The organism is Nocardiopsis sp. CNZ308, assembly GCF_004217075.1.
In genome coordinates, this window is the sequence record NZ_SHKJ01000001.1 from 3792253 (window position 1) to 3907595 (window position 115343).

Annotated in this window: 81 protein-coding genes and 2 tRNA genes (1 of these 83 running past the window's edge); 57 read left to right on the forward strand and 26 right to left on the reverse strand. The window is 72.1% G+C overall.

The genetic code is table 11. The features are described from left to right. Positions 1-657: 657 nt before the first annotated feature. The 3 genes from EV372_RS16570 to EV372_RS16580 all read left to right on the forward strand — a co-directional run bounded on the left by EV372_RS16570 (position 658) and on the right by EV372_RS16580 (position 3872). Entirely contained in the window at positions 658-1266 is a 609-nt protein-coding gene (locus EV372_RS16570; protein ID WP_197044440.1) for a DUF1707 SHOCT-like domain-containing protein, read from the forward strand. A gap of 315 nt (positions 1267-1581) precedes the next feature. Then, the gene (locus EV372_RS16575) at positions 1582-2187 is read left to right on the forward strand and encodes an ElyC/SanA/YdcF family protein (protein ID WP_130396705.1); all 606 of its coding nucleotides are present in this window, start codon (positions 1582-1584) and stop codon (positions 2185-2187) included. Between the two features lie 251 nt (positions 2188-2438). Then, positions 2439-3872, forward strand: a complete 1434-nt coding sequence (locus EV372_RS16580; protein WP_130396706.1) for a hypothetical protein — start codon at positions 2439-2441, stop codon at positions 3870-3872. A 112-nt stretch (positions 3873-3984) separates the two neighbouring features. On the opposite strand, the gene EV372_RS16585 is transcribed toward EV372_RS16580, so the two are convergent. Beyond that, complete coding sequence (locus EV372_RS16585; RefSeq protein ID WP_130396707.1) at positions 3985-4824, reverse strand: ElyC/SanA/YdcF family protein; 840 nt, start codon at positions 4822-4824, stop codon at positions 3985-3987. Between the two features lie 282 nt (positions 4825-5106). Here EV372_RS16585 and EV372_RS16590 point away from each other — a divergent pair, with 282 nt between their 5' ends. Continuing rightward, entirely contained in the window at positions 5107-6675 is a 1569-nt protein-coding gene (locus EV372_RS16590; RefSeq protein ID WP_130396708.1) for a DUF885 family protein, read from the forward strand. Positions 6676-7059: 384 nt separating this feature from the next. Here EV372_RS16590 and EV372_RS16595 read toward each other — a convergent pair whose 3' ends face one another. Continuing rightward, positions 7060-8097, reverse strand: a complete 1038-nt coding sequence (locus tag EV372_RS16595; protein ID WP_130396709.1) for an N-acetylmuramic acid 6-phosphate etherase — start codon at positions 8095-8097, stop codon at positions 7060-7062. Between the two features lie 81 nt (positions 8098-8178). Then, positions 8179-9162: a MurR/RpiR family transcriptional regulator gene (locus tag EV372_RS16600; RefSeq protein ID WP_130396710.1), complete on the reverse strand. Its 984-nt coding sequence runs from the start codon at positions 9160-9162 to the stop codon at positions 8179-8181. A gap of 198 nt (positions 9163-9360) precedes the next feature. Between EV372_RS16600 and EV372_RS16605 the strand changes: the two genes are divergently transcribed. The 10 genes from EV372_RS16605 to EV372_RS16650 all read left to right on the forward strand — a co-directional run bounded on the left by EV372_RS16605 (position 9361) and on the right by EV372_RS16650 (position 17723). Further along, a complete protein-coding gene (locus tag EV372_RS16605) occupies positions 9361-11280 on the forward strand; it encodes an AfsR/SARP family transcriptional regulator (RefSeq protein WP_130396711.1) in 1920 nt (639 codons plus the stop codon). 159 nt (positions 11281-11439) lie between these two features. Next, positions 11440-11625, forward strand: a complete 186-nt coding sequence (locus EV372_RS16610) for a hypothetical protein (protein ID WP_013151531.1) — start codon at positions 11440-11442, stop codon at positions 11623-11625. A gap of 137 nt (positions 11626-11762) precedes the next feature. Then, a tRNA-Lys gene (locus EV372_RS16615) sits at positions 11763-11836 on the forward strand. Between the two features lie 240 nt (positions 11837-12076). Beyond that, a complete protein-coding gene (locus tag EV372_RS16620) occupies positions 12077-12472 on the forward strand; it encodes a hypothetical protein (protein ID WP_130396712.1) in 396 nt (131 codons plus the stop codon). Between the two features lie 4 nt (positions 12473-12476). After that, positions 12477-13346, forward strand: a complete 870-nt coding sequence (locus EV372_RS16625; RefSeq protein ID WP_130396713.1) for an ABC transporter ATP-binding protein — start codon at positions 12477-12479, stop codon at positions 13344-13346. Beyond that, positions 13343-14836 (forward strand): hypothetical protein, encoded by a 1494-nt coding sequence (locus EV372_RS16630; protein ID WP_130396714.1) that lies wholly within the window; start codon positions 13343-13345, stop codon positions 14834-14836. Before EV372_RS16625 ends, EV372_RS16630 begins: the two co-directional genes overlap by 4 nt. Positions 14837-15047: 211 nt before the next feature. Then, positions 15048-15121 (forward strand) — tRNA-Lys (locus EV372_RS16635). Between the two features lie 452 nt (positions 15122-15573). Next, positions 15574-16059 (forward strand): septum formation family protein, encoded by a 486-nt coding sequence (locus tag EV372_RS16640; protein WP_130396715.1) that lies wholly within the window; start codon positions 15574-15576, stop codon positions 16057-16059. Positions 16060-16296: 237 nt separating this feature from the next. Further along, complete coding sequence (locus tag EV372_RS16645) at positions 16297-16917, forward strand: septum formation family protein (RefSeq protein ID WP_130396716.1); 621 nt, start codon at positions 16297-16299, stop codon at positions 16915-16917. 209 nt (positions 16918-17126) lie between these two features. Further along, on the forward strand, positions 17127-17723 hold the full coding sequence (locus EV372_RS16650; protein ID WP_130396717.1) for a septum formation family protein: 597 nt from the start codon (positions 17127-17129) through the stop codon (positions 17721-17723). A gap of 194 nt (positions 17724-17917) precedes the next feature. On the opposite strand, the gene EV372_RS16655 is transcribed toward EV372_RS16650, so the two are convergent. Beyond that, complete coding sequence (locus EV372_RS16655) at positions 17918-19537, reverse strand: alpha/beta fold hydrolase (protein ID WP_130396718.1); 1620 nt, start codon at positions 19535-19537, stop codon at positions 17918-17920. A gap of 322 nt (positions 19538-19859) precedes the next feature. Between EV372_RS16655 and EV372_RS16660 the strand changes: the two genes are divergently transcribed. From EV372_RS16660 to EV372_RS16735, 16 genes are all read left to right on the forward strand, one after another. After that, on the forward strand, positions 19860-20951 hold the full coding sequence (locus tag EV372_RS16660; RefSeq protein WP_130396719.1) for an ABC transporter permease: 1092 nt from the start codon (positions 19860-19862) through the stop codon (positions 20949-20951). A gap of 13 nt (positions 20952-20964) precedes the next feature. Continuing rightward, positions 20965-21840: an ABC transporter permease gene (locus EV372_RS16665; protein ID WP_130396720.1), complete on the forward strand. Its 876-nt coding sequence runs from the start codon at positions 20965-20967 to the stop codon at positions 21838-21840. 3 nt (positions 21841-21843) lie between these two features. Further along, positions 21844-22905, forward strand: coding sequence for an ABC transporter ATP-binding protein (locus EV372_RS16670; RefSeq protein WP_130396721.1), 1062 nt, complete (start codon positions 21844-21846; stop codon positions 22903-22905). Beyond that, on the forward strand, positions 22898-23947 hold the full coding sequence (locus EV372_RS16675; protein WP_372497287.1) for an ABC transporter ATP-binding protein: 1050 nt from the start codon (positions 22898-22900) through the stop codon (positions 23945-23947). Before EV372_RS16670 ends, EV372_RS16675 begins: the two co-directional genes overlap by 8 nt. A gap of 4 nt (positions 23948-23951) precedes the next feature. Beyond that, positions 23952-24140: a hypothetical protein gene (locus tag EV372_RS16680; RefSeq protein WP_130396722.1), complete on the forward strand. Its 189-nt coding sequence runs from the start codon at positions 23952-23954 to the stop codon at positions 24138-24140. After that, entirely contained in the window at positions 24137-25942 is a 1806-nt protein-coding gene (locus EV372_RS16685) for an ABC transporter substrate-binding protein (RefSeq protein ID WP_130396723.1), read from the forward strand. The genes EV372_RS16680 and EV372_RS16685 overlap by 4 nt, the downstream gene beginning before the upstream one ends. Positions 25943-27158: 1216 nt before the next feature. Then, positions 27159-29645 carry an ATP-binding protein gene (locus tag EV372_RS16690; protein WP_130396724.1) on the forward strand — a complete coding sequence of 829 codons (2487 nt, stop codon included), beginning with the start codon at positions 27159-27161 and terminating at the stop codon, positions 29643-29645. Between the two features lie 97 nt (positions 29646-29742). Continuing rightward, the gene (locus tag EV372_RS16695) at positions 29743-30168 is read left to right on the forward strand and encodes a roadblock/LC7 domain-containing protein (RefSeq protein ID WP_013151544.1); all 426 of its coding nucleotides are present in this window, start codon (positions 29743-29745) and stop codon (positions 30166-30168) included. Between the two features lie 37 nt (positions 30169-30205). Then, the gene (locus EV372_RS16700) at positions 30206-30565 is read left to right on the forward strand and encodes a DUF742 domain-containing protein (RefSeq protein WP_013151545.1); all 360 of its coding nucleotides are present in this window, start codon (positions 30206-30208) and stop codon (positions 30563-30565) included. Positions 30566-30587: 22 nt separating this feature from the next. Next, complete coding sequence (locus EV372_RS16705; RefSeq protein ID WP_019606709.1) at positions 30588-31145, forward strand: GTP-binding protein; 558 nt, start codon at positions 30588-30590, stop codon at positions 31143-31145. A 60-nt stretch (positions 31146-31205) separates the two neighbouring features. Next, the gene (locus EV372_RS16710) at positions 31206-32471 is read left to right on the forward strand and encodes a styrene monooxygenase/indole monooxygenase family protein (RefSeq protein ID WP_130396725.1); all 1266 of its coding nucleotides are present in this window, start codon (positions 31206-31208) and stop codon (positions 32469-32471) included. Positions 32472-33052: 581 nt separating this feature from the next. Further along, positions 33053-41050 carry a type I polyketide synthase gene (locus tag EV372_RS16715; protein WP_130398961.1) on the forward strand — a complete coding sequence of 2666 codons (7998 nt, stop codon included), beginning with the start codon at positions 33053-33055 and terminating at the stop codon, positions 41048-41050. Beyond that, positions 41037-45794, forward strand: a complete 4758-nt coding sequence (locus EV372_RS16720) for a type I polyketide synthase (RefSeq protein ID WP_130396726.1) — start codon at positions 41037-41039, stop codon at positions 45792-45794. Before EV372_RS16715 ends, EV372_RS16720 begins: the two co-directional genes overlap by 14 nt. 135 nt (positions 45795-45929) lie before the next feature. Beyond that, positions 45930-53234 (forward strand): type I polyketide synthase, encoded by a 7305-nt coding sequence (locus EV372_RS16725; RefSeq protein WP_130396727.1) that lies wholly within the window; start codon positions 45930-45932, stop codon positions 53232-53234. Between the two features lie 243 nt (positions 53235-53477). Beyond that, positions 53478-57428, forward strand: coding sequence for an ATP-dependent RNA helicase HrpA (hrpA, locus tag EV372_RS16730; protein WP_130396728.1), 3951 nt, complete (start codon positions 53478-53480; stop codon positions 57426-57428). 311 nt (positions 57429-57739) lie between these two features. After that, the gene (locus EV372_RS16735) at positions 57740-58714 is read left to right on the forward strand and encodes a helix-turn-helix domain-containing protein (protein WP_130396729.1); all 975 of its coding nucleotides are present in this window, start codon (positions 57740-57742) and stop codon (positions 58712-58714) included. A 22-nt stretch (positions 58715-58736) separates the two neighbouring features. On the opposite strand, the gene EV372_RS16740 is transcribed toward EV372_RS16735, so the two are convergent. The 8 genes from EV372_RS16740 to EV372_RS16775 all read right to left on the reverse strand — a co-directional run bounded on the left by EV372_RS16740 (position 58737) and on the right by EV372_RS16775 (position 67775). Next, positions 58737-59468, reverse strand: a complete 732-nt coding sequence (locus EV372_RS16740; protein WP_130396730.1) for a putative glycolipid-binding domain-containing protein — start codon at positions 59466-59468, stop codon at positions 58737-58739. Positions 59469-59570: 102 nt separating this feature from the next. After that, on the reverse strand, positions 59571-60017 hold the full coding sequence (locus tag EV372_RS16745; protein WP_130396731.1) for a thioesterase family protein: 447 nt from the start codon (positions 60015-60017) through the stop codon (positions 59571-59573). Then, positions 60014-61366: an aminotransferase class III-fold pyridoxal phosphate-dependent enzyme gene (locus tag EV372_RS16750; protein WP_197044269.1), complete on the reverse strand. Its 1353-nt coding sequence runs from the start codon at positions 61364-61366 to the stop codon at positions 60014-60016. The genes EV372_RS16745 and EV372_RS16750 overlap by 4 nt, the downstream gene beginning before the upstream one ends. A gap of 10 nt (positions 61367-61376) precedes the next feature. After that, positions 61377-62360, reverse strand: a complete 984-nt coding sequence (locus EV372_RS16755) for a ketoacyl-ACP synthase III (protein WP_130396732.1) — start codon at positions 62358-62360, stop codon at positions 61377-61379. A gap of 54 nt (positions 62361-62414) precedes the next feature. Next, positions 62415-63884, reverse strand: coding sequence for a pyridoxal phosphate-dependent decarboxylase family protein (locus EV372_RS16760; RefSeq protein ID WP_130396733.1), 1470 nt, complete (start codon positions 63882-63884; stop codon positions 62415-62417). 55 nt (positions 63885-63939) lie between these two features. Then, positions 63940-65163, reverse strand: a complete 1224-nt coding sequence (locus EV372_RS16765; RefSeq protein WP_130396734.1) for an MFS transporter — start codon at positions 65161-65163, stop codon at positions 63940-63942. Between the two features lie 79 nt (positions 65164-65242). After that, entirely contained in the window at positions 65243-66574 is a 1332-nt protein-coding gene (locus EV372_RS16770) for a preATP grasp domain-containing protein (protein ID WP_130396735.1), read from the reverse strand. Between the two features lie 52 nt (positions 66575-66626). Next, the gene (locus EV372_RS16775; protein WP_253796897.1) at positions 66627-67775 is read right to left on the reverse strand and encodes an acyl-CoA dehydrogenase family protein; all 1149 of its coding nucleotides are present in this window, start codon (positions 67773-67775) and stop codon (positions 66627-66629) included. Between the two features lie 266 nt (positions 67776-68041). Between EV372_RS16775 and EV372_RS16780 the strand changes: the two genes are divergently transcribed. Continuing rightward, the gene (locus tag EV372_RS16780; RefSeq protein ID WP_253796899.1) at positions 68042-69139 is read left to right on the forward strand and encodes a lactonase family protein; all 1098 of its coding nucleotides are present in this window, start codon (positions 68042-68044) and stop codon (positions 69137-69139) included. 97 nt (positions 69140-69236) lie between these two features. Here EV372_RS16780 and EV372_RS16785 read toward each other — a convergent pair whose 3' ends face one another. Next, positions 69237-69557 carry a hypothetical protein gene (locus tag EV372_RS16785; protein ID WP_253796908.1) on the reverse strand — a complete coding sequence of 107 codons (321 nt, stop codon included), beginning with the start codon at positions 69555-69557 and terminating at the stop codon, positions 69237-69239. A gap of 319 nt (positions 69558-69876) precedes the next feature. Here EV372_RS16785 and EV372_RS16795 point away from each other — a divergent pair, with 319 nt between their 5' ends. From EV372_RS16795 to EV372_RS16835, 9 genes are all read left to right on the forward strand, one after another. After that, a complete protein-coding gene (locus EV372_RS16795) occupies positions 69877-71265 on the forward strand; it encodes a choice-of-anchor A family protein (RefSeq protein ID WP_130396738.1) in 1389 nt (462 codons plus the stop codon). A 224-nt stretch (positions 71266-71489) separates the two neighbouring features. Further along, positions 71490-72122 (forward strand): biotin transporter BioY, encoded by a 633-nt coding sequence (locus EV372_RS16800; protein ID WP_130396739.1) that lies wholly within the window; start codon positions 71490-71492, stop codon positions 72120-72122. Next, positions 72122-72802, forward strand: a complete 681-nt coding sequence (locus EV372_RS16805) for an energy-coupling factor ABC transporter ATP-binding protein (RefSeq protein ID WP_130396740.1) — start codon at positions 72122-72124, stop codon at positions 72800-72802. Before EV372_RS16800 ends, EV372_RS16805 begins: the two co-directional genes overlap by 1 nt. Continuing rightward, positions 72799-73413 carry an energy-coupling factor transporter transmembrane component T family protein gene (locus tag EV372_RS16810; RefSeq protein WP_130396741.1) on the forward strand — a complete coding sequence of 205 codons (615 nt, stop codon included), beginning with the start codon at positions 72799-72801 and terminating at the stop codon, positions 73411-73413. The genes EV372_RS16805 and EV372_RS16810 overlap by 4 nt, the downstream gene beginning before the upstream one ends. Before the next feature lie 133 nt (positions 73414-73546). Next, positions 73547-74527 (forward strand): serine hydrolase, encoded by a 981-nt coding sequence (locus tag EV372_RS16815; protein ID WP_130396742.1) that lies wholly within the window; start codon positions 73547-73549, stop codon positions 74525-74527. A 234-nt stretch (positions 74528-74761) separates the two neighbouring features. Continuing rightward, on the forward strand, positions 74762-76339 hold the full coding sequence (locus tag EV372_RS16820; protein ID WP_165435997.1) for a recombinase family protein: 1578 nt from the start codon (positions 74762-74764) through the stop codon (positions 76337-76339). A gap of 945 nt (positions 76340-77284) precedes the next feature. After that, positions 77285-77503: a hypothetical protein gene (locus EV372_RS16825; protein WP_013151564.1), complete on the forward strand. Its 219-nt coding sequence runs from the start codon at positions 77285-77287 to the stop codon at positions 77501-77503. A gap of 86 nt (positions 77504-77589) precedes the next feature. Continuing rightward, positions 77590-78435 (forward strand): major capsid protein, encoded by an 846-nt coding sequence (locus EV372_RS16830; RefSeq protein ID WP_165435998.1) that lies wholly within the window; start codon positions 77590-77592, stop codon positions 78433-78435. 442 nt (positions 78436-78877) lie between these two features. Next, the gene (locus EV372_RS16835) at positions 78878-79402 is read left to right on the forward strand and encodes a hypothetical protein (protein WP_126625041.1); all 525 of its coding nucleotides are present in this window, start codon (positions 78878-78880) and stop codon (positions 79400-79402) included. Positions 79403-79534: 132 nt separating this feature from the next. On the opposite strand, the gene EV372_RS16840 is transcribed toward EV372_RS16835, so the two are convergent. Then, positions 79535-80740, reverse strand: a complete 1206-nt coding sequence (locus EV372_RS16840; protein WP_013151566.1) for an NsdA family TPR-like regulatory protein — start codon at positions 80738-80740, stop codon at positions 79535-79537. 159 nt (positions 80741-80899) lie between these two features. On the opposite strand from EV372_RS16840, the gene EV372_RS16845 reads away from it, so the two are divergent. From EV372_RS16845 to EV372_RS29100, 3 genes are all read left to right on the forward strand, one after another. Further along, the gene (locus EV372_RS16845; protein WP_126625042.1) at positions 80900-81154 is read left to right on the forward strand and encodes a hypothetical protein; all 255 of its coding nucleotides are present in this window, start codon (positions 80900-80902) and stop codon (positions 81152-81154) included. 220 nt (positions 81155-81374) lie between these two features. Continuing rightward, entirely contained in the window at positions 81375-81719 is a 345-nt protein-coding gene (locus tag EV372_RS16850; RefSeq protein ID WP_013151569.1) for a hypothetical protein, read from the forward strand. Between the two features lie 56 nt (positions 81720-81775). Beyond that, positions 81776-81925, forward strand: coding sequence for a hypothetical protein (locus tag EV372_RS29100; protein ID WP_156095246.1), 150 nt, complete (start codon positions 81776-81778; stop codon positions 81923-81925). Positions 81926-82154: 229 nt separating this feature from the next. On the opposite strand, the gene EV372_RS16855 is transcribed toward EV372_RS29100, so the two are convergent. Further along, complete coding sequence (locus tag EV372_RS16855; protein WP_013151570.1) at positions 82155-82421, reverse strand: GntR family transcriptional regulator; 267 nt, start codon at positions 82419-82421, stop codon at positions 82155-82157. Positions 82422-82845: 424 nt separating this feature from the next. Here EV372_RS16855 and EV372_RS29105 point away from each other — a divergent pair, with 424 nt between their 5' ends. Further along, positions 82846-82998: a hypothetical protein gene (locus EV372_RS29105; RefSeq protein ID WP_165435999.1), complete on the forward strand. Its 153-nt coding sequence runs from the start codon at positions 82846-82848 to the stop codon at positions 82996-82998. A gap of 738 nt (positions 82999-83736) precedes the next feature. On the opposite strand, the gene fabG is transcribed toward EV372_RS29105, so the two are convergent. Beyond that, the gene (gene fabG / locus EV372_RS16870) at positions 83737-84492 is read right to left on the reverse strand and encodes a 3-oxoacyl-ACP reductase FabG (protein WP_197044270.1); all 756 of its coding nucleotides are present in this window, start codon (positions 84490-84492) and stop codon (positions 83737-83739) included. Between the two features lie 323 nt (positions 84493-84815). Here fabG and EV372_RS16875 point away from each other — a divergent pair, with 323 nt between their 5' ends. Together EV372_RS16875 and EV372_RS16880 are read left to right on the forward strand one after the other, a co-directional pair. Beyond that, the gene (locus tag EV372_RS16875; RefSeq protein WP_130396744.1) at positions 84816-85313 is read left to right on the forward strand and encodes an ATP-binding protein; all 498 of its coding nucleotides are present in this window, start codon (positions 84816-84818) and stop codon (positions 85311-85313) included. Positions 85314-85561: 248 nt separating this feature from the next. Next, positions 85562-86410: a helix-turn-helix domain-containing protein gene (locus EV372_RS16880; RefSeq protein WP_036552062.1), complete on the forward strand. Its 849-nt coding sequence runs from the start codon at positions 85562-85564 to the stop codon at positions 86408-86410. 221 nt (positions 86411-86631) lie between these two features. Here EV372_RS16880 and EV372_RS16885 read toward each other — a convergent pair whose 3' ends face one another. From EV372_RS16885 to EV372_RS16905, 5 genes are all read right to left on the reverse strand, one after another. Further along, entirely contained in the window at positions 86632-86865 is a 234-nt protein-coding gene (locus tag EV372_RS16885; RefSeq protein ID WP_013151575.1) for a DUF397 domain-containing protein, read from the reverse strand. 439 nt (positions 86866-87304) lie between these two features. Then, the gene (locus EV372_RS16890) at positions 87305-88390 is read right to left on the reverse strand and encodes a metal ABC transporter substrate-binding protein (protein ID WP_486483988.1); all 1086 of its coding nucleotides are present in this window, start codon (positions 88388-88390) and stop codon (positions 87305-87307) included. Positions 88391-88593: 203 nt separating this feature from the next. Beyond that, a complete protein-coding gene (locus tag EV372_RS16895) occupies positions 88594-89265 on the reverse strand; it encodes a potassium channel family protein (RefSeq protein ID WP_130396745.1) in 672 nt (223 codons plus the stop codon). Positions 89266-89293: 28 nt separating this feature from the next. Then, entirely contained in the window at positions 89294-90745 is a 1452-nt protein-coding gene (locus EV372_RS16900; protein ID WP_130396746.1) for a TrkH family potassium uptake protein, read from the reverse strand. Positions 90746-90971: 226 nt separating this feature from the next. Then, positions 90972-91892: a cation diffusion facilitator family transporter gene (locus EV372_RS16905; RefSeq protein ID WP_130396747.1), complete on the reverse strand. Its 921-nt coding sequence runs from the start codon at positions 91890-91892 to the stop codon at positions 90972-90974. 117 nt (positions 91893-92009) lie between these two features. Here EV372_RS16905 and cmtR point away from each other — a divergent pair, with 117 nt between their 5' ends. The 4 genes from cmtR to EV372_RS29110 all read left to right on the forward strand — a co-directional run bounded on the left by cmtR (position 92010) and on the right by EV372_RS29110 (position 97991). Beyond that, on the forward strand, positions 92010-92339 hold the full coding sequence (gene cmtR / locus EV372_RS16910) for a Cd(II)/Pb(II)-sensing metalloregulatory transcriptional regulator CmtR (RefSeq protein ID WP_130396748.1): 330 nt from the start codon (positions 92010-92012) through the stop codon (positions 92337-92339). A 674-nt stretch (positions 92340-93013) separates the two neighbouring features. Continuing rightward, complete coding sequence (locus EV372_RS16915) at positions 93014-96217, forward strand: efflux RND transporter permease subunit (RefSeq protein WP_130396749.1); 3204 nt, start codon at positions 93014-93016, stop codon at positions 96215-96217. A 493-nt stretch (positions 96218-96710) separates the two neighbouring features. Beyond that, complete coding sequence (locus EV372_RS16920; RefSeq protein WP_130396750.1) at positions 96711-97568, forward strand: SigB/SigF/SigG family RNA polymerase sigma factor; 858 nt, start codon at positions 96711-96713, stop codon at positions 97566-97568. Positions 97569-97820: 252 nt separating this feature from the next. Continuing rightward, positions 97821-97991: a hypothetical protein gene (locus tag EV372_RS29110; protein WP_165436000.1), complete on the forward strand. Its 171-nt coding sequence runs from the start codon at positions 97821-97823 to the stop codon at positions 97989-97991. A 132-nt stretch (positions 97992-98123) separates the two neighbouring features. Here the strand turns inward: EV372_RS29110 and EV372_RS16925 are convergent, their stop codons facing one another. After that, complete coding sequence (locus tag EV372_RS16925) at positions 98124-98600, reverse strand: ATP-binding protein (RefSeq protein ID WP_130396751.1); 477 nt, start codon at positions 98598-98600, stop codon at positions 98124-98126. A 682-nt stretch (positions 98601-99282) separates the two neighbouring features. Here EV372_RS16925 and EV372_RS16930 point away from each other — a divergent pair. The 6 genes from EV372_RS16930 (at position 99283) to EV372_RS16955 (ending at position 109053) form a co-directional block, all read left to right on the forward strand. Further along, complete coding sequence (locus EV372_RS16930) at positions 99283-100932, forward strand: glycosyltransferase (protein WP_130396752.1); 1650 nt, start codon at positions 99283-99285, stop codon at positions 100930-100932. 598 nt (positions 100933-101530) lie between these two features. Continuing rightward, complete coding sequence (locus tag EV372_RS16935) at positions 101531-102511, forward strand: ABC transporter permease (protein ID WP_130396753.1); 981 nt, start codon at positions 101531-101533, stop codon at positions 102509-102511. 94 nt (positions 102512-102605) lie between these two features. Further along, a complete protein-coding gene (locus EV372_RS16940; RefSeq protein ID WP_130396754.1) occupies positions 102606-103517 on the forward strand; it encodes an ABC transporter permease in 912 nt (303 codons plus the stop codon). Between the two features lie 14 nt (positions 103518-103531). Then, a complete protein-coding gene (locus EV372_RS16945; protein ID WP_130396755.1) occupies positions 103532-105709 on the forward strand; it encodes an ABC transporter ATP-binding protein in 2178 nt (725 codons plus the stop codon). 85 nt (positions 105710-105794) lie between these two features. Continuing rightward, positions 105795-107495, forward strand: a complete 1701-nt coding sequence (locus EV372_RS16950) for an ABC transporter family substrate-binding protein (RefSeq protein ID WP_130396756.1) — start codon at positions 105795-105797, stop codon at positions 107493-107495. A 502-nt stretch (positions 107496-107997) separates the two neighbouring features. Further along, on the forward strand, positions 107998-109053 hold the full coding sequence (locus EV372_RS16955) for a pectate lyase family protein (RefSeq protein ID WP_130396757.1): 1056 nt from the start codon (positions 107998-108000) through the stop codon (positions 109051-109053). Here the strand turns inward: EV372_RS16955 and EV372_RS16960 are convergent. From EV372_RS16960 to EV372_RS16970, 3 genes are all read right to left on the reverse strand, one after another. After that, complete coding sequence (locus tag EV372_RS16960; RefSeq protein ID WP_130396758.1) at positions 109046-109945, reverse strand: hypothetical protein; 900 nt, start codon at positions 109943-109945, stop codon at positions 109046-109048. The genes EV372_RS16955 and EV372_RS16960 overlap by 8 nt on opposite strands. Positions 109946-111020: 1075 nt before the next feature. Then, positions 111021-111896: a hypothetical protein gene (locus tag EV372_RS16965; protein ID WP_130396759.1), complete on the reverse strand. Its 876-nt coding sequence runs from the start codon at positions 111894-111896 to the stop codon at positions 111021-111023. Positions 111897-111981: 85 nt separating this feature from the next. Further along, the gene (locus EV372_RS16970) at positions 111982-113082 is read right to left on the reverse strand and encodes a VldE C-terminal domain-containing protein (protein ID WP_130396760.1); all 1101 of its coding nucleotides are present in this window, start codon (positions 113080-113082) and stop codon (positions 111982-111984) included. Between the two features lie 422 nt (positions 113083-113504). On the opposite strand from EV372_RS16970, the gene EV372_RS16975 reads away from it, so the two are divergent. Continuing rightward, on the forward strand, positions 113505-114476 hold the full coding sequence (locus EV372_RS16975; RefSeq protein ID WP_130396761.1) for a hypothetical protein: 972 nt from the start codon (positions 113505-113507) through the stop codon (positions 114474-114476). Positions 114477-114489: 13 nt separating this feature from the next. On the opposite strand, the gene EV372_RS16980 is transcribed toward EV372_RS16975, so the two are convergent. Then, positions 114490-115343: the final stretch of a glycosyltransferase family 4 protein gene (locus EV372_RS16980; RefSeq protein ID WP_130396762.1), read on the reverse strand. Its footprint extends 1573 nt past the window's final position; 854 of the gene's 2427 nt are visible here — the last part of the coding sequence; the start codon falls outside the window, past its right edge; the stop codon is at positions 114490-114492.

Genomic DNA, 115343 nt, shown 5'->3' on the forward strand with positions numbered 1-115343 from the left:
GGTGTGTTCGAGAGGTGCGCGAAGGTTTTCCGGGGCGGCCGGGCGCGGCTCGCGTGACCTGCGGTTCTCCGATCGGATGCTGTGCCCGGAATCGGCGTTATGTATCTGACCGAAACCCGCTCGACGGCGGGGTCGAACACCGGAAGAGTGCCTGTTCCGCGTGGGCTTGGCGGGGAGCATGGGGGAGTCCCGAACGCGCTCGGAGGGCGTGACCGAAAACCGGAAGGGAAGGGTGGGGAGCGCAGGGCCCGTACGGCGGGCCGCGCGGCGGGGGCGCGGTTCACGGGGTGGCCGGTTGCGGACACGCGCTGTGCAGGCGCGCGCCGACGCGAGATCGTGTACCGGGGGGAGGCAGGAACCAGGTGTGGTTCAGGACTCTGCCGGGGTCCGTCCTACCCCGGCAGAGTCCTCAACCACCCTAGAGAAGCGGTACCCAGTCCCCGACCTCCCCAAAGCGCGCCGGGCCGCGAACCTGCGGTGATCGGGGACGCGGGTGCCGGTCACGGCCCCGCGACCGCTCCCGCCCGCGTGGGGGCCGGTCCGCGGCGGCGCCGGTTCCGCACCGCGCTCCTTTCCGCCCATGCTCTACCGTGGTGGTGACAAAAGGAGCGGGAAAGGACCGGGCGAGCGACAGTGGCCTCCAATGACATGAGTCGGATGCGTGTCTCCGACGCGGAGAGGGACCAGGTGGCGGAGGTCCTGCGGGAGGCGGCGGCGCAGGGGCGCATCACCCTCGACGAACTCGACGAACGGCTCAACGCCGTCTACGCGGCCAAGACCTACGCCGACCTCGAACCGGTCACCGCCGACCTGCCGACGGGCGCCGAGACGCTGCCGGGCGCCGTCGCGCGACCGGCGGAGGGCGTCCTCCCGGAGCGCCGCGACGGCGGCGACGCCCTCGTCATCCGCTCCCAGGGCAGCTCCGTCGTCCGCAAGGGCGTGTGGCAGGCGCCGCACCGCGTCGAGGTGTACAACAAGTACGGCTCCACCCGGCTCGACTTCCGCGAGGCCTCCCTGGCCAGCGCCGTCGTCGAGGTCCACGTCGACGCCTCCTGGGGTTCGGGCGACGTGATCCTGCCCGAGGGCGCCACCGCCGACGTGGAGGCGGACGCCTCCTGGTTCGGCACGCTGCGCAACGGCGTCGACTCCCTCCGCCGGGCGTCCGCCCCGCACTTCGTCATCACCGGTTCCTGCCAGGGCGGCTCCCTGACGGTCCGGTACAAGCGGCCCTTCTCCTGGGGCGGTCTGGCGGGTCTGGGGAGCTGAGCCCGCGATCCCGCGCGGCCGCGGCAGGCCTTCGCGAGCGGGGACCCGGCTCCGTGCGCGGCCGGTTCCGGGCGCCCCGGGGCGGCAGGCCCGGCACGGAGGTTCCGACGCGTCCCGGTTCTCGGCCTCCCGCACGGGTCCGTGCGTCTTCGTCCGGATATCCGGGCTCCGCCGGTGCGCCATGATGGGTGCGGCGCGCCGCCCCGCGCACGCGCGGGGCGGACGGCGGCCACCGTCTCGGGAGCACCCGAGCGGACCGCGGCCCCGCACGGGCGGGTGACGGACGCGCGCCGGACGACGGAGAGGGGCGGCAGGGTGGGCTTGTGGATCGCGGCGGTCGGAGCGGGCGCGTGCGCCCTGGCACTGGGCCCCTACGCCTGGACCTTCCTGGGCAGCGCCGGGCGCCGCGGGGAGGTCGACACCGTCCCGCACCGGCCCGTGGCCGTGGTCCTGGGGGCCGCCGCCTGGAACGACGGGCCCTCGCCGCTGCTCGCCCGCCGCCTGGACCTGGCCGTGCGCCTGTACGAGAACGGCCGGGTCGAACGGATCATCGTCTCCGGCGACAACCGCGAGGTGTCGCGCCGCGAGACCGACACCATGACCGCGTACCTGGTCGCGCGGGGCGTGCCAGCCGACCGGATCGACGCCGACCGCCACGGCTACCGCACCTGGGACACCTGCGTGCGGGTGCGCGACCTGTTCGGGGTGCGCGAGGCGACCATGGTCACCCAGTCCTTCCACCTGCCCCGCACGGTCGCCCTCGCCCGCGCCGCGGGGATCGACGCGGTCGGGGTGGGCGACTCCAGCATGGGCGCCCGCCGCCGCTCCACCGTGATCGGCTACGCCCGTGAGGTCGCCGCCGCCGTCAAGGCCCTGCGCGACGCCGTGCTGCGCCCGGCGCCCGCCCGGAGCGAGCTCTAGCGGCCCCCGCCCGGACGGAGTCCTGGCGGGTCCTGTCCGGACCCGCCCCGTCGCACCGCCCCGGTCGTCCACAGGCGTGAACCGCCTCTGGTGCCGCCGCGCGGCGCGGGCCTAGCGTGGTGACAGGGGGGTCCCCGGGCCCCTCCGCTTCGCGCTGCCCGCCCCCGGCCTCGGGGTTCGGCGCCGTCGCACCGCCCCGGTCGTCCACAGGTGGATTCGCGCGTACCGGCTCAGGCGGGATAATCGGCACCATGAACGCGACCACCGACCCACACGACGGCGCGGAGAACGTGGACTGGGCGACCCTGGCCCCCGAGGGCGGCGCTCGCATCCCCGAGCTCCTCGGCCAGCTCGCCGGGAGCGACAGCGCGCTCTCCGAACTCCACGACATCATCCACTTCCCCGCGCCCGGACACCTCGCCGCACCCAAGGCGGTCGACTTCCTGGTCGACCTCGCCTGCGCCGAGTCCACCCCGGCCACCGACCGCTGGCGTCCCCTCAGCCTGCTCCTGGAGCTGGTGGCCGGGCACGCCGAGGACCGCTTCCCCGAGACCCGCGACCTGGACCAGTGGCGCGACGAGGTGGCCTGGGCGGCCTCCAACGACGCCGAGAAGGTCCGCCAGCAGTACCGCGACTGGGCCGAGGAGGCCCCGGACGAGCAGCACTACCACCGCATGCGCAACCGGCTCGCCGTGATGGAGCAGCCCGGCGGCGCCGCGATCCTCCAGGCCGAGCTGGACACCTACGAGGCCGTCCGCGCCCGCGTCCCCGACCTGGTCGCACTGCTCCACGGCGGCGCCAACCGAGGCGGCATGGACCGCGCGGGGGAGTGGGTGAGCTACCTGCTGGCCTTCCTGCCCGACGACGCCGAGCGCATCACCACCGAGATCACCGGAGCCTCCCAGGTCCTGCTCGCCAAGGACCTGCGCCCCGCCCCGCAGGCGCCCACGAGCCTGCGCGACGTGATGAACGCGCTGGACAGCGGCGGCGACCCGCTCCCCGCGGAACTGTTCGCCCTCGGCCTGCTGGCCAGCCCGACCGACATCGACGTCTCGGTCGGCCTCACCCACCAGATGGCGGGCGGGAACCTGTACAACTCCTTCGCCGCCTCGGTGGCGATGCTGCTCATCCACGGCGAGAAGACCCCGCGCGAGGCGCTGCGCCGCGTCGGCCGCGGCGGCGGCACCTCCATGGGCTACCAGGGCCTGTTCAACGAGTCCTGGCCGCACTGCGGCGGGCACTCCCCGCAGGTCCTGGGCTTCCTGGCGCTGGGCCGCGCGGGCGACCGCGCCCGCCGCCTGCGCCTGGACATCCTGCCCGGCCTGATCGAGGGCGAGGAGGACTCGCGGGCCCTCGTGACGGGTGTCGGCCTGGAACTGGTGCTCGGCCCCCGCAGCAAGGGCCACACCGCCGAGGAGCACGCCGAGGCCGACTACGACGAGGAGACCCTCAAGGTCCTCTGGACGATCGCCGAACTGCCCGCCTCCGCCTGGGAGGACGAGGAGTTCACGCGGACCCTGAGCGCCTGGGCGCTGCCGGACAACGCCGAGGACTTCTGCGCGCTCGTGGGTGTGGAGACCCAGGCCGAACCGGAGCCGGAGCAGGCCGAGGCCCCGAGGCCGCAGCAGCCCGCCGCCCCCCAGCCCGGCGGACTGCTGGGGCGCCTCTTCGGCGGAGGACGGTAGGGCGCGCCCGGTCCACCGGCGCGGTGCAACTCCCGGAGCCGGTGGGCCGACCGGTCGCGATCGCCTGCCGCGGCCCCGGGCCGTCGCGTACGGCTCCGGGGCCGCGGCGGCCTCAGCCGTCCGTCGGGCCCGGTTCGCGCTCCAGCGCCAGGGCCTCGTCCACGCCGGTCTCGTAGTCGCCCAGGAACGTCGGGTCGGGCCGCAGCACCACCGAGCCCAGCGCCGCCACCGCCGCCGGGACCTCACGGAACCACCCGTACACGGTGGCGAAGGTGCGCTCCTCCAGGCTGGAGTCGGCCACGCCCACCGCGTCGATGCCCGCCGAACGGCACAGCCGCACGGCGCGGGGCAGGTGGAAGTCCTGGGTGACCACGGTGGCCTCCCGCACCCCGAACACCTCGTGGGCCCGCACGCACGAGTCCCAGGTGGAGAACCCGGCGTAGTCGCCGACGATGTGCTCTCCCGGGACCCCGGCGTCCACCAGGTAGGCGCGCATCGTGTCGGTCTCGTTGTAGTGCTCGACGCTGTTGTCGCCGGTCACCAGGACGACGTCGACCTGCCCGGCGAAGTAGAGGTCGGCCGCGGCGTCCAGCCGCCGGGCCAGCAGCAGGCTGGGCCGCCCGTCGGGGCGCACACCGGCGCCCAGCACCAGCGCCACCGGGCGTTCCGGCACGGAGGCGGCGGTGTGGCGGTGGTCGGAGGTGGAGGAGAGCACCCACAGGAACGGCGCGCACCCCGCCACCATCGCGAACACGGCCAGCACGGCGAGGCGGCCCAGCCACGTCCGGCGTCCGCGGCGGCCAGCGGAGGCCCCGGTGCCCTCGGTGCCGGAAAGGTCGTCGTCGGTGCCGTCCCCGGAACCGCCGGACCCGGGGGAGGGCCGGTCACGGAGGACACCGGTGTCGTCGTCGGACGGGGGACTCTGGGGTGTGGCGGGATCTGGGATCGTCACGCTTGGGAAGACGCCCGGCCCCGCTCCGGAGTTCCGGCGCGGCGCGAGTTCCGGTGCGGCACAGCGGCGCCGGCCGGTCCGGTCGCGGACCGTCCGGTCGTGGCCGGGCTCCGCCCGGTTCGGGGTCGGCACCGGCCCGGTTCCGACCCGGCTGCGGCTCAGGCCCGCGAAGCGGTTGGCGTTCCGGTCCCGGTTCCCGGCCGGATCCATGCCCGGTTCGGGCCCGTTCCAGGGCCGCTGACCGTCTGTCCGCACGGCCCTCTCCGGGGCTAGAGTCGCCGCATGTCCTTCCAGCCACAGCACGAAGACCTGCCCGCGCGGCTCCGGCGCCTGGCCGACCTCAGGCCGAGGAACATGCGCGAGGGCGCCGGCATGCACGAGTACGACGGCAAGGCCGCCGACCTGTCGCCCGAAGGGGTCCGGGAGGCCCTGGCCGGACTCGGCGGCGAACCCCTCGACGACCCGCACGACGAGGCCCACCTGGCCGCCTTCGAGAACGCCCTGCGCTACGAGCTGGGCGAACTCCAGCTGCACCGCGCCAACCCCCTCTACCACGTCAACGAACTCGACCTGTCGGGCTACGACCGCGCGTACGCGCCCCGGGCCGAGCGCGACGCCGCCCGCGTCGCCCACCTGGCCGAGTGGCCGCGCGTGGTCGACAACGCGATCGCGGCCCTGGACCGCCTGCCCGCCCCCCTCGCCGAGTCCCTCCTCGGCGCCGTCCGGGGGGTGGCCGACGGTCTCCCCGAAGACGTGCCCGCCGACGTGCGCGACGCCGCCCTGGCCGCGCACGCGCGCCTGCTCGCCCACGTCGAGAAGGCGGTGCGGGAGGGCCCCCGCAGCGCCGGACTCGGCGCCGAGCCGCTCGCCCGCCTCATGGGCAGCGGCGAGGCGGTCGAGGTCGACCTCGCGGACCTGGCCGCCCGCGCCGACGCCGAACGCGACCGCCTGCGCGCGCGCCTGGCCGAGGCCGTCGGACGCCTCGCGCCCGGTCGCGACACCATGGAGTTCGTCCGCGAGCTCACCCGCCAGCACCCCGACACCGACGGCGTCCTGGACGCCGCCCGCCGCTGGACGGAGCTGGCCGTGGCGTTCACCGCCGAACGCGGCCTGGCGCCCCACAACGACGGCGAGTGCCGCGTGGACGCCTCCCCGCCCTCCCAGCGCTGGGCCACCGCGATGATGGCGTGGTCGGGCCCGTGGGAGGCCGACACGCCCTCCTTCTACTTCATCACCCCGCCCGACGCCTCCTGGACCGCGGAGGAGGCCGACGAGTGGCTGGAGATGTTCAGCCACACCACCCTGCCCGCCGTGAGCGTGCACGAGGTGGCTCCCGGCCACTTCTCCCACGGCCGTGCGCTGCGCCGGGCGCCCGGGCCGGTGCGCCGCGCCCTGCACTCGATGACCTTCGCCGAGGGCTGGGCGCACTACGTGGAGGAGGTGTGCGTGGACGAGGGCTTCGGCGCCTACGCCGCCGAACGCCTGGGCGACCCCGCCTGGACCGCCGACCACTACGAGACCGGGGTGTGGGTGGAGGCGCTCATCCGCGTCACCCGCCTGTCCGTGGCGATCGGCATGCACAGCGGCGCCATGACCGTGGAGGAGGCGGCCGCCCGCTTCGCCGAGGACACGCCGCTCCAGGGGCCCGCGGCCCTGGCCGAGGCGCGCCGCGCCACCTTCGACCCCACCTACGGCCGCTACACCTGGGGCAAGCTGGAGATCCTGCGGCTGAGGGAGCGGGCGCGCGAGCGCTGGGGCGAGGGGTTCACCCTCGAGCGCTTCCACCGGGCCCTGCTGGACCTGGGCTCCCCGCCGATCGGTCTGATCGGCACCGCCGTCGAACGCGGCTGAGCCGGGCGGGGGTCGTCGGGGCCGTCCACAGCCTCGAACAGGGGCTGGCGGGGCGGACGGCGGCGCGGGACACTCGGATACGGGGGGACCGGTCCCCTCCCACGGCGGCGCACGGCGCCCCCGCAATCGAGCCTGCGCCGCCCGCCCCGCCCCGGGCCAGAGGGACCTTCGGCCTGTGGAGGACCCGCGCGGGCCCGACCCCTGGTGCGCGGGTCTGACCCGCGCGGGTGCGGCCCTCGGTACGCGGGCAGCGCAAAGCGGGGGAGGCCGGGGACCCCCCGTATCCAACGTAGGACGGGCGGGACGGGCTCCGCCAGAGGGACCTTCGGCCTGTGGAGGACCCGCGCGGGAGCGGCCCTCGCGGGACCCCGGCCGCCCCGCCGCCTACTCCGGGGCGACCTGGCCCGGCAGGCCCAGCCCGGCCAGCGCGGGGCGGACCCGGCCCCGCGCCTCGCCCAACGCCCGGGCCGCCGTGTCCGCGTCCACGTCGGCCAGCAGCGACACCAGCGCGACGCGGGTGTCGCCCCCGGCCGCGCTCAGCGCCCGCGCGCACACCCGCTCGTCCAACCCGGTGGCCTGCGTCAGGATGGTCACCACGCGGCCGCGCAGCTTGCCGTTGGTGGCGTCCACACCCACCATCAGGTTCGAGTAGGTCCGCCCCATCCGCACCATCACCGCGGTGGAGAACGCGTTCAGCGCCAGCTTCTGCGCCGTGCCCGCCTTCATCCGGGTCGACCCGGCGATCACCTCCGCGCCGGTGGCCATGCCCACGTGCACGTCCGCCTCCCGCGCCAGCGGCGCCTGCGGGTTCGCGCTGATCAGCACCGTCGCGGCCGAGCGCTCCCGGGCCGCCTCCAGCGCCCCGCCCACGTACGGGGTGCGCCCGCTGGCGGCCAGGCCCACGGCCAGCGACCCCGGGGCGATCCCGGCGGCGTCGGCCCGGCCCGACTCCCAGTCGTCCTCGATCCCCTCCACGGCCCGCGCCAGGGCCTCCCCGCCGCCCGCGTGGTGGGCCACCACCCACGAGGCGGGCACGCCGTAGGTCGGCGGCAGCTCGGCGGCGTCCTGGGCCGCGATCCGCCCCGAGGTGCCCGCGCCGAAGTAGTGGATGGCCGCCCCGCTCTCCAGGGCGGCCACCCCCAGCTCCACGGCCCGCGCCAGTTCCGGCAGGACCGCGCCCACCGCGCCGGGGACCGTGACGTCCTCGGCGTTGATCTGCCGCAGCACGTCCAGCGCCGGGAGCAGGTCGATGTCGTGGGTACCGGAGTTGCGGGCCTCCGTGGGCGCGCGCACGATCACGGCCGCACCGCCCCCGTCCCCTCCGGAGGGCAGCGGGGCGCCGGCCTCCTGAGGGGCGTCCCCGCCTTCCGGCCGGGTTCCGCGCCCGTCGTCGTGCACAGCGCTCTCCTGTTCGGTCCGCACCGGTGCCGTTCCTTTCCCTCGTTCGACCGCCCCGCCTCCGCCGTCGGCCGGAGCCGGGCGGCGCAGGCGGGACGCGTACGGTCAGCCCTCGTTGTCGTCCGTGCTCCCGCCGGGGGCCTCGCCCCTGCGGCGCCTGCGGTCGTCGTTGATCCGCAGCCCCCGCACCGCCTCGAAGGTCGTCTCCAGCGCGGTGCGGCTGTCGGTGTAGCGGCTCTGCGCCAGACCCACGAACAGGCAGTCCACCACGGTCAGCTGCGCGAGCCTGCTCGCGGTGGCCCCCGACCGGAACGTGGTCTCGCGGGCCGCGGTGGTCAGCACGTGGTCGGCGAACCCGATCGGCGAGCGGGGGAAGTTGGTGACGGCGACGGTCCGGGCGCCGCGCCGCCCCGCCTCCGTGAGCGCCTGCACCGTGTCTATGGTCGCCCCGCTGTGGGAGATGCCGATCGCCACGTCCCGCTCGTCCAGCAGCGCCGCGCTGGTGAGCATCACGTGCGCGTCCGACCACGCGAACGAGGTGAGCCCGATCCGGTGCAGCTTCTGCTGGAGGTCGGCGCCGACGAACGCGCTCGCGCCCACCCCGTACACGTCGATGCGCCGCGCGCCCGCCATCGTGTCGATGACCGTGCGCAGCACCTCCACGTCCAGGGCGGCGCCGGTCTCCTCCACCGCGCGCGCGTCGGTGTAGGCGATCTTCTGCACCACCGTGACGAGGGTGTCGTCGGGGTTGATGTCGCTGGACAGCTCCGGAGCCGCCCCGCGCGCGCCGCGCGCCTGACCGGCCTCGGTGGCCAGGGCCAGACGCAGCTCCCGGTAGCCGCTGAAGTCGATGGTGCGGCAGAACCGGATCACGGTGGCCTCGGACGTGGCGCAGTCCTTGGCGAGCTGGGTGATGGAGGAGGCGGCGGCCCGCTCGGGGTCGTCGACGACGTGCTGCGCGACCCGTCGCTCCGCGGGCGCGAGGGAGGGCAGGAGTGACCGGATGCGCAGGACCGTCGTGGGGACGGGCGGCGCGGAGACGTGTCCGGGCTCCGCCCGGCCGCTCGCAGGCTTCGGAATTTCCGCCATGGAGGAAAGTTTCTTTCGGTCGTGGTGAAGAGTCAACGAGGTGAGGGGAAAAAGCGGGAGAATCCAGGATTCCAAGGGACGGCCGCAGCGGCAAGTGCGGGGTGCGTGATTGCGATATCCCAGCTCAGGCGGCACCCTGGATCCAGGGGCGTCGGGGTTCACCCGCTCGCACGCGCGCCCCGCGAGGGGGAGGGTGCTGTGTCGCTGAGCGACCCGGCGAGGCGGTGGCACGACACGGCCGGACAGGCCCGGCAGGGCGCGTCCGGACACACCGCCAGCGGGCTGCGCGTCGGACTGCTCGGGCAGTTCGGCGTCGAGATGGACGGGGCCCCGCTGCGCCTGCGCGGGGACAAGCGCCGTGCCCTGCTGGCCACCCTCCTGCTCAACACCGGGCGCACCGTCCCCACCGCACACCTCATCGAACGCGTCTGGGGGAGCCCGGCCTCCCCGTCCGCGCGCAGCGCCCTCCAGGTCCACGTGACCCGCGTGCGCGCGGTCCTGGACCAGCACTGCGGCACCCCGCTCATCACGGGCGGCGACGGCGGCTACCGGGTGGACCTCACCGAGGACCAGTGCGACCTGCTGCGCTTTCGCTCCCTGGTCCGCCGCGCCGACGGGAGCGCCGACCCCTCCGACCGCGCCGACCTGCTCATCAGCGCCCTGCGCCTGTGGCGCGGCCCCGTCCTGGCCGACATCGTCAGCCCCGTCCTGCACGAGCGCGACATCCCGCCCCTGAACGAGGAGCTCCTGCGGGCCGCCGAGGAGGGGTTCGGCGCCGCCCTGGCCCGGGGCGACCACGAGCGGGTGGCCGACCAGATCGGCTCCATCGCCACCGACCACCCCGAGCGCGAACCCCTCATCCGCGTCCAGATGACCGCCCTCTACCGCTGCGGGCGCCCCAGCGAGGCCCTGCGCGTGTACGCGCGCACCCGCGACGCGCTGGCCGAGCACCTGGGCGCGGACCCGGGCCGCGAACTCCAGGAGACCTTCCACGGCATCCTGCGCGGCGACCTCGACCGCGCCCCGGGAACCAGCGTCCCGCGCCAGCGCGCCTCCGTCGAGGAGGGCGCCGGGGCCCGGCCCCTTTCCACGGACACCGGACCGGACGCCGGGTCAGCCGACGCGCCGGGCACCGAACCGGAGGCGGGACCCCGCGCCGGATCCGGACCGGGCGCCGATCCCGACGTCCCGGCGGAGGCGGAGGAACGCGACGGCCGCGGCGACGACCCGGTCCACGCGCCCGCCCCGGTGTCGGCCGCCCTCGCCCCGGCCGAGCTGCCCGCCGCGCCCTCCGCGCTGCTGGGGCGCGATGAGGCCCTGGCCGAACTGGACCGGCTGGTGGACCCCTCCAGCACCGCCCCCGGCAGCGCGCTGGTGCGCGGCCCCGCGGGCGCCGGAGCCAGCGCCCTCGCCCTGAGCTGGGCCCGCGCGGCCGCGCCGCACTTCCCCGACGGACAGCTCTACGTCGACCTCCGCGGCGGCGACGGCAGCCCGCGAGACCCGGTCGAGGTGCTGCGCCGCCTGGTGCGCTCCCTGTCCACCGGCACCCGAGGCACCGAGGCCATGGACGCCGACGAGGCCGCCGCGCGGGTCCGCACGCTGTTGGCGCACCGGCGCGTCCTGCTGGTCCTGGACAACGCGGCCTCCGTGCGCCAGGTGCGCCCCCTGCTCCCCGGCGGCACCGGGTGCGCGGCGCTCGTCACCAGCCGCTACTGGCTGACCGACCTGCTGGTGCGCGACGGCCTGCGCGCCCTGCCCGTGGGGCCGCTCCCCCCGGACGCGGCGGTGGACCTGCTGCGCCCGCGGGAGGGGCGGAACCGGCACGCCGAGCCGGTGCTGCGCCGCCTCGCCCGGGTCCTGGGACACCTGCCCCTGGCGCTGCGCATGGCGGCGGTCTGGCTCGACGACACCCGCCCGGACCGGTCCGCCGCGGAGCTGGTGCGCCGACTGGAGGGGGCGGACCCGGCACGCGGGAGCACACCCACGGCCCGGATGGCCGCCGTGCTGCGTGCCGGGCCCCGGGAGGGACGGCACGGCCGCGGGGAAGTACCGGCCGAGTCCCGTCCTCCCGACACCAGTGTCGAACGGGGATCTTACGTTCGGCTTTCACCCGGGTGAGAAAGTGGCCGTCCTCCGGGGGACGCTGAGTACGCGCCGCGTCGCCCAGCGCGGTCCCCGCAGGTGCGCGGCGGGGGAGGGCCAAGAGCGTGTAGCGAAAAGGATGAGATATACCCACGGGGGTCCTCATCACTCCCATGAGTCGCTAGGGTCAACCTCATGACAGAGAACAACGATCCCAACATGGACCCGGCGGGAACCACGCAGCACTTCCGCCGCTTCGTCGACGAGAACCCGAGCACCGAGGAGCCCGCGCGCCGCCCGGTCATGCCGATCGTGCTGGCCGTCGTCGGCGCGGTCCTGCTCATCGCCGTGATCGTCGCGCTGTTCCTGGCCTTCGCCTAGGCACTTCGAGGCAGGGGACCGAGGGGAGGACCGCCACTCCCGCCGGTCCGTAACCGGTTCGCGGCCCTCCTGCGGTCCTGCTAGAGTTAACGACGTCGCCAGGGGAGGCCCGCAGGGCCGGTACCATGGCATGACAGGCGCCATTAGCTCAGTTGGTCAGAGCAGCTGACTCTTAATCAGCGGGTCCGGGGTTCGAGTCCCTGATGGCGCACAGACAACGGCCCCGGGTCGAAGGCACCGCCTTCCGCCCGGGGCCTTCGTGTTGCCCGCCCGCGCCGCCGCCGGCGCGCGGCGGGGCCCGGGCCGGATCGGTGGCCGCCCCCACCCCGCGCACGTCCACGGGCCGTCCGGCGGGCGGGTCCGGGGCCAGGCCCGGGGTAGGGCCCGCCCTACTCCCGATACGGCGTCCACGCGTAGTGATCCGCGCCCGTGGAACCGGTTGCCTTGTCGCATGCGAACCTTCATCACGACGAGGACACGTCCGGCGGCGGTACTCACCGCGGTCGCGGCGGTGAGCCTGCTGTCCGGGTGCGGCTGGCCCGACCCCGCCCGGGCCGAACCGGACACGACCACCTTTCCCTTCGACGGCGACGTGCTCGACGTGGTCGCCGACGGGACGCACACCGACCTCGTCCCCGCCGACCGCACCGACGTCGAGGTGACCCGGTGGATCGACACCTGGGGCGACCCCGGAGTCACCTCGACCTGGTCGCTGGAGGACGGCACGCTCCGCCTGGAGAACTCCTGCAGCGGGGTCTGCGTCTACGAGGACCGGTTCCGGGTGGAGGTCCCGACCGGGGTGCGGGTGCTGCGCGACGGCGAGCCGACCGACCTGACCGGCCGGTGAGCCGGTGCTCGACCTCACCGACGTCACCAAGGTCTACCGGGGCGGCCTCCGCGCCGTCGACGGTGTCACCCTCAGCCTCCGGCCGGGCGTGCTCGGCCTCCTCGGCCCCAACGGCGCGGGCAAGTCGACGCTGATGCGGATCGTCGCCACGGCCGCCCGACCCACCAGCGGACGCGTCCTCTTCGAGGGAACCGACGTGACCGCGCGGCCGCGCCCCCTGCGGCGGACCCTCGGCTACCTGCCGCAGGACTTCGGCTTCTACCCCAACCTGACCGCACGCGAGTTCCTGTCCTACCTCGCCGCGGCGAAGGGGGTGGGCGCACGCACGGCCCGCGCCCGCATCGGCGAACTGCTGGAGTTCGTCGCACTCGACGGCGCGGCCGACCGGCGCCTGGGCACCTACTCCGGCGGTATGGTGCGGCGGGTGGGCATCGCCCAGGCCCTGCTCAACGACCCGCGCGTGATCATCATGGACGAGCCGACCGTCGGCCTCGACCCCGAGGAGCGCGCACGCTTCCACTCCCTGCTCAGCGAACTGGCCGCCGACCGGGTGGTCGTCCTGTCCACCCACATCGTCACCGACGTGGAGGCGGTCGCCACGGACGTGGCCGTGGTGGTCGGCGGAAGCCTGGTCCGCCGAGGCCGCCCGGCCGACCTGGCGGGGCGGTTGGCGGGGAGGGTGTGGGAGACCACCGCGGACCCCGCGGGTCTGGCCTCCCTGGAACAGCGCCACACCGTGGTCCGCGCCCTGCGCGACGGAGACGGACGCGTCCGGGCCCGGCTCCTGTCCGAACAGCGGCCCACGTCCGACGCCGTCCCGGTGGCGCCGGAACTGGAGGACGCCTACCGGGCGGCCGTGGGAGCGGTGCGATGATCCCCCGGCTCGCGCTCGGCGACCTCCGGGAACGGATCCGCCGCCCCTCCTACGCCCTGACCCTGTTGGGCGCGGCCACGCTCGCCTACCTGGCCGTGCCCGCGGCCGACGGCCACTGGACCGTGGTCGACGCCGGGGGGCACCGCGGGGTCTACGACATGGCCTACGTGGGAGCCGTGGTGGCCCTGGGCGGGGCGCTGTGGCTGGCCCTCGGCGGTTTCTACGTCGTCCGCGGCGCGGTCGCCCGCGACCGGAGCACCGGTGCGGGGGAGGTACTGGCCGTCACACCGCTGCGGTCGTTGGGCTACCTCGCCGGTAAGTTCCTCAGCAACGTCGCGGTCCTGCTGTCGATGGTCGCGGTACTGGTCGGAGTCGCCCTGGTGATGTGGTGGACGCGCGGTGAGGACACCGCCGTCGACCCGGTGGGGCTGGTGCTGCCCTTCCTGGTGGTCACGGTCCCCGTCGTGGTCGCCGTCGCGGCGGTGGCGCTGGTGTTCGACACCGTTCCCGGGCTGCGCGGCGGGTTCGCCGACCTCCTCTGGATCCCGGTCTGGATAGCCGTGGTGCTGGGCGGCCAGAGCAGCCGGGCACCGTTCGGCGGTATCGGGGTCCAGACTCTGGCCGACCCCTTCGACGCCGGGATGGCGCGGGCCGGGATCGAGGCGGAGGGGGAGTTCAGCCTCGGGTTCACCAGGGTGGACGAGCCCCTCGTCCCGGTCCCCTGGGAGGGGTTGGCCCTCGGCGGGGCCTTCCTGACCGAGCGGCTGCTCATCGTCGCCGGGGCCCTCGCCCTGGTGTCGGTGTCCGCCGCGTGGTTCCGTGTACGGAGCACACAGCCCGTACCGCGTGTCGGGGCCGGGGCTCGGCCCGGTCCTCGCGCCGCACGCGCCGTCCGACCGCCCGCGCCCCGCGGCCTGGTCTGGGCGGAGCTGCGGATCCTGTTGGCCGGGGTGTCGGTGTGGTGGTGGCTCGGGGCGGTGGTGCTCGGCGCGGCGGGACTGTGGCTCCCGGTGGAGGCGGTGCGCGCGGTCGTGCTCCCCGCCTGCTGGATCTGGCCGGTACTGGTGTGGGCCCGCGTCTCGACCGCCCAGGTCGGCACGGGCGTGGAGGCGCTGCTCGCCGCCTACCCCGGTCCGGTCCGCCGCCACGTGGCGGCGTGGGCGGCCGGTGTGCTGCTCGCGGTGCTCTCCGGAGCCGGTCCGCTGGTGCGGCTGGCGGCCGCCGGTGACACCGCCGCCGTCGCCGCCTGGTGCGCCGGGGCCGTCTTCGTCCCGGCCCTGGCCGCGGCGCTGGGGACGCTGGGCCGCACCCCGACGCTGTTCCGGGTGCTGTACCCGATGCTGTGGTACCTGGCCGTCAACGGCATCGCCGCCGCCGACTTCATGGGCATGACCGGGGAGGGACCGCCCGCCGTCCTGGTGGCGGCGGTGGCCGGTGTCCTGCTCGCGGTGGCCCTGCTGGCCGGGCAGGCGCGCAGACTGAGCGTCTGAGGCCGGGCACGTCCCGCCGTGTCCGCGCCGCCCCGGGTCGAAGGCACCGCCTTCCGCCCGGGGCCGCCGTGCCGTCCGGGCCGCCACCGGCGCGGAGGCGGCCGCCGCGGTGGCGTGCCCCACATCGTGCGGTTCGCGGCGCGGGGCACTCCACCGGTCGGGTAGAGTTGTCCCTGTCGCCGCGGCCGGGAGGCCTGGCGGTGAACAACAGGCGTCATTAGCTCAGTTGGTTAGAGCAGCTGACTCTTAATCAGCGGGTCCGGGGTTCGAGTCCCTGATGACGCACCCGAGGCGAGGGCCCCGGCCGGAAACGGCCGGGGCCCTCGCTTTTTCCGTGGGGCGCCCTGTGCGGGGCGCGGGGACGCCCTGCCGCGCCCTCACGCTTTCCGCGCGCCTCCCCGAAGGCGTTCACTCCCCCCGCTCCGCCGGAAGCCCTCCGCTGTCCTTTTCCGGAATCCGCTCCCGGAGCCCGCGTGCCTGCGGTCCGTCCTCCGTGACCGCGCGGACGAGGACGCGGCTCCGGAAAACGTCATAGGTCTGTGATGTGCTGCTTCGCGTTTGCGGCATCCCATAGGGGTGAGGCGAGGGAGAGGCCGTGGAAGCACACCGTGACGGTCCACTGTCATTCCGTCGTTTTCGCAGATGAAATTGACATAAACCCCCAGGTAGTGAATTGTTACCTTCTCGCCGCTTCTCTCAGGTCGGCGAGCCCCATGCATAACTTTCGGAGTATCCCCATGTCGAATTTCTCCCCCCTCCTGCGTACCGCCGGCGTCTCGGCGCTCGCCGCGGGCAGTGTCTTCGCCCTCAGCGGCTGCGGTGCCCTCATGTCCTTCATGGGTGCCGGCAACGTGATGGAGCTCAACGTCGGCGACTGCTTCGTCGAGGAGCAGATGAACACCGCTCTCGCCAGCGGCGAGGTCAGCAACATCCCGCTGGTGGACTGCGCCGAGGAGCACGACTCGGAGTTCTTCTTCGCCTACGACATGACCGAGGCCGAGTACCCCGGCGACGAGGCGACCAAGACACAGGCCGAGGAGCTCTGCACCGGCGAGAACTTCACCGACTTCATCGGTGTCCCCTACGCCGAGTCGGAGATCTACGTCGGCCACATCTACCCCACCCAGGACACCTGGGACCAGTTCAACGACCGCGAGATCATCTGCTACGTGAACACCCCCGGCGAGATGGTCACCGGCACCCTCTCGGGCGCCAACCGCTGAGCGTCCCCCCGGACAGCGCAGGCCCTGCCCCGCCTTCGCCTCCCCGGCCGCACGAGCGGCCCTTCCCCCCTCCCCCTCCCACCTGCGGCGACGAACGCCGCGCGGTGTTCGGAGCCCTCGGTCCGGCGAACCCGGACCCGGGATGACGACGTCCGCGAGCCCCGTGCACCCGGACAGGTGGCGCCGATCCCCTCCCCCGTGTCGGCATCAGTACCCAACGACCCAGTGGAGTTCCCCATGCTGTCCGCAACGCGCCGCCCGCTCTTCGGCCGTGTCGTCCTGGGAACCCTGGCCGTCGGCGCCACCCTGGTGGCCACGACGGCCTGCGGTTCGCTTCCCCTGCTGCCCCCCGCCCTCCAGGGCGGCGGGGAGACCGTCGCCCCCGAGCCCCAGGAGACCCCGGAGCCGACCGAGTCCACGGAGACCGCCGAGCCGGTGGAGACCGAGACCACCGAGCCCGTCGCTCCGGGAGACGGTGGCGTGTTCTCCCTGGAGGTGGGCGACTGCTTCGTCGAGTCCGAGATGAACACCGCGCTGTTCAGCGACGGGATCAGCGAGGTCCCGTTGGTGGACTGCTCCCAGGAGCACGACTCGGAGTTCTTCCACTCCCACCAGATGACCGACGCCGAGTACCCCGGCGAGGACGCGACGATGACCGAGGCCGAGGAGATCTGCACCGGGGAGGAGTTCACCAGCTTCATCGGTGTCGAGTACGCCTACTCGGAGATCTACGCGGGCCACCTCTACCCGACCCAGCAGAGCTGGGACGTGCTCGGCGACCGCGAGATCATCTGCTACGTGACCACCTCCAACACGGGCGAGATGGTCACCGGCACCCTCGAGGGTGCCAACCGCTGAGCGCCGGGACCTCGGGGCCCTGCCCCACCCCGCCCTCCCTCCCGCCGCTCCCCCTGAGGCGGCGCGCGTCACGCGGTGCCCGGGAGGTAACAGAACCTGACGCATCCGGACCTGGGACGAAACCTTCTTCACGTCCCCGGCATCTGGGTATGTGTCGCCGATTCCGTCCCCCATCGGCATCAGTACCGAACGATCCAGTGGAGTTCCCCATGCTGTCCGCAACGCGCCGCCCGCTCTTCGGCCGTGTCGTCCTGGGAACCCTGGCCGTCGGCGCCACCCTGGTGGCCACGACGGCCTGTGGTTCGCTTCCCCTGCTGCCCCCCGCCCTCCAGGGCGGCGGGGAGACCGTCGCCCCCGAGCCCACCGACGCCGCGGCGCCGACCGAGTCCGAGGAGACCACCGAGCCCGTCTCTCCCGGGACCGTCGACGTGTTCTCCCTGGAGGTGGGCGACTGCTTCATCGAGTCCGAGATGGAGACCGCGCTGTTCAGCGACGGGATCAGCGAGGTCCCGCTGGTGGACTGCGCTGAGGAGCACGACTCGGAGTTCTTCTACTCCCACCAGATGACCGACGCCGAGTACCCCGGCGACTCGGCGGTACAGACCGAGGCCGACGAGATCTGCAAGGGCGAGAACTTCACCGACTTCATCGGCGTCGACTACTTCGAGTCGGAGATCTACGCCTACTACCTCACCCCGACCCAGCAGAGCTGGGACCAGGCCAACGACCGCGAGATCATCTGCTACGCGACCACCGCCAACATCGGTGAGACGGTCACCGGCACCCTCGCGGGCGCCAACCGCTGAGCAGCGGGAACCGCGGGGCCCTGTCCCCACCCCGCTTCCCCTCCCGCCGTCCCCATGGACGGGCGACCCCCGGAGCGCGGAGCCCCCGAGAATCCGATTCATCCGATCCTGGGATGAAAAATCCTCCGTGGCCGCGGTGAGAACGGCCCGCGCCACCCCGCGAGGGGCGGCGCGGGCCGCCGTCGTCTCCTGGGTCAGATCCCCAGGCCGCTCGGACCGGTCCGGTCGCGCAGCGCCACGAGGTCCTCGGCCTCCACCTCGACCTCCCCGTCGACCTCCGCCGGGGGCAGGCCCTGGCAGGTGAGGTCCTCGGGCCGGGCCCCGTCCACCAGGTAGGCGTCCACCGCCTCGGCCACGCAGTCCAGGCCGCCGGGGAGGTAGAAGCCGTGCCCGCCGTCCCCGGCGACGGTGATCAGGGGGCTGTCCAGCCGGTCGGCCATGGCCGGGCCGCCCTCGTAGGCCGTGTTGGCGTCGAACTCACCGGCGATGACCAGCGCCTCGGGGTAGCCCTCCCGCTCCAGCTCGACCGGGGGCTCGGGCCGGTCGAGGCCGTTGAAGGTGCACGGATGGGCGAGCGCCCAGTAGGCGCCGCTGCCGTAGGGGTGCTCCTCCCGGTACTCCCGGGCGTCCGCGTGGTAGGTGCTGATCCGCTCGGGCCACTCGGCCTCGCACAGCACCGCCGTCTGCAGGTCGATGGTGGCCGTGCCGTACTCCTCCTCGGCCAGGGTGCTCGCCTGGGCGGCGAGGGGCTGGGGCAGGGGCTCGCCGTGCACGATGTACCCCAGGTACTCCGACACCACGTCCCACTGGTCCTGGAAGCGTGAATTCATGCCCACGTCCATGTGGAACAGGTGGCTGTCGTAGAACACGCCGGGCGCGAGCTCGAGCGGTTCCTCCCGCAGCCGCTCGGCGGTCGCCTCGAAGGTCGCGTAGACCTCCTCCCGGGTCGAACCGAAGCCGAAGACGTCGTCGTACCCCGCTGCCCACGCCGTGTAGCGGTCCATGTTCTCGCTGTAGGCCGGTGCCTGCATCATGAAGACGTCGCGCCAGATGCCGTCGGGGTGCACCGACGAGTCCAGCACGCTGCGGTCCAGCCGCTCGGGGAACAGGCTCCCGTAGACCGCGCCCAGGTAGGTGCCGTAGGAGTAGCCCAGGTAGTTGGTCCGCTCCTCACCCAGGGCGGCCCGGATGACGTCCATGTCGCGGGCGGTGTTGGCGGTGGTCATGTGCGGGCGGACGCCGCCCTCGGCCTGCTCGCAGGCGCGCTGGTAGCGGATCGCGGACCGGGTGGCCTCGGAGATCTCCCCGTCCGTGGGACTCGGGTACACGGGCGGCGGTTCCGAGCCGCAGTCCAGCCTGGGCGAGGACCCGCCGCTGCCGCGGGGGTCCATGCCGATGACGTCGTACACCTCGGCGACCCGCAGGCCGCCGACGAGTCCGGTGCCCGTCTGCGGGTCCAGTGGCAGGGGGACGCTGCGGCCGTGCCCGCCCGGTCCTCCGGGGTTGGTGAGCAGGATGCCGCGCCGCTGTTCGGGGTCGGTGGCGCGGGCCCGGCTGATGGCCACGGTGACGCGCTCGCCTCCGGGGTCGGAGTAGTCGAGCGGGACCACGACGTCGGCGCACTCCAGTCCCTGGAGTACCTCCTCGGTGCAGGGCGCCCAGGCCGGTTCCTGGTCGTGGAACTCGGCGAGCGCGGTGTCGTCGGCGGGGGAGTCCAGGGGGTCGGCCGCGGCCGGGGAGGCCGCCGCGAGGGATGCGGCCAGGGCCGTCACCAGGACGGTCGAGGCCAGTGTGGTTGCGCGTGCTGTGCGCACGGGGGTCGCCTCCGCGTCTTCGGTCCGTTCGGGGGAACGGGATCGTGTACTTCGGAGACGTAACCGTACGAACCGCCCGTGTGATGACAACACCCACAAATGTCATGAGTGTGCTCATGTGGCCGGGTTCGGCCAATCGACGCGGCAAACATATGTGGCGGTTTATCGATTTTTGTTCGTTTTGTGATGTCGATCGTGTCGCTCGCAAGACGCCGTTTGGTCACGAAGGTGGTCTGGACCACACCGCTCGGGTTACCGTGAACCCTCTATTAGGAAACTTTCCTAATAGAAACGGAGTCCCTGCGCCCCCCGAAGGAGCCCCGTGGCCACCGAAATCGCGGCCTCCCCACCACCGCCGCGCGCCGGAAGCGGCGCGTCGGCCCGCACCGACGCGCCCGCGCCCCTGCTACCGCGGATCTGGCGCCACTACGCCGCCGTCAAGGTCCGCAAGGCCGTCGTCGTGGTGTTCGTCGTCGCCAACGTGACCTTCTTCCTCGGCCGCGCCATGCCCGGAGACCCGATCGACGTGATGGCCGGGCGCCTCACGCAGGGCGGCATGTCGATGGAGGAGGCCCGGGTCATCGCCATGAACTCGCTGGCCTACGACCCCGACGCCCCCCTGTACCAGCAGTGGTGGGACTTCCTGGTCGGCCTGGTCACCCTCGACCTGGGCATGACCATCAACCGGCCGGGCCAGAGCGTCATGGAGGCCATCGGCGCCTACCTGCCCTGGACCCTGTTCAGCATCGGCGTGGGCACCGTCATCGCCGTCGTCCTCGGCCTGGCCCTGGGCATGGTGATGGCCTACTGGCGCAACCGCCTCCTGGACCACGTGCTCAGCGTCCTCGCCTCGGTCCTGGGCGCCGTCCCCAACTACCTCATCGCGATGGCCCTGGTCTTCGGCGGAGGCATGTACCTGGGGTGGTTCGACCCCATCGACCTGCGCGGCACGATCAGCCCCGGCGTCCAGGCGGGGTTCAACGCGGAGTTCCTCGGCGACGCCCTGTACCACGCGGCCCTGCCGATCGTCACCTACGTGCTCGCCATCATCGGCACCTGGATGCTCATCATGAAGGCCTCCACCACGGAGGTGCTCGGCGAGGACTACGTGACCGTCGCACGCGCCCGGGGGCTGCGCGACCGGCGCATCGCCGTCTCCTACGTCGGGCGCAACGCGGTCCTGCCGCTGGTCGCCCAGATCGCCATCTCCTTCGGCACCCTCGTCGGCGGCGCGATCTTCGTCGAACAGGTCCTGGTCTACAAGGGCGTCGGCGGCCTGCTCCTGGACGCCGTCAACTACCGCGACTACCCGCTCCTACAGGGGCTGCTCATCATCATCACGTCCTGCGTGGTGGTCGCCAACCTCGTCGCCGACCTCCTCTACAGCCGCCTCGACCCGCGCATCCGAACGTAGGAGCCCACCGGACATGGCCGTCACCACCACCGCAGCCCCCGGGGTCTGGGGAACGATCTGGCAGGGCCTCACCCGCAGCACCAGCGGGTTCGTCGGCCTCTGCCTGGTCCTGAGCGTCCTGCTCTTCTCTTTCGTCGGGCCGCTGCTCATCGACCACCACAACCCCACGGACGTCACCGCGATCTGGGGGCCCGTCACCGCCGAGCACTGGCTCGGTACCAACCACCAGGGCAAGGACACCTTCACCCAGCTCGTGCTGGGCGGACGCGAACCCATCTGGGTCGGCTTCGTCGCCGCCGTGATCACCGTGGCCATCGCGGTCGTCCTCGGCGGCGTCGCCGGGTACGTGCGCGGACGGATCGACCACTTCCTGCTCCAGCTCACCGACATCACGATGACCATCCCGTTCGTCGTCCTGATGCTGGTCATCGCGTCGTTCTTCCGCACCTCCTCGCCGCTGGTGGTCTCCCTCATCATCGGCCTGGTCACCTGGCCCTACCTCATGCGCTCCATCCGCGCCCAGGTGCTCACCCTCAGGGAGCGCGAGTTCGTCGAGGCCGCCCGGCTCCAGGACCTGGGCACCGCGCGCATCCTCTTCGTCGAGGTGCTGCCCAACATGGCGGGCTACATCTTCATCAACTTCATCATCGCCATCACCAACGCGATCTACGCCGTGGTCGGCATGTACCTGCTCGGCCTGCTGCCCAGCACCGCCGACAACTGGGGCCTGATGATCCAGCAGGCCTGGAACAACAACGCCTTCCTGCTGCCCCAGGCCGCGCCCTTCCTCATCGCCCCGATGGTGATGATCATGCTCTTCCAGATCGGACTGGTCACCATGACCCGGTCCCTGGAGCAGGCCCTCAACCCACGACTCCGGGACAGGTGAGCCATGACCGACCACACCGCCGCCCCGCCGTCCGCCGAGGGCCCCCTCCTGTCGGTGAGGGGGGTCGACGTGGGCTACCGCACCGGCCGCAGGAAACAGGTCACCGCGGTACGCGACGTCTCCTTCGACCTCCACCCCGGCCAGTCCATGGCCCTGGTGGGGGAGTCCGGCTGCGGCAAGACCACCCTGGGCCTGGGCCTGCTCCGGCTGCTCCCGCGCACCGGCGTCCTCTCCGCGGGCGAGGTCCTCTTCCGCCGCAAGGACGGCCGCCTCGTCGACGTGCGCACCCTCGCCCGCGAGGACCTGCGCCGTTTCCGCTGGAACGAGGCGGCCATGGTCTTCCAGGGCGCCATGAACGCCTTCAACCCCGTGCTGCGGGTGCGCGACCACTTCCTCGACACCTTCCGCGCCCACGACCGGGGCCGCCGCACGCGCGCCGAGGTCCTCGAACGCTCCGCCGAGCTGCTGCGCACGGTCCGGCTCGACCCCGCCCGGGTGCTGGACAGCTTCCCCCACGAACTCTCCGGCGGCATGCGCCAGCGCACCCTCATCGCGCTCGCCCTGGCCCTGGAGCCGCAGCTGCTCATCCTGGACGAGCCCACCACCGCCCTGGACATCCTCACCCAGCGCTCCATCGTCGAGCGCCTCGCGGAGCTGCGCGAGGAACTGCGCTTCTCGATGGTCTTCATCACCCACGACCTGGGCCTGGCCGCCGAACTCGCCGACCGCGTCGCCACCATGTACGCGGGACGGATGATCGAGACCGGCACCACCCGCGACATCTTCCACCGCGCCCGTCACCCCTACACCTCGGCGCTGATCAACTCGGTGCCCCCGGTCACCGGCGACCTCAGGGTTCCCGAGTCGCTGCCCGGGGGCCCGCCCAGCCTCTCCGCGTTGCCCCCCGGCTGCTCCTTCGCGCCGCGCTGCGAGCACGCCGTCGAGCGGTGCGCGTCCACCCGACCCGTGCTCGACGTGCTCACGCACCGCCCCGAGGGGCTGAGCCACGCCGCGGCCTGCCTGCGTTCGAACGAACTCTCCACCGAGGGGGCCACCCGTGATTGACCGGACCGTTCCAGCGGACCCGCGGCCCGAGCCCGGTGCCGCACCCGCCAGCGGCGGCGGGGACGCCCCGCCGCCGGTGCTCAGCCTGCGCGGCGTGCACCAGGTCTTCTCCACCCCGCGCGGCGACGTGCCCGCCGTGGCGGGGGTCGACCTGGACGTGCGCCCCGGACGGGTGCTGTGCCTGGTCGGGGAGTCCGGCTGCGGCAAGACCACCAGCGCCCGCATGGCCGCGGGCCTGGCCGACCCCGTCCGGGGCTCCGTGCTCTTCCGGGGCGGGGACGTCGCCGGAATGGACCGGAGCGAGCGCAGACGCTTCCGCCGCTCGGTCCAGTTCATCCACCAGGACCCCTACGCCTCGCTCAACCCCGTGCGCACCGTCTACTCGACCGTCTCGGCGGGACTGCGCCGCCACGGGCTGGTCAAGGACAGGCACGAGGCCCGCCGGGCCACCGCCGAACTCCTGCGGCGGGTCGACCTCACCCCGGCCGAGGAGTACCTCGACAAGTACCCGCACCAGATGTCCGGCGGCCAGCGCCAGCGCGTGGCCGTGGCCCGCGCCCTGGCGATGGACCCCGAGGTGATCATCGCCGACGAGTCCACCTCGATGCTCGACGTGTCCATCCGGGTCAGCCTGCTCAACACCCTCGGCCGGCTGCGCGACGACCTCGGTGTGGGCTTCCTGTTCATCACGCACGACCTGGCCGTGGCCAAGTACTTCGCCTGGGAGGGCGAGATCGCCGTCATGTACCTGGGCAGGATCGTCGAGCACGGCCCCACCCCGCGCGTGGTCAATGATCCCCAGCACCCCTACACCAAGGCGCTCATCGACGCCGTCTGCGAACCGGACCCCGACCTGGCGCACAACCGGGAACGGATCAGGCTGCGCGGCTCCGAGATCCCCGACCTGACGGACCTGCCGTCCGGGTGCGACTTCCACCCGCGCTGCCCCCTCTACGAGGAGGGCGACTGCGACACCGTCCGGCCGCCGCTGGTCCCCGCGCACGAGCGGCTGCTCGCCTGCCACGTCGTCAGCCGGGGGTGAGTCCGTGCTCGCGGTCGTCGGCCGTTTCGGACTCCTCGCCGGAGCCTTCCTCACCCTGACCAGCGCACTCATGCTCGTTCTCACACCCCCCGGCACAGCCGAGTTCGTCATCAGCGCCCTCACCGTCGTGATCGGCCTGGTCGTGCTCTCCCTCGGTCTGCTCGCCGTCCTACTCGAAAGGAAGCGCCGATGACCCCTTCCACCCCCCACCCCCTGATGCGGGACCTGAGCCGCAGGCGCCTGCTCCGGACGATCGGCTTCGGCGCGGCGGGCGTCGCCGGCGCCGGCGTGCTGTCCTCCTGCGCGGGCGGAGACAACGCCTCGGACGGAACCGCCCAGTTCACGGGCGTCTTCGACTTCGACCTGGCCGCCCAGACGCGCAACGTCGCCGTGGAGGACGGCGCGCTGCTGATGAACTCCGTGTACGCCGACCTCTTCCTGCCCGCGGGCGCGTTCTACAACTGGGAGACCCACGAGTGGGACTACCTGCTCCTGGAGAACAGCGCCTGGGAGGGAGACGACCTCGTCGTGACCCTGCGCCCGGGCCTGAAGTGGAGCGACGGCACCGACCTGACCGCCGAGGACCTGCACCAGAACTACGCCATCCGGGTCCTGGAGGCGCCCGCGTGGTCGGTGGGCTTCCCGCAGATCACCGAGCTGGAGCAGCTGGACGACCTCAGCGTCCGCGCGCGCTTCGACAACCCCTTCCCCGGCATCGAGCTCCAGGTCGTCAAGCACCGGATCTTCTCCAAGTCGACCTACGGCGACTTCGGGGAGCGCGCGATCGCGATGGTGGCCGACGGCGTCCGACAGGGCGACGACGAGCACACCGAGTTCAACGCCGAGTTCATCGAGTTCAACCCCGAGGAGATCATCACCAGCGGGCCCTACACCTTCGACCGGGCCCAGATGTCCGACGCGCGGATCACCCTGGTGCGCGAGAGCACCGGCTACCAGGGCGAGGAGGTGAACTTCGAGGAGGTGGTCGTCCACAAGGGCGACAACCGCCAGGCCTCCCTGCTCATCCAGCAGGGCGAGGTCGACTACTCGACCCTGGCCACCTCCGCCGCCGACCAGCAGGCGTTCCGCGGCGTCGAGGGGTTCCGGTGGATCGAGCACCCCGGCTACGACGGCTGCGGACTGATGTTCAACTACGCGGCCAAGCCCGAGCTCAAGGACGTGCGGGTGCGCAAGGCGCTCAAGCACCTGCTCGACAGCGACCAGATCGGCCAGGTGGCGCGGGGCGATGCCTACGACCGGGTGCGGTACTACTCCGGGCTGGTCGACCTCCAGACCGAGCAGATCTTCACCCCCGAGGAGCTCGCGGAGTTCGCCGCCTACGACCATGACCCGGACCGGGCCGCCGAACTGCTGGAGGAGGCGGGCTGGACCAAGGAGGGCGGGGTCTGGCACACCGCCGAGGGTCAGGAGGCCAGCTACGAGATCATCGGCGTCGCGGGCTGGGGCGACTTCGAGCTGACCGCCACCCAGGTGGAGGAGGCCTGGAACGCCTTCGGGATCAAGACGACGGCGCGCAACGTGCCCGCGGACAACCCCTGGGGCATCTGGGCCGCAGGTGACTTCGAGGTGGCCGTGCGCCACTGGGGCAACCCGGAGATCCCGCAGTACTGGGGCGCCTTCCAGATGAACTTCCTGGTGGAGAACGCCCGCACCGGCGAGACCCCGGGGCAGGACTTCGACCTGAAGGTGGACAGCCCCAGCCGGGGCGAGGTGGACCTGGAGGCGCTGGTCGAGGTGGCCAAGACCGCGCAGACCGAGGAGGAGCAGACCGAGGCCCTCAAGACGATGGCGATCGTCTTCAACGAGCTGCTGCCGCGCATCCCGATCTGGACCTACAAGTACCTGGCCCCGGCGCTGGAGGGGGTTCGGGTGGAGTCCTTCCCCGAGGACCACCCCGCCGCCCAGAACCAGATCTACCGGGACAACCACATCATCCTGTCGCTGATGCAGGGCGGCCTGGAGGCGGCCGGGTAGGGGACGGCGGGGCCGGGGGACCGGGCCGCACCCGGGGGCGGGGCCGCACGGCCCCGCCCCTTCTGTGCGTACTCTCTCTTTTACGCCGGAATGATGACCCTTGATGCGCATTCGCGGCGGAGGAAGGTAGTCTCCTGTACGTCGGGAGGACGGTGTCCGAACACCGCCCGTTTCCGACGCCAACGCCTTCGCGGGGGCCGCCCCGGCCTCCTGCCCGAAGGCGCGCAAAACGTTTCCGCGCTCCGCGTTCCCCCGGTCGTGCCCCGCCCCTGCGCGGGACGGCCCGCGAGGCGCATCGCTCCTCGTCCGGAGCTGTTTTCGGAGCAATTCCGGGAACGGCGCGCAAACGGGGGGAAGAGGAATCGACAGGAGAGCCATGACCCCCGCTCCCCGTGGACCCGCGCACCCGGACCGTCCGAGCGCCGGAGTCCCGTGCCCCCGTGCCGACGCGGCGCCCCGGATGCGCGGGCGGACGCGGCCCCCGTGCGACGGGGCTTCCCGCCGCTGCGGCCCGAGGGGCGGTCCGGCTCGGCGGCCGGTCGACGAGCCGCGCGTTCGCACTGTTCAGAGCGGGTGCGCGTGGTTCCGGATCACGGGTCCGCCGGTGCGGCGGACCGGTTGCTGACACCTGTCCGTAAACAGACACGGGTCCATAAATCTCACAAAAACATCTGGGGTCACATCACCCCCTGGATGGCGTTCGCGCACGTCAGAGGTGTTGTTCCGGGTGCTTTTGTGATCCTTCCATGATTCGTCTGCCAAGGCTGTCGACCTTTGTTAGTCTGGCGAACCGAACGACGGTTCTCGGTGGAAGTACAGGAATTGTGCGGGGCATGGATACTTGTCTCCGGATGGGGTGTCGCACCCGTCTGGTCCCCGCTCGGGCGGGGGCGCCCCGGCCGAGACCTTCTTCCGGCGCACGGGGCACCCGGCTGCCACGGGGGTCCCGCGCGGGATCCCGGGGCGGCCACCTCCCCGGGCAGGGCGGTGGAGCGGCGCCGCCGCCGAGCCAGCCCCACCGACGCGAGGAGACGAGATTGTGGCAGAGGCGCCGTCGCCGCGAGACAGCTCCGCTCCGCACCCGCGCGGGGGCGGGTCGATGACGTCAGCGGAGGACGGGCAAGGAGCCAGGCGGGAGGGACGGTTCCGACGAGCCATCTCCCGTATGGTCAGAGCCCAGGAACCCCCCTCACCGGAGACCCAGCAAGGAAATCCCGTGCATCATCCCGTGCATCCGCACTCGCAGAATTCCGGCCGCACGTCGGACCGGGACAGCGTCCAGCCCACGGGCGGGTCCGCTCCCGAGTCGGGCGCGACGGAGCGCGGCGACGCCGCGCCCCCCGCGACCGGCCCCTTCTCCGGCTCCGCCGAGAACGGGTACCGACCCGCCTCCAGGACCAGCGTCCCCAACCCCTACACGACCCGGCGGGTGAACGTCGACGACGTGGACACCGGGGCCTCCCCGGTCAACCAGTGGCGTGGCGTGGGCCTGGACGAGCCCGAGCCGCGTACCCCACCCATCACCGCCACCACGGACACCATGACTGACACCTCCTCACCGACAGAGCGCGCGGAGCGGCCCCAGGCCCCCGCCGCGCAGACGCAGGCGGCGCCCGCGGACACCACGCCGCAGTCGGCCTCGCGGCCCGAGCAGGCGGGGCGGCAGCGGACCGAGGTCCCGCACGGCCGGACGCGGTCCCCCGAGGAGCAGGGCCGCCCGCCCCGGCCCGAACAGGCGGACTCCCACCGACAGGACCCCCCGCAGGCCGCCGACGACCACCACCGGCCCGAGCAGCCGCAGGCCGACGCGTCCCAGGCCGACGACCACCGCCAGCCGGAGCAGCCCCAGGCCGCCGCGCCCGCCCAGGGCCACCAGCAGCCTCCCCAGGCATGGCCCGCGCCCCAGCCCTACCAGGTGCCGGGGGAGCGCCCCGCGCCCCCGCAGGTGCAGGGGCAGCACGGGTACTCCCAGCAGCCGGTCCCCGGCCCGGTCGGCCACGACCCCTACGCGGCCCCCGCGCCCTACCAGGCGCCCCCCGGCGCGCAGTACGGCCCCTACCACCCGGCCGGGCAGGAGCCCCACCACCCCTACCCGCCGCACCCGCAGGCCGCCCCGGCGCCCTACCCCGCCGCGCCGCCGCAGCACGGCGGTTACGCGCCCCAGCCGCAGGGCCAGCACCCCTACCCGGCGCAGCCCGCGCACTACCCGGCGCAGTACCCGCCCCAGCCGCTGGTCACCTACCAGAGCGCCTACCCGGCGCCCTTCCAGCCCCCCGGCTACGTCATGCACGGCCAGCCGATGTTCTACCCGGGCCAGTACAACCCCTACGGCCAGCCGGTCCAGCACATCATCGTGCTCACCGCCGGACAGCAGCCGCAGGTGATCAGCGCCGAGTCGGCCAGCACGCTCTTCGCCGAGCACGCCGAGACCCGGACCGACTCCGCCGAGCGCGAGGACCGGGCCCTGACCCGCGCGGGCTCCGGCACGGACGCGGGCAGGGAGCAGCCGGAGCGGGAACAGGAGCGGGAGGCCCCGGCCGAGGCCGCCGCGGAGCCCGCCGAAGCGGCTCCCGAGGCCCCCGCCGAGACGCTGACCGAGCGCAGGGCGGCCCTCATGGACGCGATCGCCCCCACCCCCGCGCCCTCCGAGGGCGGCGACAGCCTCCTCAACGAGGCCCTCGCGGGTCTGGCCATGCGCGACCTGTCGCTCGTGGACGCCCTGCTGGAGATGGTCGAGGAGCTGGAGACCGACGCCCAGGACCCCGACCTGCTCGACAAGCTCTTCCAGATCGACAACTTCGCGACCCGTATGCGGCGCAACGGGGAAAACTTCTTGGTGCTCACCGGACATGACGGCGGCGAGTCCGACGCCCACGACGAGATCGTTCCCCTGCTCGACGTGGCCCGCGCCGCCACCTCCGAGATCAAGGACTACCCCCGCGTCCGGATGGGCAAGATCCCGCAGACCTCCATCACCGGTATGGCGGCCGACGACATCAGCCACCTGCTCGCCGAACTGCTGGACAACGCCACCGCCAACTCGCCCGAGCACTCCCAGGTCGTCATCAGCGCCCAGGAGATGGCCGACGGGCGCCTCATGATCGTCGTCGAGGACGAGGGCGTGGGCATCCCCGAGGGGCAGCTCGCCGAACTCAACGACCGTCTCGCGGGCGAACCCGTCCTGGACGCCGACGTGCCCCGCCACATGGGCCTGTACGTCGCCAGCCGGATCGCCAAGAAGCACGGGTTGGAAGCCAGGCTCGAACCCCGTTCCTTCCGCGGGGTGAGCGCCTACGCGATCATCCCCAAGGAGCTGCTGCGCGTGGCCACGCCGCGAACCCCCGGACAGGCCCGCACCTCGACCGTCCCGACGAGCGCCCCGCCCGCCAAGCCCGTCGCGCCCGCCCCGGCCCCCGCCCGCCCCCCCGCCAACGGCACGGGCAGGCCCTCCGCGGCGAGCGGTTCGGCGGTGACCTCCGCCGGGCTGCCCCGGCGCAGCGCCACCCCGCACGGATCGCCCCTGCGGATGATGCCCCGCCCCGGACAGAAGCCGGACACCCCGCCCCAGGCCCGCGAGGACACTCCGCCCAGGCTCACCGGGGAGGCCCGGGCCGAGCAGATCCGCGACGAGCTCGGCGACTTCTTCGACGGCGAGCGCGAGGCCCGCGAGGGCGGCGACGAGCTCAAGGACGACAAGAAGTGACGGCTCCCGACCCCGTCCAGGGCGCCCCTCCCGGTGTGCCCCCGCAGACACCACAGCAGCGAACACGACCCTCGGCCCAGGCAGGTAAGGCACAGCGATGACTGAATCCGTGAACGACAGTGTTGAGAACTTCTCCTGGCTCATCGACCGCTTCGTCCGTGACGTGCGCGGTGTCGAGCACGCCGTCGTGGTCTCCTCCGACGGTCTGGTCCTGACGCACTCCAGCGACTTCCCCGAGGAGCACGCCGAGCAGCTCGCGGCCATCGCCAGCGGCCTGCACAGCCTCGCCGTCGGCGGCGCCAACCTCTTCCAGAGGGGCGAGTGCGAGCAGCTGCTGGTCCGCTTCAACCACGGCCACCTGTTCATCATGGCGATCAGCGACGGCTCCTGCATGGCGGTGCTCACCGCCCCGGGCACCGAGCTCAAGATCGTCGGCTTCCAGATGACCAAGCTCGTGGAGAACGTCGCCCACGTGCTCACGCCGCAGCTGCGCTCGCAGCTGCGCGAGGTCATCCAGAACTGACGACGGTGCCCGTTCGGGAGGAGAGGTTGCCTCGGCTATGAGCTTCCGCAGGCGAAGGAGTAACCGTGTCCGTCCGTTCACCTTCACGGGTGGGCGGACACGGTCGCGGCATCCGCTGATGGTGCAGACCCTGGTCTCGACGTCCGAGCCCGGGCAGGAACCTCCTGGCACCCTCATGCCGGAGTCGATCAGTATCTACAAGCTGTGCCGGGAGACCCGGTCGCTGGCCGAGGTGTCGGCCGAGTTGAACATCCCCCTGGGCGTCACCCAGGTTCTGGTCAGCGACCTGGCCGAACAGGACCTCGTGTACATCCACCCGACCATCACCGGCAGCAGTCCATCGGAAAACCAGGTTCTGGAGAGGGCTCTTCGTGGTCTCGAACGACTTTTCCAGTGACAAGCGGTCGAATCGCAAGAAGATGTCGAGCAAGATCGTCATCGCCGGGGGCTTCGGCGCCGGCAAGACGACCTTGGTGCGCTCGGTGTCGGAGATTCCCCCTGTCACGACCGAGGCGATCATGACCGAGGCCAGCATCGGTCATGACGACACCTCGATCACACCCGACAAGACGACCACCACCGTCGCGATGGACTTCGGTCGCATCACCATCGACGACGAACTGGTCATGTACATGTTCGGCACACCGGGCCAGGCGCGTTTCTGGTTCATGTGGGACGACCTGGTCCGGGGCGCCGTGGGCGCCGTCGTCGTGGTCGACTGCCGGAGGCTCGCGGACTCCTTCGACGCGGTCGACTACTTCGAGACGACCAAGCGCATCCCCTACATCGTGGCGCTGAACAAGTTCGAGGGCCGCCTCGAGTACACCTCCGAGCAGGTCCGCGAGGCGCTGGAGGTCAGCCCCGAGGTGCCGATCATCGACTTCGACGCCCGGAACCGCCTGTCCGGGGGTGAGGTGCTCAAGACGCTGCTCCGGTACGCGTTGGAGCACAACCGCGCCAGCGAGCCCGTCGCCTGACGGACAGGGAGGCCCCGGTCTTCCCACCGCCCCGCAGATTCCCCAGGAAAGTTAGCGACAATGCGCAAGATCCTTATCGTCGGCGCGGGTCATGCCGGCCTGCACCTGGCCCATGGGCTATTGACCCATGGATACGACGTCACGGTGATCACGGGGCAGTCCTCGATGGAGATCCGGACGGGAAAGCCTTCGATCTCGCAGTTCACGCTCCCCACGGCGCTGAACTATGAGCGTGAACACGACCTCGATCTGTGGAGCGCCCTCGCCCCGCAGATCAGGGAGGAGAAGGTGCACCTGTACCCGGGCGGAGGCAAGCCGCTCGTGTCCTTCAAGGGAAGGACCGGTAAGGACAACGACTACATGGTCTCGGTCGACCGGCGAGTGAAGATGGCCGACTGGCTGGAGTACTTCGAGGACCGGGGCGGCAAGGTCGTCATCCACGGTGTCACGGTCACCGACCTCGACTACTTCTCGCGTATGTTCGACCTGATCATCGTGGCGGTCGGGCACGGAGAACTCGGCCAGCTCTTCGACTACGACGAGAGCAGGTTCAGCGGTGCGAGGCCCCGTTCCATCGCCCAGGCCTATGTCTACGACGTCTGGCCGGACGAGCAGGGCGAGGAGAACATCGGCTGGGCCGCGTCGGCGGCCGACGCGGGCAACATCAACTTCATGCCGATCCTGGCGCAGGACGGCCCCTGCCACACGCTGATGATGGTGGACAAGCGCGGCGGCCCCATGGACGCGTGGCCCGACCGGCCGGGGCCCGAGGAGCAGTTGCGTCGGATGAAGGACCTCCTGCGCAGCTACGCTCCGGAGTACTTCGAACGCGCCAAGGACGCGGTCCTGGTCGACGGCAGGAACAGCACCCTGGTGGAGGACCTGACCCCTCAGGTCAGGAACCCCGTGGGCGTTCTCCCGTCCGGCGGACGCGTCCTCGGCATGGCGGACGTGGTCGTCACCATGGACCCTTACGTGTGCCAGAGCTGGAACAACTCCACACGCTGTGCCAAGGCGTACCTGGAGAGCATCATCGAGCACGGGGACCGTGAGTTCGACGAGGAGTTCCTGGTCGGCGCGTTCGACCGCTTCTGGGAGTTCGGCCTGCACAACCAGTTGTGGTCTGAGATGAACTCCACGATGTGGGACGCGGGCGACCTCCCGCCGCACTTCTACGAACTCATCGACGCGGCCAACGCCCACCCCGAGGTGGGAGACCGGTGGATCGGGGGCTGGGACTACCCGCCGGACTTCAGCACCTGGCTCCTCGACCCGGAGCTCGCACGCCAGTACATCGCCGAGGTGCGGGCGCGGAACGGGAACTGACACCCGTGCCGCCTCGCAGATGCCCGATGTCCCAGGGACATCGGGCATCCGGCTGTTTGGAGGCGTTTTCGCCTCTAATTAAGTCGATGACTGAATGGCTCAACAGAATGACCGAAAACCCTGCGTGCGTTGTCACGCCACCTGGCCGACAGCTACGATCCTTCGAGTTGGTGTCCATAACATCCGTAGAGTGACGAATGAGTTTTATGTAACAAACATGACGGTGTATCGGGCGCCTACCGCACTGGGCCACTTTTCGCAAGGACTCCCGTGTCGGCTGTGAAGGGTGTTTCATGTAGCCCCGTGCGTGCCCCAACCCTTCTGGCCCCGCTCGGGACGAAGGCTCCGACCCCTCAGGGGACGAAGACGTGTCCGTTTCCTCGGAGAATCACTCCGACCTGCGAGAAAGCGATCATATCGCGCACCTTCGCGGTATCGGGTGCCGATGCGCCTTCCGTGAGGGCGCACGTCGCGAAAGTCCTCGTGTGCGCACGACGAGAACGTGAAGCGTGATCGGAGGGAAAGCGTTGAGCAGTGACCATGCGGACGGCGTCCACGAAGGCGCCGGTGCTCCCGTCGCCGTGGTGGGGATGTCCTGCCGACTTCCTGGAGCTTCCACCCCCGAGGCCTTCTGGCGCCTGCTCTGCGAGGGGCGCGAGGCGATCACCGCGCCCCCCGAACGCCTCGGCGGGCACGCCGGAGAGCGCGACGGGCGCTGGGGCGGATACCTGGAACGGGTGGAGGACTTCGACGCCGCCTTCTTCGGGATCTCGCCGCGCGAGGCCGTGGCCATGGACCCCCAGCAACGGCTCATGCTCGAACTCAGCTGGGAGGCCGCGGAGAACGCGAGGATCGCCCCGGCGGCCCTCCGGGACGGCCGCACCGGCGTGTTCACCGGTGCGATCTCCTCCGACTACGCGCTCCTGCGGCAGGTCGGCGGCCGTTCGGCCGTCACCCACCACACACTGACCGGAACCCACCGGGGCATGATCGCCAACCGGGTGTCCTACGTGCTCGGCCTGGGCGGACCGAGCCTGACCGTCGACTCGGGTCAGTCCTCCTCGCTGGTCAGCGTGCACCTGGCGGCGGAGAGCCTGCGCAGGGGTGAGTCCGACACCGCCCTCGCCGGCGGCGTGAACCTGATCCTGGTCCCCGAGAGCACCGACAGCGTCGACGGGTTCGGCGGCCTGTCCCCGGACGGCCGGTGCTACACGCTGGACTCCCGCGCCAACGGTTACGTACGGGGCGAGGGCGGCGCGGTGCTCGTGCTCAAGCTCCTGGACCGGGCGCTGGCGGACGGCGACCGCGTCCACGCGGTGCTGCGCGGAGGGGCGGTGAACAACTCCGGTCGGACCCCCTATCTGGCCCGTCCCGACGCCGAGGGGCAGGTACGCGTCCTGCGTGAGGCCTACCGCCAGGCCGGTGCGGACCCCGCACGGGTGGGATACGTGGAGATGCACGGGACCGGAACCCCCGTCGGCGATCCGGTGGAGGCGGCCGCGCTGGGGGAGGTCTTCTCCCGGGGGCGGCGCGAACCCCTGCGTGTGGGGTCGGTGAAGACCAACATCGGTCACCTGGAGGGGGCCGCGGGCGTGGCCGGCCTGCTCAAGACCGTGCTGAGCCTGTCCCACGGCCAGCTCCCGCCCACCCTGAACTTCGAGTCCCCCCACCCCGACCTGGACCTGGACCGCTGGGGAGTGGTCCCGCAGACCAGCCGAGAGGCGTGGCCGGGCCAGGCCCCGCTCGCGGGCGTGTCCTCCTTCGGGATGGGCGGGACCAACTGCCACCTCGTACTCGGGCCCCCGCCCACCCAGCGCGCGGGCGCCGGAGCGTCGGGCGGCGGCACGGGCATGGACCTGGTCCCGTGGGTGGTGTCGGCGCGGTCGGAGGCCGCCCTGCGCGCCCAGGCCTCCGCGCTGCACGCCTTCGTCTCGTCCAGGCCGGGCATCCGGGCCGAGGACGTGGGCTACTCGCTGGCCACGACCCGCTCGGTGTTCGAGCACCGGGCGGTGATACTCGCCTCCGGCGGCACCGACACGCGTGAGCTGGAGTCGGTGCACTCGGCCACGCCGCCGGACACCGACCCCAGCCGGCCCGGGCCCGTCCTGGTCTTCCCGGGGCAGGGCGGACAGTGGCCGGGGATGGCGCGCGAGCTGCTGGAGGGCAAGGGCACCCTGTCCCGGGTGTTCGCGGCGAGGCTGCGCGAGTGCCAGCGGGCCCTGGATCCGTACGTCGGCTGGTCGCTGCTCCAGGTGCTGCGCAGGGAGCCCCAGGCCCCCGTGGTCGCCGGGCCCGACGCGCGCGTGGACGTGGTCCAGCCCGTGCTGTGGGCGGTGATGGTGTCGCTCGCGCGGGTGTGGGAGGAACTCGGTGTGCGGCCGTCCGCGGTGGTCGGCCACTCCCAGGGCGAGATCGCCGCGGCCTGTGTGGCCGGAGCGCTGTCCCTGGACGACGGCGCCCGGGTGGTGGCCCTGCGCAGCCAGGCCCTGACCGCGCTGGCGGGCACCGGCGCGATGGCCTCCCTCGGACTGGACGCGGACGAGGCCGAGCGGCTGACCGGGCGTCTGGACGACCTGTACGTGGCCGTGCGCAACGGCCCGAACGCCGTGGTGGTGTCGGGCGGTCCCCGCTCGGTGCGCGAGGCCGTGCAGTGGTGCGAGGACCACGGTGTGCGGGCGACGCTGGTCGACGTCGACTACGCCTCCCACTCCGCCCATGTGGAGGGCATCCGCGACCAGGTTCTCCAAAGCCTGTACGGCCTGCGCCCCCGTGCCGCGCGGGTGCCGTTCTTCTCCACGCTCACGGGCGGGGAGCTGGACACCGCCTCGACGCCCCTGGACGGTGGGTACTGGTTCTCCAACCTGCGCGGCACCGTACGGTTCGACCAGGCGGTGCGCGCCCTGGTGGCCTCTGGACGGCGGACCTTCCTGGAGGTCGGGCCGCACCCCGTGCTGTCGTTCGGGATCGAGCAGATCCTCGCCCTGTCCGGAGGCGGGGGGCACGTCGTGCCGACGCTGCGCCGCGACTCCGGGGGCGCCCAGCAGTTCCTGACCAGCGCGGCCAAGGCGTTCGCGGTCGGTGTCGACGTCGACTGGAGCGGCCTGTTCACCGGTAGCGGGGCCAGCGTCATCGACCTGCCGACCTACCAGTTCCAGCGCCGGCGCCTGTGGCCCGACACTCCGGCGGCGCCGTCCCCGGCCGTGCCCGCGGAGGCCGAAGGCCCCGTGTCCGAGCCGGATGGGGACGGCGGCGAGCCCCGGGCCCGCGCGTGGGCCAGGGAGGAGCTGGAGGAGCTGGTCCGGACCCGCAGCACCGAGATCCTCGGGCTCTCCGAGCACGAGGACGGCTGGGAGCGCCGCACCTTCCGCGACCTGGGCTTCGACTCGGTGATGGCGGTCGAGCTGCGCAACGCCCTGGCCGGGGAGACGGGCCTGCGGCTGCCGCCGACCCTGCTCTTCGAGGTGCCGACGGCCGAGGGGATGGTGGACTTCCTGCTCGGCGAGCTCGCCGCGGCCCCGGCTTCCCGGCGGGCACCCGAACGCCGACCCGCGGCGGCGGCCGAGCGTACGCCCGCCGAGGACGACCCGATCGCGATCACCGCGATGGCATGCCGCCTTCCGGGCGGCGCCGACTCGCCCGAGCGGCTGTGGCGGCTCGTCATGGACGGCAAGGACGCGATCGGCGGCTTCCCCGACGACCGGGGCTGGGACCTGGACGGCCTGTACTCCGCCGACCCCGGGACGCCGGGGCGCACCTACACGCGTTCGGGCGGGTTCCTCTACGACGCCGCCATGTTCGACGCCGACTTCTTCGGTATCAGCCCCCGAGAGGCCGACGCGATGGACCCCCAGCAGCGGCTCCTGCTGGAGACCTCCTGGGAGGCGGTCACGCGGGCCGGACTGGAGCCCGGGGAGCTGCGAGGGCAGGAGGTCGGGGTGTTCGTGGGCGCCATGCCCACCGACTACGGGCCCCGGCTCGCTGACCCGGGGCCGGGCACCGACGGCGGCTACCGGCTGACCGGCAGCACCCTGAGCGTGGCCTCGGGCAGGATCGCCTACGTGCTCGGGCTGCGCGGGCCGGCGATGACCATCGACACCGCGTGCTCCTCGTCCCTGGTGGCGCTGCACCAGGCCGTGCGCGCCATCCAGCGGGGTGAGTGCTCCATGGCGCTGGCGGGCGGGGCCACGGTGATGGCCACCCCCGGTATGTTCCTGGAGTTCTCGGCCCAGCGCGGGCTGTCCCCGGACGGGAGGTGCCGGGCCTTCGGCGCCGGAGCGGACGGAACGGCCTGGGCCGAGGGCGCGGGCATGCTCCTGCTGGAACGCGCCTCGCACGCACGACGCGCGGGCCGCCCCGTCCTGGCCCTGGTGAGGGGCAGCGCCGTCAACTCCGACGGTGCGAGCAACGGCCTGACCGCGCCCAGCCGGGAGGCCCAGGAGCGGGTGATCCGACAGGCTCTGGAATCGGCCCGGCTGACGCCACGGGACGTCGACGCGGTGGAGGCCCACGGGACCGGGACCCGGCTGGGAGACCCCATCGAGGCCCGGGCCCTGATCTCGGTGTACGGCGGCGACCGCCGGGGAGAGGACGAGCTCCGCCTGGGCTCGCTCAAGTCCAACATCGGCCACGCCCAGGCCGCCGCCGGCGTGGCCGGGGTGATCAAGACCGTGGAGGCGCTGCGCAACGGTCGGCTGCCCAGGACGCTGCACGTCGACCAGCCCACCGGCGAGGTGGACTGGGAGGAGGCCGGGGTGCGCCTGCTCCGCGAGGAGGAGCCCTGGCCCGACACCGGCCGTCCCCGGCGCGCCGCCGTGTCCTCCTTCGGTATCAGCGGCACCAACGCGCACGTGGTACTGGAGGGAGTCGCGGACGAGGGCGCACCCGTCGTCGTGCCCGACATCCCCTTCCGGCGCCGTCGCCACTGGACGGCGCCCGGGCCGTCCACACCCGTTCCCGCCGCCGGGCCGCTGCTGGGCGACGGGCTCGCCCTCGCGGACGGGCGGACCGTGTTCAGCGGCAGGATCAGCACGGCCGATCACCCCTGGACGGGCGACCACGGCCTGCTGGGCCGGGTCGTCGTCGCCGGAACCGCGGTGGTGGACTTCGTCGCGCAAGCCGCGGCGGGTTGCGGAGCCGGGGCGGTGGGCGACCTCGCCCTGGAGGCGCCGCTGGTGCTGACCGGGGACCGGGCCGTGCTGTTCCAGGTCACCGTGGGGCCCCGCGGCGAGGACGGCCGACGCGAAGTGCTGGTCCACTCCCGGCCCGAGGGCGACGACGCCCCGTGGACGCGGCACGCGTCGGGAACCCTCGTCCACGGGGAGCCCGCCGGACCGCGGGAGGCGTGGGAGTGGCCGCCCGCGGATGCTGACCCGGTGGACACCAGCGCCGATTACGGCCTCCTGGAGAAACGCGGGTACACCTACGGGCCGGTTTTCCGGGGCCTGCGCTCGGTCTGGCGGCGCGGCGGGGAACTCCTGGTCGAGGCCGTCCTTCCCGACGGGGTCTCGGCCGGCGGTCACTTCCACGGCCCCCATCCGGCCCTGCTGGACTCCGTCCTGCACGCGGTGCTCGCGCACGGCGCGGACCAGCGCCGCCTCCTGGTGCCCTTCGCCTGGTCGGGCGTGCGCGTCACACCGTCCGGGGCCGACGGGTCCCCCCGCACGCTCCGGGCGCGGATCACCGAACTGGGGAAGGACCGCTACCGCGTCCTGGCGGTGGACGGGCACGGCACCCCGGTGGCGGCCGTGGACGAGCTGGTGCTGCGTCCCCTCGACGCGGACTCCCTGCCCGAACAGGACCGGGCGGAGTCGTCCGGACTCTACGAGCTCGTGTGGGAGGCGGTACCCGCCGACTCCGCGGCGTCCCTGCCCGTCGGCCTGCCCGACCTCGCCTCCCTCGGCCCGGACGCCCCCGTCCCGCCGACGGTCTACACCGAGCTGCCCCCCACCGCGGTCTACGCGGAGGACGCACCGGTGCCGGACGCCGTCCGAGCCGGACTCGACGCGGCGCTGGAGACCGTCCGCTCCTGGCTCACCGACGAACGGTTCGCGCGCTCCCGGCTGGTCGTGGTGACCTGGCGGGCCGTGCCCACCGACCGCGGCGCCCGGCTCGGAGGGCCGGCGGCGGCCCCGGTGTGGGGTCTGTTGCGCACGGCCCAGCGGGAGCACCCGGACCGTCTCGTGCTCGTGGACTCCGACGGCTCGGAGGACTCCCACCGCGTGCTGCCCGGCGCGGTCGCGCTCGGCGAACCGCAGGTGGCGCTGCGCTCGGGCACGGTCCTGGTGCCCCGGCTGGCCGAGGTCGAGGGTGGGCGAACGGCGCCGGGGGCGCTGTGGCGCCTGGACACCCGCAGGACGGGCTCCCTGGAACGTGTGGAGGCACTGCCCGCGCCGGAGGCGGGGAGGGGACTCGGCCCGGACGAGGTCCGCGTCGCCGTCCGCGCCGCTGGGGTGAACTTCAAGGACGTGGTGGTCGCTCTCGGCCTGGTCGAGGGCGAGACCGGGATCGGCCTCGAAGGAGCCGGAATCGTCCTTGAGACCGGTGCCGAGGTGTCGCACCTGTCCCCGGGCGACCGTGTGGCGGGGATGTTCGACGGCGCGTTCGGTCCGGTCGCGGTCGCGGATGGCCGCAAGCTCGCACGGATCCCCGAGCAGTGGACCTTCGAACAGGCCGCGGCCGTGCCGGTGGCCTTCCTGACGGCCTACTACGGACTGGTGGACCTGGCGGCGGTGCGCCCGGGGGAGAGCGTCCTGGTGCACGCGGCCGCGGGAGGCGTGGGAACGGCGGCCGTCCAGCTCGCCCGGTACATGGGTGCACGCGTGTTCGGTACGGCGAGCCGCCGCAAGTGGTCCGGGCTGGCCGAGTACGGCCTCGACGAGGAGCGGCTGTCCTCCTCCCGCGACCTGGAGTTCGAGCAGCGCCTGCGCGAGGCCAACGGCGGGCGCGGGATGGACGTGGTCCTCAACTCGCTCAGCGGTGAGTTCGTGGACGCCTCCCTGCGGCTCCTGCGTTCGCCGGGCGACGGCGAGGGGCCGGGCGGCAGGCTCGTGGAGATGGGACTGACCGACGTCCGCGACGAGAGGGACGTCACCGAGGGCTTCCCCGGACGCGGTTACGAGGCGTTCAAGCTGACGGACGTGCGGCCGGAGCGGATCGGGCAGATGCTGGGGCGGATCATGGAGCTGTTCGCCGCCGGCACGCTCAAGCCCCTGCCCCTGACCGTCTACGACCTCCGTGAGGCCGGGGACGCCTTCCGGAGCCTTCAGCGCGGGGAGACCGTCGGCAAGCTGGTCCTGTCCGTCCCGGCGCCCTTCCCGCAGGAGTGCACCACCCTGGTCACGGGGGGCACCGGTTCCCTGGGCCACCGGGTGGCCCGCCACCTGGTCACCGACTACGGGGTGCGCCACCTCCTGCTCACCAGCCGGAGCGGACCCGACGCCGGGGGCCAGGACGCGCGCACCGCCGAATTGGAGGCCCTCGGGGCCACCGTGGACGTGGTCGCCTGCGACGCCGCGGACCGCAGCGCCCTGGAACGGGTTCTGCGCGACGTCCCCGGCGACCGCCCCCTCGGGGCGGTGGTGCACACCGCCGGCGTCCTCGACGACGCCACCGTCACCTCGCTCACCCGTGAACAGGTGGACCGGGTGCTGCGGCCCAAGGTCGACGCCGCGTGGAACCTGCACGAACTGACCGCGGGGACCGACCTGGGCGCGTTCGTGCTGTTCTCGTCGGTGGCCGGGATCCTGGGCAACGCCGGTCAGGCCAACTACGCCGCGGCCAACGTCTTCTGCGACGTGCTGGCCCACCACCGCCGCGAACGCGGCCTGCCCGCCACCTCACTGGCGTGGGGACTGTGGGCCGGGGCCAGCGGTATGACCGGACACCTGGACGGCACCGATCTCGGCGTCCTCAGCCGGGGCGGTCTGCTCCCCATGCCCGCCGAGGAGGCCCTGCGGCACCTGGACACCGCGCTGATGTGGAACATGGCCCACTGCGTTCCCGCCCTGTTCGACACCGCCGCCACCGGTTCCGGCGTCCTGCGGGGTCTGGCCCCGCCGCCCGGACCGGACGCCCCGGCCACCACGGACTCCGGCGGGGGCGCGGAAGCCGGGGCGCCCGGCCGCCTCCTCGCGCTGTCCGGGACCGAACGCGAACACGCGCTGCTCACGGGGGTCCGTACGCAGACCGCCCTCGTCCTCGGCCACGACCCCGACGCCGGGCACTTCCGTGTGGACCCCGACCGGCCCTTCAGCGAACTGGGCCTGGACTCGCTCACCGGTCTGGAGCTGCGCAACAGGCTCGGTGACTGGCTCGGGGTCCGGGTCCCGGCCACCGCTGTCTTCGACCATCCGACCCCGCGCGCGCTCGCTCTCCTGCTGGGGGACCTGCTGTCCCCCGGACAGCCCGAGGTCCCCCGGCAGTGGCAGGCCGACACCGGAACCGACACACCCCCCGACGGCACCGGAGCCCGGGGGGAGAGCATCGACGAGATGGGAGTCGAGGAGCTCGTGAACCTCGCCCTGAGGGATGAGCTCCCCGCATCACCACGTGGACAGGAGACGGTGGATGACTACCGATGACCACCGACTGGTCGCGGCGCTCAGGTCCGCGCTGAAGGAGAACGACCGGCTGCGCAGGGAGGTCGACCGGGTCGCCTCCCGCGAGCCCGTCGCCATCGTCGGGATGGGCTGCCGCCTGCCCGGCGGTGTCGGATCCCCGGAGGAACTGTGGGACCTGGTGGCCGGGGGGCGCGAGGCCGTCGGCCCGCTGCCCGGCGACCGCGGATGGGACACGGCGTCACTGCTCGGTGAGGGGGACGGACCCAGGTCGGCGATGACCCAGGGCTCCTTCATCGACGACGCGACCGCCTTCGACCCCGCCTTCTTCGGGATCTCACCCCGCGAGGCGGAGGCGATGGACCCCCAGCAGCGCCTCCTGCTGGAGGTGGCGTGGGAGTCCGTGGAACGCTCGGGGATCTCCCCCTCGGCGCTGGCGGGCACCGACACCGGCGTCTACGTCGGCGTCATCAACCAGGAGTACGGGCCGCGGCTGGCCCAGGCCCCGGCGGACGGCTACGCGATGACCGGGACCACCACGAGCGTCGCCTCCGGCCGGATCTCCTACACCCTCGGACTGACCGGCCCGGCGATGACGGTGGACACCGCCTGCTCCTCCTCCCTCGTGGCCGTCCACCTGGCGGTCCAGGCCCTGGGGCGGGGCGAGTGCTCCCTGGCCCTGGCGGGCGGGGCGACGGTCATGGCCTCGCCCGGGGCCCTGACCGAGTTCACCCGTCTCCAGGGGCTCGCGCCGGACGGGCGCTGCAAGGCGTTCGGCGCCGGTGCCGACGGCGCCGGGTTCTCCGAGGGCGTCGGCGTGGTGGTGCTGGAGCGCCTCTCCGACGCCCGCCGCAACGGCCACCGGGTGCTGGCCCTGGTTCGCGGAAGCGCCGTCAACCAGGACGGGGCGTCCAACGGCCTCACCGCCCCCAACGGACCCTCGCAGGTACGGGTGATCCGCAGGGCCCTGGCGGACGCGGGGCTCGGACCCGGCGACGTGGACCTGGTCGAGGCGCACGGTACGGGGACCACCCTGGGTGACCCGATCGAGGCGCAGGCCCTGCTGGCCGCCTACGGCCGTGAACGGCCTGTCGACCGGCCCCTGTGGCTGGGTTCGCTCAAGTCCAACATCGGGCACTCCCAGGCCGCAGCGGGCGTCGCCGGGCTGATCAAGGCCGTGCAGGCCCTGCACCACGGGGTTCTGCCCAGGACGCTGCACGCCGACGAGCCCACGCCGCACGTGGACTGGGACTCGGGCGCCGTCCGGCTCCTGTCGCGGGAGCGGCCCTGGCCGGAGACCGAACGGCCGCGCCGCGCCGCGGTGTCCTCCTTCGGACTCAGCGGGACCAACGCCCATGTGGTCGTGGAGCAGGCCCCGCCGGAGGAGGCGCAAGCACGCAGCGCCGCCCGGCCCGTCGCCCCCCGTGCCCTGCCCTGGCCGGTCTCGGCGCGCGACACCGCGGCGCTGGAGGAGCAGGCGGCGCGCCTGGGCGCGTACCTGCGCGCCCGGCCGGACGCCGATCCGGCCGACGTCGGCTGGTCGCTGGCCACGACACGGGCCGCCCTGGAGCACCGCGCGGTCGTGGTCGCGCGGGACCGGGCCTCCTACCTCGACGGCCTGGCCGCCCTGGCCGGGGGCCGACACGCCTCCGGGGTGGTGCGCGGGCTGGCCAGGACCGTCAGGGAGCCCGTTCTCGTCTTCCCCGGCCAAGGCGGCCAGTGGGAGGGCATGGCCGCGGAGCTCCTGGACGCCTCGCCCGAGTTCGCCCGGCGCATGGCCGAATGCGAGGAGGCTCTGGCCCCGCACGTGGGCTGGTCGCTCACCTCGGTGCTGCGGGGAAAGGCCCCGGACGTCCCGCGGGACCGCGTGGACGTGGTCCAGCCGGTGCTGTGGGCCGTGATGGTCTCCCTCGCCGAACTCTGGCGCGTCCACGGCGTGCGCCCCGCGGCCGTGGTGGGCCACTCCCAGGGGGAGATCGCCGCGGCCTGTGTGGCGGGCGCGCTCTCCCTCGACGACGCCGCGAAGGTGGTGGCGCTCCGCAGCCGGGCCATCCTGGGACTGGCGGGCACCGGTGCGATGGCCTCGGTCGCCCTGCCGGCGGACCTGGTCCGTGAGCACCTCGCCGTACTGGACGCGGACGTGCGCGTGGCGGTCGTCAACAGCCCCGTCTCCACCGTCGTGGCCGGCGGGGCGGAGGCCGTCCGCTCCCTGGTCGGACGCTACGAGGCCGAGGGCGTCCGCGCCCGGATGGTCCCCGTGGACTACGCCTCGCACACGCCTCACATGGAGCGCCTGCGCGGGTCCGTCACCGCGGCGCTGGCCGACATCACCCCACGGCCGCCCGAGGTCCCCGTCTACTCCGCCCTCACCGGTGGCAGGCTGGGCGAGGTGGAGACGGACGCCGGGTACTGGTACCGCAACCTCGCCGAACCGGTCGAGTTCGCGGACGCGACCAGGGCGCTCCTCGCCGACGGGTACGACACGTTCGTCGAGGTCGGACCGCACCCGGTGCTCGTCCCCGCGCTCCAGGAGACCTGTGAGGCGTCGGAGGCGCCGGGCACCGTGGTCCTGGGCACGCTCCGTCGGGGGGAGGGCGGCCTGGACCGCTTCCTCACCTCGTTGGCCGAAGCCCACGCGCACGGCGTGCACGTGGACTGGGAACCGGTGTTCGGAGGCTCCCCACGGGTCGTGGACCTGCCCACCTACCCCTTCCAACGCCAGCGGTACTGGCGCGCGGCCCCGGACGCGACCTCCTCCGCCGCCGAGGCTGAGGGCGGCCGGACCCCCGGACGCGGATCGTCGCCGGCCTCCCCGGACGACTGGTCCTACAGGGAGGACTGGGTGCCCGCGCGGTCCGCCGGGACCTCCGTCGGCGCCGGGGGCACCTGGCTGCTGTTCGGCGCCGGTCCGACGGACCCCGCCGTCACCGACTGCGTCGCGGCGCTGACGGCGCGTGGGCACGTCGTCCGCGAGGTGGACGTGCCCGAGTCCGCGGACCGCTCCGCGGTGGCGCAGCGGGCCATGGCGGCCGTCAAGGAGGTCGACTCCGTCGTCGGGGTCCTCTCGGCGTACGCCCTGACCGCCGACCCCGCGGCCACGGCACTGTCCTCGCCCACCGCGTTCTCCGGGCACCGGCGCACCGTCCTGCTGACGCAGGCCCTCTCGGACGCCGGGATCACCGCGCCCCTGTGGTGCCTGACCCGGGGGGCGGTCACGGCGGGCGCCGAGGTCGCCGACCCCGCGGCCGCGCTCGTGTGGGGCTTCGGGCGGGTCGCCGCCCAGGAGCAGTCCGAGCGCTGGGGCGGTCTGGTCGACCTGCCCGCCGTCCCGGAGAAGGGGACGGGCGAGGTCCTGGCCGCGTTCCTGGTCGGCGAGCGCGCGCCCGGTGAGGACCAGATCGCCGTCCGCGGCGGCGAGGTGCTGGTCCGCCGGATCGTCCGGGAACCGCTGTCCGGCTCCCCGGCCGTGCGCCGTTGGAAACCCTCGGGAACGGTCCTGGTCACCGGTGGCACCGGGGCGCTGGGGGCCCACGCGGCCCGGTGGCTCGCCCGCAACGGCGCGGACCACCTGCTCCTGGTGAGCCGCCGGGGCGCGGACGCCCCGGGGGCCCGGGACCTGGAGGCCGACCTGCGCGCGAGCGGGGCCCGGGTCACCTTCGCCGCGTGTGACGTCGGCGACCGCGCCGAACTGGCGGGGCTCCTGGAGCGGGTGTCCTCCGAGCACGGACTCCGTGCGGTGGTGCACACCGCCGCGGCCCTCGACGACGGCGCGATCGACGCCCTCACCCCGGACCAGCTGGTCCGCGCCCTGCGTGCCAAGGCCGACGGAGCCGTGCATCTGCACGAGCTCACCAGGGACCTGGAACTGTCGGCCTTCGTGCTGTTCTCGTCGGTTTCGGCCGTGTTCGGGGTCACCGGCCAGGGCAACTACGCGCCCGGCAACGCCTTCTGCGAGGCTCTGGCCCACCACCGCCGCGCGCTGGGGCTCCCGGCCACGTCGGTCGCGTGGGGCGCCTGGGCGGGGGGCGGCATGGCCGAAGAGGCGGACGTCGCCGAGCTCCTGCGAAGGCACGGGCTGCCCACGATGGACCCCGAGGTCGCGGTCGACGCGCTCCAGCACGTCCTCGACCGGGACCTGACCGCGCTCGCGGTCGCCGACGTCGACTGGCCGCGGTTCCGCACCGCCTTCACGGTCAACCGGCCGAGCCCCCTCATCGGGGACCTGGGCCTGGAAAGGGGCGGGTACGCGGCGCCCGAGGAAGACGGGGACGGTTTGCGGGCCCGTCTGGCCGGTCTGGGCCGCGGCGAGCGTGTCCGTGAGGTGACCGGACTGGTCCGCGACCAGGTGGCCGACATCCTCGGCTACCCCTTCGGCGGAGCACTGGACACCGACCGCGGCCTCAAGGACCTGGGGATGGACTCGGTGACCTCCATCGAGCTGCGCAACCGGATGTCCGCGCTCACCGGCCTGCGGCTGGCGTCGGGGATCGCCTTCGACCACCCCACCTGCGAAGCCCTGGGCCGCCACCTGGAGGAGCGCCTCTTCGGAAGCGCCGACCAGCTCGTGATGGCCCAGCTCGACGGGGTCGAGGCGGCCCTGGCGGGGGACGGGGGCCACGAGCTGGACCGCGGCGCCGTCGCCGACCGTCTCCGCGCCCTGCTGAGCCGTCTGTCCCCGGACGACACCGCGGACAGGACCGACCAGGAGTTGGAGGCCGCGAGCCGCGACGAGCTCTTCGCCTACATCGACCAGACACTGCTCGACTGAACGGCACACCCGAGCCCGGCCCAGCGGCCGACGGGTCCGCTCCCGGTCCGGCCGGGAGCGGACCCGGTCCCGGAACACGTCACCCGGCCCCTTCGTCCGAAGAGCGAACGCCGCGAACCTGTGAGGCAAGACCACATGTCGGAAGACACGCGACTCCTCGACTACCTCAAACGGGTCACCGCCGACCTGCGCCGTACGCGTGCCGAACTGAGCGATCTGAGGGCACGCGAGTCCGAACCCGTCGCGATCGTGGGGATGGGGTGCCGGGCACCCGGCGGCGTCGACGCCCCGGAAGCCCTGTGGCGCCTGCTCGACGGCGGCACGGACGTGATCGGCGGCATGCCGAGCGACCGCGGGTGGGACCTGGAGGCCCTGGCCGCGCTCCCCGGGGGCACGCGTTCGGGCGGGTTCCTGGAGGACGTGTCCGGTTTCGACGCCGACTTCTTCGGGATCTCCCCGCGTGAGGCCGCGGCGATGGACCCCCAGCAGCGGCTGATGCTGGAGGTGTCGTGGGAGGCGGTCGAGCGAGCCGGGATCGACCCCGCCTCCCTGGCGGGGACCCCGACGGGGGTGTTCACCGGCATCAGCGTGAGCGACTACGCGGGAGCCTCGGCCTCGGGCGCGCTCCCCGTCCCGGAGGAGGCGAAGGGCTATCTGCTCACCGGGACGGCCACGAGCGTGGTCTCGGGCCGGGTCGCGTACACGTTGGGCCTGTCGGGGCCGGCACTGACCGTGGACACCGCGTGCTCGTCCTCGTTGGTGGCGCTGCACCTGGCTGTGCTGGCGCTGCGCAGGGGCGAGTGCTCCCTGGCGCTGGCGGGCGGGGCGACGGTGATGTCCGGTCCCGCGCTGTTCTCCGAGTTCGCCAGGCAGGGCGGTCTGGCGGCCGACGGCCGGTGCAAGTCGTTCGGTGAGGGCGCGGACGGCGCGGGGTTCGCCGAGGGCGTCGGCGCGCTGGTGCTGGAGCGGCTGTCGGACGCCCGGCGCCACGGGCGCCGGGTACTGGCCGTCATCCGGGGCAGCGCGGTCAACCAGGACGGTGCGTCCAACGGCCTCACGGCCCCCAGCGGGCCCGCACAGGTGCGGGTGGTGCGCGCGGCGCTCGCGGACGCCGGGCTGGCCCCGGACGACGTGGACGCGGTCGAGGGGCACGGGACCGGTACGGAGCTGGGCGATCCCATCGAGGCCGAGGCGCTGGCCGAGGTGTTCGGGGCGGGGCGGTCCTCCCGGCCGGTCCACCTCGGCTCGGTCAAGTCCAACATCGGCCACACCCAGGCGGCCGCGGGCGTGGTCGGGGTCATGAAGATGGTGCTGGCCCTCCAACACGGGGCCCTGCCCGCCTCCCTGCACTCCCGGACGCCCTCGCCGCTGGTGGACTGGTCCTCGGGCCGCCTCAGCGTGCTGTCGGAGCCGGTGCCGTGGCCCCGGGGAGAGCGCGTGCGCAGGGCGGGGGTGTCGGCGTTCGGTATCAGCGGCACCAACGCCCACCTGATCCTGGAAGAGGCACCGGAAGGGGCGCCGGAGGAGGACGCCGGACCCGGACCCGAACGGCCCGAGCCCGGCATCGTCGGCGGGCCACCGGTCTGGACCCTCTCCGCCCGCGACCCCCGGGCGCTCAGGGAGCAGGCGGCCCGCCTGCGTGACCGGCTGCGGGACCTCCCCGGATCGCCGGGCGCCGCGGAGGTCGCCTGGTCCCTGTGCTCCTCGCGGACGCTCTTCGCGCACCGCGCCGCGGTGATCGGCTCCGGGCCCGACCAGCTCATGGAACGGTTGGACGCGCTGGCCGCCGGTGACCGCCCGGAGGGCGTGGTCACCGGTACGGCCCCCGGGGCCGGGCGCGCCTCCGCGCCCGTGTTCGTCTTCCCCGGCCAGGGAGGCCAGTGGGAGGGGATGGCCCGTGGCCTGCTGGAGTCCTCGCGTCCCTTCGCCGAGGCCGTGGCCGAGTGCGAGCGGGCCCTGGCCCCGTTCGTGGACTGGTCCCTGACCGCCGTCCTGCGCGGCGCGCCCGGAGCGCCCGCGGTGACCGGGCAGGACGCCCGCGTGGACGTGGTGCAGCCCGTGCTGTGGGCGGTGATGGTGTCGTTGGCCCGGCTGTGGCGCGCCGCGGGGGTGGAGCCCTCCGCCGTGGTCGGGCACTCCCAGGGCGAGATCGCCGCCGCCTGTGTGGCGGGGGCCCTGACCCTGGAGGACGGCGCCCGCGTCGTCGCGCTCCGCAGCCTGGCACTCAGGGAGATCGCCGGACACGGGGGTATGGCGGCGCTGGCGCTCGCTCCGGCGGAGGCCGCCGAACGGATCACCCCCTGGCGGGGGCGGATCTCCGTCGCCGCGGTCAACGGTCCCGGGTCCACCGTGGTCTCGGGGGACGAGGACGCGGTGACCGAACTCGTCCGCGCCTGCGAGGCGGACGGCGTGCGAGCACGCCGTGTCGACGTCGACTACGCCTCCCACTCCGACCACGTCGAGAGGGTCGCCCACAGGCTGCGCGCCGACCTGGCCCCTGTCCGTCCGACACGGGGGAGGGTTCCGTTCCATTCCACCGTCGCCCCCGGGCCCGGGTGGGCGCCCGGGGAGCTGCCGGACACGGAGCCCGTGGACGGCGCGTCCCTCGACGCCGGCTACTGGTACCGGAACCTGCGCCACCCCGTGCTGTTCGCCCCGGTGGTCGACCGCCTGGCGCGGCAGAGCGCGACGTTCGTGGAGGTGGGCCCGCACCCGGTGCTCACCCTGGCGATCGAGCAGACCCTGGAGGAGCGGGGACAGGGCGACCACTCCGTCCTCGCCACCCTGCGCCGCGGTGAGGACGGGCCCCTGCGGTTCCGGACGGCACTGGCCGAGGCGCACTGCCGAGGCGCGGGCGTCGACTGGGGCCGGGTGCTCGGCGGCGCGAACGGCGCCCCGCCGGTCGAACTGCCCACCTACCCGTTCCAGCGCCGGCGCTACTGGCTGTCCGTGCCGCACACCTCCGGAGATCCCGCAGAACTGGGCCTGGAACGGTCCGGCCACCCCCTCCTCGGCGCGCGCGTCCCCGTGGCCGACACCGGACAGACCCTGTTCACCGGTGTGCTCGACACCGCGGGCCACCCCTGGCTCGCCGAGCACCGGGTCGGCGGACGCGCCCTGGTACCCGGTACGGCGGTGGTGGAGCTGCTGCTGTACGCGGGCCGTGAGTGCGGCTGCCCCGAGATCGCCGACCTCGTCGTCCTCGCCCCGCTGGAGCTGCCCGGGGAGAGCGGCCGGGGGACCCGGGTGCAGATCACGGTGGACGCCCCGGGAGAGGGGGGACGACGCGCCGTCCGGGTGCGCTCCCTCCCCCAGGGCGAGGACTCGTGGACCCTGCACGCCCAAGGGGAGCTCGCCCCCTCCTCCGGAAGGCCCGCCGCGACACCGGTGGCGGCCCCGGGCGCCGATGCCGTACCGGTGCCGACCGAGGACGGCTACGCGTTCCTCTCCGCGCACGGCTACGACTACGGGCCGGCCTTCCGCGGCCTGCGCGCCGCGTGGGCGGACGCCTCCGGAGTGTGGGCCGAGACCGAGCTCGACCCCTTGCCCGGGGACGCCGCAGCCATGGCGGGACCGCACCCCGCGCTGGCCGACGCGGGACTGCACGCGCTCCTCCTGCACGACCTCGCGGAGGGACCGGGCCGAGCCCTCCGGCTGCCGTTCTCCTGGAGCGGCGTCAGGCTCCACCCGGTGCGGACGCCCTCGCGTACGCGGGTCCGGATCACCCGGACGGGCACCGACACCTACTCCGTGGTCTACGCCGACGCCGACGGCGCCCCGATCCTGTCCATCGACGCCCTCACCGTCCGCGAGGCCCCGGCCGCCGCCGACACCGCGCCCAACGCCCTCTTCCAGCAGGAGTGGCACGAACTCACGGCGCCGGGCCGGGCGGAGGAACCTCCGCGTCCGGACACGTGGGCGCTGGTCGGAGCCCTCGGGGAGGGCCGGGCCGGGCACCACCCCGACGCGCGCGCCCTGGTCGCCTCCCTCGACCGGGGAGCGCCCGCACCCGGCCTCGTCCTGCTCCCCGCGGGCGGCGGCGAGGGACCTCCCGACGGGCGCACGAGAGCCGGGCTGCACCGGGTGCTGGAGTCCGTGCGGACGTGGCTGGACGACGAACGCCTCGCCGCCGCCAGGATCGTGGTCGTGACCACGGGGGCCGTCGACCCCCTGGAGGCCGGATCCGGCGCCGCGCACCGCGTGGACCTGGCCGGAGCGGCGGTGTGGGGGCTGGTCGCCTCCGCCGAGACGGAGAACCCCGGCCGATTCCTCCTGTTGGACACCGACCGGTTCGACCTCCAGACCGTCGCCGATGCCGTCCGCACCGGGGAGCCGCGCGTCGCCGTGCGCGACGGCCGCCTGTACGCCCCCCGCCTGGCCGACGCCGGCCCGGGCGGCGAGGGACTGGTCCCGCCCCAGCGGCGCTCCGACTGGCGTCTGGAGTCCCGCGAGCCGGGGCGGGTGGACGGGCTCGCCCTCGTCCCGTACCCCGAACAGCTGCGCCCCCTGGAGACGGGGGAGGTCCGTGTCGCCGTCCGCGCCGCGGGCGTCAACTTCCGCGACGTGCTGATGACCGTGGGCATGCACCCCGAGCCCGTGAGCATCGGTCACGAGGGGGCCGGCACGGTCATCGAGGTCGGCCCGGACGTGCACGACCTCGCGCCGGGGGACCGGGTGATGGGCCTGTTCCCCGGCGCCTTCGCCCCGGTCGCCGTCGCACCGCGCGGGTTCGTGGCGCCCGTGCCGGAGGGGTGGGACGACGCCTTCGCCGCCGCCGTGCCCGCCGTCTACCTGACCGTCCACATCGCGCTGGTGGAGGAGGCCGGACTCGGGCCGGGGGACCGTGTCCTGATCCACTCCGCGGCCGGGGGGGTGGGACAGGCCGCCGTCCACCTGGCCCGGCACCTGGGCGCCAGGGTCCTGGCCACCGCCAGTCCCGAGAAGTGGGACGTACTGCGGGAGGCGGGGATCGCGGACGAGCACATCGCCCACTCCCGGAGACTCGACTTCGAGGAGCGTTTCCGCGCGGCCGGCCCCGTCGACGTCGTCCTCAACTCGCTCACGGGCGAGGCGATCGACGCCTCCCTGCGGCTCATGGCCCCCGGTGGGAGCTTCGTGGAGCTGGGGCACAACGAACTCCGCGACCCCGGGCGGATCGCGTCCGAGCACGGCGGCGTCCGGTACCGGACGGTCGATCTGTCGACCCTGCCCGCCGAGCGCGTCCAGCGCGCCTTCAACGCGATCCTGCCACTGCTGGAGAAGGGCGAGCTGCCCGGCGTCCCGGTCACCCGTTACCCCGTCGAACGTGCGGTCGAGGCCTTCCGGCTCATGCAGCACGGACGCAACGTCGGCAAGATCGTGCTCGACATGGCCACGCGCTTCCGGCCCGGCGGCACCGTCCTGGTCACCGGGGGGACCGGCACGCTGGGCGCCCTGGTCGCCCGCCACCTGGTGGTCCGCCACGGGGTCACCAGCCTCGTCCTGACCGGACGGCGCGGGCGCCAGGCACCCGGAGCGGCCGACCTGGCCGCGGAGCTGGCCTCCCTCGGCGCACGGGTGGAGATCACCGCCTGCGACGTCTCCGACCCCGGCCAGGTGCGCGCCCTGGTGGACGGCGTCCCGGCCGGCCACCCGCTCACCGGTGTCGTCCACGCCGCCGGGGTGGTCGACGACGCCACCGTCACGCGGCTCACCCCCGAGTCGTTGGAGCGGGTCCTGGCCCCCAAGGTCGACGGGGCGTGGAACCTGCACGAGGCCACCGCCGGTCTCGACCTCGACGCCTTCGTGCTGTTCTCCTCGGCTGCGGGCGTGCTCGGCTCGGCCGGGCAGGCGGGGTACGCGGCGGCCAACTCCTTCCTGGACGCCCTGGCCCGACACCGACGCTCCCTCGGCCTGCCCGCGCAGTCCCTCTCCTGGGGCAGGTGGGCCGATCGGAGCGCGATGACCGCCCACCTCGGCGACGCCGACGACGCCCGGATGAGCAGGATGTGGGGAGTGGAGGCGATCAGCGCCGACGAGGGGTGTGCGCTCATGGACGCCGCCGCGGACACCGGTCTGCCCCACGTGCTTCCGGTGCCGATGGCCCTGTCCGCGCTGCGGGCCCGGGCCTCCTCCGCGAACGGCGTCCCCGCGCTCCTGCGCGGTCTGGTGCGCCCGTCGGCTCCCGTGGAGGACGACCGGGCACGCGACACCGCTGCCGTGCTGCGGACGGCCGGGGAGGGGCCCGAGCGCCGTGCGCTCCTGGAGGAGCTGATCGGCTCCCGGGCCGCGCAGATCCTCGGCCACCCCTCCGGCCACCGCGTCGACCCCGAACAGGACTTCCTGGAGTCGGGGTTCGACTCGCTCACGGCCGTCGAGCTGCGCAACCACCTCCAGGAGGCGACGGGGCTGCGGCTTCCCGCCGGGCTGGTCTTCAACCACCGCACCCCGGTGGCCCTGTCCGCCCACCTGGACGGGCGGATGGGCACGGGACACGCGGGCACCCCCGAGGCCCGGCTGGACCCGGAGGCCCCGAAGGCCCCGGAGCGGACCGCCCCGGCCGCCGGGCCCGTCGCGTCCGCGGCGCCCGCGTCCCACGGTGATCTCGTCGAGCTCTTCCGGGAGGCGTGCCGCGACGGGCGCCCCGAGGACGCGGTCACCCTCGCGCGGATCGCGGCGCGCGGACGCCCCGTCCTCGCCCCGGGGGACGCCTGGCCCGTGGCGCCGACCCGGCTCTCCTCGGGAGGGGAGGCCCCCGCTCTGATCTGCTTCCCCTCCCTCGTCATGACCTCCGGTGCGCAGGAGTTCGCCCGCTTCGCCGCCTTCTGGCGGGGACGGAGGAGCGTCCACGCCCTGCCCGCGCCCGGTTTCCTGGCCGGGGAGGCGCTTCCCGCCGACCGGCTCGCGCTCGTCCGCGCGCAGGCCGACGCCGCGCTCCGGGCCGCGACCGGTCAGCCGTTCTTCCTGGTCGGCCGTTCGTCGGGAGGATGGCTGGCGCACGCCGTCGCCGAGGAGCTGCACGAGCGCGGTCTCGCGCCCGCGGGTCTGGTGCTGCTCGACACCCCGGTACCGGACGAGCCCGGAGTGCTCCCGATCGTCACGGAGTCCGTGACCGAGCGGGCCGACGAGTTCGCGTTCCTGGACGCGGACCGTGTCACCGCCATGGGCGCCTACCTCGCGATGTTCGCCGGCTGGAGGCCCGGCTCCCCGGTGTGTCCGGTCACACAGGTCCGGCCGACCAGCCCCGTGCGCGGCTCCAACGGCGCGGCACTGGGCCTGGGCTGGGAGTGGCCGCGCCCGCACGGCCGGGTCGAGGTGCCCGGGGACCACCTGACGATGATGGAGGAGCACGCGGGGACCACGGCCGCGGCCGTCGAGGAGGCCCTCGCCCGGCCCGAGACCGCGCGCGGGGGCCGGTCGATGGTGCGTCGCCTGCGCGACCGCGTCAGGGACCTCGGCTGAGCCCTCCCCTCCCGCCGCGGGACACGGCCTCCGCGGCGGGAGGGGAGGACACGAGGCGGGCCCGCGTCCGGACCGGCCCGGGACCGCCGCGGGGGGAGACACGCGCCCCCCGGAACAGAACGGGCCCGCCGGGCGTTGGCCGGTACGTGCCCGCGGCGCCCCTTCGCCCGCCCGCGACCGCGCGCCCACCGCGCGGACCCGGCGGCGAAAACCGGTTGCCGTCCCTCCTACCCTTGACTACTGATGAGCACCACCACGCCCGCGCCCGCCGCGGACACGCTGCGTTCCCGGCTGCGCGACCTCATGCCCTCGGACCGCCACCGGCTCCGTCGGCGTATCGACGGCCTGGCCAAGATCGGCGACGAGCGCCGCCGCGCCTCCGTCGCCGCCCAGATCTCCGGGGACGTCGACGAGGCGCTCCTGCGCGTGAACCTGCGCCGTGAGTCCGTGCCCGAGCTGAGCTACCCCGAGTCCCTGCCGGTCAGCTCCCGGCGCGAGGACATCGCCGAGGCCATCCGCGACCACCAGGTCGTCATCGTCGCCGGTGAGACCGGCTCGGGCAAGACCACCCAGCTGCCCAAGATCTGCCTGGAGCTGGGGCGCGGCGTCATGGGCACCATCGGCCACACCCAGCCCCGGCGGCTGGCCGCCCGCACCGTCGCCGAGCGCATCGCCGAGGAGATCGGCACCCCGCTGGGCGAGACGGTCGGCTACAAGGTCCGCTTCACCGACTCCTCCAGCGACAGCACCCTGGTCAAGCTGATGACCGACGGCATCCTGCTCGCCGAGATCCAGCACGACCGCATGCTGCGCCAGTACGACACGCTCATCATCGACGAGGCCCACGAGCGCAGCCTCAACGTCGACTTCCTGCTGGGCTACCTCAAACAGCTGCTGCCCAGGCGCCCCGACCTCAAGGTCGTCATCACCTCGGCCACCATCGACCCCGAGCGCTTCTCCCGCCACTTCGACGACGCCCCCATCGTCGAGGTCTCCGGGCGCACCTACCCGGTCGAGGTCCGCTACCGGCCCATCTCCGAGGAGATCCTCGACCCCGAGGAGAAGAACCCGGGCGGCGGCACCGACCGCGACCAGACCCAGGCCATCCTGGACGCCGTGGACGAGCTCGGCCGCGAGGCCCCCGGCGACGTGCTGGTCTTCCTCAGCGGCGAGCGCGAGATCCGCGACACCACCGAGGCTCTGGAGAAGAGGAAGCTCCCGGGCACCGAGGTCCTGCCGCTCTACGCGCGCCTGTCCACGAGCGAGCAGAGACGCGTGTGGTCCTCGCACAGCGGACGGCGCATCGTCCTGGCCACCAACGTCGCCGAGACCTCCCTGACCGTCCCCGGCATCAAGTACGTCATCGACCCCGGCACCGCGCGCATCTCCCGCTACTCCCACCGCACCAAGGTGCAGCGCCTGCCCATCGAGGCGGTCTCCCAGGCCTCCGCCAACCAGCGCAAGGGCCGCTGCGGCCGCGTCTCGGAGGGCATCTGCATCCGGCTGTACTCGGAGGAGGACTTCCTCTCCCGCCCCGAGTACACCGACCCCGAGATCCTGCGCACCAACCTGGCCTCGGTCATCCTCCAGATGGCCGCCCTGGGGCTGGGCGACGTCGCGGCCTTCCCGTTCGTGGACGGCCCCGACCACCGCCAGATCAAGGACGGCGTCAACCTCCTCAACGAGCTGGGCGCCCTGCACCCCGACGAGTCCGGGGGCAAACGCAGGCTCACCCCGATGGGCCGCCGCCTGGCCCAGCTGCCCATCGACCCCCGTCTGGGCCGGATGGTCCTGGAGGCCGAGGAGCGCGACTGCCTGGGCGAGGTCCTGGTCATCACCGCGGCCCTGTCCATCCAGGACCCGCGCGAGCGGCCCACGGACAAGCAGCAGCAGGCCCAGCAGGCGCACGCCAGGTTCACCGACAAGGAGTCGGACTTCCTGGCCTACCTCAACCTGTGGAACCACCTGCGCGAGAAGCAGCGGGAGCTGTCGGGCAACCAGTTCCGCAGGTTGTGCCGCGATGAGTACCTCAACTACCTGCGCGTACGCGAGTGGCAGGACATCCACGGCCAGCTCAGGCAGGTCCTGCGCTCCATGGGCGTGGAGGTGCCGCATCCCCGCGAGGAGGCCGCCGACCCCCGCGGCGTGCACATGTCCCTGCTGGCCGGACTCCTGTCGCACGTGGGCCTCAAGGACCCCGAGAAGCACGAGTACCTGGGCGGACGGGGCGCCCGCTTCGCCGTCTTCCCCGGTTCGGCGCTGTTCAAGAAGCAGCCCCGCTACGTGATGGTCGCCGAACTGGTGGAGACCTCCAAGCTCTGGGGCCGCATGGCGGCCCGGATCGAGCCCGAGTGGGCCGAGGAGCTGGCCGGGGACATCGTCAAGCGCAGCTACAGCGAGCCGCACTGGGAGCGCAAGCGCGGCGCCGTCATGGCCTTCGAGCGCGTCACCCTCTACGGCGTGCCCATCGTCGTGCAGCGCAAGGTCTCCTACGGGAAGATCGACCCCGAGCTGTCCCGGGAGCTGTTCATCCGCCGCGCCCTGGTCGAGGGCGACTGGGAGACCCGCCACCACTTCTTCCACGACAACCGCAAGCTCCTGGACGAGGTGGAGGACCTCGAACACCGCGTCCGGCGCCGCGACATCGTCGTGGACGACGAGACGCTGTTCCAGTTCTACGACGCCCGCCTGCCGGACTCGGTGGTCTCGGCCGCGCACTTCGACTCCTGGTGGAAGAAGGCCCGCCGCACCGAGCCCGGGCTGCTGGACTTCACCCGCGAGGAGCTCATCAACGAGGGCGCGGGGGCGATCAGCGAGGACGACTACCCGGACGTGTGGCGCCAGGGCGAGTTCACCTTCCCGCTCAGCTACCAGTTCGAGCCGGGCAGCGACTCCGACGGCGTCACCGCGCGCGTCCCGGTGAAGTTCCTCAACCAGGTGGAGGACACCGGGTTCGACTGGCAGATCCCGGGTCTGCGCGACGAACTGGTGACCGCGCTCATCCGTTCGCTGCCCAAGCCGCTGCGCCGCAACTTCGTCCCGGTCCCGGACAACGCCGCCCGCGCCCTGGCCGGGCTGGTCCCCTACGAGGGGCCGCTCACCGCGGCGCTGGCCGCCGAGCTGACCCGGATGGCGGGGGAGCGGATCGCCCCCGGCGACTTCCAGCTGGACCGGGTGCCCGACCACCTGCGCATCACCTTCCGGGCCGTGGACGACCGGGGCCGGGCCCTGGCCGAGTCCAAGGACTTGGAGAAGCTGCGCGCCAAGCTCAAACCGCGCCTGCGCGAGGCGATCTCGGCCGAGGCCAAGGGCGTGGAGAAGAAGGGCCTGACCTCCTGGGACTTCGGCCCGCTGGAGCAGACCCTGGAACGCAAGGCGCTGGGGCCCAAGGTCAAGGGCTACCCGGCGCTGGTGGACGAGGGCGACAGCGTCGCGATCCGCATCTTCGACACCCGTCCCGAACAGCGCGCCGCGATGTGGGCGGGCACCCGCCGACTGCTGCTGCTCACCGTGCCGTCCGTGGCGAACGTGGTGAGCAAGGGGCTCAACAACCCCGACAAGCTGGCCCTGGCCGACAACCCGCACGGTTCGATCCGCAGGATGCTCGACGACGCCGAGGCGGCCGCCGTCGACCACCTGCTCGCCCGCGAGGGCGGACCGGTGTGGAACGGCGAGGACTTCGCCAAGCTCGCCGACCGGGTGCGCGCCGACCTCGGCGACACCCTGGCCGAGATCCTGGACAGGTCCGCGCGCGTCCTGGTGCTGTGGCGCAAGGTGTCCAAGAAGGTCAAGGGGACCACGTCCCTGGCCGTGCTGCCCTCGCTCAACGACGTGCAGGGCCAGCTCGGCGACCTGGTGGGCGAGGGGTTCGTGACCCGCACCGGCCTGGCCCGCCTGGACGACCTGCACCGCTACCTGCGCGGGGTGGAGTACCGGCTGAACAAGTTGCCGGAGAACCCGCGCCGCGACCAGGTGAACATGTCCAAGGTGGAGCAGATGCGCCAGGCCGTGGCCAAGCTGCGCGGGAGCCTGCCGCCCGGCCGCGCGGCCGATCCGGACGTGGCCGAGCTGCGCTGGATGCTGGAGGAGTACCGGGTGAGCCTGTTCGCGCAGGAGCTGCGCACGGCCTACCCGGTCTCGGACAAGCGCATTCTGAAGGCGGTCGAGGCCGTCAAGGCCGCCGAACGCACGTAGGGGGCGCTGCTCACGCGCCCCCGCGGGCGCGGGCGCTTCTTCGGAGGGATTTCCGGTACCGCGTACCTTTCGCGAAGGCGCGGAAATTAACCGGAAGGCGTACGGTCCGCACGTTTTCCCTGGTGATACGAAATGTGCGGGCGGTGATTCACGTCCCGCCTCTCCGGATTTCACCGCCGTTGTCCGCCAAAGCCGTGTCCTGCGAGGGGGAGGTTGTTCCGGGCGGCATGGATTTCCCTTTCCGGGGAAGTTACCCGAACGCTCACGCAAGGGACTTCTGTGAATGCTCTCCACCGGAAGGGAGAACGGTTTTGGCTGATCACCTCGACTTCTCGGATTATCTGATCGGTACGGAGGCGAGGAAACTCTACGAGCACCTGGTCGAGGTGGGCTGGCTGGCCACGTCCAACCTGCGGGGCCGGGCGGGCGGGGCCTTCCGCGAACTGCTGCGACACCGCTACGTCCGGATCTCCCGCCACGAGGAGGACGGGACCGAGATCATCGTCCCGGTCTCGCCACAGGTCATCCGGCAGGCCCTGCACCGCTCCGGTGAGGCCAGGATTCGCCAGGCCCGCGAGCTGGCGGCCGGGCTCGACTCCTGGCTTCTGCCGCTGGGCGCCGCCTACGAGCGCTCGGACGGGGAGGCGGACGGGTCCGGAGTGGAGGGGATGCGGCTGGTCATCGGCCGGGGACGCATCCAGGACCTCTCCCACGACCTGGTGGAGTCGGCCACCACCGACTTCCGGATCTTCCTCACCGGGCACTACCTCGACCTCGTCTCCTACAGCGGTCTCCTCGACCAGATCGAGACGCTGAGGGCCAAACGGGTGAGGTTACGGATACTGCACACCAAGGACCTCCTGGAGGACCGGGCGAGCGCCGGAGCCCTCCTCACCGGCCTTCCCGAGGACAGCAGGACGGCCTCGCACCTGCCGCTGTGGCTCCTCGTCAGCGACGAGACCTCGGCCCTCATCCCCGTGGAGTCCACCGGCGTGGCCAACGGCCTCTGCATCGATCTGCCGGGGGTCGTCGAGGCGCTGGCCAGCCTGTTCGAGATCTACTGGAGCATGACCCTGGAGGTCGCCGAACAACCCGGCCGGGGGGAGAACCACGACGAGTTCCTGCGCAAACAGCTGTGCCTGGGACAGACCGACGCGGCCATCGCCGCCCGGATGCGGGTCAGCGAGCGAACGGTGCGCAGGCGCGTGTCCGTGCTCATGGACGACCTGGGCGCCAGGACGCGCTTTCAGGCCGGCTTCTTCCTCGGCCGGCGGCGCGGCGTCTGACGGCGGCCGGAGCGGCCCCTCCTCAACCGAGGTCGCCCCAACGCCTCCACGGGACACCGGCCAGCAGCTCGTCCCTCTTCGCCCGCAGCAGCGCCCCGAACTCCCCGGGCACCTCGCCCACGAGTTCCTCCACCCGCCCGGGGTCGTCCACCCGGGTGGCGATCTCCGGGTAGTGGATGACGAACCCCTCCTCGTCCACGGAGAAGTCGGCCCGGAAGTCGGAGTCGCGGTCCTCCAACCGCACCAGCGCGGGTTCGTCGCCGCGGGGGCGGACCAGGGAGTAGTCCTGGCGGGAGCACTCCACCGTCAGGCCGGGCAGGTCGATCCAGGCCATGGCGTGCGACAGGGATTGCGTGGGGCGCCGATCCCGGTCCATCAGGGCCGCGCGGCGCACGGGCATGATGTTGGTCAGGGGCGACATCCACAAGTCGCAGTCCACCGCGCCCTCCAGGTCGGGGAGGGGCGCGGCGCGCAACGGCCCCCGACCGGTCCGCACCCGTGAACTCCAGCCGTGGGAGTCGGATCGGGTGAGCTCCACCTCCCGGTCCCAGCCGGAGCCGAGTACCGCGATCCGCATGCGTCTGGTGCGGTACAGGGGACCGCACTCCAGCCGGAAGACCGCCGTGTGCGGCTCCTCCCCGGAGTGGAAGGACACACCGTCCGCGGACAGGCCGGAGCCGTCGAACCCGCACCGTGCGAGGGCCACGCCCCCGGTCCCTCCCAGCTCCCACGCCATCATCGGCCGTTCCGCCATGAACCCCCCTCGCCCCCGGAGGCTAGGGGATCGGCGTGTGGAGGGCAACGAGCGCCCGGCCCGTGTCGCCGGACCGGGCGCGTCCTCTCGACGGGGGGCGGCTCAACGGGGAGGGGGGTCGGCGGCCGCGGCGCGGGGCAGGCGTTCGGCGAAGCGCGCGCGGTCGACGACGGCGCGGGTGTGCGTTCCGGACAGGACCCCGTCGCGGGGGTCGCGGGCCGTGACCTCGAAGGCGCACTTTCGCCCCGAGGCCCGCACGAGGACGGCGGTCACGGTCACCTCCTCGCCGAGCACGGTCGGGGCCAGGTGCGCGGAGTCGTGCGCCACGCCCACCGACATCTCGTCGGGCGAGGTCGCCTCCTCCAACAGCCGCATGCACGCCATCTCTCCGAGCCAGAGGAGCACGGGGGTGGCCAGTACGTCGAGGCCGTTGCCCCAGCGGCGGGCGAGGTCGGCCTCCGACACCGTGTGCCGCAGGGTGTGGGAGCGTCCCACGAGCGCGGCGAAGCGGTCCTCCGCCGCCGCGCCCGAGCCGGTACTGGTGGTCATGACGGTTCTCCTCCGGTCGGTGCGGTCATGGTCGGCCCGAACCGCTCGGGGGCGGCCCCCGCGTGGTGGTACCGGGCGGCGCGGGCCGGTTCGGCGGCGGCCACGCGCTCCTCCAGGAGGCACAGGGCCCTCTCCAGCCGGTGCAGCAGCTCGTCGACCTCCGCCGGTGCGATGACCAGGGGCGGTGCCACCAGTACCGACTCGGTCGCGGCGTCGACGCCCGCCGGGTACAGCACCAGCCCGCAGTCCCAGGCCGCCTCGGCCAGGGCTCCGGCGCGCGCCAGCGGCCGGTCCTGGTCGGGCCGCATCCGCAGGGCCAGCAGCAGGCCCTCGCCCCTGACCCCGCTGACGACGTGCGGGTGCGCCGAGGCGAGCGCCCGCATGCGGGCCCGGAGCCCGGCGCCCAGCGCCCGTACGCGCCCGGGGACGTCGTGGGCGCGCAGGTACTCCAGCACGGCCAGTCCCGCCGCCGCGGCCAGCGGGTTCCCCGCCGTGGTGTGCCCGAAGGCGTACTCCTCCGCGGGACGGTCCAGAGCCCGGGTGACGGCGCCGTCCACCACCAGAGCGGACATCGGCACGTACCCGGCGGTGAGGCCCTTGCCCGTGGCGATCATGTCGGGCACGATCCCCGCGGCAGCGGACGCGAACCACGCGCCGGTGCGTCCCAGACCGGTCATCACCTCGTCGGCGACGAGCAGGAAACCGTGCCTGTCGGCGAGCGCGCGGAGCGCGGGCAGCACGTCCGGCTCGGGCACGGCCGCCCCCGTGGCCGCGCCCCCCACCGGTTCGACGACCACGGCGGCCACCCGGTCGGGTCCGACGCGGTCCAGGGCCGCGCTCCAGTCGGCGGCTGTCGCGCGTGCGCCCGGGACCGAGGGGCGCACCCGTGGCCCCCCGGTGCGGTTGTCCAGCAGGGCCTCCAACCCCGCGCGCCGCTGCGGGTGTCCCGACAGCGAGAGCGCGCCCGCGGTCATCCCGTGGTAGCCGGGTTCCTCGCCGAGCACCACGGTGCGTTCGGGAGCGCCCCGGCACGCCTGGTGGGCCAGCACCAGGCGCAGCGCCGTCTCGACGGCCTCGGAGCCGGAGTTGGCGTAGAGGACCGCGCCGGGCGCGCCCGGCGCGACCGCGCACAGCTCCCGGGTGAGCCGGGACAGCGCCGGGCTGGCGAACTGCCGGCGGTAGGCCGAGCACGCCCGGTCGATCTGCGCGTGCATGGCGGCGGTCACCTCGGGATGGCCGTGACCGAGGTTGGCGTTCACGGCGCCCGAGCAGCCGTCCAGGTACTCACGGCCCTCGGTGTCCACCACGTGGACGCCCCGAGCATGGCTGACCAGTGCGTTCGCCTGCATGCGTACCTCCTCAGTACCAGGTGAGCGTGACGGCCCCGGCGGTCATGCCGCCGCCCACCGCCGCCAGCAGGACGCGTTCGCCGCGGCGCAGCGGGCGCGCGTGATGGGAGGCGTGCAGGGTGACCGGGATGGAGGCCACCGCCGTGTTGCCGTACTCCGGAGCGGTCATCGGGGCCTTGTCCGCGTCGATGCCCACGGCGTCGCACAGCTCCTCCAGCATCCGCACGTTGGCCTGGTGGAAGACCACCCTGTCCACGCTCCCGGCGTCCCAGCCGGTGCGCTCCAAGGCGTCGTCCACCAGCTTGGGGACGTTCTCCATGGCCCATCCCCGGACCTCGCGGCCCTGCATCCGGAGCTTGTCCCTGCCCTCGTCCGCGGTCCGCGGCGTGGTCGGCATGGCGGTGCCGCCCGCGTCCACGCCCACCAGGTCCGCCGAGGAGCCGTCGGAGGTCATCGCCGTCGTGTGGATGCCGTAGCCCTCGGGCACCTCACCGACCAGTGCCGCTCCCGCTCCGTCTCCGAACAGGCTCACCGTGCGCTTGTCCGAGCGGTCCATGACGCTGCTGAACTTGTCGGCGCCGACCACAAGGGCCTGTTCGAGTCCGGGGTCGGACTCCAGCATGCCCCGGGCGCAGTCGAGTCCGTACAGGAAGCCGGTGCACACGGCGTTGATGTCGAAGCTGGCGGTGGGGCCCAGGCCGAGTCTGCTCTGCATCCGCGCGGCCGTGGCGGGCTGGGGCTGGTCGGGGGTGCACGTGGCCAGGACGATCAGGCCGATGCGCTCGGGGGAGTCGGTGTGTCCGCGCAGCAGGTCGCGTACGGCCAACTCGGCCAGCTCCGAGGTGGCGGTGTCCTCCCCGGCGTAGCGCCGGGTCCGCACACCGGTGCGTTCGACCACCCAGTCGGGGGAGGCGCCGGTCCACGCGGCGATGTCGTCGTTGTCGATCACGGTGTCGGGAAGGTGGGAGCCGAGTCCCAGGATGCCGAAGGGCATGGGTTCTCCTCGTGGGGTGTCGTTCCGTCCGCGGCGGTCGCCGCGGACGTGCGGTCACGCGGCGGCGGGCCGTTCCACACGGGCCGCCGCCGTCGCGACCATGTCCAGCAGGCGGCGCAGGTCCTTGCGGCGCAGGTGCGGGTTGAGCAGCGTGAGCTTGAGCCAGACCGCGGCCGCGCCGCCGTTCTCCGGGTCCGGAGCCGTGGCCCTCCCCAGGACGGCCTCGCCGGAGGCGAGCATCCGGCGCCGCAGCTCGGCGACCATCTCCGACCCGGCCGGTTCGCCCAGCCGGTCCGCGAGCACGGGGCGGAACAGGACGGTGCTCAGCCCGGGCTCCTCCAGCACCCGGAGGGCGGGGTGGGCGCCGGCCAGAGACACGGCCTCGTCGGCGGCGTCACAGCAGCGTTCCACCAGGTCCCCCATACCGGTGCGCCCCAGGGCCAGCAGCGTCGCGGCCAGCTTGAGCACGTCGGGGCGGCGGGAGGTGCGGATCGACCGTCCGAGCAGGTCGGGCAGTCCGGCGTCCGAGTCGTCGTCGGCGTTGAGGTAGTCCGCGGTGACCGCCAGCAGGTCCACGTCGTCCGGGTCGGCCAGGGTGAGCATCCCGGCCGCGAGCGGTTGGCCGCCGAACTTGTGGAAGTCCAGGGCGACGCTGTCCGCGGAGCCGATCCCGTCCAGGGCGGGGCGGAGCCGGTCGCTGAACAGGGCGCAGCCCCCGTAGGCGGCGTCCACGTGCAGGCGGGCGCCGTGCTCGCGGCAGGCGTCCGCGATCTCCTGGAGCGGGTCCACCCGGCCCCGGTCGGTGGTGCCCGCCGTCGCGACGACCAGGGACGGCTCCTCGGAGGCGGCCAGGGCCCTGCGCAGCCCGTCGGGGGACATCCGGCCGTGCCTCGTGGGCACCACCACGGGCGGGCGCAGGCCCAGCAGCCACGTCGCCCGCTGCGTACTGTGGTGGGCGTTGTCGCCGCACAGCACCCGCAGTGAGGACCCGCCGACCCGCTCACGCGCCACCAGCACACCGACCAGGTTCGACTCGGTGGCTCCGGTGGTCACCAGCGCGTCCGGCCGGCTCGCCCCGGGGTGCACGAGTTCGGCCAGCGCCCGGCAGACCCGGGCCTCGATGGTGCTGGACACCGGGGCCTGGTCCCAGGAGTCCATGGACGGGTTGAGCACGTTGACCGCCAGGTCCGTCGCCGCCGGGAGGGCGAGCGGCGGTGTGTGCAGGTGCGCCACACAGCGCGGGTGGGCGGGGTCGGCGGACCCCGCCGCGAACGCGGGGACCAGCGCGTCGATCGCCTCCCGCGCGCCGATCCCCTGGTGTGGCAGGGGGTCGGGCCAGTGGTCGAGCAGGTCGGCCGCGACCTTGTCGGGGCCGCCCTCGGGGCACGGCCCCCGACCGCGGACCAGGCCGGATCTGAGCGCGTCGAGGGTGTGTCCCGTCAGTTCGGTGACCGCGGTGAGTTCGGGGTCGTTGCCCGCCAGGGGAGGCGGTCCCTGCGCGGTCCGGTCGAAATCGGTCTGCATGGTTCTCCCGGTTGGTCGACTGCGGTTGTGCCGGAGGGGCGGCGCCGGGGCGGTCTCACGCCCTCGTGCCGACCCGTCCGCCGGTGCGGGCGTTGCCCACCACCAGCGCCAGGGCGAGCGCGGGCAGGAGCGCGAGGCCGAGCCAGGACAGCGGCCCGCCGTCGATCTCCGCGCCCACGAAGAAGCCGACGGCGCCGCCCACCGCCCAGAAGACGTCGTGCCCCCCGAAGAAGGCCCCGGCGTCCCTCTGGTCGGCCAGGTCGGCGATGTAGATGTCGGCGGAGACGAACACGAGGGTCTCTCCGACGCTGTAGACCACCACGCACAGCAGCAGCCACCACAGGACCGGTACGGCCGCGATCGCGCCGATGGACACCGCGACCACGGCCATCCCGGCGGCGGAGAGCACCAGGGCCGCGCGCCTCTCGAACTGCCGCCGCAGCGCGATCACCGCGAGCACGCCCGCGATCCCGTTCACCATGAGCACGGCTCCCGCGAGCTCCTCGTAGCCCGAGAGCTCACTGGCGTAGATGGGCAGGGAGGTGGTCAGCTGTGAGTCGATGACCCAGAACAACCCCATGGCGAGGCCGAACCGCAGGAACAGCCCGTTGCGGAAGACCCGCCCCAGGGAGCCGATGACGGTCTCACTGGTGGTCGAGGTGTTCAGGTGGCGGCGCACGAGGTGCACCGGCACGGTGAAGACCAGCATCAGCGCTCCGCCCACCAGGAACAGCAGGCGCGCGTCGACGCCGATCAGCAGCGCGCCGAGCGCGGGGCCGAGCACCGCGCCCAGGTTCTGCGCCTGGTTCAGGAAGGAGAACCCGCGCTTGCGGTCCTCGTCGGGCTGCCCGGCCATCACGGCGGAGGCCGACGGCTCGTAGAGCGCCCCGCTCAGCCCGACCAGCGACGAGCACAGCAGGTACCACCAGAAGCCGTCGTCCACCGCGAAGGCGGCGAACGCCGCGCCCCGCAGGGCCAGGCCCAGGGTCATCAGGGTCACGTGCCGGGTGCGGTCTCCGATCAGGCCGCTCAGCAGCGGCAGGCAGCGCGCCGTCACCAGGTTGGCGGCCAGGACGCTTCCGACCTCCCAGGCCGTGTAGTCCAGGGAGAGCATGTGCAGCGCCAGGTACGGGGCGATCGCGAAGGTTCCGACGTTGAGCACGCCGGCGGCGACCACCACGACGCGGATAGCCGTCGGCAGCGCGCCGAAGCCGCCGCCCTTCTCCTCCGGCTCGGGCCCCCGTGTCGGCCCGCCTGGTTCTGTACTGGAATCACTCATGGTCGAGACCTCGGTGCGCAAAGGGGTCGGCGGTCGTCGGGAAGCCCCGGTGAGGGGGGGCCGTGGGTCTGCGCGCGTGTCATCCGCCCAGGACGGAGAGGACCCGCTCGGCGTGCTCCTCGATCCGCCGCGCGTGCCGCGCGTCGTCGCCGATCACCATGTAGTCGATGACCCCGGAGCGGTCGACGTCCTCGATGGGCAGCACCACTCCGCAGCCGCGGGAGTGGTCGTAGAGCAGGCCCTCGTCGCGCAGGGCCCCCACGGCCTCGGTGAAGCCGCGGACCGGGACCCAGTTGCGGGTCAGCACCGTGTGCTCCGTGCCGTAGGAGTCGCCGACGAGCCTGCGCGCGAGGTAGTCGATGTGCGTGCAGTCGCCCATGCGGCCGTTCACCTCGGTGAAGAGCAGCTTCCCGTCCTCGGTGAGGATGGAGTCGATGTTCATGTAGCCCCGGAACCCCCGCCGCCCGGCCGCGGCGGCCAGGGTCGTGCTGTGCGCGATCATCTCCGCGAGCTGGAACTCGCTCAGCCGCCTGGGCGGGATCTCCAGGCCGATGAAGGTGGGCTCCATCCGCATCTCGCCGAAGTTGAGGACGGTCGGGGCGTCGACGTCTCCGGACACCCGGAGTTCGCTGTAGTGCACCATCACGGAGGGGTGGTACACCTCGACCACGACCCTGGTGTTGCGCTGCACCGCGATCTGCGGCCACAGCGAGGCGGCCAGCGCCTCCGGGTCGAACCCCGGCTCGACGGGGACCACGCGGCTGGCCCCCGTCAGCTCCGTCTCGCCGTGGACCGTGACCGCGACGTTGCCCGCGCCGCCGGAGTTCGTGTCCTGCTTGACCATGACCCTGCCGTTGCGCGCGACGAGGTCGCCGACCGCACGGGCCAGTTCGGCGGCGGTGGTGGCTATCCGCCCCTCCGCGACGGGGGTGCCGCACACCTCGGCCAGTTGCCGGAAGAGCACCTTGCTGTTGTAGGTCTCGGCTCCTCCCGCCTCGAGGAAGCCCGGTTCGACACGGCTCACGTCCAGCTCCAGGGAGCGGGCCAGGGTCAGGGCGGCGCGGTCCAGGAAGTACGCCTCCAGGGTCCACCCGCGGACCGACCCCACCCGTTGGCGGATCTGCTCCTCGACCCAGCCGTCGTTGAGCGAGTCGAAGTTGAGGATGAGCTGTTCGGTCTCGCTGTTCCTGGGCAGGATGACGTTCTTCTCGGAGAGGTTGCGCCCCAGCAGCCCGTTCACGTAGGAGACGAACTCCTCGGAGACGGCGTGCGGGAGGACGACCAGGTCCTCGTCCTCGGCGAGCACCAGCAGGCGGCAGCAGCACAGCGAGCTGAGGGCGTGGATGTCCGGCGGCATGTCCGTGCCGCACATCGCGTCGCTGTCGACGTTGGCGACGATGATCTTGGGCATGGCGAGATAGGTCCTTTCTCTCGGGAGGGCGACGGCGGGGGCCGGTCGCGGGTCAGCCGCGGGCGCGGCGCAGGCCGCACATCTGCGTGAAGGCGTTCTTCCGCTGCATCTCGGCGGTGCCGCCCGCGATCAGGGTGCCCAGCGCGTCGCGGACCGAGCGGGACACCCGCCCCTCCTCGTAGCCCGCGTGGCCGAAGACGCGCAGCGCGTCCTCAGTGCCGGTCCTGAGGGACTCGGCGGCCTGGAACTTCGCGATCGAGCACAGGAGGGCGGCGTCGGGGCGGTCCTCCAACAGGGACTCCAAGGCGCCGTAGGACACCCACCGGGTGCTCTCCAGCGCGAAGCGCGTGTCGGTGAGCCGGCCCTGCACGTACTGGTGGTCGGCGAGGGGGGCGTGGAACGCGCGGCGCTCGTGGACGAAGTCCATCATCTCGTCGACGAGCGGTTCGAGGTAGGCGGCCGCGAGCACGCCGTACAGCAGCCGGTCGAAGGCCATGATCCCGTGGACGAGGGCGAGCCCGCCCCCGGGCCGCCCGAGCACGCCGTCGGCGCCGATGCCCGCGCCGTGGAAGTCCAGCCGACCGGTGGGACTGCTGTGGTTGCCCATCATGGTCTCCGCGGCGCCGCGCTCGGTTCCGGGGGCGTGCAGGTCCACCAGGAAGAGGGTCGCGTCGGCCCCGCGGTCCAGGTCGCCGCTGCGGCCCAGCACCAGTGCGAGGTCGGCCACCGGGGCGTTGGTGATGTGGACCTTGGCGCCGTGGAGGCGGCCGGAACCGGCCTCGGCGGTGACGGACATCTTGCTGATGTCGGAGCCGCCGCTCTCCTCGGTCAGAGCCATGGAACTCACCTGGCCGGAGAGCAGCCGCGGCAACCACGACTCGCGCTGGGAGGGCGTCCCGTCGCGGACCAGGGCGCGGATGAGCCCGGTCTGGGCCACCATGGACAGGCAGAAACCGAGGTCGCGGCCTCCCCGGGCGATTCCCTGGAAGGCGGAGACGAAGTCCCACCAGTTTCCGCCCAGGCCGCCCATCTCCTCGGGAACGGGAATCCGCCAGACGCCGTTCTCGCTCAGCTCACGCCACGACTCGTGGTCGAACTCCCGCCTCCGGTGGCATTCGTCCGCGCGCTCGGCCACCGTTTCGGCCGCCAGGACCTCGTACTTGTCCCGTATTTTGCTGTCAGTGCGGCAGTCGTCCGCCACGGGCCTCACCCCCTGCTTATCCGTTACTTGTTCGTTATGGGGCAATATATGCAGACCCCCGTTTCCTATGGCGGAAGATGGCCAGAACGGACACCCTTTTCGGGGACGGGCTTCTTTTCCACCGGTGTTTCCCCTGGTGGCGGGGGCCGACCCGACGGGTCCGGCCTCGTGGCCGGAGGGTGCGGCCTGTAGCATGCGCCGTGGACTCCAGTGGTGTAGACCACTGGCGGGCGGACATCACAGGCGCGAGGGAAGCGAGGCCCCCGGTGGGCGGATCGACGGACAGCTCGGTGGACGGCAAGCGGCTCCTGCTGGTGGGCACCTACACCCCCGACTCCGACCCGGCCGGGGAGGGGGAGGGGATCTACCGCGTCTGGTTCGACCCCATGACCGGCGAGATGACCGACGGCGGCGCCGCCGCCCGCACCCCGGGCCCGTCCTTCCTGGCCTTCCGCGAGGACCCGCCCACGGTGTACGCGGTCAACGAGCGCGAGAAGGGCACCGTCACCGCCTTCCGGATCGACGGCGCGGCCGGGCTCACCGAACTGGGCCAGGTCCCGACCGGCGGCGGATCGCCCTGCCACGTGCTCGCGCGCGGCTCCGAACTGGCGGTGACCAACTACGCCAACGGCGTGGCCGCGGTGTACGCCCTGGCCGGGGACGGCTCCCCCGGTTGGGCGGTGGCGGAACTCGCGCACTCCGGAAGCGGCCCGGTCACCGACCGCCAGGAGGGGCCGCACGCGCACAGCGCCGCCGCCCCCGACGAGCACCACCTGCTGGTGGCCGACCTGGGCACCGACGAGCTGCGCGTCCTGCGCGGCGGCGAGGAGGTCGGCGCCGTCGCCCTGCCCCCGGGCACCGGTCCCCGGCACACGGCCGTCCTCGGCGAGTACCTCTACGTGGCGGGCGAGCTGGACTCGCGCGTGCACGTCCTGCGCTGGAACCCCGCCGAAGGCACCGCCGAGCACCTGGGCTCCGTCGAGGCCACCGGCGAGGAGGCCGCGGGCGCCAACTTCCCCGCCGAGATCCTCGCCAACGGCGACCACGTGTACGTGTCCAACCGGGGCGCGGACACGATCGCCACCTTCGCCGTCCGCGACGGCGGCGCCCGCCTGGAGCACGTCGCCGACACCCCGGCCGGAGGGCCGTGGCCGCGCAACTTCGCCGTCGTGCGCGGCCACCGCGAGGAGCCCGACCACCTGGTCGTGGCCGCCCAGAACGGCGACTCGCTGGCCTCCCTGCTCCTGGACCCCGGCACGGGCGTCCCGGCCGACACCGGCCACCGGCTGCGCCTGCCCGTCCCCGTGTGCGTGCTCCCGGTCCCGATCACCCGCATCCGCCGAGCCGAGGGGACCCGGGGCTGACACGGCGTCCCCCGCGACGTGAGCGGGGCGCTCCGCCCGCTGCCGCGCGTCGGCCGTGGCGCGGGAGCGCCCCTTCCCGGGCCGCGGCCGTCACCGCCTACCGCCTTCCGCCGACCGTGGTGTCCGCCCGTCCCAGGGAGGCACACGGCCAGGGTTTCAACAGCAGCACCAGCTCCGTGTGCCGTCGCCGCGCCTGAGCCGGAACCGCCTCCACCGGCCTGCCCGGCTGCGTCCTCTCGATCTCCGCCGCCAGCTCCTGGGCGGTGTCACCGCTCAGCATCACCATGCGGCCGGTGTGCGCCGCCCAGTACTGGCCGGTCGCGTTGCCGTACCACACCGTCCACCCCCGCTTGCGGTAGGTGGCGCGGAGACGCCCCACCTCCTGGGGGACGGAGGCCTCCACGGTCTCCAGGGTCATGACCGCGCCCATCCTGCACCGCCTTCCAGAACCCGTAGTGCCTTCCGCAGCTCCTCGGCGCCCGCGCACACGACCAGTCCGGGCACGTTCCATCGCAGTTCGAAGAACATCCCAGGTCCGCGCGGGGATTGGAAGTTCCCCCACCGAGAGGCGGGGGCGTTCACCGGAAGCGGGCCGTGCCCGCTCCCGGAGCGGCTGCCGGGGGTGAGGCCCCGGAGGGGGGCGGCCCCCTACCCGCCGATGGGGAACCGCTGACGTTTTCCTCCCGGTCCCGCCGTGCCTTCCCACTTCCGGACCACGGCATAGTCACAATGTGTGCATGATTGGTAACGCAAAGCGTGTGCGCTGGTCGGCCCCGAAGAGGACCGGCCGGACCTTCCTCGTCACGGCCGCCACCCTGGCCCTGGCGGCCGGCGCCCTGTCGACCGCCCCGGGGTTCCGGGGCTGGTGGACCCCGGCCCCCGCCTCCGCTGCCGTCACGGTCAACCCCGTCGCCCCCGCACTCGGATTCAACGCCATCTCCGAGGGCGACACCTACCTGGCCGGGACCGAGTCCGAGGGCCCGATCGCGGTCGGCGGCGACCTGTCCTTCGGCCGCGACTACCGGGTGCGCATCCACAACGACGGCACCTTCACCGACGCGGGGGAGAGCAACCCCGTGGCGCTGCTGGTCCGGGGTGAGGTGGACTTCGACGACAGCGATCCGCAGGGCGTGCTCAGCATCCCCACGGGCGCCTACGTCAAGATCGGCGACCTCGACGACGCCGACGTCTTCACCACCGACCTCAACAACGCCTCGGCCAACACCCGCGTCGTCCCCCAGGGCGCCGGTTACGAGGGCTATCCGCGGGTCCAGCTCAGCACCATGCAGCCCGCCGACTCGGTGGGACCGGCGCCGGACCTGATCGACTTCGAGGAGGCCTTCTCCGCCTTCCGCTCCTACTCGTCCGGGTTCGCGCTCTGCTCCACCACGGCCACGCTGACCACCCCCAACGGCGACCCGATCGACCCGGACGCCATCCCCGAGGGGGCGGACCTGCACGTCAGCCTCACGCCCGGAGAGCAGAACGTCCTCAACATCACCGCCGAGGAACTGAACTCGCTCTCCCAGCTGACCTTCGACGATCCGCCGAGCCAGGACACCCCGCTGATCATCAACGTCGACACCTCGGGCGTCGGCGGCGACTTCACGTGGGAGGGCCCCACCGGCGCCGGGTTGAGCTCCTCCACGGCCCCCTACACCCTGTGGAACTTCTCCGACGCCCGGACGGTCACCATCCCCGTGGGCACCGACAGCATCGAGGGCACCGTCTACGCCCCGAACGCCGCGGTCAACCACTACTCCTCGGCCAACATCGAGGGGACGGTGGTCGCCCGCGAGTTCACCCAGGACGTGGGCGGCCCGCGCGAGAGCCAGCGCGGCGCGCGCGTCGTCCGGCCCTTCGAACTGCACTACCACCCGTTCGACGCCGAGCTGACCACGTGTGACGCCGGTCCGTCGCCGGACCCCGACCCCGCACCGGACCCGACACCCGACCCGGACCCCGACCCCACGCCCGACCCGACGCCGGGCCCCGATCCCACACCTGGCCCCGATCCCACACCGGGTCCCGACCCCGACCCCGACCCGGAGCCCGGCCCTGACCCGGACCCGACGCCCGGCCCTGACCCCGAACCCGGTCCTGACCCGGTCCCGGGCTACCGGTAGAGGTCACCGGGCGACCGAGGACACCGGTCGCCCGGGCCCCACCCCTCCGGGCAGGCGGCGCGGGTCCGCGGGGCGGGGAGGACCCCGCCCTGTGACCCGCGCCTCAGGCGATCCCCTACAACCCCGGGGCCCGCAGAACTGTGCGCCCCGGCCTTCGTCCTGGTCACCGCCATAACGGACAATGGGCAAAGATCCGCCTCCGCGACCTCCCGAGGGAACCGCCCATGCCCACGACCAGGACCGACATCCGCCACAGGGGCCTGACCGCCCGCGACCTCGCGCTCATCGCCGTGTTCGCCGGGCTCATCGCCGCCCTCAGCGTCACGGTCGCCATCCCGCTGCCGTTCTCTCCGGTGCCCATCACCCTCCAGACCCTGGGCATCATGCTCGCCCCCAGCCTCCTGGGCTGGAAGCGCGGCCCCCTCGCCGTGGCGGCCTTCATCGTGCTCGGCCTGGCCGGGCTCCCGCTCTTCGCGGGCGGCATGGGCGGCGTCGGCGTCCTGGCCCGGCCCTCGGCCGGGTTCATCGTCAGCTGGGTCTTCGCCGCCCTGGTCATCGGTCTGCTCACCGACCTCATGGTCCGCGGCTCCCGGGGGCGCTACCGGTTCTGGGCGGGCCTGGGGATCAACGTCGTCGGCGGCATCCTCGTCATCTACGCCATCGGCGTCCCCTGGATGGCCGTCGTCATGGGCGACGGGGTCCTGGCCGCCGCCTACTCCATGGTGGCCTTCCTGCCGGGCGACCTGGTCAAGGCCGTGGTCACCGCGCTCATCGCCAGCGCCGTCTACCGCGCCTACCCGATCCCGCCCGCGGGCCGCCCCGTCGTGGAGGCCGGTACCGGCCGCGGGGAATCCTGATGCTGCGACTGGAGGGCGTCTCCCACTCCTACGACGACCGCGCCGTGCTGCGCGACGTCACCCTCGACCTGGCCGAACACCGCATCGGCGTGATCGGGGCGAACGGATCGGGCAAGTCCACGCTCGCCCGCACCCTCAACGGCCTCGTCGTCCCCGACGAGGGCCGTGTGACGCTGGGGGAGTGGGACACCCGGCGCCACGCCAAGCAGATCCGGCGCCGGGTCGGCTTCGTCTTCTCCGACGCCGCCAACCAGATCATCATGCCCACCGTGGCCGAGGACGTGGAGATCGGCCTGCGCTCCCTGAAGCTGGGCCGCGAGGAGACCGCCCGCCGGGTGGAGTCGGCCCTGGTCCGCTACGGACTCGACGGCCACCGCGACCACCCCGGCCACCTGCTCTCGGGCGGGCAGAAGCAGCTCCTGGCCCTGGCCTCGGTACTGGTCACCGAGCCCGAGGTCCTGGTCTGCGACGAGCCCACCACGCTGCTCGACCTGCGCAACACCCGCATGGTGCACCGGACCCTGGACGGCCTGGACCAGCAGGTCGTCCTGTTCACCCACGACCTCGACCTCCTCGACGGCTTCGACCGGGTCCTGGTCATGGACGCGGGCCGGGTGGTCTTCGACGGTGTTCCCGGCGACGCCGTGCCCCACTACACCAAGCTCATGGACGAGCGGTGAGCACCGTCGGCCTCTACGTCCCCGGTACCGGGTTCCTGTACCGGATCCCGGCCGGGGCCAAGCTCCTCGCACTGCTGCTGGTCGGTGTCGGCCTCGTCCTCTGGGCCGACCCCCGGGTCGCCGTCGGCGCCCTGGCCGCCGCGTTCGCGCTGTACCCGCTGGCGGGTCTCCCGCCGGGGCGGGCCTGGTCGGCGCTGCGCGCGCTGTCGCCGTTCCTGCTGGCCATCGGCCTGTTCCAGGTCCTGTTCGCGGACTGGCAGACGGCCCTGCGCCTGTGCGCGCAGCTGGCCGCCCTCGTCCTGTTCGCCAACCTCGTCACGCTCACCACCCGCGTGCGCGCGATGCTCGACCTCTTCGAACGCATGGCCCGCCCGCTCAGGCACGTCGGCGCCAACCCCGAGCGCATCGCACTCGTCCTGGCGCTCACCGTCCGCTCCATCCCGATGGCCGCCTCCGCCTGGCAGGCCGCACGCGAGGCCTACCGCGCGCGGGGCCTGTCCGGCCGCCCCCACCTGCTCGTGGTCCCGGTCATCGTCCAACTGCTGCGGATGGCCGACGCGACGGGGGAGGCCCTGGTGGCCCGGGGTATCGACGAGGACACCCGCCGCTGAGGATTCGCCCGTGGGAGCGGACGAAAAGAGAGGGTTGGGTACCGATTCGGTATCGAGATGTTCGTATTCGCGACATTTCACTGAATAATGGTGGTAATCCAGCCCATCCGCGTGTCAGCGAACCGGTGATAGCGTGCCCCGGCATCCCCCCGCCGACACCCGAGCCCGGTCCGTCGCCGTCGTGGCGGCCGTCCTCGCGGTGCTCATGGCCTTCACCCTGCCCGGCGCCACCTCGGCCTCCGGGGCCGTCCCGCCCGGCCCGGACCCCGCGCTGCTGCGGTCGTCGGTCTCCGGGGACGCGTCCCCCCTGGTGCCCTTCGCGCCCGTCGAAGCGCCCGCCACCGGAGGCCAGGGCCTCACACCGGTCCAGCGGGAGGAACTCACCGCGCGCGTCGGGGCGATCGGGGAGGAGCACCCGGCCGACTTCGCGGTCGCTGTGCAGGACCTGCGCACCGGCGCCACCTTCAGCCACGGCGCCCACCGGCAGTTCCCCACCGCGAGCGTGGCCAAGCTGACCATCCTCACCATGCTGCTGCTGCGCGCCGAGGAGGAGGGCCGAGACCTCACGGGGGCCGAGCGCTCACAGGTCTCGGCCATGATCCGCCACAGCGACAACGAGGTCACCGACGGCCTGTACTCGCGGATCGGGTTCACCGACGGCTTCGTCGAGGGCGCCCGGACGCTGGGCTTGACCAACACCGACCCCCATCCCCGCGGCAGGTGGGGCGCCACCCTGACCACCGCCGCCGACCAGGTGCGGCTGCTGCGCTCCCTGTACTGCGACGGGAGCCCGCTGGCGGAGGAGGACCGGGCCTACGCGCGCGGGCTGATGGAGTCCGTCGCCGCCGAGCAGTCCTGGGGGATCTCGGCCAGCGCGGGCCCCGACGACACCGTCGGGCTCAAGAACGGGTGGACCCCGCGCGAGGCCAACGGCGGCCTGTGGAACGTCAACAGCGTCGGCTACGTGGCCGGGCCCGGGCGCGAGTACCTGATCGCGGTCCTGACCGACGGCAGCCCCGACTACACCGCGGGCGTCGCCCTGGTGGAGGAACTGGCGGCCACGGTCACGGCGGCCATGGAGGAGGCCCGCGCCGCTGGGTCCCCGGACGAGTGACCGCCCCGGGCTCCGGCCCACGCGCACGTGTGCCCCGCCCGGAGGGCTCCGGACGGGGCACACGGGGTTTCCCGGGCGGCCGGGCCCTTCGCGAACCCGCCTCACCCCCGGGGGCCGGTGCGGGCGCCCGAACGCGGGACGGGGCGGCGCGCGGGCCCGAAGAGCGCCGCCTAGTCCAGCGGCCCGCCGATGGTGCACTATGTACCAACCAAGCGGGCCGGTAGCCTCCGAACCATGGGAGCGGTTGCATTGGGCCAGCTAAGAGCGGTTGTCGCCGTGCGGTTGAGCGACTTCACCGACACGTCCACGTCCCCCGAACGGCAGACGGACGCGGGGAACGAGGCCGCGCGGGACCTAGGGGCCCGTGTCGTCGGCTATCCGGTGGACCTGGACGTGTCCGCGTCCAAGACGACGCCGTGGGAGCGGCCCCAACTCGCCGAGTGGCTGAACAAGCCGGACGAGTTCGACGTCCTCATCTGGTGGCGCATGGACCGCGCGGTTCGGTCCATGGCGGACATGTCCGCGTTGGGCCACTGGGCACGGGAGCACAACAAGCGGCTCGTGTTCGCGGAGGGCCCGACCGGGGGCCGCCTGGAACTCGACATGGGTTCCGCTACCGGGGAACTCATGGCGATTCTCATGGCGTTCGCCGCACAGATGGAAGCGCAAGCCATCCGGGAGCGCGTTACCGGTTCCCGTGCACAGCTCCGCCGAACGGGCCGTTGGGGCGGAGGACAACCGCCGTACGGGACGCAGCCCATCCCGAACCCGGACGGGCCCGGCGTCGTGTTGGGTGAAGACGCCGACGCCGTCCAGGTCCTCCGCTACGGTCAGAAGCTTCTACACGCGGGTATGCGGCCCCACCCGATCGCGGAGCACCTAAACGGCATGGCCATCCCCAACGCTACGCGGCACTTCGCATTGAAGGCCGGGACGAGCACGGACAAGGCGGGGAACTGGACGGGATTCGCGTTCAAGAAGATCATGCGTAACCCCGCGTTGCTCGGATACGCCGTCCACGGCGGGACTATCGTCCGCGACGAACGAGGGGAACCGGTCATCGTTGGGCCGGAGATCTTCACCCGAGAGGAGTTCGACGCTGTCGGCGTGATCCTGGACGAGATGGAGAATCCCAACGCGGACAAGCGGCCCCGGAAGGACTCCGGAAGTCGGATGCTCAACGTTGGGTTCTGCGGAGGCTGTGGCGGGAAGCTGTACCCCACCAAGCCCACCAAGAAAGCCGCACGGCGGTACATGTGCCGGAAGGCTTCCGCTGGCGTCAAGTGCGCGCGGCCCGTCTCCATCCGCGCGGATTGGCTGGAGGACTACGCCGAACGCGAGTTCTTGAAGCGGTTCGGCCGTATGGACGTCGTCCGCGTCGTCTCGCACGGCGGGTACGACCCGGGGCCGGAGATGGACGAGGTCACGCGAGAGCTCCGCGTCATGATCGCGCGGCTTACGGAGGCCAAGACGCGGACCACACAAGCCGTGTGGCAAGAGCGCGTGGACGCCCTGGAAGCGCGCGCGGCCACGCTGGAAGCCACGCCCGTTACGGAGCCCTACGAAGAGCAGATACCGACGGGGGAGAAGTACGCCGCTATGTGGCACAACGCCGACGACATGGGCAAGCGGCGCATGATGCAAGACGCGGGCGTGCGCATCGTTGTTCAGCGCAAGGCTCCGGCGGAAGGCAAGACGCGTACCGGCCGCGTGACGCGGCTAGATGAGTCGCTGCTGAGTTTCGACGTGGCTACCAACCGCGACCCGGTAGCGGACGCGGAGGCGGAAGCGTTGTACCAAGCCACGTCCTAACGCCCCTCGTCCTCTCCGGGCCCTCGTTCCCCTCCGCATCACGGGGGCGGGGGCCCTTGTCATGTCCGGGCCGTCCCTATCCATGCCGTGGAGTGGCCCCGGAGCGTCCGCCGGAGCGGGTCCGGAAGGAAGCCGAAACCTCCGCTCCGGCGGCCGTGGAGCCGGAAGTGTTCCACGCGGAGGAGGCGGCGGAGTAGTCCGCCCTCCGGGCCCTCCTGACGTCCAGGGTGACGAAGTGACGTTTTAGACGTCGTTTCGGTATTCCTTAAGAGTTTTCTATAGGAAACAAGAAACATCCTTCAAAACGTCACTTCGTCACCGACGCGGCCCGCTCTCCGCGAACCTCGTCCCGCGTCCCGTCCAGCACGGCCCCGGGGGCGTCCACGCGGACCGCTCTGCCCTCGTCCCGAGAACGACCACGAGCCGGGCCCTCCGTGTGACGCCCCGGAGACGCCGAGCGTGGCCCATGCCAGCACGCGTAGGGGCATGGTTAGCCCCTGCACTCTCTGTACAGCTTCACAATGGACGCTAGTGACCTTTTGCCTCCGGCTTCGACTTGGGGGAAGGGTCGCGCGATTCTAAGCCGCCTGCGTCCATTTGAGCGCTTTTGCGTGGAGCCACCCCGGACGCCGCCCGCCTCGTCCTCCGGAGCGGCCCCGTGAACGGTCCGGAGCTTCGGCGGAGGCTACGGGCCGTCTCGTCCGCAATCACCGGGACACACAACTCCGTCGGGCAACTTTCCGCCCGGCAACCTAGGTGATCCATGGAGCGATTCATGTCTTTTGAGCAGTACACGCGCGTCCTGGATGCACTCACTTATGCCGTTCACGCCACCGCCCACCGACGGGACCCGAAGAACACCGCTGTGTTCATCGCTACCCGTGACGCGTTCGCGGCCCTGTACCCGGAGCACCGGGACGCCTATGTTCCCACCGGGGACCGCTAATGTTCGCTTCCTTTGGCCAGCCCGGCCACGTGACGACCGCAATTGACAAAGAGCTCAACACGCTTCCGTCGGAGCTGGAAAAGCTGGCAACGGACGGGGATATCTCCGAACTTAAGCGCGTCGCCACCGCACTTAACAAGCGGTTCATGGAACGGCAGATGAAAGAAGATCCCCGTGTCCTCGTCTCCGCGATCATGAAGGCCAAAAACGGCAAGTAAGCCGACCCTTTTCTAGCTTCCGGCGCACGGCGCACCCGTGGCGCTTTTTCTATTTCTGGAGTACATATATGGCTCACACTATCCAGGTGTCCGACGTTATTAACGCGTCGCTCGGTCTGGTCGAAGCCGAAAGCGTTCTCGGTAATCTCGTTTACCGTGACGCGGAGGCGGGATTCACCGGCGGAGTCGGGGACACCGTCCGCGTGCGCGTGCCTAACGTGATCGACGCTCAGAACGGGGCCGGACAGGCCACGGTGTTCTCTGACATCGCGGAGGGAGCCGTGCCCGTTACTCTTACAGACGAGGCATATTCCGCCGTCAAGCTCTCGGACAAGGAACTTTCCCTAGACATCGTGAATTTTGGTGCTCAGGTTCTCCAGCCTCAGGCGGCGGGCGTTGCGAAGTACTGCGAAAAGGCTATCGCGGGCGTGATGAACGCTCAGGTCAACGACGCGGCGAACACCAACACCATTAACCCGGATGCCCCGCTTTCCGCGATTGCTAGGGCAGCGGCGGAATTCACGCGTCGTGAGCTTCCGATGAATGGTCGTATTCTGGTGATCGGCCCGGAGATGCTGGAGGCTTTTCTTAACCTTCCCGCTCTCCAGGATGTAGCATCCGCCGGGGCGGACGAGGCCCTTAGGGGCGGAGAGCTCACCAGGCTTATGGGTTTCTCTGTCCGCGTCTCTCCTTACACGGATGGGGCTGTGGCTTTCACTCGTGAGGCTTTCACGCTAGCGTGCCGCGCACCGCTCCCTCCGGAGGGAGCCGGGTTCGCGGAGGCGCGCGCTCACAACGGCTACGCGCTCCGCTATCTCCGCGATTTCGACATTTCCGTCCGCGCGGATGTCTCTCTCATGGGGACTTTTGTTGGCGCGGGAAAGATGGACGATCGTCGCTTTATGGCTTTCAAGGTTGCCATGTCCGCCTAGTCGTTCGCGAACAGTTCTGCATCAGTCCAGGGATATTCTCCTAGGTATTTTCTTATTTGGTCCTGGAGCTCTCTTGTCTGATATGAGTTACGCGAACGCACGGCGAGAGAAACGAGCACGTGAACCGGAGCGACACCCGCGCGGATGATCAGCGACGTTTCCCCTGGTCAGGGTGGGGAGGACCCCCAAACCTCGGGGGCTATGCTCCGGCGGGGGATAGCGATCCTGTCGCCGTACGGGTCTGAGGTTTTTACTTAGGCGCGTGACTAGCGCGAACATGCGGGCGTATGCGCGTGCAACGCGGGCGCGCACGAGGAATGGTGTTGATTTGCCCTTTCATGTTCCCTTATCTACTTTCAATAGTTTTGCCCTGAAAGCATCTCTTGTCGTGTCCTATGCGCGTATTTAGATGGCCTGATGAAATCATTGCTATGCTGTCTCCATGGGTAACTACGTGAGGGACGTGAACAGCGGAACCGTCGTTCAGGCGCACAAGATCGATACTTTGGTTGTCGGGGGTGAAGAGTCGCCGAAGATTGATTTGCTTGGGGGGCATCTTTCGCGACATGGGGATTGGAAGGGAGTTCCATTTGGGCAGGCGATTAAGGGTTGGCAGGTGGTTCAAGGAGACTTGAACCCGGCTCTCGTTATCAAGGTGGCAAATCCAACATCGCGTTCAATTTTTGTAGAGCAAGTTAGTATTGATATTGCCCAGGATGGCGACTTTGATCGCTATGTGCCGCACTTTCTTTCTGATTTCGAGCATCCATGGTTCCCGCGTCCAGTCAAACGAGAGATTCCTTCTCGGCGGGGTGATTCTTGGTTGGTGAATCTCAAATTGTTTGGTGATATGGTTCGGTTGCTGATGGGTGATCCAGAGTGGCCAATTTTTCATGTTCGGGCGAGGGCTGTAACGGAAGACGGTAGGCGGCTGGAGGATTCCTGGAGCAGATTTCCTCCGAAATGATCTAAAGTCACGAATATTCTTAGTGTTTCAATGTTTTGGATGTTGTTTAAGTTTCGTGAACTTCGCCTTATTTGGCACGCCGGGGCACCCCGAAAGCCCATTTCTTCATGCTTGGTAATTGTTTAGCGCTGTTCAAGCCGGACCGACGCTGTCCAGCACTTCCCGGACCTCCGGGACGTCTGGGAAGTCGGCAAGTCGCGACAGCACGACACGGACCCGGTCCGATGTCCGCGCGGATGCCACGTCTCCGGATAGTTCGATCACGCGGGCCGCGACGCGTGCGGCCTCTTCTGGTTCGTTCGCGTCCGCGTAGGCCACGGCAAGCCACGATTCATACAAAGCCCGCTCTCTTGTGGACGTGGCCGGGTATTCACGGAGGACACGAGAGAGCAGGGGAACCGCGCGCAGGGGACGGCGGAGTTCCGTGTAGACGCGGGAATCCATGACCTCTAGTTCCGCCTCGTTCACCCAGTAAGCCCACTCCGGAGTGTCCCCGCTGTCCTCCGCTAGTGCCTCGTGGGCGGCCCCCAACGACCGCATAGCGGCTTGCGCGTCCCCGGCTTGTGTATGGGCCCACGCGGCCCGGTCATGGAACAGTGCCCGCGTCTTCCCGGGAGCGTCCGGTCCCGCCTCCGCCACGGCCGCGACCGACAGCGCGGCCCCATCGGCAACACGTCCGTTGTTCACCAAGTGGTAGCCGAGAGACCCGGCAAGCTGCGCGGCCAACGGGCCGTCCCCGGCTTCCCGTGCCGCGTCCAGCCCAAGCCGATAGGCCCCCTCCGCCCGGGAGTCCGCCGCGTCGCTGGCAATCCATCCGGCTATCTGCGCGAGTTCACCAACCGCCCGGAGTAGTTCCCGCCGGACCTCGTCCGTGTGCGTCGATTCCCGGAGGACGCGAACGGCCGCGTCCAGTTCCCGGAAGGCCGGACCGATCAAATCGCCTCCGGCTAGAACGTCGTCGGCAAGCCGCAGACCGTGCGCACGGGTCGCCAGATCATCCGCCGTCGTCTGCCCCACCCTCCGGCCTGCTCGGGCCTGTAGCGGCGCGACAGCCTCCCCCGGAGGCAAGAGAGACGCCAGCGTTTCCGCAACCGGAAAGGGCTCCGGCTCCGTGACCGTAGCCCGTTCCAACGTCTCCCGGGAGACGTCCAGAACCTCCGCGAGGTAGGGAAGCCACGCACGCGGGACACGCTTCCCCCGCTCCCACCGCGACACATCGTGTCGGGTCACCGTTGGACGTCCCGACACGTCACACAGCGCTTCCGCCAACCGCGCTTGCGACCAACCACGCGCGGACCGGAGTTCACGGAGCACCAGACGGAACGGTTTGGGGGCCATGCCGCCATTGTGAACCACTGGCCCACAGCAGGGCTCACACCTGGGCTACTCCGTGGAATCTCTTGTGGCGAAACGCTGGACACAGGCATTCAGAAGTGAGTCCCGCGCGGAAGGCCCCCTATGTCGTGCTCGTTCACCCCACTTGACCAGAGAACCGGCGTGGAAAGCCCACTGTCGGACCTCGTGGACTTCCTCCGTACGACGCACGGCGTCCAGGCGGAGGCCGGACCGCTCCCGGGATACGTCACGGCCTCGTCCGGGGACCGCTCCGTGACCGTGATCCTCGTGGGCCGCCAGTGGTTCCGCCAAATCCCGGCGGAGCGCGGGAACACGCTCGTCCCGCTGCACTGGCACGGCATGGAATGGTCCGTGGCCCGCACGGTGGCGGAGACGTTGGCGGAGGACGAGACATGACCGCCTGGACGTGTCCCGCGTGCGCGCACACGGAGACGAGCGGCCACAAGGCACACACGGCGTGTCCCAAGGGCAATCCACAGGACGACAGCGCGGACGTCCCCGCTGTGTTCCACGAGGCGGAGGCGACGCGGCCCCGGACGCCGGAGCCGTCCAGGCTTCCCCAACGGGACCGCCGGGTCCACCGCTGGCCGCTATCAATCAGACAGGAAAGGACGTCATGACGGCATACGACCCGGCGGAGGACGAGGTCCCCGACCCGACACGGGACCCGGAAGGGTTCGCGGATTACCTCTTTGACGCGGTGTCGGGGAACCTCCGGGAGCGGCCCGACGCGGGGGCTTGGGCCGCTCCGCCGTCCCGCGCGACCAAGGCACAGCTCCGGGCCGCGCTTGCGACAGCGGACGAGGATTACAAGGCACTCCGCCGGAACCTCGTGGAGACGGACGCGGCTTTCGACCAACTCCATGAGTGGCTTATGGCGGGTCGGCCGCTTCCGGACCCGTGGCGCAAGCACTTCCGCCCCGTGGACGACGTCCAGGACGAGGACGAGCCGGACGCGTAGCCGCACGGCTTCCGGCGGGACCTCCGCCGGGATACCCACACACGGAAGGACGACCTGTGGCCACTGAAGAAGAAAAAGCCGCCGCTTTGGCCGCCATAGCCGCCGCCATGGAGAAGAAGGGCCAGGAACGGACAGGACCAGTTCGCGGCGCGGACGGCGGCAAGGAGAAGACACAGCCGCAAAAGGGAGACCCCCGCCGCGACTAGAGACCTCCGCGCACGCGTCGGGATGCCCTCGTGTGCGCGGACGCCGGTCCCGCTGCACTTCCCCGTAGCGGGCCCGGCACCAACAAGCCACGCGGGTCTAGGTTCGTGGCTGTCCTAGACCCTTCCAGGGGCCCGGAGAGAGAACGGGCCCCACGCGCTCCGCCGTCCGCTTCCGGCGGAGCGCACACGGCCCCGGGAACGCTGACACGGGCGCGTTTCCGGGGCCGCTTTACGTATGGACCGGCCACGCTCCCTTGCCGTTGGACACGCGGACCCGTCCGTGTTCTGCGAGCACGGAGACCGCCCGTTGCGCAGTCCCCCGCGAAACGCCGTATGCGGTTTGCAGCTTCGCCACAGATGGAAGCGGAGTGTCCTCCGGGAAGTCTCCACGGTCGATCCTGGCCGCAAGGATGGCCGCAAGTTGCACGTACTTCGGTTCCGGGCCCTCCTTGATACGGCTGTTCGGTCCGTACCCGTCAGGAAGCGGTGTGGTCATGTGCCCAATGGTGTCACGGTGGGTAGCTCTGAACTCTGTAGACAGGTCTGAACGGTTGCGGTAGCGTCACGGGTGCCGAAACGGCAGAGCCCCGGCGGGTGCTGGTAACACCCCCGGGGCCATGGTCAACGCTTACAGGAGCGTCAACATGCACACCCTACTTTCCGTGCTCGCAACCCTCGTTCGGTTGCTCCGCCCGGCCCGGGGACTCCACGCGGGCCCCGGTGACTTCCTCCGCGAACTCCAGGCGGAGGCGCGGGCCCGACGCGCGAACCGCGTCCGCCGTTACGCGGCCGACCCTGTTCCCGCTCGTCCGGCCGGACCGGGTTACGTGTATCCGTCTCCGTGCGGAGCGGCCCCCCTGGAAGCGGGCCGGACGTCCCGCGTTCCGGCCCCGCGTCGTTCTCTGGACAAGGTCCTGTCCGTGGCGCTCCGCCCGGCCCCGACGGACTACGTCCCCGTGGTGGACCCGGAAGGCGTCCAGCCTCCGGCCGCGATGGTGCGCGGGTACTACTGCGCACACGAGGCAAGCCAGGACGCGACGCGCGCGACCCGCATGGCGAAGGTGACCGCGTGAGCACCCCCGTATTCATTCCCTGCTCTGTAGACGCATGCGTCAACCGTGCGCACCACGCGGATATTCACCGTGACGCCGATGGCAACGCCGTAGGGCCGTGTGCCGCACGCCGCCCCGGTTGGGAACACGGTCCGGCTATCGGACGCCGTCGTCTGCCGTGTGTGCTTCCACCGGGACACACGGGTCCGCACGCCAACGCGCTTAACGACCCGTGGAACGAGGACAGCATGCCGGAGCATGCACGCGGGACCGCGCGTGACGTGGGCACGCGCAATCGTGCGTACGAGGGCCCCGGCGTTGATGCCCTCGTCCGCGAACTCTCCACCGTTCTGGCCAACCCTGGACATCCGGCACATGCGCCCGTCCGGCTCCGGCAGTGTGACCGGTTGTTCGGTGAACTGGACGCACACATGCGCCGAGGCGGCCCCGCTCCCGTGTCATGGCGTGTGGCTCCCGGGGCCTTGCCCGCGTGGGTGTGTGTCGCTGCGTGTTACGGCGCTCTGTCGGAAACTCTCAGAGAACGTGTCGGAGTGACGGCCGCGCGGAGGGTCCTCGTGGACGCCGCGCGCTGGTGGGAATCCCTGGACGAGGCCCTCCGGAGCGGCGGGCCGTTGCCAGAGCCGTGGAAGCGGGACGTGTAGCCGTTCACGCGAGCACCAACGCCCGGAGGGCCCCGCCAGCGTCACAAGCGGGGCCCTCCGTTTTGCGTTCACGGGTCGCGTAGGTTAGTACTTAGTGCTACAGCGGCCCGCCGGCGACGTAGAGGACCTGGCCCGACACGAACCCGGCCTCCTCACCGGTGAGGAAGGCGACGGCGTTGGCGATGTCCTCGGGCACGCCCACCCGGCGCACCGGGATCTCGGCCTCCTTGAAGGCCTTCATGTCCTCGTACTTGACGCCGATGCGCTCCGCGGTCGCCCTGGTCATGGCGGTCTCGATGAAGCCGGGCGCGACCGCGTTGCAGGTCACGCCGAACTTGCCCAGCTCGATCGCCAGGGTCTTGGTGAACCCCTGGAGTCCGGCCTTGGCCGCCGAGTAGTTGGCCTGGCCCCGGTTCCCCAGCGCGGAGGAGCTGGACAGGTTGACGATCCGGCCCCAGCCGCCCGCGGTCATGTGGGCCTGGGCGGCCCTGCTCATCAGGAACGAGCCCCGCAGGTGCACGTTCATCACGGTGTCCCAGTCCTCCACGGACATCTTGAACAGCAGGTTGTCGCGCAGGACGCCCGCGTTGTTCACCAGGATCGCGGGCGGGCCCAGGCGCTCGGCCACGGTGTCGACGGCGGCGGTCACCTGGTCGGGGTCGGACACGTCGCAGCCCACGGCCAGGGCGGTGCCGCCCGCGGCCGTGACGCGGTCGACGACCTCCTGGGCGTCGGACTCCCTCAGGTCCAGCACGGCGACGGACCGGCCCTCGCGCGCCAGGCGCTCAGCGACGGCGGCACCGATCCCACGGGCCGCACCGGTCACGACGGCCACACGGGGCGTTGGTGACATGGGATTACCTCCAAGAGTTCGCGTGGTGGGCGCGAGGAGATCCTATCCACATGCCAACCGGTCGGTAGGTGGACGGGGTGTGTCCGGGACGCGGCCGACCGCGGGTGGGGAGGGACGCGACGGCCCGCTTCACGGGTCGGACGAAGTCGTCTCCCCGTTTGCCTGCACATCGTCGGGGCTTGGCCTACGATTGCCTGCAAGGCGAAGATGCACGTGCATTCGAGTCGTGCAGCGGCACGCGCCCGACCTGCACGCGGACACGGTCCGTCCCCGGCCGTGTCACCGACGCCCACACAGCGGTGCGTCAGGGAGGAGTGGAAGGCATGGAGTGCGCTGAGGCGGTGGCCGACCCGGCTGGTGGCTGGTGGCTCAGGGTCCTGACGCACGGTTCCCGCCGCTGGAACACCCCCGTCTGCGGAGACCGGCACGACGCCGTCACGTGGAGCTTCGAGCTGCGCCCCCACTCGGTGGGGGCCGCGCGCGAGATTTCCGAGGCGCTTCTCCACGAATGGGAGATGCACTACTTGTCCAGCGATGTCGCGGTGGTCGTTTCGGAATTGGTCACCAATGCGCTCCGGCACGGTGGCCCTCTGCCCTTGACAGGGCAGAGCGAGGGCGGTATTCAGCTCTCGCTCATGCGCAGCGGCAGTGAATTCATCTGCGCGGTTCGTGACGGTGGAGACCGGCTGCCGGAGAGAAGGGAAACCGATCTCGACCTGGAGGGCGGTCGGGGGCTTGCCCTGGTGAGTGCTTTCGCGCGAGAGTGGGGTGTGATTCCCACGCCGCCCGGTGGAAAGTTCGTTTGGGCGCAATTCGTGTGAGTGCCGGGGTTCCCGCCGGGCGCCGCGCCGGATCACTCCCGGCGGCGGGCCCTCCCCGGAGGTGCAGGGGGATCCGCCAGCGAGGCGAAGGCACCACTGCTCTATCGTTCTATCGTGTACCTGTAGTGTCTTGTCCGCACGGCAAAGGTGTCCCTTCACACGGATACCCTTGTGCGAGGAATGAGGGAGAGGCGGCGAACGTGGATATCGCTCGATTGCGCCAGGGGAGCGGCCCCACTGTGCGCCGCATGCTGATCGGGCACGAGCTGCGCCAGCTTCGCGAAGCGCGTGGTATCAGCCGAGAGGACGCCGGGAACAAGATTCGGGCATCGGCGTCGAAGATCAGCCGTATGGAACTCGGCCGGGTGGGTTTCAAGCTGCGCGATATCGAGGACCTCCTCAAGATGTACGGGGTCTCCGACCGCAAGAGGATCAAGGAAATCCTCGAAGTCGCGCGCGAATCCAACAAGCCCGGTTGGTGGAAGGAGTACGGGGAGTCACTGCACAAGTGGTTCATCCGCTACGTCGGCTTCGAGGAGGCCGCCGACCACATCCGCATCTACGAGTCCCAGTTCGTCCCGGGACTGCTCCAGACCGAGGAGTACGCGCGGGCGGTCATCTCCGGCGGCGTGGAGACCGACGAGGTCACCGAGCAGCGCGTCGACGCCAGACTCAAGAGACAGCGGCGCCTGCGCACCGACACGAGCATGCGCATGTGGGTGATCCTCGACGAGGCGGCGGTCCGCAGGCCCATCGGCGGACCGGAGGCCGGGCGCGAGATCATGCGCGGTCAGCTGGAGTGGCTCATCCAGCTCAGCAAGGAGTACGACAACATCACCCTCCAGATCGTCCCCTTCGCGGTGGGCGCGCACGCGGCCGAGGCGGGGTCGTTCACGCTCCTGCGCTACTCGGAGTTCGAGCTCGCGGACATGGTCTACCTGGAGCAGCTCACCGACGGCGAGATCATCGACCGCAGGCCGGTGGTGGAGGCCTACACCAAGGCCATGACCCGGCTCAGCGTCGCCGCGGCCACGCCGGACGAGACGCTGGAACTGCTGGAGCAGATGCTGGAGGACCTGGACAAGGAAGTCGGCTGAGCAACGGCGTGGGACGGGAGGAGGGGACCCCGGACACGCTCCCAGGGGTATGAGAGGCTCGCCGAGGCGGGCCTTTCCGGGTTTCGGGGCGGGTGCGCACGTGTGGGCGGCCGCGCGGCCGCGGACCGGTCGGGGCGCGGCGACCGGGGAAGGGGTCACCGCCGAGCGGTAACCCCTCCTGTGTGTCTCGGGGCGGAACGCGCCCGATGTGATGAAAGGTCCTAGCTGAGCAGGTTGTCGAAGTCCCCGTCCTTGGCGCCCAGAATGAGGCAGTCGATCTCCTCCTGGGTGTAGACCAGCGCCGGTCCGGACGGGAACCGCGAATTGCGTACGGCGATGGAACCGTCGCCGAGGCGGGCCATCTCGACGCAGGCGCCCTGGGAGTTGCTGCGCCGGGCCTTCTGCCAGGCCGCCTCGGTGAGCTGGGTCGCGGGGATGCCGTTGTGTGCGGTCATGCTGCTCCTTTTTTTCGTTGAGGGGGACGTCCGTGCTTATGCACCGCCACATGCACGTGCATCGGCACCGACATGTTCACAAGCATAGCGTGACCCCTGCCACTTGTCCGAGGGTTTGGTGGTATGTAAGCGCCATGTAACCCATGGCCTTCCCCTGTGTCGTTCCCGTGTGTCCCGAGGGCTGTTTCGGTCGGGAGGTAAAGGTGCGCGAGAGCACGCGGCTTCCTCCGAGGGGGGAGCAGGGGTGCGAGAACACGCGGACACCCCGGACCGCGGGTGCGCGGGGGCGCGAAAGCGCGGAGACCCCGCCCGCCGGGAGGACCGTCCGCCGGGAAAGCGGCGCGGGAGGGGGCGCGGGGGGCGCGGACACGCGTCGGCCCCGTCGGCCGGGGCGGGGGCCCGGGGCCGACGGGGCCGGTGCGGTGGGACGCGGCGGGGGTCAGGAGCAGGACAGCGCGGTGGTCAGCGCCTCCAGGTTGCCCCGCATGATCGACGGGTAGTCGTCGCCGGGGGAGTCCTCGGTGACACCCTCCAGCGGGTCGAGCACCTCCACCTGCGCGCCGGTCTCGGCGGCGATGGTCTCGGCGGTCGCCGCGGGCATCAGCGGCTCGGTGAAGATCGTCTCGATGCCGCGCTCGTTGACGACGTCGGTGATGGCCGCGATCTGCGAGGGGGAGGGCTCGGTCTCGGGGTCCACCCCGCTGACCCCGATCTGCTCCAGGCCGTAGGCCTCGGTCAGGTAGGTGAAGGCGGTGTGCCCCACGACCACCTCGTCGTGCTCGCAGGAGGACAACCCCTCCTCGTACTCCTGGCCGATCGCCTCCAGCTCGGCGGTCACGGCCTCCACACCCTGCGCGTAGCCGTCGGCGCCCTCGGGGTTGACCTCGGCCATCCGGTCGCCGAGCGCCTGGGCGGTCTGGGCCATCAGGTCCACGTCCAGCCAGAAGTGGGGGTCGTACTCGCCGTGGTCGTGCTCCTCCTCGGCGGCGGCCTCCTCCTCGTGCGCCTCGTCCTCGGCGTGGTCGTGGCCCTCCTCGCCGTGGTCGTGCTCGTCCTCGGCGTGGTCGTGGCCCTCCTCGCCGTGGCCGTGCTCCTCCTCGGCGTGCTCGTCACCTTCCGCGTGGTCGTGGCCGCCCTCTCCCGCCGGGTGCAGCTCCACGACGTCGGCGACGTTGAACGCGCTCTCGGAGGCCTCCTGCGCGATCGCCTCGTCCACGGCGGGCTGGAGGCCCTCCACGTAGAAGGCGATGTCGGATTCGCTGACCTCGGCGACCTGTCGGCCCGTCAGCTCCAGGTCGTGGGGCTCGGTGCCGGGCTCGGTGAGCTGGACGACCGCCACCCGGTCGCCGCCGATCTGCTCGGCCAGCCACTCCAGGGGGTAGACGCCGGTGACCACGGTCAGGTCCGCGTCGGCGGGTGAGACACCCGGGTCGTCCGCCCCCTCGCCGCCGCTTCCGCAGGCGGTGATCGTCAAAAGTGTGGCGGCGCCGAGGGCGGCGGCCCGCACGGTTGTCCCAGTTCGCATGGGTCAATTGTCGGGAGAATGAAAACGGTTGTCAATTTGTCTGTTTGGATCGGAACGCTCACGCGCCCCCGGAACCGCCGTCCGCGGGCGCGCGGAGCGGGCGGCCGGACCCGGAACCGGCAGGCGCCGCGCGACTCCCCGTCCGACCGGTTTCCACCGCCCCGCAACGGTTGCGGGCCCCTCCCGCCGCCGTGCGGCCCGGCTCAGGTGGACTCGGAGAAGCGCTCCACGTCGTCGGTGCGTCCTGCGACCACGATCACATCGCCCTTGTTCAACACCGTCTCCTGGGTGGCGTAGGTGAACTCCTCACCCATCCGCTTCACCGACACCACCGTGATCCCGTAGTGCTGGCGGACCCGCGTCTCGCGCAGCGTCTTGCCGATGAGCTCCTTGGGGGCCTTGGTCTTGCCCAGTGAGAAGCCCTCCTCCAGCTCCACGTAGTCGAGCATCCTGCCCGACAGCAGGTGCGCCACCCGCTCGCCCATGTCGTGCTCGGGCAGCACCACGTGGGTGGCGCCGACCTGTTCCAGGATGCGGCCGTGGCGGCGGCTCGTCGCCTTCGCCCAGATGTTGGACACCCCCATGTCCACCAGCAGCGAGGTGGCCAGGATGCTCTCCTCCAGATGGGTGCCGATGGCCACCACCGCGCTGTGGAACTGGCCCGCGCCCACCTGGCGCAGCGCCTCCTCGTCGGTGGCGTCGGCGATCACCGTGTGCGTGAGCGCGTCGGCGAAGGACTGCACCAGCCGCGGGTTGGAGTCCACGCCCAGGACCTCCCACCCCCGGCTGACCAGCTCCAGGCCGAGCGAACTGCCGAACCGGCCCAGGCCGATGACCAGGACCCGCTTGTCGGTGAGTCTCCTGTGCTGCTGCACGGTGTCCCTTCCTTCCCTCGGAGTGCTCTCAGCCGATGATCGGCCGCGCCTCGGCGAGATCGTAGCGCCGTCGGTGGTCGCGGAAGGCCAGCGCCGTCACGAAGGTGATGGGGCCGATCCGGCCCGCCACCATCAGCAGGGCCAGCAGGAACTGGGTCCACGGCGCCAGGTCCGCGGTGATGCCGGTGGACAGGCCGACCACGCCGACGGCCGACACCACCTCGAACATCACCGGGAGCAGCTCGAACGGGGTGGTGCGCACCAGCAGGACCGTGGTGAAGGCCACCACCGTCGCGGACAGGAACACCAGGCTCAGCGACTGCCGGATCACCCCGGGCGACAGCTGGCGCCCGTAGACGTGCACCTTGTCGTTGCCGCGGACCTCGGCCGCCACCACCAGGAAGATCACCGCCAGGGTGGCCACCTTGATGCCCCCGGACGTTCCGGCGCTGCCGTTGCCGACGAACATCAGCATGATCGTCACCAGCAGCGTGGCGTCCTCCATCTCCCCGGTGTCGACGGAGTTGAGGCCGCCGCTGCGGGGCATCACGCCGTGGAAGAAGCCGTCGACGAGTTTGGCCCACCAGTGCATCTGACCGAGGGTCTGGGGGTTGTGCCACTCCATCACCGTGACCAGCAGCGCCCCGGCCGCGAAGAGGATCGCGGTGGTGGTGACGGTGAGCTTGGTGTGCAGACTCCACAGGCGCGGGGTGCGCAGCTCGCGCCGCAGCTCCAGCAGGACGGGGAAGCCGATGCCGCCGAGGATCACCGCGAGGGCGATCGGCACCAGGATGAACGCGTCGCCGGAGAAGCGCATCATGCTGTCCCCGTACAGGGAGAGCCCGGCGTTGTTGAAGGCCGAGATGGAGTGGAAGAAGCCCGAGTAGACGGCCTCCCCGAAGGGCATGTCGTAGCCCAGCCACATCCTCGGCGTGATCAGCAGGAACGTCAGGCCCTGGCAGATGAGGAAGATCAGGGCCACCCGGCTGACCAGGCCGCGCACGTCGCCCACCCACAGGCTCCGGGTCTCGGTCTGCACGGTCAGCTGCATGCGCAGTCCGAAGCGGCGGATCATCGCGGTGCCCAGCAGGGAGGCCAGGGTCATGATGCCCATGCCGCCCACCTGCATGAGCGCCAGGACCACCCCCTGGCCGAAGGTGTTGAGGTCGTTGCCGATGCTGATCACGCTCAGCCCGCACACCGAGAGCGCCGAGGTCGCGGTGAAGAAGGCCTCGACGAACCCCAGGCCGTGGTGGTCGGGCGTGGTCAGCGGGGTCATCAGCAGCGCCGTGCCCAGCAGGTCCACGATCACGTAGGCCATGAGGAACACCCGCGCGGGCTGGCGCCACGTGCTGGCCTCGCGGGTGGAGCTCAGCTCCCGGCGCAGCTTGTACGACAGCCTGGCGGCCCTGAGGGGCAGGAGCGAGCCGCGCAGCCTGCGCAGGGCGCGCAACCCCGTTCTCAGCCGGTTCTCGCTCACCGCTGACCGCGGGTCGGGAAGGGTGCCACGGTGTCTCCTTAGACGTTCCTGGGCGCGAGGGACCGTGCCGGAGGGTTCCGATGGTGGCACGTCGACGGCCCGTCCAGCATCGTAACCGTGCGGGGGGTGTGCCGGTGGCGCCCGCGGCGGTCCCCACCAGCGGGGACGCCGGCTCCGCGCGGGCCCGGCGGCGGTGCCGCGGTGCCCGGGAGCGCCCCGCCCCAGGTCAGGCGTGGCGTGCGCCCTCGTGGTCGGCGTGGCCGGGCGGTTCCAGCTGCAGCGTGGAGTGCTCGACGTCGAAGTGACCGGTCAGGCACGCGTGGAGTTCGTCCAGCATGCGGCCGCTGTCGCGCAGGTGCTCCTCGGCGACCACCACGTGCGCCGACATCACGGGCACCCCGGAGGTGATGGTCCAGGCGTGCAGGTCGTGGACGTCCAGGACGGCGGGGTGCCCGAGCAGGTGGTCGCGGACCTCGCTCAGGTCCATGCCCTGCGGTGTGGCCTCCAGGAGGATGTGCACGGCCTCGCGCAGCAGCGCCCACGCGCGGGGCACGATGATCGCAGCGATGCCCAGTGAGACGAGGGTGTCCACCCGGTCCCAGCCGGTCAGCCAGACGACGGCGCCGCCCGCGATCACCCCGACCGAGGCCAGGGCGTCGCTCAGGACCTCCAGGTAGGCGCCCTTGACGTTGAGGCTCTCGCGGGCGCCCGAGCGCAGGACGAGCAGTGCGCCGATGTTCATGACCAGTCCGAAGGCGGCCACGGCGATCATGCCCGGCCCGGACACGTCGGCGGGCTCCCGGAGCCGTTCGACCGCCTCCACCACGATGAACCCGCACAGGACGAACAGCACCAGCGCGTTGACGGCGGCGGCGAGGATCTCCGCGCGCTGGTAGCCGAAGGTGCGCCTGCTGGTGGCGGGCCGGGCGGCGATCCACACGGCCACCAGGGCCAGGGCCACCCCGAAGGAGTCGGTGACGGTGTGCCCGGCGTCGGCGAGCAGGGCCAGGCTGTCGCTGAGCGCGGCGCCGACCACCTGGACCACGGCGACGGCGAGCATCATCCCCAGGACCACCGCCAGCCGCCTGCTGTTGGCGGCCCCGGCGGTGACGCCGTGCCCGTGCCCGTGGTCGTGTCCCAGGCCCATCAGCCCTCCCGTCGCGACGTCCTCTCCCGGGGCCGCCGTCCGCGGCACCCATGGTTCAGCCTCCACTGTTTATACAGCCTGCGCTGTCTATACAGCAAGCCATGTACAATGGTTTTCATGTTGACCTCCGAGCAGCGCCTGTCCGCCGTCCAGCGGCTCGGACGCGCCCTGTCCGACCCCACCCGCTGCCGCCTCCTGCTGGCGCTCCTCGACGGTCCCCACTACCCCGCCGGACTCGCCGACCAACTGGGGCTCACCCGCCAGAACGTCTCCAACCACCTCGCCTGCCTGCGCGACTGCGGCCTGGTGAGCACCTCCGCTCGCGGGCGCCAGGTCAGCTACGCGCTCGTGGACGACTCCCTGGCCCACGCCCTGGAGGACCTCCTGCGCGTGGTGTGGGGGACCGCCCAGCCGCACGAGGTCCCCGGGGAGCCCCGGTCCGCCTGAGCGCCGCCGTCACGGGGGCGCCCGGCGACGGCCGGTCCGGTGCGCGCGTGCCCGGTGCGCGCGGCTCCCCGCCGTCGCGGGCCGGGTGTCCGGCCCCCCGCCGTGCCCGCCTCGTCACCCCCGGTGTCCCCGCGTTCCGCGTGTCCGGGGCCGTTTTCCGGTTGGCCGGAAGTTGCCACCGTGATGTCCGTTACAGGGCGCGCCCCCTGTGCGGTCGCAGGAAGCCGCATTTCATCCCATCCGGCTCCGACTTACGGATGAGGACACCTACTTTGGTCAGAAACGGACCCTGACAGAAGGCTGACGCTTCCCTGAGACTTCCCTGAATCGTGCGGGGGAAGCCCCAAGTCCCGATATAACGCGACGTATGGTGAGTAGTGCGCCCGGCAGGTGCACGAGGCCCGGGAGAGGCGGCCGACACGGCCGCCCCGCACCCGGCAGCCAGACACCGGCACCCCTGTCACCACACCTTCGATCCCGGTCCCAGCACCGGCGGACGACCGTGTGCTGCCCCGGCGCGTACACGCGCTCGACGACCCACACATCACGGCCCGCCCCGTGTCCGCAGTGAACTAGGAGCGAGAACCTCTCATGTCCAGATCGGCCGCAAGGGCCCGCGCCGCGGGTCTCCCCCGGACGGGGACCGCTGCCACCAGCGTGGAAGGGACCCGGGTATGAACCGCGCCGCGGTCATGTCGCTCGGCAACCGGGCACTGGTCCTGCTCATCACCCTGGCAGTCCTCTTCTTCGGAGTCCTCGCAGCGGCGTCGGCCAAACGCGAGCTCTTCCCCGACATGTCCCTGCCGATGGTGATGGTCTCCGGCACCTACCAGGGGGCCGCTCCCCAGGTGGTGGAGAGCCAGGTCACCGAGCCGCTGGAACAGGCCGTCCAGAGCGTCCCGGGCGTCACCACGGTCACCTCGGCCTCCAGCACCGGCTCCTCCCAGGTCACGGTCGAGTTCGACTACGGCCAGGACCAGGACGACCTCGTCCGCCAGACCCAGATCGCCGTCGACCAGGTCGCGGGCATGCTCCCCGAGGGCGTCGACACCAGCGTCATGTCCTTCAGCACGGACATGATGCCGGTCGTGATGCTCGCGGCGGGCGCCGGGGACGGCGACGACCAGGCCATGGTCGACCCGCTGGAGACCCACCTCATCCCCGAGCTGGAGTCCGTCGAGGGCGTGCGCTCGGCGACGATCACCGGCGCGGTGGAGTCCGACGTGGTCGTCACGCCGGACGAGGACGAACTCGCCGCCAACGGCCTGTCCCCGCAGAGCCTCGTGGACGCCCTGCAGTCCAGCGGCCTGCTCCAGCCGGGCGGGGACGTCGAGTCCGACGGCCGCAGCCTGAGTGTGACCACCGGTGACCAGTTCACCTCGATCGAGCAGGTCGAGGAGGTCTGGCTCCAGCCCGCCGCCGCGGGCGCGGACATGTCCGCCGCGGCGCCCGGCGCGCCCCCGGCCGCCCCTGCCGACCCGGTCCGGCTCTCCGAGGTCGCCGACGTCGAACTCGTCCAGGACGAGGCCGCCAGCCTGGCGCGCGTCAACGGCGACCCGAGCATCGGCGTCATGGTCATGAAGACCCCCGACGGCAACACCGTCGAGGTCTCCGAGGGAGTCCAGGCGGTCCTGGACGAGCAGGCCGACGTCCTGGGCGAGGACATCGACATCAGCGTGGTCTTCGACCAGGCCCCCTACATCAACGAGTCCATCATCGCGATGCTCGAAGAGGGCGGCATGGGCCTGCTGGCCGCCGTGATCGTCATCCTGGTCTTCCTGTTCTCGATCCGCTCCACCCTGGTGATCGCGGTGTCGATCCCGGCCTCGGTGCTGATCGGGTTCCTGGGCATGCAGGCGTTCGACTTCTCGCTGAACATGCTCACCCTCGCCGCCATCACCATCTCCATCGGGCGCGTGGTGGACGACTCCATCGTGGTCCTGGAGAACATCCGCAGGCACCTGGACTACGGCAAGGAGCGGATGGCCGCGGTCAAGCAGGGCGTGCGCGAGGTCGCCACCGCCGTGGTCTCCTCCACGCTCGCGACCATCGCCGTGTTCCTGCCGCTGGCCTTCGTCGGCGGCCAGGTCGGCGAGCTGTTCCTGCCGTTCGCGGTCACCGCCAGCCTGGCCCTGGCCGCCTCCCTGGTCGTCTCCATCACCCTCATCCCGGTGCTGTGCTACTGGTTCATGCGTCCCAAGGAGGTCGGGGACGCCACCCAGGAGGAGATCGAGCGCGAGGAGTACGAGCGGGAGATGCGCAGCCCGCTCCAGCGCGCCTACCTGCCGATCATCCGCTGGATCACCACCAAGCGCAGGATCGCCACGATCACCACGCTCCTCGCCAGCGCCGCGATCTTCGTCGGCACGGTCTTCATGGCCAGCGGTATCGAGACCGACTGGATGGGCCAGTCCGAGGAGAACACCTACCAGGTCGTCCAGGAGCTGCCCCCGGGCACGTCCCTGGAGGTCGCCGACGAGGAGGCGGCCAAGGTCGAGGACATCCTCGCCGGCTACGCCTGGGTGGAGTCCTACCAGACCAACGTCGGCGGCGGCGGTATGGCCGCCATGTTGGGCGGCGGCGGTGCGGCCCAGGTGGACTACAGCATCACCGCGGACCCCGACACCGACCAGGCCCGCAACCGCGAGGTGCTGCGCACGGCCCTGGAGGACCTGGACACCGAGTACGAGCCGCGCCTGAGCGCCATGGCCGCCATGGGCGGTTCGGGCATCGAGGTGCGGGTCAGCGCCGACGACCAGGACACCCTGGCTGAGGCGGCCGGGATGGTCGAGGAGGAGCTGCGCGGCATCGACGGTGCCGACGACGTCGCCAACAGCATCTCCGAGTCCCAGCCCGCGCTGGAGGTCCGCGTCGACGGCGAGGAGGCCGCCGAGCGGGGCATGACCGAGGCCATGATCGGCCAGCAGGTCACCGCCGCCTTCAACGGGCAGAACGTCGGAACCGTCACCCTCGACGACACGCGCCGCGACATGGTGGTCCGCGTCGACGAGGCGCCCCAGACCGTGGCCGAGCTGGAGGACCTGCCCGTCACGGGCCCGAGCGGCCAGGCGGTCCCGCTGTCCGACGTCGCCGAGGTGGCGGAGGTGCAGCAGCCGCCGGAGCTCACCCGGATCGACGGCATCACCAGCGCCACCGTGTCGGCGAGCGCCACCGGTTCCGACCTGGGCGCGGTGAGCGCAGAGATCACGCAGGCCCTGGACACCATGGACCTGCCCGAGGGCGCGACCGCGACCCTGGGCGGCGTCAGCCAGGACCAGAGCGAGGGCTTCGCGCAGCTGATGCTGGCGATGGTCGCCGCGATCGTCATCTGCTACCTGATCATGGTGGCGACCTTCAAGAGCCTGATCCAGCCGCTGATGCTCCTGATCTCGGTGCCGTTCGCGATCACCGGTTCGCTGGGGCTGCTGCTGGTCACCGGCACCCCGCTGGGTGTGGCGGGCATGGTCGGCATGCTGATGCTCATCGGTGTGGTGATCACCAACGCCATCGTCCTGATGGACCTGATCAACCAGAACCAGAACAACGGGATGCCGCTCAGGGAGGCGATCGTGGAGGGTGCCCGGCACCGTCTGCGGCCCATCCTGATGACGGCGCTCGCGACCGTCGCGGCGCTGACCCCGATGGCCCTGGGCATCACCGGCGGCGGGGCGTTCATCTCCGCGCCGCTGGCGATCGTGGTGATCGGCGGTCTGCTGTCCTCCACCGTGCTCACGCTGATCCTGGTCCCCGTCCTCTACCAGCTGGTGGAGTGGGGCAAGCAGCGCGGCGCGGCCCGCGGGCAGGCGCGCCGCGAGCTGCGCAGGGAGCGCAAGGCCGCGGCCGCCGGGACCGAGCGCACCAAGGAGCCGGTCGGCTGATCCCAGGCCGTTCCCGGTTCGGGGGCGCTCCGCGCACGGCGCGGGGCGCCCCTCACCGTCGTCCGCCGTCCGGCTTCGAGCCGACGGGGCGTTGACCGGCTACGGCGATGCGAACCTGAGTTCGGTCATGAAAAATTCGGCAAAAGTGTTTTATGGACTGACTTGGCGGTAGGGGCGTGGTAGCCGCGCCCGGCCCGCCGGGCGGGAAGGGCGCGGTCGCCGTGTCCCGCGGGTCTGCGGGTATGGAAGCGCGGAGTACGGTACCCGCCTCCGTGCACGCAGAGTGACCGCACGGGGATCGAAAGATATTTGTCGCGCGACAACTTTTTTCGCTCCGTCGCTTTTGAAGGCGTTTCTGAGGGAACGTACTCCCCGCACGGCGACCGTCCCCCGCCCGACGAGAGCTCCCGACAGCGCGTCAGGAGCGAGGGCCGCGCCGCAGGTGCTGACAAGCGACACAAGCACAGAAGGACAGAGCACCGGGGGGCCTCTCTTGTCCGAGAACACCGCGCCGAAGTCCCAAACCGCCGCGGACCACACGACCGTCATCCCCAGGCCGCGCAGGCCGATGCCCGGCGAGGACGCCACGGCGGAGGAGTTGCTGTCCGTACTCGTGGGGCTGGGGGAGGGGGACCCGCGGGCCAACGGGCTGCGTGAACGGGTCATGGTCCTCTACCAGCCGTTGATCAACAAGATCGCGCGCCGCTACGGGGGGCGCGGCGAGCCGCTGGAGGACCTGAAGCAGACCGCGATGGTGGGGCTGGCCAAGGCCGTGCGCGGCTACGACCCGGCCCGCGGCAAGCCCTTCATCTCCTACCTGCTGCCCACGGTGACGGGGGAGATCAAGCGGCACTTTCGCGACCACACCTGGGCGGTGCGGGTGCCGCGCCGCCACCAGGAGAACCGGGTGAAGCTGCGCCGGGTCACGAGCGAGTTCCAGCAGCGGCACGCGCGCACGCCCACGATCGCGGAGCTGGCCCACGAGATGGGGCTGCCCGAGGCCGAGGTCAGCGAGCTGGCGCAGGTCTCGGAGTCCTACCGGTCGCTGTCGTTGGACGCGCCCGACTCCTCCGACTCCGAGGGGCAGGAGGGCACGCGCCTGGAGGACCACCTGGGCAGTGAGGACGCGGCGCTGGACCGGGTGGTGGAGCGCGAGTCGCTCAAGCCCGCGCTGGCGAGGCTGCCCGCACGCGAGCGGGAGATCCTGCGGCTGCGGTTCTTCGGGGACCACACCCAGTCCGAGATCGCGGACCGGTTGGGGTACTCCCAGATGCACGTGTCCCGGCTGCTCTCCGGTGTGCTGGAACAGCTGCGCCAGGATGTCGGCGCGGCCGGGCCGGACCGCTCCTGAGGTCTTCCGGAGGGGCCGAGAGGGCCCTCCTCCGGACGGCGGGGACCACCCTTCGCGGGTCCGGGGCGGGAAGCGAGAGCAGCGCCTCGTCCCGCTGCACGTCATGCCGACGGGTCTCTGCTCGGGCGTTATGCGTGGCCCGGGTTGGGTTTCACTCCGCAAACCCCCGCAGTCGGGGCGTTCGGGCCCTTGGCGCTGCGTCACCGGAGCGGCGATTTGTGCTATCCGCGCACTCCAGGCAGGCTGCGTCACATGGACGAAACGAACAAGAGCCTCGACGACCTGGTCCGCGACGAGCTGGGCGAGGAACCGTCGCAGGAGGCCAAGGACTACGCGCGCGAACTCTACGAGCGCTACCGACTGCCCGCGCCCGGCCAGGACGGCGGTGCGGCGGCGCCCCCGAGGGGCGGCGCCGGGGAGTAGGCGCGCTCTCCCGGACGCGGCGGCGTACCGGCGCGGCTCGGAGCGGTCCGTGCTCCGGGGTTCCGCTCCGCTTCGCTCCGTGTCCGGGGGAGTGGGCCCGCCCCCGGGGCGGGCGGCGACCCGCGTACCGGGTCAGTCGGGGAGGACGGCCCCGTCGGCGTCCTCCGCCGAGGTGTCGCGGTCCCACACCAGCTCGAACCAGACCTTGCGGCCCATCCCGTCGCCGCGGGGCTCGGCGCCCCACTTGCTGGAGAGCGCCTCGACCAGATCCAGGCCCCGACCGTGCTCGGTGGTGTCATAGGGGCCCCGGTGCTGGGGCTCGGGCGTCTCGGCCGCGTTGCCCAGGTCCCGCACCTCCACCCGCGCCCACCCGGGCGCCAGGTGGACACAGACCTCGAACTTGCCGGTGGCGCGGCCCGAGGCGCTGTGCGTGATGGCGTTGGTGGCCAGCTCGCTGGTGAGCAGCGTCGCCGTGGTCAGCTCCGGTGAGGCGACCAGCTGCCGGGCGACGAACCTCCTCGCGTAGGCGATCTGGCTCGGCAGGCCGGGGAAGCGCCGCCGCGCCGGTCTGGAGGCGGTCTCTGTGCTGTACGGGGTGCGCTCTTCCATGGAACTCGCCGGACGTTGAAAGGGACGGGACGAAGACACCGGGACCTGGAGTGTGTCCGGCTGGGGGGAGGCGGACCCGGGGGTGGGGTCGTGCGTGTGAAGCGCGACGGGGGGACTGTGGGGTGCTGCGGTGTCACACATGAGGGTTCACTCCCCGAGGACGTGTGTTCGCGGCGGGCATGGCAACGGAGGTGCCGGGCCCTCGAAGGCGTCCGTGCCCGCGGAACGGGTCACGGCGCGGGGTGGTCACACGGGCCCGGACCCCCTGGGACAGGGAGGGGTGCGTCGGTGTGCCACGCGTCACGCGCAAGGGCGGCGACAGGAGGGAGGAGGGAAGCCGCGAGACTTCCTCCGAGGCGGTGGTGGGGCCTGGGAGCGGGCCGGGACGGTGGGTCATGTCGGGTGGCGGATGTGCCCTACGACACTGAAGGGCGTATTCGCGCTTAGCATACGCTCCGTGCCTCCCCGGAAACCCAGCTGACCTGGCTTGGCCAGGATAACCCCGGCTGAGCAGGAAAAAGGGGCTGTTCGGTCGGATCGCGGGAGCGACCGGGGACGGATATGGGCCGTGTTTCGGAACTGGTGGGGCCTGTGAGCATGAATAACGATTGGGTCAAGCTCTCGGAAACTTTGTGCCTCCCACGGTCTTGCGCGCTCGTGTTCGACCGGTCAGGGTGTGGACATGCCCTCCCGCGCGCCCCTGCCTCCCGGTCTCGGCATCGAGATCGACCGCGCGGCGCGCCTGGTCGACGAGGGGCACGTCCTCCTCGGCGGTAGCCCGCCGCGGGCGGTGCGCCTCGGCCCGGAGCGGGTCAGCGCGCTGATCCGCTGGCTGAGCCGGGCGGTGCCGCGGGACGCGGACGAGGGCCTGTTCGCACGCGACCTCGTCAGGGCGGGCCTCGCCCACCCCCGCCCCCTGCCCCTCGCCCCGGGGGACACGGCCGAGGTGGCCGTCGTCGGACGGGCCGACTCCGCCGCGCTGCACGCCACCCTGGACCACCTCGACGAGCACGGCCACGGGACGCGGACCCTGGTCGTGGGCGCCACCGGGCCCGAAGCCCGGGCGGCCCGCCGCCGGGGCGCCCGCGTCGTCCCCGGGCCGACCGGGGGAGCCGGGGCCCGGGCGGCGGCGCTGCGCGCGTGCTCCGCCGAGTTCGTGGCCCTGGTCGAGGCGGGCACCCGCCCCGGCCCCGGGTGGCTGGAGACCGCGCTCGGCCACTTCGCCGACCCGGACGTGGCGGCCGTGGTGCCCCGGGTCCTGACCGACCGCTCCGCCTGCCTGGGCCACACGCGGATGACCGTGGCCTCCGTCGCCGCCCGCCGAACGGGCGCGGACCGGGGCGCCGACCCCGCCCCCGTCCTGCCCTGGGGGCACGCTCTGCCCTGGCAGGAGCGCCCGGGACCGGCCAACGAGCACACCGACCCTCTGCGGCCGGTCCCCGTCCTGGTGCTGCGCCGCGGTGCCGCCGACCTCGACCCCGGCCTCGGCGCCGCCGCCGGGCTCGACCTGTTGTGGCGGCTCGCCGAACAGGGCTGGTCGGTGCGCTACGAGCCCCGTTCCAGGGTGTGGGCACCGCCGACCACCGACCTGGGCGCGTACCTGCGCTCCTGCTTCACCTCCGGGGCGGTCGCCGGTCCCCTGGCCCGCCGCCGCGGCGCGCACGCCGCCGGGCCCGCGCTGTCCTGGCCGGGCGCGGTCGGACTCGCGCTGTTGTTCGCGGGACGGCCCGGCGCCGCCCTGGCGGCCGGTGCGCTGGGCGGCGCGGCGGTGACGGGCTCCCTCGTGGCGGGAGCGGGCACCCCGCTGCCCGAGGCGGTGCGACTGGCCGGGCTGGACCTCGCGCACACCGTGCGCACGGGCACGCGCGCGGTCCGCACGGCCTGGTGGCCGCTGGCCGCGGCGGCGGTGGGCACGGCGGTGCTCGGACGGCGCGGCCGCGGGGCACCGGGCGTGCCCGCTCCGGCCGCCTCGGACCCGCTCGCGGGTCGAGGCCGGTCAGCGCGGCGAGGCGGTGCCGGCGGACGCGCGGGCCGCGTCGCCGCCCTGGCCGCGGGAGCGGCCCTGGTCGTGCCGCACGTGGCGGCCTGGCACCGGGGCAGGGGCGCCGCCCTGGCCGGTCCGGTGACCTGGACGGCCCTGGGGATGGCGGGCGACGCGGCGCGCTCCCTGGGCACCTGGTGGGGGATCGCGCGGTCGGGTTCGCCCGCGCCCCTGGTGCCCCGGCTCGTACCCCCGGCCGCGACCGGCCCGGCCCCGCGGGAGCGCTCCGGCGGGACGCGTCGTGCGCGGGGACCCAAGGACGGCTCAACGGCGGCCGTGAGCCGGGCTTAACCCCTCCGGGGCGGGGAGGGGCGACCCTTCCGGGCGGACCACGGGTGTTCTCCGAGCACTTCCGCGCCTTTCGTGAAACCGTCCTGTGGTGGTACCTGGGCCCGGGGGAGGGGGGTTTCGACCATGCTGCGTTAGATTGCCGTTGAGCGATGCTTCTGGGGTCGTATGTCCGAATGTCAGGCCGCCGGAGGCGTGCCCGCGGGGCTTGCGGGGTGTGTTTCCCCAGCTCGTGCCAGTTGTCGATTACTGTACAGAGTTATTTCATTGCAGAACGTGTGAAACTTGACAAATCGACTGCAATCGGGTGCTCAATTGGGCACTGTTGTCTTTTCTTGATGCAGTGTTTACCGTCGAGTGTCTAGCTCATCGCAGACTCTTGACATTCCGGTCACGGAACGTGAACCGGGCGCAAGTGTGTTTCGGCAGTCACCGGGAGCAACCCCCCGCCGGTGGCCGCGGGATCGCGAAGGCTTAACGACGCCATCCACCGATGGCATCGTCCTCCTGGTGCTTCGGACCCCCGGCCACGGGCGCCCCCAGTAACGACCGCGCACAACAGGACGAGTGCCGGGCTCGGCTGTGAGGTTCGGAGATAGTTTTGGGCAAGTTCCTGGCCAGGCGGCTGCTGAACTACGTCGTGCTGATCTTTCTCGCGACGAGTTTCGCCTACCTGCTCGCCGCGACGAACCTCTATCCGCGCGGCTACTTCGAGCAGATGCAGCCGCCGCCGACGCCGGAGGCGGTCAACGCCCAACTGGACGCGCTCAACCTCAACGACCAGGCGCCGCTCGCCGAGCGGTACGTCACCTGGCTCGGCGGTGTGGTCCAGGGCGACTTCGGCAAGACCATCCAGGGCGGCGACGTCACCCCCCAGATCTGGCTGAAGGCGGGCGTGACCCTGCGCCTGATCACGGTCGCCACCATCCTCGGCAGCGTGATCGGCATCGCGGTCGGCGCCTACGCCGCCGTGCGCCAGTACCGGCGCTTCGACAAGGCCTCCACGGCCGTCGCCTTCTTCGTGCTCTCGGTGCCCACCGTGGTCATCGCGCTCAGCGTGCAGGTCGGCGCCACCGCCATCAACGACGTGCTCGGCTTTCAGCTGCTGCGCTTCTCCGGCGAGTACACGGCGGGCTTCAGGGGGGAGTGGTGGGAACTGCTGCTCAACCGGATCCACCACGCGATCCTGCCCACGCTCGTGCTGGCCCTGGCCCTGTTCGCCGCCTTCGCCCGCTACCAGCGGAACATGATGCTGGACGTGCTCAACGCGGACTTCGTGCGCACCGCCATGGCCAAGGGTCTCACCCGCAGGAAGGCCCTGTTCAAACACGCCTTGCGCACCGCGCTGATCCCCACCATCACCTACTTCACCTTCACGTTCGGCGTGATGGTCTCCGGCGCCACCTTCACCGAGAAGATCTACGGCTGGCACGGTATGGGCGCCTGGCTGATCGACTCCATCTCCCAGAACGACGTGCACGTGGTCGCGGCGGTCTCCTTCTTCATGGCGGTGACCATCATGGCCGCGTCCTTCCTCTCGGACATCCTCTACGCCTGGCTCGACCCCCGGGTGCGGGTGTGAGCGCCACCGCCCTCCGCGCCGCCCCCTGCGCGTTCCCGAGCCACGTCCCGCCCTTTCCGCGCCCCGCCGCGGCAGCCCAGTTGGAGATCCCGGCATGAGCACGACCGAAGTGAGCAAGGAGCCCGAGCGGGCGCCCGCCCTGCCCCCGGCTCCCAACCGGCTCAAGGACATCGGGCGCCAGCTCCTGGGCACCCCGCGCGTCGTCACGGGACTGGTCCTGCTGGTGCTGCTGGCGGCCTTCGCCTTCGTCGGTCCCCTCCTGAGCGGCTGGGAGGTGGGCGAGCGCGACTACACCGCCCTGATCCAGGGGCCCTCGCCCGAACACTGGATGGGCACCAACCGCACAGGCCAGGACATCTTCACCCAGAGCACCGCCGGACTGCAGAAGTCGCTGCTCATCGGGCTGCTGGTCGCCCTGATCTCGACGGCCGCCGCCGCCCTGGTCGGCTCCTTCGCCGGCTACTTCGGCAAGGTCACCGACCGCGCCCTGATGTGGATCGCCGACCTGGCCCTGGTCCTGCCCAGCTTCGTGGTCCTGGCCATCCTGTCCAAGCACTTCGTGGGCCAGGGCGGCTGGTTCGTCCTGGTCATCCTGCTGGCGGCGTTCAGCTGGATGGTGACCTCCAAGATGGTGCGCGGCCTGACCATCTCCCTGCGCGAACGCGAGTACATCCACGCGGCCCGGTTCATGGGCGTGCCCCCGTACAAGATCATCCTGCGCCACATCCTGCCCAACATGTCGTCCCTGCTCATCGCGGACGCCACCATCGCGGTCAGCACGGCGATCATCGGCGAGACGGCGCTGAGCTACTTCGGTCTGGGCGTGCAGCCGCCGGACATCAGCCTGGGCGTGGTCATCGCCGACGGCTCCCGGTTCGCCAACACCGCCTGGTGGATGTTCGCGTTCCCCACCGCCCTGCTGGTGGTCCTGGTGCTCGCCGTCAACATGATCGGGGACGGGCTGCGCGACGCCCTCGACCCGCAGTCCAAGTCGCGCCGGTCCTAGGGGGAGGCACACATATGAGCACCGACACCGTCGCGACCACCGAGGCCGCCAGCGCGGCACCCCTCGGCGACACCCCGGTCCTGGAGGTCACCGACCTCACCGTCACCTTCGGCGGACTCAACGGCAACCCCGACGTGCGCGCCGTGCGCGGAGTCAGCTACTCCGTCCGCCGCGGCGAGGTCCTGGGCATCGTGGGCGAGTCCGGCTCCGGCAAGTCCGTCTCCTCGATGGCCGCCATGGGGCTGCTGCCCGACCACGCCCGGATCACCGGCTCCGTGCGCCTGCACGGTGAGGAGATCCTGGGCCTGGACGACCGCGCCATGGCCCGCAAGCGCGGCAAGGTCATCTCCATGGTCTTCCAGGACCCGCTGTCCGGGCTCACCCCCGTGTACACGGTCGGCGACCAGCTCGCCGAGGCCGTCCTGGTCCACGACCCCTCCACCCCCAAGGCCAGGGCCCGCGCCCGCGCGGTGGAGCTGCTCGAACTCGTCGGCATCCCCAACGCCGGGCAGCGCTACCGCTCCTTCCCGCACGAGTTCTCCGGCGGCATGCGCCAGCGCGTCATGATCGCCATGGCGATGGCCAACGACCCCGACGTCATCATCTGCGACGAGCCCACCACGGCCCTGGACGTCACCATCCAGGCGCAGATCCTCGACCTGCTGCGCACCGCCCGCGAGGAGACCGGCGCGGCCATCGTGATGATCACCCACGACCTCGGCGTCGTCGCCGGTTTCGTCGACCGGGTCCTGGTCATGTACGCGGGCCGCCCGGTGGAGACCGGCCGCGTCGACGACATCTACTACCGCAGCAGGATGCCCTACACCATGGGCCTGCTCGGCGCCGTCCCCCGCATGGACCTGGAGCACCAGGGCGCCCTCGTGCCCATCAAGGGCACCCCGCCGTCGCTGTCGGACCTGCCGCCCGGATGCCCCTTCGCGCCGCGCTGCCCCCTGGCCCGGCCCGAGTGCGACGAGGCCGAGCCCGAGCTCCTCACGATCGGCGCCCAGCCCTCGGGCGGGCGGATCCGTGCGGGCGGGGCCTCGGCGCGGCCCGACGCGGGAGAGGCCGACGCCCAGCGGGTGGCGTGCGTCCGCTCCGGGGAGATCACCGACCGGGGGTGGACAGCCCAGGACATCTACCCGGTGCCGGAGATCCCCGACTCCCCGGCCTCCGCGGTGGACCGCGCGGACCGCGCGGAGATGCTGCGGGTGCGGGACCTGGTCAAGCACCACCCGCTCACCAAGGGCGCGGTGTTCAAGCGCCGGGTGGGCTCGGTGTACGCGGTCGACGGCATCGACTTCGACATCCGCGAGGGGGAGACCCTCGCCCTGGTCGGCGAGTCCGGCTGCGGCAAGTCCTCCACCCTCATGGAGATCATGGACCTGGCCAGGCCCCAGCGCGGCTCCATCTCCGTCATGGGCCGCGACGTCGCCACCCTGGGCCGGGCCGACCGGTTCGCGCTGCGCCGGGACATGCAGATCGTCTTCCAGGACCCGATGAGCTCGCTCGACCCGCGCATGACGGTGTTCGACATCATCGCCGAGCCCCTGCGCACCCACGGCAGGAGCGTGGACGAGGTCACCCGCCGGGTGTACGAGCTGATCGACCTGGTGGGCCTCAACACCGAGCACGTCACCCGCTTCCCCGCCGAGTTCTCCGGCGGCCAGCGCCAGCGCATCGGCATCGCCCGGGCCCTTGCCCTGGAGCCCAGGCTGCTGGTGCTGGACGAGCCGGTCTCGGCCCTGGACGTGTCCATCCAGGCGGGCGTGGTCAACCTCCTCCAGGAGCTCCAGGCCCGGCTGGGCCTGTCCTACCTGTTCGTGGCGCACGACCTGTCCGTGGTCCGGCACATCGCCGACCGCGTCGCGGTCATGTACCTGGGCCGGATCGTGGAGATCGGCGACACCCGCTCGGTCTACTCCAGACCCTCCCACCCCTACACCCAGGCGCTGCTGTCCGCCATCCCGATCCCCGACCCGGAGAAGGAGCGCGCGCGCACGCACATCGTCCTGGACGGCGACCTGCCCAGCCCCGCCAACCCCCCTTCGGGATGCCGGTTCCGGACCAGGTGCCAGAAGTTCGCCCTGCTCCCCGAGGCCGACCGGGAGCAGTGCAGGACCGTCGAGCCCCACGTCCTCGCCGTGAACGACGGTGACCAGGCGGCAGCCTGCCACTTCGCGGAGCGCTAGGAGGTCGTCCGACCCCCGACGACCGGCTCGTCACGGCCAGCGCCACCCCGCGCGCTGGCCGCATCACCCCAGAGAGGAAATCCCCATGCGAATCGGGAAGGTGCGCTACCTCGCCCCGGTCGCGGCGCTGGTGATGGTCGCCAGCGCCTGCGGCGGCGGAGACGGGGGCAACACCGAGGAGGAGGTCGCGGCCCTCCCCGCGAGTGACCTCAACCCCGCGCCCCGCGAGGACCTCAAGAAGGGCGGCACCTTCGTGTGGGCCCTCAGCGAGTACGAGCAGCAGTACAACATGGCCCACGTCCAGGGCAACAAGGGCGACGTGCGCCGCATCACGGGCGCCGTGATGCCCAGCGCGACCCGGTTCGACGCCGAGGGCGGCTTCGAGCCGCGCGAGGAGTACGTCCTGGAGTACGGGGTCAGCGACGACGGCCTCTCGGTCGAGTACACGCTGAACCCGGACGCCGTGTGGTCCGACGGGGAGCCCATCACCTGGGAGGACTACGAGGCCCAGGTCCTCACCTACAAGGGCGAGCGCGAGGGCGACTTCGAGGTCGGCTCCGACGCCGGCTACCAGTGGATCGAGGAGGTCGTCCAGGGCGACGACGAGTTCTCCTTCACCCTGGAGTTCTCCCAGCCCTACGCGGACTGGCCCACCCTCTTCGACCCCCTGTACCCCAAGGAGTACATGGAGGACGAGGAGCTCTTCGCCGAGGGCTACGTCAAGGACTTCCCCGTCACCGCGGGCCCCTTCGGCGACGTGGAATTCGACGACGTCGCCCAGCGCGTCACGGTGACCCGGGACGAGGACTGGTGGGGCGAGCCCGCCATGCTCGACGAGATCGTCTTCACCAACGTCGCGATCGACGGCCAAGCCACAGCATTCGACAACGGTGAGATCGACGGCTTCTACCTCGGCTACGACGCCGCCGCCTGGGAGCTGCTGAAGGAGCGCGAGGGCACCTACTTCACCCGCGCCATCAACCACGGCCACCGGTTCATCTCCCTCAACGCGGGCAGCGAGAACCTGTCCGACGTCCGGGTCCGCCAGGCCATCTCCATGGCGGTCAACCGCGACACCATGGCCGAGGTCGCGCTCGGTCCGGTGGAGTGGCCCATCACCGGCCAGGTCAACCGCCTCCTCCGGTCCAGCCAGAACGGCTACCAGGACAACAGCGGCGAGGTCGGCACGTTCAACCCCGAGCGCGCCGGTGAGCTTCTCGACGAGGCGGGCTGGACTCTGGAGGAGGGAGCCGAGTTCCGCACGAACACCGAGGGCGAGACGCTGACCCTGGGCTGGGTGGCCTCCGAGGACATGCAGCTGGCCAAGGACGAGGGCGACATCGTCCGCGACATGCTCTCCCAGGTGGGCATCGAGGTCGACGTCCAGCACGTGCCGGGCAACGCCCTGTTCTCGGACTACATCGTTCCGGGCAACTACGAGATGTCCACGTTCGTGCTGGTGGGCAACAACCCCTACCCGACCGACTCCGCGGAGAACTACAGCGGTCCCTTCGACGAGGCGGGCGAGGACTGGGGCAACAACACCAGCTTCCACTCCACCCAGGAGATCAACGACCTCTACGACCAACTGGGCCAGGAGACCGACCCCGCGCGCTACGCCGAGATCGCCAACGAGATCGACGCCGCGATCTGGCAGGAGGTCCTCACCATCCCGATGTTCGAGCGTCCCGGCCTCTACGCCATGGACGAGAACCTGCGCAACTGGGGCGAGTACGGCCTCGCGGGCAGCTACGTCTACGAGGACATCGGCTGGGCCGCCGAGTAGTCCCGTGACGTCACCGCCCGCCGCGTGAGCGGGAGTGCCAGGGCGCCGGTCCCCGTGCGGGACCGGCGCCCTTCGCCGTGTACCGCCCGGGCCGTCGCGCTCCCCGCACGGCTCGGCGTCGTGTGCGCGTGAGCGCCGTTCGCCGTGTGGCCTCTGGGCCGAGCGGGGCCTTGCGGCGCCGTGCGCCACCTCCCATGCCGTCCGGGGCCGACCCGGCCGCGCGGCCCCCGTGCGGTGTGTCATCCCCCACACACCGCGCGTGCACCGCTCCGGGGCGGGGGTTGGGGTTGGGGCCGCGGACCCGGCTGTGGCAAGGTCTAGGCATCGTTTCCGGCCCGCCCCGCCCCTCTGCCCGGGCAGGCGGACGATCGGGAACACCGGGGCCGTCCGCCGGGAGGCCCGTGCCCTCCCGTGGCCGTGCGGTACCGCCACGGGTCCACGCCGCCGCCCGGCAGCGCCCCAGCCCCCACACCCCCTGTCCCGCTGCGTTGGAAAGCCCTTGATGAGACCTCACCCGATCGCCGCCGCGACCTCGGCGGCGCTGCTGTGCGCTGCCCTCACCTCGTGTTCCCCGGAAGGGGAGGAGGCCGCGACGCAGCCGCAGACCGGTGCCGCCGCCGAACCGGACACGGAGGCCGACGAGTCCGGGTCCCCGGCGGAGCAGACCCCGGACGAGACTCCGTCGGAGACACCGGAGGGGGAGCGGGGCGGGCCGGTCGGCTGGGCGGGTGAGCCGCTGGAGCGCGACGGCGAGGAGTACCCCGGCGCGGTCGGCGGGGCGGAGGGGGAGACCGTCACCGCCTCCGACGCCGGGGAGCTGGCCGACCACCTGTCCGCCGAGGAGCCGCTCACCGTCGAGGTCACCGGAGCGATCGACCTGGACGGGACGGTGGAGGTCGGCTCGGACAAGACCCTGGTGGGTGTCGAGGGCGGTGCCGAGCTCACCGGCGGGCGGCTGGTGGTGGACGGAGCCAGCAACGTCATCCTGTCCAACCTGCGGGTGGAGGCCGACGGGACCGCGCTGTCCGTGCGCGGCGGCGCCCACCACGTGTGGGTGGACGGCTCCACGCTCTCCGGCGGCGGGGACGCCCCCCTCGTCTCGGTGACCGGCGGCGCCGACCACGTCACCCTGTCCTGGAACCACTTCGCCGACGCCGAGTCGGCGCTCGCCGTCGGCGGCGGGGAGGAGGAGCCGGGGGCGCTGCGGGTCACCGTGCACCACAACTACTTCGACGGGACGGCGGGACGCCACCCCAGGGCGCGGTTCGCCGAGCACGTGCACGTGTTCAACAACTACTTCCGGGCCAACGAGGAGTACGGGGTGGAGTCGGCCGACGACTCCAACGTCCTGGTGGAGGGCAACTACTTCGAGGGCACCCGGCTCTCGGTGGCCACCTCGGAGGAGGAGCCCGGCAACGTGGTCACCCGCGACAACCTGCTCGTGGACTCCGCGCAGCCCGACCTGCTCGGCGAGGTGGCCGATCCGCCCTACGCCTACGAGATGGACGACACCGCCCGCGTCCCCGACGTGGTCTCGTCCGAGGCCGGGGTCAGCTGAACGAGTGGTACTCGTAGCTCTCCCCGACACCGCTCTCGGTGCGGTAGTCCAGCCTGCGGGGGTACCCCTGTTCGTCGATCCACAGCTCGAACTCGGCGTCCCTGACGGTGGTGAGGGTGTTGCGCCCGCTCTCGGGGTCGTAACCGCCCAGCATCGCCGTGAACGTGCCCGTGTAGTGGTAGGCGCTGTGCGTGCTGTGCAGCTCCGGCCACTCCAGGCTCACCTCCTCCCGTCCCTCCAGCGCGAGGTCGGTGGAGGTGGCGAGCACCTCGCGCAGCTTGACCGACCCGTACGCGCGTGAGCACAGGTACCGGTCGGCGTGGCTGGGCGGGTCCAGGAGTTCCAGGCCCCGGTCGGCGGTCATCATGAGCTGGCCGCCGCCCACGTCGTAGCGGTACACGCTCAACCCGTCCGTGGTGGAGAAGTAGTGGTCGAACTCCGGCTCGGCCCCCGCGTCGTACATGGCCTGACCGCGGCCCGAGGTGATCGGGTCGGCGGCGGTCGTGGGGTGGGTCGCGGGCGGCCGGGGGAGGGCGTCGGCCGATCCGGCGCCGGGATCCGGCGCGTCCCGCGGGTCGCTCTCCCCGTCGTGCACGGTGAAGGTGAGGTGGAAGGCCGAGGAGTCCTCCACGAGTTCGACGGCGGCCTCCAGGTAGGCCTCGGCGTCCTCGGGGGCGGCCGCGGTACGGGCGGAACCGCTGCGCGGCGGGCGGGACTCCGGGCCCTCCGCGACCTCCAGCGGGGGGAGGGGGTCGCCCACGACGAGCCGGGCCACAGCCCATCCGCTGGCGACCACGGCCAGGCAGACCAGCACCATGAGGAGGGAGACGAGCCAGTTGGGCCGCCCTCCGGGGGAGGAGGACTGCTCGTCGGGGTCGGAGGGGTGCGGCATCGACGGAATCGACACGGCCTGGGCCTCGTTTCTGCGGATCTTCGCGCGACCGCCGGGGGACGCGGGACGCGGGGGGTTTGCTGATCGTTCTCGTCTGGCACCGGAGGGTGACGGTTGCTACGACGCGGTGACGCAGTGTTCCGTTCGATGGTCCCACGCATGTGATCGCTTCCGACATCCACGAAAGTGAGCACCCAGTCGCGGTGGGGTGACTCCAGGAACGGTGCGAGGAAGCCGAACGTGTCGGTCCGCGACAGCCGTCGCAGGGTCTCCTCGGCGGCGTGCTCCCACAGCAGCCGGACCGCGGTCCGGGCCGCGGCGGAGGCGGCGAAGGTCGGACTGCGGAAGAGTTCGCGCAGATCCTCGCCCTCCAACCTCAGGACGGTGGCCTCCAGCACCCGCGCGTCCAGCAGGCCCAGGAGGGACAGCGCGCAGTCCGTCCGGGCCACCGGATCGGGGAGGGCCCCGGCCCGCGCGCAGCGCAGGACCGCCTCCGCGGCGGCGGCGGGATCCAGCCTCCAGTCCCCGTCCGGCGCGGGGTCGTGGCCGGTTGTGGCCGTGCCGTCACCGGTGTCGGTCCCGCCCTCGGGACGGGAACCGGACGCGTCGCCCAGTGCCCGGTACACGGCTCCCCGCAGCTCCGCGGGGAGCCGTCCCAGCGCGCCGTGCGCGGCGGCCGCGACGAGCAGGGACAGCACGACCAGCAGCAGGGCGGCGTACTCCAGCAGGGTGCTGCCCCGGTCCACGTGTCCACCTCCTGTCGCTTCGTGCCTGCCCACGGCCCGGACCCGTGTCGATGGAGCCATCGGCTCGTACGCGCCCCGTGCCGTTCGTGGTTCGGGCTGTGCGTGCGCTGTGCCGTACATGCCCTGTGCCGCGCGTGGCCCGGGTTGTGCGTGCGCTGTTCCGTACGTGTCCTGGGCCGTACGTGTCCTGGGTCGTGCGCGTCCTGCGCGGTGCCGAGAACCGGGCTGTGCGCGGCCCGTGCGGCGTGGGCACCGGGCTGGGTGAGCCCTGCGCGGCGGCCCCGGCACTCGGCGGGCCTCCGGCCGGGGGAGGCGGCCCCGGAGACCCTCTAGGGCTGCCGGGGGGCGAAGAGCTGGGGCGGCTCCCTCTCGTAGGCGCGCACACGGCCGCGGATGAGTTCCAGGTGCTCGGGAGGGCACGACCAACCCTGGCGGGTGAGCGTGTGCAGGATGCGGCGCAGCAGCCGTCCCGGCCGCAGCTGGAGGTCGTACACGCTCGCCGAGACCACCTCCCAGTCCTGCGCCCGCATCGCCGCGTACCGGACCCGGTCGCTCGCCCTGGCCGCCGTCGAGGAGTGGAACTCCAGGCTGTCGTACTCCAGCGCCACCCGTTGGTCGGGCCAGCCGAGGTCGGCGTGGAACACGCCCTCGTCGGTGGGGACCGGGCACTGCGGGACGGGAGGAGGCAGGAGCGCCTCCAGGACCAGTACACGCGTCCACGACTCGGCGGGCGACTGGCTCAGCGCGGAGGAGTAGCGCAGGGCGGTGCGCAGCTGCCTCAGCTGCCGCTGGGACCGGGCCCGCTGGGCGGCGCGGAGCAGGTCGCCCTTGGCGACCAGCCCCCGGGAGAGGAAGGCGTCGAGGCGGGCCGTGGCCATGAAGACCGAGGGCGCGCGGGCGGCGACGTCGACGGCCGCGCGCACCGCGGTGGTGACGCGCACGCCCTCCACTACGTCGCGGTCCGCGGCGGGCACGTGCTCCCGGTGGGCGACCACCGGCATGCCGCTGGTGCGTACGCCCCGGGGGACCGCCACGTGCGGGCGGGTGCGTGTGGCGCGGGTGCCCGCCGGGTGCAGGTCCACGCCCCAGACGTAGGAGGCGGTGATGTCGCAGACCACCGCGTCGGGGGAGAGCGGACCGACGATCGGCGCGAGCGTGCGCAGGAGGAGGGCACGGTCGGGAAGGGTGTGCTCACGGACTGTCATACCCTCCAGGTTCGGGGGCGGGCACCGCCCCGGCAAGCCCCTTCCGCCGCCTGTGGACAACTCCCCGGACCTCCGCGGGGCCCGGTCACTGCATCAAACCGACGCCCGCCGCCAGGTGGATGTGGTCGATGTGGTTCTGGGTGTTGCTGCCCCTGTTGTCCATGGGGCGGCTCACACTCGCCCAGGGACCCACCGGGTCCGGGTTCCCGCCGGTCGCGTTCCAGATGCGCTGCTCGTAGATGATGCCCTTGACCCCGAGCTGGTGGGAGTTCTGGATCACCCAGTCAATCACCGTGATGGCGGTGGCGTGCATCTGCGGGGTGGGGACGCCGCCCAGTTCCGCCATCATGTAGTCCACCGCCTCGCCGGTGTGGTGGTCGCTGCCCGGCTCGTTGCGCTGGCCGCCCGCGGAGAGGTAGAAGCCCGGGAACTCCTGCTGGAGGCGCTGGTGCGCCGAGCACATGACGGGGTGCAGCGACCCCAGCGCGGCGCAGTCCACGACGGGCCCGCCCCCTCCGACGAAATTGGGGTTGAAGCTGTAGCGGCCCTCCTGGTCGACCAGGTGCACGTCGATCAGGCGCTTGGCGGAGGCGAGGTCGTCGACGGTGCCGCCGTCGCAGATCAGCTCGCCCCCGTCGCGCCCGCACTGGTGGGGGATGCGGACGATGGCGATGGCCGAGGCGTTGCCGACCACGGTGTTGGTCTCCTCCTCGCTGCCGTCGCAGACCACGTCGTTCCAGTGCCGGGACCCGTCCTCCTCCAGTTCGCGCTGGCACACGGCGCCGCGCACCTCCACACGCACGATGTTCCCGCTGCGTCCCATGACGTTGTCGCTGGCGCGGATGTCGGTGAGGACCGCCCCGTTGCTGCGCGCGTACTCCTCGGCGCGCGCCTCGGCGGCCTCCTCGTCGAACCAGGGCATGGGGTAGGCGCCGTCGACGATGTCCTGCGCGGCCCGGTCCTGGAGGGCGCCCACCGCAGCCAGCGCGGCGGCGTCGGCCGCGGTCTGGGTCTGTGAGCGCTGGTCGTTGGCGGCGCCCACCCGTACGAACAGCAGGGTCAGCGAGAGAAGGGCCAGGGTGAGCCCGAACAGGAGCAGGACGTTGGCCTGTCCGTCGTCGCCTCCGCCCGGCGCGCGCCGCCGGGACGGAGGGGCGGTGTGGGGAAGGATCCGTCGCAGTCCCATGCCTCTTCCATCAGGGGAGGGGGTGCTCCCGGGAGGAGGGGAGCGGAGGAAGGGGGAGCGGGCCGGTCCGCGTCGCGCGTGGTGAGCACGCGAACACGCCCGGACAACGTCCCGACCAGCGCAGCTTATCCGGGCATGTCGGGAAGCGGTAGGGCCTGTGGACGATCACGGCCGCCTGTGAGACCGGTGTGACAGGTGTTCGCCCTGTTGGGACGCGAGATGGCGGCGCGGCGGCCGGGGCCCACGCGCACCGGACCCCCGGGCCGTGTGACTTCGGAGGAATTGTCCGACGGGTTTCTGGCGAGTGTGGGGCCCATGACGGGTTCCGCCCAGGGAGGATGGACCCTGTCCGACGCGTGTCGAGTCGTGGTGCGTGGTCGGATTCGCACCCATTCCACCGCAGCAGAAGCGAAGGCGAGGACATGAGCGCCCGTAAAGCGATGACCCCCGTCGAACAGGACGAGCTCCTCCGCAGGATCGGGACGGACCTGCTCCGGGCGGCACCCGACGACTGGGTCAAGCTCCGGCTCGTGTACTCCGGACTGGGCGCCTGCGAGACGGCCCTCTTCGAGGTCATGTTCGAGGGCGGGCGCAGCAGCGGCTGGGTTCCTCCGCTGTCCGCCCTGGAGCGGCTGCGGGAGATCCGCACGGGGATGTACGCCGAGGGGACGGGCACCTGGTACACCGCCTACTACGAGATCGACCGGCCCGTGAGCTACCGCGTCCGCTACGACTACGAGAACGAGCCGCACTTCGACGAACCGCGGGAGGACGCCAGCTACCTGCTCGACCTGGAGCACTTCCCCCGCGACGACGAGCACGTCCCCGCCTGGCTGCGGGACCGGCTGGAGGGCGACCGCGTGCCCGAGACGCAGGACGGCGGGTCTCCCTGGAGCCTGCTCATCGCCTCGCGTCCCGAGCCGCGGACGCGGATGTCCCCGGGGGACATGACCCCCGAGGAGATGATGGACACCGTCCAGGAGATCGTGGACCGCACCCTCGACGCCGTCCACGGCCCCTGGACGGAGGTGGTCGTCGACTACCGGGGCCTGTCCGGGGTCTCCTCGTCACGGGTGAGCGTGCGCAGACCCGACGGCGGCACGGAGTGGAACCTGCTCCTCCCCGAGGTCGGACGGCTGCTGGACCGGCTGCGCACCGGCATGTACCAGCCGGGCAAGGGCACGTGGTTCACCGCCCGGTTCACGGTGCAGGAGTCGCGGGAGATCGGGGCGCACTTCGACCACGACGCCCCGCCCGAGTTCGACGTCGAACCCGACCCCCGCGACTTCCACCAGGACATCCAGCACTTCCCCCGCGGCGCCGACCACCTGCCCGACTGGCTGCTGGACCGGCTCAGCCTGGCCCAGCGCATGATCCGCACCGGGCAGGCCTGAGGGCCTTCCCCGGTCAGGGCATCCGTCGCCGGACGGCCTCCCACGCGTGGACGTCGGCGACGGTGACCTGGAGGTCGCCGGACCCCAGGGGCGTCACGGTCGCCGAGCGCACGTACGGGCCGTGGCTCCAGCGGCGCGAGGTTCTGTCCGGGACCGCTGTGGCGCCCAGGCGCCCCAGAGCCCCCGGCGGCCCCGCCAACAGCCGCAGCCGCCACGTGGCCCGGATCGCGCCGGGGCCGCCGCGCCCCGACCCCGCCAGCAGTGGCAGGGAGCCCACCAGACGGCCGCCGGAGGCGGAGCCGCCCTCGGCGCGCAGCGGGAAGCGCCGGCCCACGTCGGTGCCGCGCACCACCTCCACGGCGTACTCCGCGCCCTCCGGGAGCGCGCAGGCCAGGCGCACCTCGAACCGCAGGCGGCCCGCGCCACGCCCCGCGGGGCTCGCCCGCACGACGTCCACCTCCAGGGTGGGCGCCAGCGGCGACGTCACGAGCCCCAGCCGGTCGTTGACCGTGTAGTAGGGGCGCACCCGCGAACCGGACCCCCCGCCCCGCTCCACCTTCTGGTCCGGGTACCGGATGATCTTCTGGTAGCCCGCCACACCGGACAGGTGACGTCCCACGGTGCACTCGGTCCCGTCGGAGAGCACCAGGCGCAGCTCCCACTTCTCCGATTCGCCGTACCGACCGTGCACCACGACCTCGGGATCCACCACCGCCGTGAAACGGCCGTCACCGGCCACCGGCGCGGAGAACTCCCGCAGGGCCCCGGGAGACGTGCGCAGCCGCACCGCCAGGCGCGCGTGGGCGTCGGGTGCGTCGCGGCCCAGCACCCGGCCCTGCACGGTGATCAGCCCGTCGGCCGACTCCA

Bases quoted from the DNA above. Each gene is read 5' to 3' on its own strand.
- EV372_RS16850 (WP_013151569.1), top strand. From the start codon at position 81,375: ATGACGGCATACGACCCGGCGGAGGACGAGGTCCCCGACCCGACACGG.
- EV372_RS16650 (WP_130396717.1), top strand. From the start codon at position 17,127: ATGCTGTCCGCAACGCGCCGCCCGCTCTTCGGCCGTGTCGTCCTGGGA.
- EV372_RS16610 (WP_013151531.1), top strand. From the start codon at position 11,440: ATGACAGAGAACAACGATCCCAACATGGACCCGGCGGGAACCACGCAG.
- EV372_RS16855 (WP_013151570.1), bottom strand. From the start codon at position 82,421: ATGACCACACCGCTTCCTGACGGGTACGGACCGAACAGCCGTATCAAG.
- EV372_RS16795 (WP_130396738.1), top strand. From the start codon at position 69,877: ATGATTGGTAACGCAAAGCGTGTGCGCTGGTCGGCCCCGAAGAGGACC.
- EV372_RS16965 (WP_130396759.1), bottom strand. From the start codon at position 111,896: ATGACAGTCCGTGAGCACACCCTTCCCGACCGTGCCCTCCTCCTGCGC.
- EV372_RS16840 (WP_013151566.1), bottom strand. From the start codon at position 80,740: ATGGCCCCCAAACCGTTCCGTCTGGTGCTCCGTGAACTCCGGTCCGCG.
- EV372_RS16710 (WP_130396725.1), top strand. From the start codon at position 31,206: ATGCGCAAGATCCTTATCGTCGGCGCGGGTCATGCCGGCCTGCACCTG.
- EV372_RS16620 (WP_130396712.1), top strand. From the start codon at position 12,077: ATGCGAACCTTCATCACGACGAGGACACGTCCGGCGGCGGTACTCACC.
- EV372_RS16945 (WP_130396755.1), top strand. From the start codon at position 103,532: ATGAGCACCGACACCGTCGCGACCACCGAGGCCGCCAGCGCGGCACCC.
- EV372_RS16685 (WP_130396723.1), top strand. From the start codon at position 24,137: ATGACCCCTTCCACCCCCCACCCCCTGATGCGGGACCTGAGCCGCAGG.
- EV372_RS16665 (WP_130396720.1), top strand. From the start codon at position 20,965: ATGGCCGTCACCACCACCGCAGCCCCCGGGGTCTGGGGAACGATCTGG.
- EV372_RS16705 (WP_019606709.1), top strand. From the start codon at position 30,588: ATGTCGAGCAAGATCGTCATCGCCGGGGGCTTCGGCGCCGGCAAGACG.
- EV372_RS16725 (WP_130396727.1), top strand. From the start codon at position 45,930: ATGTCGGAAGACACGCGACTCCTCGACTACCTCAAACGGGTCACCGCC.
- EV372_RS16580 (WP_130396706.1), top strand. From the start codon at position 2,439: ATGAACGCGACCACCGACCCACACGACGGCGCGGAGAACGTGGACTGG.
- EV372_RS16700 (WP_013151545.1), top strand. From the start codon at position 30,206: ATGAGCTTCCGCAGGCGAAGGAGTAACCGTGTCCGTCCGTTCACCTTC.
- EV372_RS16750 (WP_197044269.1), bottom strand. From the start codon at position 61,366: ATGCAGGCGAACGCACTGGTCAGCCATGCTCGGGGCGTCCACGTGGTG.
- EV372_RS29110 (WP_165436000.1), top strand. From the start codon at position 97,821: ATGGACGAAACGAACAAGAGCCTCGACGACCTGGTCCGCGACGAGCTG.
- EV372_RS16640 (WP_130396715.1), top strand. From the start codon at position 15,574: ATGTCGAATTTCTCCCCCCTCCTGCGTACCGCCGGCGTCTCGGCGCTC.
- EV372_RS16745 (WP_130396731.1), bottom strand. From the start codon at position 60,017: ATGACCACCAGTACCGGCTCGGGCGCGGCGGCGGAGGACCGCTTCGCC.
- EV372_RS16960 (WP_130396758.1), bottom strand. From the start codon at position 109,945: ATGCCGCACCCCTCCGACCCCGACGAGCAGTCCTCCTCCCCCGGAGGG.
- EV372_RS16645 (WP_130396716.1), top strand. From the start codon at position 16,297: ATGCTGTCCGCAACGCGCCGCCCGCTCTTCGGCCGTGTCGTCCTGGGA.
- EV372_RS16970 (WP_130396760.1), bottom strand. From the start codon at position 113,082: ATGGGACTGCGACGGATCCTTCCCCACACCGCCCCTCCGTCCCGGCGG.
- EV372_RS16975 (WP_130396761.1), top strand. From the start codon at position 113,505: ATGAGCGCCCGTAAAGCGATGACCCCCGTCGAACAGGACGAGCTCCTC.
- EV372_RS16600 (WP_130396710.1), bottom strand. From the start codon at position 9,162: ATGGCGGAAATTCCGAAGCCTGCGAGCGGCCGGGCGGAGCCCGGACAC.
- EV372_RS16770 (WP_130396735.1), bottom strand. From the start codon at position 66,574: ATGCCCAAGATCATCGTCGCCAACGTCGACAGCGACGCGATGTGCGGC.
- fabG (WP_197044270.1), bottom strand. From the start codon at position 84,492: ATGTCACCAACGCCCCGTGTGGCCGTCGTGACCGGTGCGGCCCGTGGG.
- EV372_RS16930 (WP_130396752.1), top strand. From the start codon at position 99,283: ATGCCCTCCCGCGCGCCCCTGCCTCCCGGTCTCGGCATCGAGATCGAC.
- EV372_RS16670 (WP_130396721.1), top strand. From the start codon at position 21,844: ATGACCGACCACACCGCCGCCCCGCCGTCCGCCGAGGGCCCCCTCCTG.
- EV372_RS16905 (WP_130396747.1), bottom strand. From the start codon at position 91,892: ATGGGCCTGGGACACGACCACGGGCACGGGCACGGCGTCACCGCCGGG.
- EV372_RS16570 (WP_197044440.1), top strand. From the start codon at position 658: ATGCGTGTCTCCGACGCGGAGAGGGACCAGGTGGCGGAGGTCCTGCGG.
- EV372_RS16695 (WP_013151544.1), top strand. From the start codon at position 29,743: ATGACTGAATCCGTGAACGACAGTGTTGAGAACTTCTCCTGGCTCATC.
- EV372_RS16720 (WP_130396726.1), top strand. From the start codon at position 41,037: ATGACTACCGATGACCACCGACTGGTCGCGGCGCTCAGGTCCGCGCTG.
- EV372_RS16890 (WP_486483988.1), bottom strand. From the start codon at position 88,390: ATGCGAACTGGGACAACCGTGCGGGCCGCCGCCCTCGGCGCCGCCACA.
- EV372_RS16805 (WP_130396740.1), top strand. From the start codon at position 72,122: ATGCTGCGACTGGAGGGCGTCTCCCACTCCTACGACGACCGCGCCGTG.
- cmtR (WP_130396748.1), top strand. From the start codon at position 92,010: ATGTTGACCTCCGAGCAGCGCCTGTCCGCCGTCCAGCGGCTCGGACGC.
- EV372_RS16950 (WP_130396756.1), top strand. From the start codon at position 105,795: ATGCGAATCGGGAAGGTGCGCTACCTCGCCCCGGTCGCGGCGCTGGTG.
- EV372_RS16765 (WP_130396734.1), bottom strand. From the start codon at position 65,163: ATGAGTGATTCCAGTACAGAACCAGGCGGGCCGACACGGGGGCCCGAG.
- EV372_RS16740 (WP_130396730.1), bottom strand. From the start codon at position 59,468: ATGGCGGAACGGCCGATGATGGCGTGGGAGCTGGGAGGGACCGGGGGC.
- EV372_RS16835 (WP_126625041.1), top strand. From the start codon at position 78,878: ATGGGTAACTACGTGAGGGACGTGAACAGCGGAACCGTCGTTCAGGCG.
- EV372_RS16590 (WP_130396708.1), top strand. From the start codon at position 5,107: ATGTCCTTCCAGCCACAGCACGAAGACCTGCCCGCGCGGCTCCGGCGC.
- EV372_RS16760 (WP_130396733.1), bottom strand. From the start codon at position 63,884: ATGCAGACCGATTTCGACCGGACCGCGCAGGGACCGCCTCCCCTGGCG.
- EV372_RS16875 (WP_130396744.1), top strand. From the start codon at position 84,816: ATGGAGTGCGCTGAGGCGGTGGCCGACCCGGCTGGTGGCTGGTGGCTC.
- EV372_RS16755 (WP_130396732.1), bottom strand. From the start codon at position 62,360: ATGCCCTTCGGCATCCTGGGACTCGGCTCCCACCTTCCCGACACCGTG.
- EV372_RS16630 (WP_130396714.1), top strand. From the start codon at position 13,343: ATGATCCCCCGGCTCGCGCTCGGCGACCTCCGGGAACGGATCCGCCGC.
- EV372_RS16925 (WP_130396751.1), bottom strand. From the start codon at position 98,600: ATGGAAGAGCGCACCCCGTACAGCACAGAGACCGCCTCCAGACCGGCG.
- EV372_RS16880 (WP_036552062.1), top strand. From the start codon at position 85,562: ATGCTGATCGGGCACGAGCTGCGCCAGCTTCGCGAAGCGCGTGGTATC.
- EV372_RS16940 (WP_130396754.1), top strand. From the start codon at position 102,606: ATGAGCACGACCGAAGTGAGCAAGGAGCCCGAGCGGGCGCCCGCCCTG.
- hrpA (WP_130396728.1), top strand. From the start codon at position 53,478: ATGAGCACCACCACGCCCGCGCCCGCCGCGGACACGCTGCGTTCCCGG.
- EV372_RS16800 (WP_130396739.1), top strand. From the start codon at position 71,490: ATGCCCACGACCAGGACCGACATCCGCCACAGGGGCCTGACCGCCCGC.
- EV372_RS16785 (WP_253796908.1), bottom strand. From the start codon at position 69,557: ATGACCCTGGAGACCGTGGAGGCCTCCGTCCCCCAGGAGGTGGGGCGT.
- EV372_RS16885 (WP_013151575.1), bottom strand. From the start codon at position 86,865: ATGACCGCACACAACGGCATCCCCGCGACCCAGCTCACCGAGGCGGCC.
- EV372_RS16825 (WP_013151564.1), top strand. From the start codon at position 77,285: ATGTTCGCTTCCTTTGGCCAGCCCGGCCACGTGACGACCGCAATTGAC.
- EV372_RS16955 (WP_130396757.1), top strand. From the start codon at position 107,998: ATGAGACCTCACCCGATCGCCGCCGCGACCTCGGCGGCGCTGCTGTGC.
- EV372_RS16820 (WP_165435997.1), top strand. From the start codon at position 74,762: ATGGGAGCGGTTGCATTGGGCCAGCTAAGAGCGGTTGTCGCCGTGCGG.
- EV372_RS16915 (WP_130396749.1), top strand. From the start codon at position 93,014: ATGAACCGCGCCGCGGTCATGTCGCTCGGCAACCGGGCACTGGTCCTG.